Source organism: Klebsiella sp. K5-306 (genome assembly GCF_051835185.1).
GTDB lineage: Bacteria > Pseudomonadota > Gammaproteobacteria > Enterobacterales > Enterobacteriaceae > Klebsiella > Klebsiella oxytoca.
This window is the reverse complement of sequence record NZ_JAIFJY010000013.1, coordinates 1-115343: the sequence shown is the minus strand read 5'-3', so window position 1 is coordinate 115343 and position 115343 is coordinate 1. Positions and strand designations below refer to the sequence as shown.

Annotated in this window: 100 protein-coding genes, 3 tRNA genes, 1 rRNA gene and 1 pseudogene (1 of these 105 running past the window's edge); 52 read left to right on the top strand and 53 right to left on the bottom strand. The window is 54.7% G+C overall.

All coding sequences use genetic code 11. The annotated features are described in order from the left end of the window. The 4 genes from K2184_RS19660 to ecpR form a co-directional block, all read right to left on the bottom strand. On the bottom strand, positions 1-2143 hold the 5' portion of the coding sequence (locus tag K2184_RS19660) for a fimbrial biogenesis outer membrane usher protein (protein ID WP_004099320.1). The gene continues 386 nt to the left of window position 1, outside the view; 2143 of the gene's 2529 nt are visible here — the first part of the coding sequence; it begins with the start codon at positions 2141-2143; the stop codon falls past the left edge of the window. Between the two features lie 25 nt (positions 2144-2168). Continuing rightward, the gene (locus tag K2184_RS19655; protein WP_004099319.1) at positions 2169-2837 is read right to left on the bottom strand and encodes a hypothetical protein; all 669 of its coding nucleotides are present in this window, start codon (positions 2835-2837) and stop codon (positions 2169-2171) included. A 60-nt stretch (positions 2838-2897) separates the two neighbouring features. Beyond that, positions 2898-3485 carry a common pilus major fimbrillin subunit EcpA gene (gene ecpA / locus K2184_RS19650; protein WP_004099318.1) on the bottom strand — a complete coding sequence of 196 codons (588 nt, stop codon included), beginning with the start codon at positions 3483-3485 and terminating at the stop codon, positions 2898-2900. Between the two features lie 154 nt (positions 3486-3639). Continuing rightward, complete coding sequence (gene ecpR / locus K2184_RS19645) at positions 3640-4182, bottom strand: ECP biosynthesis operon DNA-binding transcriptional regulator EcpR (protein WP_004099317.1); 543 nt, start codon at positions 4180-4182, stop codon at positions 3640-3642. Between the two features lie 931 nt (positions 4183-5113). On the opposite strand from ecpR, the gene phnC reads away from it, so the two are divergent. The 4 genes from phnC to phnE (K2184_RS19625) all read left to right on the top strand — a co-directional run bounded on the left by phnC (position 5114) and on the right by phnE (K2184_RS19625) (position 8739). Then, a complete protein-coding gene (phnC, locus tag K2184_RS19640; RefSeq protein WP_163525384.1) occupies positions 5114-5956 on the top strand; it encodes a phosphonate ABC transporter ATP-binding protein in 843 nt (280 codons plus the stop codon). Positions 5957-5978: 22 nt separating this feature from the next. After that, positions 5979-6920, top strand: a complete 942-nt coding sequence (phnD, locus tag K2184_RS19635) for a phosphonate ABC transporter substrate-binding protein (protein WP_026056037.1) — start codon at positions 5979-5981, stop codon at positions 6918-6920. Between the two features lie 68 nt (positions 6921-6988). Then, positions 6989-7861 carry a phosphonate ABC transporter, permease protein PhnE gene (gene phnE, locus K2184_RS19630; protein ID WP_004099314.1) on the top strand — a complete coding sequence of 291 codons (873 nt, stop codon included), beginning with the start codon at positions 6989-6991 and terminating at the stop codon, positions 7859-7861. After that, complete coding sequence (gene phnE / locus K2184_RS19625; protein WP_004099313.1) at positions 7858-8739, top strand: phosphonate ABC transporter, permease protein PhnE; 882 nt, start codon at positions 7858-7860, stop codon at positions 8737-8739. Before phnE (K2184_RS19630) ends, phnE (K2184_RS19625) begins: the two co-directional genes overlap by 4 nt. 142 nt (positions 8740-8881) lie before the next feature. Here phnE (K2184_RS19625) and K2184_RS19620 read toward each other — a convergent pair whose 3' ends face one another. After that, positions 8882-9544: an HAD family hydrolase gene (locus K2184_RS19620; RefSeq protein ID WP_017146543.1), complete on the bottom strand. Its 663-nt coding sequence runs from the start codon at positions 9542-9544 to the stop codon at positions 8882-8884. A 210-nt stretch (positions 9545-9754) separates the two neighbouring features. Further along, entirely contained in the window at positions 9755-10564 is an 810-nt protein-coding gene (locus tag K2184_RS19615) for a sulfite exporter TauE/SafE family protein (protein WP_439237771.1), read from the bottom strand. Positions 10565-10665: 101 nt separating this feature from the next. On the opposite strand from K2184_RS19615, the gene K2184_RS19610 reads away from it, so the two are divergent. Beyond that, positions 10666-11463 carry an AraC family transcriptional regulator gene (locus K2184_RS19610; protein WP_004110905.1) on the top strand — a complete coding sequence of 266 codons (798 nt, stop codon included), beginning with the start codon at positions 10666-10668 and terminating at the stop codon, positions 11461-11463. Between the two features lie 7 nt (positions 11464-11470). Here K2184_RS19610 and K2184_RS19605 read toward each other — a convergent pair whose 3' ends face one another. From K2184_RS19605 to K2184_RS19595, 3 genes are read right to left on the bottom strand one after another with little or no spacing between them, the layout of a single operon-like run. Further along, positions 11471-13258, bottom strand: coding sequence for an aryl-sulfate sulfotransferase (locus K2184_RS19605; RefSeq protein ID WP_163525387.1), 1788 nt, complete (start codon positions 13256-13258; stop codon positions 11471-11473). Between the two features lie 23 nt (positions 13259-13281). Then, positions 13282-14025, bottom strand: a complete 744-nt coding sequence (locus tag K2184_RS19600) for an ABC transporter ATP-binding protein (protein WP_004099303.1) — start codon at positions 14023-14025, stop codon at positions 13282-13284. Further along, positions 14022-15590 (bottom strand): ABC transporter permease, encoded by a 1569-nt coding sequence (locus tag K2184_RS19595; RefSeq protein ID WP_004099302.1) that lies wholly within the window; start codon positions 15588-15590, stop codon positions 14022-14024. The genes K2184_RS19600 and K2184_RS19595 overlap by 4 nt, the downstream gene beginning before the upstream one ends. Before the next feature lie 222 nt (positions 15591-15812). Here K2184_RS19595 and K2184_RS19590 point away from each other — a divergent pair, with 222 nt between their 5' ends. Beyond that, complete coding sequence (locus K2184_RS19590) at positions 15813-16880, top strand: ABC transporter substrate-binding protein (protein WP_017146546.1); 1068 nt, start codon at positions 15813-15815, stop codon at positions 16878-16880. Here the strand turns inward: K2184_RS19590 and K2184_RS19585 are convergent. Then, positions 16877-17821, bottom strand: coding sequence for a LysR family transcriptional regulator (locus K2184_RS19585; RefSeq protein WP_163525389.1), 945 nt, complete (start codon positions 17819-17821; stop codon positions 16877-16879). The two genes, K2184_RS19590 and K2184_RS19585, sit on opposite strands and share 4 nt — an antisense overlap. Before the next feature lie 329 nt (positions 17822-18150). Between K2184_RS19585 and K2184_RS19580 the strand changes: the two genes are divergently transcribed. Continuing rightward, a complete protein-coding gene (locus K2184_RS19580) occupies positions 18151-18714 on the top strand; it encodes a C40 family peptidase (protein WP_004099299.1) in 564 nt (187 codons plus the stop codon). A gap of 62 nt (positions 18715-18776) precedes the next feature. On the opposite strand, the gene phoE is transcribed toward K2184_RS19580, so the two are convergent. Continuing rightward, complete coding sequence (gene phoE / locus K2184_RS19575; RefSeq protein WP_004099298.1) at positions 18777-19829, bottom strand: phosphoporin PhoE; 1053 nt, start codon at positions 19827-19829, stop codon at positions 18777-18779. A 290-nt stretch (positions 19830-20119) separates the two neighbouring features. Between phoE and proB the strand changes: the two genes are divergently transcribed. From proB to K2184_RS19530, 9 genes are all read left to right on the top strand, one after another. Beyond that, positions 20120-21223 (top strand): glutamate 5-kinase, encoded by a 1104-nt coding sequence (gene proB / locus K2184_RS19570; RefSeq protein WP_004099297.1) that lies wholly within the window; start codon positions 20120-20122, stop codon positions 21221-21223. Positions 21224-21233: 10 nt separating this feature from the next. Beyond that, a complete protein-coding gene (proA, locus tag K2184_RS19565) occupies positions 21234-22487 on the top strand; it encodes a glutamate-5-semialdehyde dehydrogenase (RefSeq protein WP_163525391.1) in 1254 nt (417 codons plus the stop codon). Positions 22488-22599: 112 nt separating this feature from the next. Next, a tRNA-Thr gene (locus K2184_RS19560) sits at positions 22600-22675 on the top strand. An 843-nt stretch (positions 22676-23518) separates the two neighbouring features. After that, complete coding sequence (locus K2184_RS19555; RefSeq protein WP_064370464.1) at positions 23519-24100, top strand: fimbrial protein; 582 nt, start codon at positions 23519-23521, stop codon at positions 24098-24100. Positions 24101-24242: 142 nt separating this feature from the next. Continuing rightward, positions 24243-26840 carry a fimbria/pilus outer membrane usher protein gene (locus tag K2184_RS19550; RefSeq protein ID WP_224261044.1) on the top strand — a complete coding sequence of 866 codons (2598 nt, stop codon included), beginning with the start codon at positions 24243-24245 and terminating at the stop codon, positions 26838-26840. Positions 26841-26878: 38 nt separating this feature from the next. Continuing rightward, on the top strand, positions 26879-27601 hold the full coding sequence (locus K2184_RS19545; protein WP_163525402.1) for a fimbrial biogenesis chaperone: 723 nt from the start codon (positions 26879-26881) through the stop codon (positions 27599-27601). Positions 27602-27615: 14 nt separating this feature from the next. Beyond that, on the top strand, positions 27616-28890 hold the full coding sequence (locus K2184_RS19540; protein ID WP_064370461.1) for a hypothetical protein: 1275 nt from the start codon (positions 27616-27618) through the stop codon (positions 28888-28890). A gap of 99 nt (positions 28891-28989) precedes the next feature. Further along, positions 28990-29439, top strand: a complete 450-nt coding sequence (locus K2184_RS19535; protein WP_163525404.1) for a hypothetical protein — start codon at positions 28990-28992, stop codon at positions 29437-29439. Positions 29440-29555: 116 nt separating this feature from the next. Then, positions 29556-30098, top strand: a complete 543-nt coding sequence (locus tag K2184_RS19530; RefSeq protein WP_064370459.1) for a hypothetical protein — start codon at positions 29556-29558, stop codon at positions 30096-30098. A 179-nt stretch (positions 30099-30277) separates the two neighbouring features. On the opposite strand, the gene K2184_RS19525 is transcribed toward K2184_RS19530, so the two are convergent. The 4 genes from K2184_RS19525 to K2184_RS19510 all read right to left on the bottom strand — a co-directional run bounded on the left by K2184_RS19525 (position 30278) and on the right by K2184_RS19510 (position 34883). Continuing rightward, the gene (locus tag K2184_RS19525) at positions 30278-31567 is read right to left on the bottom strand and encodes an anaerobic C4-dicarboxylate transporter family protein (RefSeq protein WP_024273776.1); all 1290 of its coding nucleotides are present in this window, start codon (positions 31565-31567) and stop codon (positions 30278-30280) included. 112 nt (positions 31568-31679) lie between these two features. Further along, positions 31680-32528: a fumarylacetoacetate hydrolase family protein gene (locus K2184_RS19520; protein WP_163525407.1), complete on the bottom strand. Its 849-nt coding sequence runs from the start codon at positions 32526-32528 to the stop codon at positions 31680-31682. Between the two features lie 142 nt (positions 32529-32670). After that, positions 32671-33600 (bottom strand): dihydrodipicolinate synthase family protein, encoded by a 930-nt coding sequence (locus K2184_RS19515; RefSeq protein ID WP_032691959.1) that lies wholly within the window; start codon positions 33598-33600, stop codon positions 32671-32673. Positions 33601-33851: 251 nt separating this feature from the next. Continuing rightward, positions 33852-34883 (bottom strand): LacI family DNA-binding transcriptional regulator, encoded by a 1032-nt coding sequence (locus K2184_RS19510; protein ID WP_024273773.1) that lies wholly within the window; start codon positions 34881-34883, stop codon positions 33852-33854. Between the two features lie 438 nt (positions 34884-35321). Between K2184_RS19510 and K2184_RS19505 the strand changes: the two genes are divergently transcribed. From K2184_RS19505 to K2184_RS19480, 6 genes are all read left to right on the top strand, one after another. Beyond that, positions 35322-36719, top strand: coding sequence for an MFS transporter (locus tag K2184_RS19505; protein ID WP_077257937.1), 1398 nt, complete (start codon positions 35322-35324; stop codon positions 36717-36719). 123 nt (positions 36720-36842) lie between these two features. Beyond that, a complete protein-coding gene (locus tag K2184_RS19500; RefSeq protein WP_024273771.1) occupies positions 36843-38183 on the top strand; it encodes a carbohydrate porin in 1341 nt (446 codons plus the stop codon). Between the two features lie 696 nt (positions 38184-38879). Then, positions 38880-39923, top strand: coding sequence for a TRAP transporter substrate-binding protein (locus K2184_RS19495; RefSeq protein ID WP_024273770.1), 1044 nt, complete (start codon positions 38880-38882; stop codon positions 39921-39923). Between the two features lie 71 nt (positions 39924-39994). Beyond that, positions 39995-41869, top strand: a complete 1875-nt coding sequence (locus K2184_RS19490; protein ID WP_024273769.1) for a TRAP transporter large permease — start codon at positions 39995-39997, stop codon at positions 41867-41869. 118 nt (positions 41870-41987) lie between these two features. Next, positions 41988-42752 carry an SDR family NAD(P)-dependent oxidoreductase gene (locus K2184_RS19485; protein WP_049128068.1) on the top strand — a complete coding sequence of 255 codons (765 nt, stop codon included), beginning with the start codon at positions 41988-41990 and terminating at the stop codon, positions 42750-42752. A 47-nt stretch (positions 42753-42799) separates the two neighbouring features. Further along, positions 42800-43219, top strand: a complete 420-nt coding sequence (locus K2184_RS19480; RefSeq protein ID WP_049128067.1) for an RbsD/FucU family protein — start codon at positions 42800-42802, stop codon at positions 43217-43219. Positions 43220-43261: 42 nt separating this feature from the next. On the opposite strand, the gene K2184_RS19475 is transcribed toward K2184_RS19480, so the two are convergent. Then, positions 43262-44308, bottom strand: a complete 1047-nt coding sequence (locus tag K2184_RS19475; protein ID WP_049128066.1) for a LacI family DNA-binding transcriptional regulator — start codon at positions 44306-44308, stop codon at positions 43262-43264. A 375-nt stretch (positions 44309-44683) separates the two neighbouring features. On the opposite strand from K2184_RS19475, the gene K2184_RS19470 reads away from it, so the two are divergent. Genes K2184_RS19470 through K2184_RS19460 form a run of 3 tightly spaced genes read left to right on the top strand, consistent with a single transcriptional unit; the run spans position 44684 to position 48367 of the window. Continuing rightward, positions 44684-45871, top strand: coding sequence for an ROK family transcriptional regulator (locus K2184_RS19470; protein WP_224227633.1), 1188 nt, complete (start codon positions 44684-44686; stop codon positions 45869-45871). A 37-nt stretch (positions 45872-45908) separates the two neighbouring features. Then, complete coding sequence (locus K2184_RS19465) at positions 45909-47186, top strand: hypothetical protein (protein WP_123830183.1); 1278 nt, start codon at positions 45909-45911, stop codon at positions 47184-47186. Positions 47187-47203: 17 nt separating this feature from the next. Continuing rightward, positions 47204-48367, top strand: a complete 1164-nt coding sequence (locus K2184_RS19460; RefSeq protein WP_024273763.1) for an MFS transporter — start codon at positions 47204-47206, stop codon at positions 48365-48367. Between the two features lie 45 nt (positions 48368-48412). Here the strand turns inward: K2184_RS19460 and K2184_RS19455 are convergent, their stop codons facing one another. The 4 genes and pseudogenes from K2184_RS19455 to K2184_RS19440 form a co-directional block, all read right to left on the bottom strand. Beyond that, positions 48413-49177: an SAM-dependent methyltransferase gene (locus tag K2184_RS19455; RefSeq protein WP_224261048.1), complete on the bottom strand. Its 765-nt coding sequence runs from the start codon at positions 49175-49177 to the stop codon at positions 48413-48415. Between the two features lie 339 nt (positions 49178-49516). Then, positions 49517-49945, bottom strand: a pseudogene (locus K2184_RS19450) (class I SAM-dependent methyltransferase); the annotation flags it as partial. 113 nt (positions 49946-50058) lie between these two features. Beyond that, complete coding sequence (locus K2184_RS19445) at positions 50059-50610, bottom strand: GNAT family N-acetyltransferase (protein ID WP_163525411.1); 552 nt, start codon at positions 50608-50610, stop codon at positions 50059-50061. Between the two features lie 10 nt (positions 50611-50620). Further along, complete coding sequence (locus K2184_RS19440; RefSeq protein WP_004110819.1) at positions 50621-50878, bottom strand: YjhX family toxin; 258 nt, start codon at positions 50876-50878, stop codon at positions 50621-50623. A 581-nt stretch (positions 50879-51459) separates the two neighbouring features. Between K2184_RS19440 and uxuA the strand changes: the two genes are divergently transcribed. The 5 genes from uxuA (at position 51460) to foxA (ending at position 58487) form a co-directional block, all read left to right on the top strand. Next, on the top strand, positions 51460-52644 hold the full coding sequence (uxuA, locus tag K2184_RS19435; RefSeq protein ID WP_004099225.1) for a mannonate dehydratase: 1185 nt from the start codon (positions 51460-51462) through the stop codon (positions 52642-52644). A gap of 74 nt (positions 52645-52718) precedes the next feature. Next, on the top strand, positions 52719-54194 hold the full coding sequence (locus K2184_RS19430; protein ID WP_004110817.1) for a fructuronate reductase: 1476 nt from the start codon (positions 52719-52721) through the stop codon (positions 54192-54194). Between the two features lie 135 nt (positions 54195-54329). After that, positions 54330-55106, top strand: a complete 777-nt coding sequence (gene uxuR / locus K2184_RS19425; RefSeq protein WP_004099223.1) for a Uxu operon transcriptional regulator — start codon at positions 54330-54332, stop codon at positions 55104-55106. Between the two features lie 161 nt (positions 55107-55267). After that, complete coding sequence (locus tag K2184_RS19420; protein WP_004110814.1) at positions 55268-56257, top strand: helix-turn-helix transcriptional regulator; 990 nt, start codon at positions 55268-55270, stop codon at positions 56255-56257. A gap of 121 nt (positions 56258-56378) precedes the next feature. Further along, on the top strand, positions 56379-58487 hold the full coding sequence (foxA, locus tag K2184_RS19415; RefSeq protein WP_016809599.1) for a ferrioxamine B receptor FoxA: 2109 nt from the start codon (positions 56379-56381) through the stop codon (positions 58485-58487). Between the two features lie 40 nt (positions 58488-58527). Here foxA and K2184_RS19410 read toward each other — a convergent pair whose 3' ends face one another. Next, entirely contained in the window at positions 58528-58779 is a 252-nt protein-coding gene (locus K2184_RS19410; protein WP_004099220.1) for a zinc ribbon domain-containing protein, read from the bottom strand. A 225-nt stretch (positions 58780-59004) separates the two neighbouring features. Between K2184_RS19410 and gabD the strand changes: the two genes are divergently transcribed. The 13 genes from gabD (at position 59005) to K2184_RS19345 (ending at position 74369) form a co-directional block, all read left to right on the top strand. Beyond that, entirely contained in the window at positions 59005-60453 is a 1449-nt protein-coding gene (gene gabD, locus K2184_RS19405; protein ID WP_049129209.1) for an NADP-dependent succinate-semialdehyde dehydrogenase, read from the top strand. Between the two features lie 338 nt (positions 60454-60791). Further along, entirely contained in the window at positions 60792-62195 is a 1404-nt protein-coding gene (locus K2184_RS19400) for an undecaprenyl-phosphate glucose phosphotransferase (protein ID WP_016809601.1), read from the top strand. Then, complete coding sequence (locus K2184_RS19395) at positions 62185-63471, top strand: outer membrane beta-barrel protein (RefSeq protein ID WP_004110804.1); 1287 nt, start codon at positions 62185-62187, stop codon at positions 63469-63471. The genes K2184_RS19400 and K2184_RS19395 overlap by 11 nt, the downstream gene beginning before the upstream one ends. Then, positions 63468-64022: a polysaccharide biosynthesis/export family protein gene (locus tag K2184_RS19390; RefSeq protein ID WP_016809602.1), complete on the top strand. Its 555-nt coding sequence runs from the start codon at positions 63468-63470 to the stop codon at positions 64020-64022. Before K2184_RS19395 ends, K2184_RS19390 begins: the two co-directional genes overlap by 4 nt. 1 nt (position 64023) lies before the next feature. After that, the gene (locus K2184_RS19385) at positions 64024-66111 is read left to right on the top strand and encodes a GumC family protein (protein ID WP_163525413.1); all 2088 of its coding nucleotides are present in this window, start codon (positions 64024-64026) and stop codon (positions 66109-66111) included. A gap of 5 nt (positions 66112-66116) precedes the next feature. Then, a complete protein-coding gene (locus tag K2184_RS19380; protein ID WP_016809604.1) occupies positions 66117-67334 on the top strand; it encodes a lipopolysaccharide biosynthesis protein in 1218 nt (405 codons plus the stop codon). Then, the gene (locus K2184_RS19375) at positions 67325-68707 is read left to right on the top strand and encodes a hypothetical protein (protein WP_016809605.1); all 1383 of its coding nucleotides are present in this window, start codon (positions 67325-67327) and stop codon (positions 68705-68707) included. The genes K2184_RS19380 and K2184_RS19375 overlap by 10 nt, the downstream gene beginning before the upstream one ends. Continuing rightward, a complete protein-coding gene (locus K2184_RS19370; protein WP_004099199.1) occupies positions 68700-69725 on the top strand; it encodes a glycosyltransferase family 2 protein in 1026 nt (341 codons plus the stop codon). The genes K2184_RS19375 and K2184_RS19370 overlap by 8 nt, the downstream gene beginning before the upstream one ends. Beyond that, entirely contained in the window at positions 69706-70920 is a 1215-nt protein-coding gene (locus K2184_RS19365) for a glycosyltransferase family 4 protein (protein ID WP_016809607.1), read from the top strand. The genes K2184_RS19370 and K2184_RS19365 overlap by 20 nt, the downstream gene beginning before the upstream one ends. Then, positions 70917-72032, top strand: a complete 1116-nt coding sequence (locus tag K2184_RS19360; protein ID WP_004099196.1) for a glycosyltransferase family 4 protein — start codon at positions 70917-70919, stop codon at positions 72030-72032. The genes K2184_RS19365 and K2184_RS19360 overlap by 4 nt, the downstream gene beginning before the upstream one ends. Next, complete coding sequence (locus tag K2184_RS19355; protein WP_004110797.1) at positions 72029-72439, top strand: hypothetical protein; 411 nt, start codon at positions 72029-72031, stop codon at positions 72437-72439. The genes K2184_RS19360 and K2184_RS19355 overlap by 4 nt, the downstream gene beginning before the upstream one ends. A gap of 2 nt (positions 72440-72441) precedes the next feature. After that, positions 72442-73860, top strand: a complete 1419-nt coding sequence (locus K2184_RS19350) for a DUF4832 domain-containing protein (RefSeq protein WP_004110794.1) — start codon at positions 72442-72444, stop codon at positions 73858-73860. Between the two features lie 2 nt (positions 73861-73862). Beyond that, positions 73863-74369, top strand: coding sequence for a serine acetyltransferase (locus tag K2184_RS19345; RefSeq protein ID WP_004099190.1), 507 nt, complete (start codon positions 73863-73865; stop codon positions 74367-74369). Between the two features lie 82 nt (positions 74370-74451). Here K2184_RS19345 and crl read toward each other — a convergent pair whose 3' ends face one another. From crl to gpt, 3 genes are all read right to left on the bottom strand, one after another. Continuing rightward, positions 74452-74850, bottom strand: a complete 399-nt coding sequence (crl, locus tag K2184_RS19340) for a sigma factor-binding protein Crl (protein WP_004099188.1) — start codon at positions 74848-74850, stop codon at positions 74452-74454. A 57-nt stretch (positions 74851-74907) separates the two neighbouring features. Beyond that, a complete protein-coding gene (gene frsA, locus K2184_RS19335) occupies positions 74908-76152 on the bottom strand; it encodes an esterase FrsA (protein ID WP_163525415.1) in 1245 nt (414 codons plus the stop codon). Between the two features lie 106 nt (positions 76153-76258). Then, positions 76259-76717, bottom strand: a complete 459-nt coding sequence (gene gpt / locus K2184_RS19330; RefSeq protein WP_004099178.1) for a xanthine phosphoribosyltransferase — start codon at positions 76715-76717, stop codon at positions 76259-76261. 257 nt (positions 76718-76974) lie between these two features. Here gpt and pepD point away from each other — a divergent pair, with 257 nt between their 5' ends. Then, positions 76975-78432, top strand: coding sequence for a cytosol nonspecific dipeptidase (gene pepD / locus K2184_RS19325; RefSeq protein WP_049129201.1), 1458 nt, complete (start codon positions 76975-76977; stop codon positions 78430-78432). Between the two features lie 56 nt (positions 78433-78488). Here the strand turns inward: pepD and prfH are convergent, their stop codons facing one another. The 4 genes from prfH to dinB all read right to left on the bottom strand — a co-directional run bounded on the left by prfH (position 78489) and on the right by dinB (position 81913). After that, positions 78489-79088, bottom strand: coding sequence for a peptide chain release factor H (gene prfH / locus K2184_RS19320; protein WP_004110785.1), 600 nt, complete (start codon positions 79086-79088; stop codon positions 78489-78491). Then, complete coding sequence (locus K2184_RS19315; RefSeq protein ID WP_004110783.1) at positions 79085-80224, bottom strand: RNA ligase RtcB family protein; 1140 nt, start codon at positions 80222-80224, stop codon at positions 79085-79087. Before K2184_RS19315 ends, prfH begins: the two co-directional genes overlap by 4 nt. 175 nt (positions 80225-80399) lie before the next feature. Next, the gene (locus tag K2184_RS19310; protein ID WP_004099173.1) at positions 80400-80855 is read right to left on the bottom strand and encodes a GNAT family N-acetyltransferase; all 456 of its coding nucleotides are present in this window, start codon (positions 80853-80855) and stop codon (positions 80400-80402) included. A 2-nt stretch (positions 80856-80857) separates the two neighbouring features. Then, the gene (gene dinB / locus K2184_RS19305; protein ID WP_017146578.1) at positions 80858-81913 is read right to left on the bottom strand and encodes a DNA polymerase IV; all 1056 of its coding nucleotides are present in this window, start codon (positions 81911-81913) and stop codon (positions 80858-80860) included. Positions 81914-82073: 160 nt separating this feature from the next. Here dinB and K2184_RS19300 point away from each other — a divergent pair, with 160 nt between their 5' ends. Next, positions 82074-82931 carry a glycerophosphodiester phosphodiesterase family protein gene (locus K2184_RS19300; RefSeq protein WP_004099170.1) on the top strand — a complete coding sequence of 286 codons (858 nt, stop codon included), beginning with the start codon at positions 82074-82076 and terminating at the stop codon, positions 82929-82931. A 32-nt stretch (positions 82932-82963) separates the two neighbouring features. On the opposite strand, the gene nqrM is transcribed toward K2184_RS19300, so the two are convergent. From nqrM to K2184_RS19265, 7 genes are read right to left on the bottom strand one after another with little or no spacing between them, the layout of a single operon-like run. After that, the gene (nqrM, locus tag K2184_RS19295; protein WP_004099168.1) at positions 82964-83179 is read right to left on the bottom strand and encodes a (Na+)-NQR maturation NqrM; all 216 of its coding nucleotides are present in this window, start codon (positions 83177-83179) and stop codon (positions 82964-82966) included. Positions 83180-83181: 2 nt separating this feature from the next. After that, positions 83182-84405, bottom strand: coding sequence for an NADH:ubiquinone reductase (Na(+)-transporting) subunit F (nqrF, locus tag K2184_RS19290; protein WP_004099166.1), 1224 nt, complete (start codon positions 84403-84405; stop codon positions 83182-83184). Between the two features lie 11 nt (positions 84406-84416). After that, entirely contained in the window at positions 84417-85013 is a 597-nt protein-coding gene (gene nqrE, locus K2184_RS19285; protein WP_004099164.1) for an NADH:ubiquinone reductase (Na(+)-transporting) subunit E, read from the bottom strand. Between the two features lie 6 nt (positions 85014-85019). Then, positions 85020-85658, bottom strand: coding sequence for an NADH:ubiquinone reductase (Na(+)-transporting) subunit D (locus K2184_RS19280; RefSeq protein ID WP_004099162.1), 639 nt, complete (start codon positions 85656-85658; stop codon positions 85020-85022). Continuing rightward, entirely contained in the window at positions 85651-86445 is a 795-nt protein-coding gene (locus K2184_RS19275; RefSeq protein WP_004099160.1) for a Na(+)-translocating NADH-quinone reductase subunit C, read from the bottom strand. Before K2184_RS19275 ends, K2184_RS19280 begins: the two co-directional genes overlap by 8 nt. Then, positions 86438-87676 (bottom strand): NADH:ubiquinone reductase (Na(+)-transporting) subunit B, encoded by a 1239-nt coding sequence (locus K2184_RS19270; protein WP_004099158.1) that lies wholly within the window; start codon positions 87674-87676, stop codon positions 86438-86440. The genes K2184_RS19275 and K2184_RS19270 overlap by 8 nt, the downstream gene beginning before the upstream one ends. Before the next feature lie 3 nt (positions 87677-87679). Continuing rightward, positions 87680-89023, bottom strand: a complete 1344-nt coding sequence (locus tag K2184_RS19265) for a Na(+)-translocating NADH-quinone reductase subunit A (RefSeq protein ID WP_123830174.1) — start codon at positions 89021-89023, stop codon at positions 87680-87682. 413 nt (positions 89024-89436) lie between these two features. On the opposite strand from K2184_RS19265, the gene dpaA reads away from it, so the two are divergent. Next, positions 89437-90177 carry a peptidoglycan meso-diaminopimelic acid protein amidase gene (gene dpaA / locus K2184_RS19260; protein ID WP_004099152.1) on the top strand — a complete coding sequence of 247 codons (741 nt, stop codon included), beginning with the start codon at positions 89437-89439 and terminating at the stop codon, positions 90175-90177. Here dpaA and K2184_RS19255 read toward each other — a convergent pair. Both K2184_RS19255 and lpcA read right to left on the bottom strand, forming a co-directional pair. Then, positions 90148-90915, bottom strand: a complete 768-nt coding sequence (locus tag K2184_RS19255) for a class II glutamine amidotransferase (RefSeq protein WP_004099151.1) — start codon at positions 90913-90915, stop codon at positions 90148-90150. The genes dpaA and K2184_RS19255 overlap by 30 nt on opposite strands. A gap of 209 nt (positions 90916-91124) precedes the next feature. Next, entirely contained in the window at positions 91125-91706 is a 582-nt protein-coding gene (gene lpcA / locus K2184_RS19250) for a D-sedoheptulose 7-phosphate isomerase (protein ID WP_004099149.1), read from the bottom strand. 238 nt (positions 91707-91944) lie between these two features. Here lpcA and fadE point away from each other — a divergent pair, with 238 nt between their 5' ends. Both fadE and K2184_RS19240 read left to right on the top strand, forming a co-directional pair. Continuing rightward, the gene (fadE, locus tag K2184_RS19245; RefSeq protein WP_004099146.1) at positions 91945-94389 is read left to right on the top strand and encodes an acyl-CoA dehydrogenase FadE; all 2445 of its coding nucleotides are present in this window, start codon (positions 91945-91947) and stop codon (positions 94387-94389) included. A gap of 179 nt (positions 94390-94568) precedes the next feature. Then, entirely contained in the window at positions 94569-95339 is a 771-nt protein-coding gene (locus K2184_RS19240) for an amidohydrolase (RefSeq protein WP_163525417.1), read from the top strand. Positions 95340-95550: 211 nt separating this feature from the next. Here K2184_RS19240 and K2184_RS19235 read toward each other — a convergent pair. Then, a tRNA-Asp gene (locus K2184_RS19235) sits at positions 95551-95627 on the bottom strand. 132 nt (positions 95628-95759) lie between these two features. After that, on the bottom strand, positions 95760-96491 hold the full coding sequence (gene dnaQ / locus K2184_RS19230; protein ID WP_085955793.1) for a DNA polymerase III subunit epsilon: 732 nt from the start codon (positions 96489-96491) through the stop codon (positions 95760-95762). 65 nt (positions 96492-96556) lie between these two features. Here dnaQ and rnhA point away from each other — a divergent pair, with 65 nt between their 5' ends. Next, positions 96557-97024: a ribonuclease HI gene (rnhA, locus tag K2184_RS19225; protein ID WP_004099142.1), complete on the top strand. Its 468-nt coding sequence runs from the start codon at positions 96557-96559 to the stop codon at positions 97022-97024. 2 nt (positions 97025-97026) lie between these two features. Here rnhA and K2184_RS19220 read toward each other — a convergent pair whose 3' ends face one another. Beyond that, a complete protein-coding gene (locus K2184_RS19220) occupies positions 97027-97743 on the bottom strand; it encodes a class I SAM-dependent methyltransferase (RefSeq protein ID WP_004110768.1) in 717 nt (238 codons plus the stop codon). Positions 97744-97775: 32 nt separating this feature from the next. Here K2184_RS19220 and gloB point away from each other — a divergent pair, with 32 nt between their 5' ends. Further along, positions 97776-98531, top strand: a complete 756-nt coding sequence (gene gloB, locus K2184_RS19215; protein WP_049128431.1) for a hydroxyacylglutathione hydrolase — start codon at positions 97776-97778, stop codon at positions 98529-98531. A gap of 71 nt (positions 98532-98602) precedes the next feature. Beyond that, positions 98603-99970 carry a murein transglycosylase D gene (mltD, locus tag K2184_RS19210; protein WP_004099139.1) on the top strand — a complete coding sequence of 456 codons (1368 nt, stop codon included), beginning with the start codon at positions 98603-98605 and terminating at the stop codon, positions 99968-99970. A gap of 54 nt (positions 99971-100024) precedes the next feature. Here mltD and K2184_RS19205 read toward each other — a convergent pair whose 3' ends face one another. The 3 genes from K2184_RS19205 to K2184_RS19195 all read right to left on the bottom strand — a co-directional run bounded on the left by K2184_RS19205 (position 100025) and on the right by K2184_RS19195 (position 102972). Beyond that, positions 100025-100795: a class I SAM-dependent methyltransferase gene (locus K2184_RS19205; RefSeq protein WP_004099138.1), complete on the bottom strand. Its 771-nt coding sequence runs from the start codon at positions 100793-100795 to the stop codon at positions 100025-100027. 85 nt (positions 100796-100880) lie between these two features. Then, positions 100881-101678, bottom strand: a complete 798-nt coding sequence (locus K2184_RS19200) for an endonuclease/exonuclease/phosphatase family protein (protein WP_024359141.1) — start codon at positions 101676-101678, stop codon at positions 100881-100883. A 103-nt stretch (positions 101679-101781) separates the two neighbouring features. Next, entirely contained in the window at positions 101782-102972 is a 1191-nt protein-coding gene (locus K2184_RS19195) for an MFS transporter (RefSeq protein ID WP_064344791.1), read from the bottom strand. A 104-nt stretch (positions 102973-103076) separates the two neighbouring features. Here K2184_RS19195 and yafC point away from each other — a divergent pair, with 104 nt between their 5' ends. Then, a complete protein-coding gene (yafC, locus tag K2184_RS19190) occupies positions 103077-103979 on the top strand; it encodes a DNA-binding transcriptional regulator YafC (RefSeq protein WP_004099134.1) in 903 nt (300 codons plus the stop codon). A 29-nt stretch (positions 103980-104008) separates the two neighbouring features. Here yafC and dkgB read toward each other — a convergent pair whose 3' ends face one another. From dkgB to rrf, 10 genes are all read right to left on the bottom strand, one after another. Next, positions 104009-104812, bottom strand: a complete 804-nt coding sequence (gene dkgB, locus K2184_RS19185; protein ID WP_123830173.1) for a 2,5-didehydrogluconate reductase DkgB — start codon at positions 104810-104812, stop codon at positions 104009-104011. A gap of 182 nt (positions 104813-104994) precedes the next feature. After that, complete coding sequence (locus tag K2184_RS19180) at positions 104995-106356, bottom strand: VasL domain-containing protein (RefSeq protein WP_064370450.1); 1362 nt, start codon at positions 106354-106356, stop codon at positions 104995-104997. Between the two features lie 334 nt (positions 106357-106690). Next, positions 106691-108295: a type VI secretion system protein TssA gene (gene tssA / locus K2184_RS19175; RefSeq protein WP_064370449.1), complete on the bottom strand. Its 1605-nt coding sequence runs from the start codon at positions 108293-108295 to the stop codon at positions 106691-106693. A 165-nt stretch (positions 108296-108460) separates the two neighbouring features. Then, a complete protein-coding gene (gene tssH, locus K2184_RS19170; protein WP_064373003.1) occupies positions 108461-111094 on the bottom strand; it encodes a type VI secretion system ATPase TssH in 2634 nt (877 codons plus the stop codon). Between the two features lie 188 nt (positions 111095-111282). Then, positions 111283-111774 (bottom strand): Hcp family type VI secretion system effector, encoded by a 492-nt coding sequence (locus tag K2184_RS19165; RefSeq protein ID WP_004099111.1) that lies wholly within the window; start codon positions 111772-111774, stop codon positions 111283-111285. Positions 111775-111797: 23 nt separating this feature from the next. Further along, a complete protein-coding gene (locus tag K2184_RS19160; protein ID WP_023329268.1) occupies positions 111798-111995 on the bottom strand; it encodes a hypothetical protein in 198 nt (65 codons plus the stop codon). A 138-nt stretch (positions 111996-112133) separates the two neighbouring features. Next, complete coding sequence (gene tssC, locus K2184_RS19155; RefSeq protein WP_163525421.1) at positions 112134-113666, bottom strand: type VI secretion system contractile sheath large subunit; 1533 nt, start codon at positions 113664-113666, stop codon at positions 112134-112136. Positions 113667-113731: 65 nt separating this feature from the next. Next, entirely contained in the window at positions 113732-114220 is a 489-nt protein-coding gene (gene tssB, locus K2184_RS19150; RefSeq protein ID WP_016809621.1) for a type VI secretion system contractile sheath small subunit, read from the bottom strand. An 870-nt stretch (positions 114221-115090) separates the two neighbouring features. Then, positions 115091-115167: transfer RNA gene (locus K2184_RS19145), tRNA-Asp, on the bottom strand. Between the two features lie 55 nt (positions 115168-115222). Then, positions 115223-115338 (bottom strand): 5S ribosomal RNA (rrf, locus tag K2184_RS19140). Between the last annotated feature and the right edge of the window lie 5 nt (positions 115339-115343).

Here is a 115343-nt window from a genome sequence, read left to right as displayed (position 1 = left end):
TACTGTTCTGCAACTCCACTTCATAGCGGCTGTAGGGCGACAGCGGCAGGTAGTTGCGGTTGCCGGAGAGCTGAACAATGCGACCGTTAACTTTGGCGCTCAGCTTGCCGTCATTTTCCAGTCCGGTGTTGAAAATCACCCCGGCATTGCCGTCGGTGCGGCCGCTGGCGGCGATATTTTTCCCCTGCCAGCCCACGCTGCCGTTGGCGGTCAGGTTGGTGTTCACGTAGCCATCCACGCCGCTGTTCACGTTCAGCGTACCGGTGGAGTAGCGGGTATCAAACTGAGCATATGCGCCGCCGCTGAGGGTTTTATCATCGCCTGTGTCGCCGGAAATCGCCCGCGAAACGTTGGCGCCGATGGTACGGATGGTGCTGCCTTCATCAAACTGTTTACGCGCCGACAGGTTGGCCATGGTGTAGCCGTTCTGATGGGTCATCCCGGCGCTGAACCAGTTGCCGAGCGGCAGCGAGAAATCGAGCGCAATATACTTCCCGGTGCTGGCGCTGCTATCGCCGTTATTAAAGCGCTGTATCCCTGCGCGCAGGCCCAGCGATCCCCAGGATCCGGTATAAAGCGTCTGGTAGTAATCCGCCGTGTAGTAGTGGCTGTTATAGCGGCGGTCATCGTTATAGCTGATGCTGAACGTCCCCAGTTTTGACCAGAGTGAATTGAGATTCAGCGTACCGCCGATAGCCCGGTTGTCGGCATTACTGCGCCGAATCCGGTCGCCAATCTGCGTTTTTTCCTGGTTGACCCACACCGAGCTGAAGCCGCCGGGCAGCGTGGCGCTGATGCTGCCGATGCTGCTCCACGAGCTGTCGCTGGCCAGCATATTCTGCAGGTTCACGTTAATGGACTCAGTGATCGGCAGGGTCAGGCGCGTCTCAGCGACGGCGTTGTTATCGTAACCGTAGCCGGTCGCCGCCCAGCTTAAGGTGCTGAGCGAACCGGAGGCCGAGGCGCCCGCCAGCCAGCTGTCTTTAGCCGGAAGCGTCTTTTTACCGCTCTCAGACCAGCGGTCCATATGGAAGCTGCCGCCCCAGAACTGCCAGGCCAGCGGCGCGCCGGCGCCGCGTCCGCGGCTGAACAATTTATTGACCCGCTGGGTACGCTTGCTGACCACCCGGCCGTTCACAATGACTTCAACCTCGACATCGTAAATGCCATACGGCAGGCCGCGCGTGTCCACTTCGTGGTTACCCATGGCAAAGTTCTGCACGCTCATCAGGCGCCCGTCGCGGGTGAGATGCACTTCCCCGGCGGCGGGTAAAAAGGCGACCACCGGCGTCGCCGACTGGGAGTTGTCGAACACCGTTGAACTGGCCTGGTTGCCCCATGAGGCGCCGTAAATCTTCCCTGCCGAAACGGCGGTCATCGGGCCGAGGGACTGTAAATTCCAGGTATCCAGCATCCCGCCCGCAAAACGATGGCCGGCAAAATCGCGTTCATACATCGCTTTATAGACTTCGCTGTCCTGATTGCCGGAGCCTATACCGTACAGCGAGCCGTCGAGCACCACGTGATGCTCGCGCAGCGCGGTGACGTTGTTCAGCGACAGATAGCTGGAGGTGTTGTTGCCGCCGTTGCGCATCTGGTTGTTATATACGCCGAGGTTATAGTTCATCGTGCTGCTGAGGGTATTGACGCTGGACTGACCGATATCTTCGCTGCGCGAACGCAGCACGGTACCCAGCGCCTCCTTTCTCACCACCAGCTGCAGCAGCAGCTGGCGCAGGCTGAGCTGTAGCTGCGCATCATCTGTCAGACTAATTTTGAGTTCTTTAGTGAATGCTTCATTGGCCAGCGCGGTCAGCTGCTTGCGGGTCTGTTCACTGACGGTGGCATTGTTATCGTTCTCTTCCAGCTGTATTTGCCGGACGCGCAGTACGCCGTTATCCAGCCAGATAAAAGCGTTGCCGATGCGCTGATCGTCCTGGGTACCGTTGCTGCCTTCGAGGTGAATAAACAGAGGAATGCTCATTCCGTCCTGCAGCGCCTGGCTGAAGGCCTGAGGGATAATGACGCCGCCGATTTGCTGTACTTTGTCAGCCGCGGCGGAAACGCTGAGCGGAACAAGCAAGATGGCCATGCCAGAGGCAAGGAGCACTTTAAGTCCTGGGGCAATCCCTGGTATAAGCATAGTTTTGGTCCGTCAGCACAGTTGTCTATTTCACGGGAACAAACTGCTCGCCCTGCCAGAGCGCGACCCGTCCTTTTTTGTCAGCCACATTGACGCGCGTAAAGCGGCGCTCTTTTCCGGGCATCAGGAAGTAGTTTTCTTTGCAATCCTTACCATCCGCCGGTTTCAGGCACGGGCCATAGGCCAGAATGCGCAGGGTGGCGTTGCCGGTATTGGTCAACGTGCCGTTGGCGTACTGATAGCGGTAATTCACTTTTCTCGGGGCCACCACCAGGATGGTGCCGATGCGTGCCGAAGCCGTGGCTACCGCGCTGCGGGTCGAGCCGTTGCGCTGGGCATCGCTGAGCGCCTGATCGAACCAGACGATGCGGTAATAGCGCTCTTTATCGTCCGCCGGGCCTTTATAGAAAAAGCGGATCACGTCGCTGGCCTTCGCGGGCAGCAGCAGGCTGGCAGGGGTCAGTAAAATCTCGTCCTGCTTATCCATCGGGATCACCTTACCGCCATCCAGCGGCGAAGAGAGACGTTCCATATGGATGTTGATTAAGCGACCGCTGTCGGTCGTATTTTTGATCTCTTTGCTCAGCGTGCTGCTGTCGCTGTTCATAAACGAAGAGATATCGCCCACATCCAGCGCCAGGGCAGGCGTCATTGTGCTGAGCAACAGGCCGATGGCCAGAATGTGTTTTTTCATATCATTTCATTCCGTGAAAGAAAGCAGGGGGAGAACCCCCTGCCTGGTGCTACGAGAGGATCAGCTGGTCCAGGTGGCGTCGAACTGTACGCTGACGTCACCGCTCCAGATACCTTCCGGCAGCGTGCTGTAGTCAGTAACGGCAGTTGTGCCGTTGGTGGTGCCGCTGATGATGGAGAACGTGAAGCCGTCCTGAGCGGTGGTGCGACCAGCGGTGTTATAGCCGTTAGACAGCGCGCTGAGGTTGCCGCCCAGGGTGCCCGCAGCGGTGTCGATCATGACGGTGTCAGCCGTTTTTTCGACCGCAGCGCCGTTGTAGTCAACGCCCACGCTCAGGGTGGAACCAGAGGTATCCAGCTGAGTCAGGGTATTGGTGATCAGACGAGAGGTCAGCTTGAATGCGGTCGCGGTGGTGTCACCTTCAATAGCCACATCAAACAGGCCTTTCTGTGAGTTAAAGCCTTTAACCCCTTCAGCATACTGGAAAGCCAGGCTGCCCAGCGGAGTCACAACCAGCTTGCTGGTTGTGTCTTTTTTGGCGGTTGCGGACCAGGTAGCGACTGCCTGAGCAGTAACGTCAGCTGCCTGAGCGACACCCATACCGGCAAACGCGGTTACCAGAGCAATTGCAAGAACCTTTTTTTTCATAGCTTTTTCATCCTGAGTTTATTAAGGGACCTGATGTCCCACGTCTGTGTGCATTCCCGCCATAGTTCAGGCCGCATCATTATTATCTGCGACGCAAATTATTTTGGGTGTTACGACCTGGTGCACAATTTTTAAATACAACGTTTATTACTAATTACAGCGCTAACTTATATATTTTTGAATACAATTTGGCCTCAGCATTTCGCCGATGGGTATAGACTGTTTTCACACTACAATTCTCAATTTTGGCGATAGATTTCGGATGCATTCCCTGCGCCGTCATACGAATTATCTGCATTTCCCGGTTAGTAATTTTATCTTTCTTTATATCTTTACGTAGAAAACGGCCATTGATAACGTAAGCCAGCTCCTGACGAATATCCTTAGCTAAGTCTACGTAGACCACGCCTCGAATGGAGCCATTGTAATACCAGTAATTGGCCAGCGCCTCCGAGCGCCTTGCAGCAATAAGTACAATCTGCTTTCCTTTCATTTCAGCCAACCACTCATTATCGCGGCGGATAAAATAATTCAGCGAACTGGCGCTAAGGTTAATAAATACAAATTCCCGGCGTACCTTTTCTAGTGAAAGATAGATTAAGTCATCGATATCCAGAATAAGCTCAGCGAGACCTTTTAAAAAAAAGCTATCATGCGCCGGCCAGATGCACTGATCTAAAGAATATTTATAATCCATATAGTGTTAAACCCCATAGTCCTGGAAATCTTGAACGTATCACAACACTGCTGATAGCCCAGGCCTGCAAAGTCTAATTCAGCAAATTCCCTCTTATAAATATATCCAATCTAAAACCACAAAATAGTATTGCTTGAGGCAAAGAACACTAAATGACTTGCTTGTTTCTTGTGTCACCAAATTTAGGATTTTTCGCCATGTGTGTCAATAAGTGCGCTGGGGGCTAATTACCGACCAGGTCAATTTAAGCCTGAAGAATAAAAATAAGGATATTGAGTTAAACACAAAAAGTATTTGTTTTCATATGGTTATTGGTGGGATATGCGTCGATTCTTAAGTGAATATTATATGTTCCAGGATCTTAGCTATTAGCTGTTAAGACTATTCTTAACCGCACTTTCATTCGAAAAAGCAAAAAAACCGAAGAAATTCAAAAAATAAGAAGAAAAAACCAATAATCAACACAAAAATAGTGGTTAATTTCATTAATTAGCGTAAATAATGAAATTATGCTCCGCACGAAAGGTATAGTCGCCGACAAAAAATTTAGCGCGGTGAATCGTAAACAAGCACGAAAAGATTATCTATTCGGTTAAATCGACTCAGAAAGAAGATTTGCACGAACATCCTGAGGCCTTGCTTTGCGCCAGCGGCAATAAAACCGTTGCGGCTAATGTCGCATAAAACGCGGCATCTCTATCAGATGAAATACGTATCATTCTTAATATCGTACGCATAGCGTATTAAAGGTAGGCTGAGTATTTTCAGACGCCGGATTGCCGATGCAAAAATGTGATCTCTGACGGAATTTTTCGTCATCCGTTACGCTGACTCACCGGTTCGTTCACTATTTGTTCGCCTTATTGTCATCTGGCAGTCATATAAAACACCATTAATAGTGCCCAGTTTACTGACGAATCTGGACGCACTTATGAACAGTTCCCTGGCTGCGGTTGCAGAAACCGATTATCAACCGTTTACGCCGCCGTTTATCGACCGGCAGCGTAAGGTCCTGAGCGTACGCAACCTGAGTAAAGCCTGGCGCGCGCAGCAAACCGTACTGGATAGCATCAGTTTCGATCTGCATGCGGGCGAATTGGTTGGCGTGATCGGTCGCTCCGGCGCCGGAAAATCGACGCTTTTGCACGTCATTAACGGTACCCATCGCGCCAGCGGCGGCGAAATCCTCAGCTTCCCGGAAGGAGGGACGCCGCAGGACGTATCAAAGCTGTCCGGGCGGGCGATGAACGCCTGGCGTAGCCAGTGCGGTATGATTTTCCAGGATTTTTGCCTGGTTCCGCGTCTCGACGTGTTGACCAACGTGCTGCTGGGACGCCTGAGCCAAACCTCAACCCTGAAATCATTATTCAAAATCTTCCCCGACGCCGACCGCGCCCGCGCTATCTCCCTGCTGGAATGGATGAATATGCTGCCGCATGCGCTGCAGCGAGCGGAAAATCTCTCCGGCGGCCAGATGCAGCGCGTGGCCATTTGCCGGGCCCTGATGCAAAAACCGGGGATTTTGCTGGCCGATGAACCGGTCGCCTCTCTCGACCCGAAAAATACGCAGCGGATCATGAATGTCCTGCGCGAAATTAGCGAACAGGGCATCAGCGTGATGGTAAACCTGCATTCGGTGGAGCTGGTGCGAGAATACTGCACGCGGGTTATCGGCATAGCCAAAGGCAAGATTATTTTTGACGACCATCCCACGCAGCTGAATCAGGATATTCTGCATCGGCTGTATGGCGATGAAATTAGCCAATTGCATTAATTTCACTCACACGGGCAAAATAATGAAAAAGTACATCACTGGCGCAGTTCGTTTATCCGCAGCGGTTGCAGGCATTATGATGGCGTGGCAGGCAAGCGCTGCTGAACAACCGAAGGAATTAAACCTGGGTATCCTTGGCGGTCAGAACGCAACGCAGCAAATTGGCGACAACCAGTGCGTTAAGCAATTCCTTGATAAAGAGCTGAAGGTCGATACAAAATTACGTAACTCCTCCGACTATTCCGGCGTCATTCAGGGATTACTGGGTGGCAAAGTTGACGTGGTATTAAGTATGTCGCCGTCTTCTTACGCCTCCGTTTATATTAACAATCCGCAAGCGGTCGATATTGTTGGGATTGCCGTAGATGATAAAGACGGGTCCCGCGGCTACCACTCGGTGGTGATTGTCAAAGCGGACAGCCCGTATAAAAAGTTAGAGGATCTGAAGGGCAAAGCGTTTGGCTTCGCCGACCCGGATTCCACTTCCGGCTTTTTAATTCCTAACCACGCCTTTAAACAGCAGTTCGGCGGCACCGCGGATAATAAATATAATAACTTCTTCTCCAGCGTGACCTTCTCCGGCGGCCACGAGCAGGATATTCTCGGCGTGCTGAACGGTCAGTTTGCCGGTGCGGTGACCTGGACCTCCATGGTCGGTGACTATAATAGCGGCTACAGCGTCGGCGCCTTCAACCGCCTGATTCGCATGGATCACCCGGATTTGATGAAGCAAATCCGCATTATCTGGCAATCGCCGCTGATCCCGAACGGCCCGATCCTGGTCAGCAATTCCCTGCCTGCTGATTTTAAGGCCAAAGTCATTACCGCGATTAAAAAGCTGGATACCGAGGATCACGCCTGCTTTATTAAAGCGATGGGCGGCACGCAGCATATCGGCCCGGGCAGCGTGGCTGATTTTCAGCAGATAATTGATATGAAACGCGAACTGGTTAGCGCGCGTTAATCCCACCCTGACGCTGCCGCCCGGCGAGTGTCGCGGGGGGCAGCGACTCGTTGAAGACACAGCGACGCATGAATAACACCCACACCCAATTCGAACGCTACTATCAGCAGGTACGCTCGCGGCAAAAGCGCGATACCTTTAGCGGGTCCCTGCTGCTGCTGGTACTCTATTTTGCCGCCGGCAGCCTGGCCGAGTTTAATCTCCTTACCATCTGGCACTCGCTGCCCAATTTTCTCGATTACCTGTTTGAGACGTTGCCCACGCTGCACATCGCCGATCTGTTTGCCGATTCGCATACTAAGGGCTCTCTGGCTTACTGGGGCTATCGCCTGCCGATTCAGCTACCGCTTATCTGGGAAACGCTGCAGCTGGCGCTGGCGTCGACGCTGGTTGCGGTGGTGATTGCCACCCTGCTGGCGTTCGTTGCCGCTAATAATGCCTGGTCCCCTGCCCCGCTGCGTGTTGCCGTCCGCGTGCTGGTGGCTTTTCTGCGCACCATGCCGGAGCTGGCGTGGGCGGTGATTTTCGTGATGGCTTTTGGTATCGGCGCCATCCCCGGCTTCCTGGCATTAATGCTGCACACTATCGGCAGCCTGACCAAGCTGTTCTATGAAGCGGTAGAGAGCGCCCAGGATAAACCGGTGCGCGGCCTGGCCGCCTGCGGCGCGTCGCATCTGCAGCGTATCCGCTTTGCCCTGTGGCCGCAGGTCAAACCCATCTTCCTCTCATACGGCTTTATGCGCCTCGAAATTAACTTCCGCTCCTCAACCATCCTTGGGCTGGTGGGTGCGGGCGGCATCGGCCAGGAGCTGATGACCAATATCAAACTGGACCGTTACGATCAGGTCAGCATCACGCTGCTGCTGATTATTCTCGTGGTCTCGCTGCTGGATATGCTGTCCGGCCGCCTGCGGCAGTGGGTTCTGGAGGGGAAAAAATGAGACAGTGGCAAAATCAACCGGATATCGCTGCCAGCCGTCGCCAGCATCGGCATTTGTATCAGGCCCAGGGGCGCTATCTGCGCTATATCGGCCTGCTGACGCTGGCCTGCCTGCTCTACTATGTCTGGTTCTTTATGCAGTTCGGCATCAGCGGCGAGCAACTCGCCAGCGGACTGGAGCAAATCAGTCGCTATCTGCTGCGGATGTTCGTCTGGCACGACTTTTTTAACTGGCCGTTCCGCTATTACTTCACGCAAATCGCTATTACCCTGGCGATTGTTTTCGCCGGGACGCTTACCGCGACGGTTATCGCCCTGCTGCTCTCTTTCCTGGCGGCGCGCAACATTATGCGCGGCGTGATTCCGGGGACGATTGCCCTGCTGATGCGCCGGTTGTTCGACGTGCTGCGCGGTATCGATATGGCGATCTGGGGGCTGATTTTTGTCCGCGCGGTGGGGCTCGGGCCGCTGGCCGGGGTACTGGCGATAATCATGCAGGATACCGGGCTGCTGGGGCGTCTGTACGCTGAGGGGCACGAAGCGGTTGAGCGCTCGCCGGGACGCGGGCTGACGGCGGTAGGCGCGAACGGGTTACAGAAGCACCGTTTCAGCATTTTCACGCAATCTTTCCCCACTTTCCTGGCGCTGAGCCTGTATCAAATCGAATCGAATACCCGTTCAGCCGCGGTGCTCGGCTTTGTCGGCGCGGGAGGGATCGGCCTGATTTATGCGGAAAATATGCGTCTGTGGAACTGGGACGTGGTGATGTTTATTACCCTGCTGCTGGTGGCGGTGGTGATGGCGATGGATACGCTGTCCGCCTGGCTGCGCCGCCGCTATATTGGCGGCAGCGTGGTGCCGCTGTTTAAAGCGGATTAGTTTTTTCCGGATCGCGCTGCGCCTCCCCGGGGAAGTCTGATATCACAACATTCCCGGAGGCGGCGCTGCGCAGCTATCCGGGTTACCCAAACTGCACGAAAAAGTAGCCGGGTAAGGCGTTTACGCCCCCCCCGGGGGAAAATCACAGCCGCCACGTCAGTACCGGCCACTGATGCTGCGCATTCGCCGCCGTCAGCTGCGGACACGGGTTGACCAGCCGTACGCGATCGGCGCGCAGGCACAGCGGCAGATCGTTAATCGAATCGGTGTAGAAGGTCACCTCGCCCGAACAGGCGGGATGCGCCGCCAGCCACTGCTCAAGACGCACCACCTTCCCCTGCTGATAGCTCGGCGTACCGGCAATCACTCCGCTATAGCCGCCGTCCACCATCTCGACGTCAATGCCCAGCGCCTGCTCGATGCCCAGCTGCGCCGCGACTGCCTGTACCAGCAGGCTGACCGAGGCTGAGATCACCAGTATCTGCTCGCCCTTTGCCTGTAAAGTCCGAATCAGATCCCAGGCCTGCGGATAAACGCGCGGCATAATTTCTTCACGCACGCAGCGCGCCAGTAGCGCATCCACGTCCTGCTTTGCCACACCAACCAGCGGCGCCTGAATCAGAGCCACATAATCGGCGATATTCATCTCGCCGCGATCGTAATCGTCCATCAGCATCGCTTCCCGCGCCAGGTAATCGGCATCGTTTACCCACCCTTCGCGCACCATAAAGCGGCTCCACAGCGTACTGCTATCGCCCTTAATCAACGTATTATCCAGATCGAAAATGGTCAGCGTTTTACCCATCGTTTATTTTCCTTTATCGGCCACAGCGCCTCGCGCGAGCATGCGCAAGTAAAATGACAGCAGAATGAACCGGGCATAACGAGTCTCCTCTTCTATGCCAGTTATAACTGTTACCCATGTATCCGGTCTAAAGTGTTACCCATGTTTCCGGTTCATACCCTACGCTTATCCGGGCGACTCTCGGATGGATGCGCAGCGCCGCGTCCCTCATTATCCCCGCACGCTCATCACCAGCAGTACGGCTATCAGCAATAGCGGATAAATTCTCACATGCCAGCGATCCGGTAAACGCGCCAGCCAGCGGGAGGCTATTTTTAATCCCAGCCAGCTTCCCGCCACCAGCTGCGCCGCCGCCGATAGCCAGATGTTGCCGATAAACCCATTCGGTAACGCCACCGGCGACAGCCAGGCGAGCAATAGCCAGGTCAGCGTCGCCGTTGCCGCCAGCGGCAGCGTCAGCACGTTGGCCATCGCCGCTGCTTCGGACATCAGCACGCCGCGACGGCGCATCAGAGGAACGGTCATCACGCTTCCCCCCACGCCGAGAAAAGAGGCGATCAGGCCAATGATACCGCCTGTCGTAAGCTCATGTGGCACCGACGGCACCACCCGGCGGGAGGGCGGAGTCATAAATCCGGCGCGAAGGTAGCAATCGGCAACGGTTGCCAGCAGGTAGATAACGAACAGCCAGCGGATCCACTCCCCGCACACCTCAAGCGCCAGCAGCGCGCCGGCGATGCCGCCAACGGCAATGCCGGTGAGCATGGCCCACAGACGACGCCAGCTCAGGGTGCCGGTACGCACGTGCCGCCAGGTCGCCAGCAGCGCGGAACAAAGCATAACCAGCGCCGAAGTGGCGACCGCGATTTGCATCGCCTGCTGTCCGACTGCGCTTTGCGCTCCCCACGCGCCGGTGACCAGTAAATAGAGCAGCGGGACGGTAACGAAACCGCCGCCGAAACCAAAGAGCCAGGTGGTCACGCCGGATAGCATGCCACACAGAAAAAGCCAGTCGCTCATTCGAACTCCTCCACAAAAGGAGGTAACGATATAGAATAACCTCATGGCCGGCTTACGCTTTAAAGCCAATCTATTACGAATTTCAGCCAGGGCAACTTTTTATGCGCAACGTTGCGATTAATGACGTCGATCATCTGCCTCGCCGGGTGCTGGCGCTGGGCAGCGACTACCCGCCCAATACGCTGCTGGAGCGCCACAGCCACCGCCGGGCGCAGTTTCTGTACGCGATGAACGGGTTAATGAAGGTCGAAACGGATGACGGCCAGTGGCTGGTCCCGCCGTTCAGCGGAGTATGGATCCCGGCGACAAAACCGCATCGCGTCTGGATGCCCGGCGTCAGCACCCACAGCCTGTATATTGATGCGCAGGTCGCCCCGCGTGATAGCGAGCGCTGCGAAGTGTTACAGGTTTCTCCGCTGACCCATCAGCTCCTGCTGGCCGCCTGCCAGCTGCCGCTGCTGTATGAAGAGAGCGGGCGCGATGCCGCCCTGATTGCGCTCCTGCTCCATGAACTGGGCGCCGCCGCGCCGCTGCCGATGTTTACCCCGCTCCCGCAGAACAGCCACCTCGCGGCGCTATGCGGCGATTTTCAGCGACAGCCCAGTATCCGCAGCACGCCGCAGCAGTGGGCGCAAAAGCTGAGCAAAAGCGTACGCACCTTTAATCGTCTGTTTCGCCGGGAGACCGGGATGGCGTTTTGCGACTGGCGCCAGCAGGCGTGCCTGATGTACGCCATGACGGCGCTGCGTGAAGGGGATTCGATTACCGAAGTCGCGCTGAGTCTGGGCTATGAGTATCCGGCCGCCTTTACCGCGATGTTCCGCAAAGCGATGGGCTATTCGCCGATGGCCTTTATCCGCCAGATCAACGGCGGACCGGCAAACGCCAGTCCGCAATAATCGCGACTTACTCTGCTGCGCGATTCAGCCAGTCGAACAGATTATCCACCGAAAGCTGCGCGGGCGCGCGCGTTGCTGGCTGCCCCGCTTTAAGCAGCAGCAACGTCGGCAGGCCGCGCACGCCGAGCGTGGTCGCCAGATCCTGATGCTGGTCGGCATCCAGATAGCGCGTATCCAGTTGAGCAATTCGCGAGCTGAGTTTCTCATGCGCCAGCAGTTGCCAGAGCTTGCGGCAGTGCACGCAGCGCTCCGCGCCTACGAACAGCAGCACGGGCCTTTTACTCTCCAGCTCGCTCGCCGCGCTTATCGGCGTGAACGCGCTTTCCGCGACGCGGAACAGCTTCGGACTGCGGCGCAGGGTATCGTTATCGGTTGCCACGCACAGCGCATCGGCGCTCTTACTGTACGGCTGTACGCCCGCCACCCGCACCACGCTTTGCGCCGGTCCCGCTGCCGCCGCACCGGGCTGGCGCAGGGTTCGTACATCGACCGCCGCAATCGGCGTCTCCTGCGGCTGCGCCAGCTGCGGGATCCAGGCGTAGGGAATGCGGTAGGCGCGATAGACCATATTGTTGTTCAGCGTCTTGCCCCAGAACGGCGAAAGATATTCCCAGACAATTTCGTGATCGCGGGTCACTTCAAAAATGCGCCCGTTCGATCCTTCGTTAATCAGGGTATTGCCGTTTTCCAGGCGCTGCATATTGCTGATGTACGGGCTGTAAAAGCGGTACGAATCGGTCGGCTGCGGCAAATCCGCTTCATAAGGCGAATAGCGCCATTCGATATCAAGGGTCAGCGGATTGATCTCCAGGATCCGGGAGTAATCGCGCCAGGCGTTTTTCACTCCGTCCGCCGATGCCGGATTCGGCGCGCCGTATCCGGCCCAGCCGCCGTTATCGAAAATCAGGATATTGCCCGCGCCCGGTAGCCCCTGCGGGATCATATGCGCATGATGCTGGCCGATAATCCAGCCGATGTGTTTCAACTCCGGTTTGCTGTAGTCCGGGCCCAGCTGCCAGACGATCTTGCCGCTCTGTTTGTCGATAATGGCGATAATGTTGGATTCACGGGCGTCCCAGATAATGTTGTCGGGATGAAAACGCGCATCGCCAGCGTCATACCACTTATTCGGCCCCAGCGCCGACATCGAATTGATATGCATCCAGTCGCCCATTCCACCGCCGCTGGCGCGCATATTCGGATTGTTGTAGAGCGCGGTACGCGCCGCGTCGTCGAAACCCAGCTCGTGGAAATGGTCGCTGCAGCGCCACTCCCACACCACGTTGCCCTGCCAGTCAACTTCAATAATGGTGTCGTCCAGCAGCAGCTTGTCGGTGATCGCTTCGTTCAGCAGGTTGGTATGGGCGAGGATCAGGGTATTGCCGCCATCCACCTGCGGCTCCAGCCCCGGCGCGTAATAGCCCACCGGATTGCCTGCCCGCTGATAGTCGTGATGAGCTCGCGCCATCCAGCGCGTTTCATTGCCGGGATCGCTCACCTGCTCATAGCGATCGAATTTCCAGGTCACATTGCCTTCCCAGTCCACCTGGATCAGATCGAGCATATCCTGCATGCCGTAGCGCGGATCGCGCTCGCCGCTGTGGCCAAGGATGGCGCCGCCGGGCAGGATTTTATTGGGAAATCCATGCAGTTCAGGCCATTCGCGTACCACGTGACCGTTCATATCCACCAGCACCGCGCCGTGTTCGGTGGCCTGGAAAAGGGTGTAGCCGCTCCAGGCGCGCTGCGGATCGTAGAGGGTGGCGCCGGTCGGGAAGACGGAGGGGTGTCCCATAAGTTGCTCCTTACATTAAAGAATCAGGCAGAAGTAATCAGATTGCGTATCTGGCGGCAGGCGGCGGTAAACGCGGCATCGTCGCGCTGGCGCGGATGGGGCAGCGCCAGGCTTACCACTTCCCGTATCCGCCCCGGACGCGGCGAGAGCACAACGACCCGGTCGGCCAGGGCGACGGCTTCTTCCACATCGTGCGTCACCAGCAGCGTGGTGGTTCCCGCGCGCTGATGTATCTGTAAAAGTTCCTGCTGCAGGGTATGGCGCGTCAGGGCATCCAGCGCGCCGAAAGGCTCATCGAGCATCAGAATCTGCGGACGGGCCACCAGGCCGCGGGCAATGGCGACCCGCTGGGCCATACCGCCGGAGAGCTGCGCGGGCAGCGCGTTGGCGAATTCGCTGAGCTGCACGCGTTCCAGCATTTCCAGCGCCCGCTGGCGCTTCTCCGCCCGGCTGAGCTTTTCATCCGCCAGACCGAGCATCACGTTGTCGATCACCTTCAGCCACGGAAACAGGCGCGGCTCCTGAAATACGATGCCGCGCTCTTTGCCCACGCCGGTGACCGGCTCGCCGTTAATGCGAATTTCGCCCTGGGTCGCTGACTCCAGGCCTACCAGCATCCGCAGCAGCGTCGATTTACCGCAGCCGCTGCTGCCCACCAGCGCCACCAGTTCACCGGCGGCGATATCCAGGCTGAAATTCTGTAGCGCCGTTACCTGTTGCCAGGATTTACGCACGTGGCGAAAAGAGACCAGAGTTGAAGAGGTCATAGCTGCTCCTGTTGACGCCAGCGGGTGGCGCGCATTTCCAGTAAACGTCCGGCTTTATCCAGCGCCGCGCCGGTGATACCGACCAGCACCATGCCGCAGAGAATGGTGGGCATATCCAGCAGCTGCTGGGCGTTGATCATCAGGCTGCCGATGCCGACGCCGGAGGACATGAAATATTCCGCGCCGATATTGCCAAGCCAGGCGTAAATCAGCGCCAGCCGTAGACCGGCGAAGATCCCCGGCGCCGCGCCGGGAAGAATAACCCTGCGCAGGCGCGCTAATTCGCCCAGGCGCAGTACCCTGGCCACTTCATCGAGCTGCGGGTTACGCTGCAGCACGGCCTGCAGCGTGCTGAAGAACATCGGAAAGAACGACGCCAGCGCGATAAAGACGATTTTGCCGCCGTTATCGTTGCCCACCCATGCGGTCAGCAGCGGTAGCCAGGCAAACAGGGCGATATGGCGCAGCACGTTTAACGTGGGCGTGAAGATTTGCCCGGCGCGCGGGCGCAGCGCCAGCAGCAGTCCGCAGAGCAGGCCGCCCGTAATCCCCAGCGCGCCGCCGACAAAGGCCCGTCCGAGACTGGCCAACATCGCCGTAGTCAGCTCCCCGCTCAGGATGCCCTGAATAAAGCGCACCGCTACCGCCAGCGGCGAAGAGAACAAGGCTTCATCAATCCAGCCTGACTGGCAGGCCAGCTGCCACAGCGCCAGCAGAACTAACGGCAGCTGCAGCGCCCGCCAGCTGGCCTGCGGTTTCCACGCCAGGCGTCCGGCGGCAGGCTGCGGCCAGAACACCAGCCGGGAACAGGCCCGGTTCGCCGCCCACTCCATCAGCATGCCGCTCAGGCCAACCACCGCAATGGTGACGAAGACGATATCCAGCTGAAACAGCTGACGACCCCAGACCATCAGGTAGCCAATACCTTCCGAAGAAGCCAGCAGTTCCACGACGATAAGCGACACCCAGGCCTGCGATAGCGCCAGACGCAGGCCGGTAAACCAGCCCGGCAGGCTTGCCGGGATCACCAGCCAGCGCAGCCGCTGCCAGCGGGAAAAATTCATTACTCTTGCGGCTTCGCTCAGGGTCAACGGCACGCCGGCCACCGCCTGCTGCGTATTAATGGTCATCGGTACTACGGTGGTTTTGACGATCACCGCCAGCTTGAGGCCGTTATCGATCCCGAACAGCACCATAAACAGCGGGATCCAGCCGAGCGTCGGGATTTGCGCCAGCGCGTAAAACAGCGGTTCCACCCGCTGCGCGGCGGCCGGCACCAGGCCGAACAGCGCCCCGAGCAGCGTGCCTGCGATGGCGCCCAGCAGCAGGCCAAGCGCCAGATGCTGAAGGCTGAATCCCCACTGCGCCAGTAGATCGCCGCTCAGCAGCGACAGGGCGGTATCGGCAACCACCGACGGCGCGGGCAAAATTTGCTCCGGCATCCATCCCTCGCGCGCGGCGATGTACCACAGCAGCAGCAGTAACGCAGGCAGCAGCCACGGCCAGCCGTTAAGCCTGAACCCCGGCCTGCCGGGAGCATCCGTTCTTAAGATCATCTGTGACATTTCGGTCCACTTTTCAGTCAGTCATGTCGCTATCAAAACGTGCCTCACGCTTCGCCGCCATTGCGTAAGGCGAATAATCCCGATGCATCAAATGCATTTCAGCCTGGCGGGCACGCGGCTTCTGATTTAGCTTTTTTTCGGCAATGCTTGGCGAATAAAAGCATTTAACACGTTACCCGTCGGCTCTTTAGGGTGAGAAAAAACTCAAGGGAGCAACACGTTATGATGAAAGCAATATTCAACCGCACCTTGCTGGCGCTGGTCGCGGTCATCGGCCTGGCGTCCAGCGTCCAGGCCGAAACGCTACGCACTATCCGCATCGGCGTGCCGGACCAGAGCGCGGGCAGTAAACCCTTTATTGAGGGGCCGGTCGGCATGGCGTTTATCCGCCATCAGTTGGAAGAGGTGTTTAAGCCGCAGGGCGTGGAAGTGCAGTGGCAGTTTTTCAAAGGCGCCGGTCCGGCGGTAAATGAAGCGTTAGCCAACCGCCAGCTGGATTTTGTCTACCTCGGCGATCTGGCGGCGATTATCGGTAAGGCCAACGGGCTGCCGACGCGCCTGCTGCTGGGCAGCCGGGGTTCGGAATCTTACCTCGCGGTGACCAAAGCTTCCGGGATTAAAACCCTCGCCGATCTGAAAGGCAAACGGGTGGCGGTTTATCGCGGCACGGCGGACCAGCTGGCCTTTGACCGGGCGCTGCAAACCGTCGGCCTCAACGAGCGCAGCCTGCAGGTGATCAACCTCGACTGGAACGCCGGCAAAGCGGCGCTGGCGGCCGGTCGCGTCGATGCGGTGTGGGGCGGCGTTTCGCTGCTGGCGCTACGCGGCGATAAGATTGATGTGGTCGTCAAAAGCGGTGACTCCGGCCGCCAGAACACCACTCAGGCCGGGTTCCTCGGCACGCAGACGTTTATAGACGCCTGGCCGCAGGCGACCCAGCAGATCGTTAACGTGTTGGTGAAGAACGCCGCTGAAATCAGTGACCCGGCCAATCGCGACGCCTGGTCCGCCGAGATGGCGCAGCAGAGCCAGATCCCGCAGGCGCTGTTTCTCGAAGAGCTGCAGCCGCAGGATCTGAACTTTACCACCTCGCCGCGCATCGACCCGTTCCTGACCGCCAGCTTTAGCAGCAGCGTCGGGCAGGCTCACTCGGGCCGCCTGATCCGCAGCGCTTTCGACGTCAGCCAGTGGGTGGACGGCCAGTTTGTCGAGCGGGCGCTGAAAGCCCAGCAGCTGGAAAATCGCTGGCCGCAGTACGATGCCCAAGGCCAGGCGAAAAACGCCGGTTAACTCCCTTCCTCCTGGGCCAGCAGCTGCAGCTGATGCTGACGATCGGTATGGAGGATCATCTCTATCAGTTTCGCAACCAGCGGCGGCTGAGCCGCATGAACCGGAGAGATAATGGCAAACCGGGTCTGCATCAGCCGCCACTCTTCAGGCAGATCGCTGAGCTCCAGCTTAACCAGCCGATGGCTGTGCTGGCATAGCGCGAAGCCATCCTCGCTGGCGAAGCTAATCGCATTGGTTCGCGCCAGGGTCGAAAGCAGCGCGTAGATATGGTCGCACTGAATCGCCGGCGCGAAGTCCTGCTGCTGGCTGAGGGTCGCCAGCACTTTGCGCACGCCCGGCGGCAGATAGGGTGCCGCAAAGGGGTAACGCAGCATCGCCTGAATAGAGACCGGACCCTGTTTTGCCAGCGGATGCCCGGCATGGCAGACGAAAAAGCAGCGCTGCGGGCTGAGTGGCTGAACGCGCAGCTGCGGGTCGAGCTCTGCCTGCCAGCTGTCGGCGACGACAAAAGGATAGCTCTGGGAGGTGAGCGCCTGATGCAGAGCCAGCCAGTTATCAATCTGAAAGCGCACCTTCGCCTGCGGCAAAAGACGATGAAACTCGCCGATGGCAGCCGGAATCAGCCTCGCGGCGGGGGCCGGGCCGCAGCCAAAGGCGACCTCGCCGGTTTGCGCATCGTCCGCTTCGCGCAGCTGGCTGCTGAGCTCGACGTTAAGTTCCTGAAAACGGCGGGCGTAAGGCAGCAGCTTTTGCCCATGCAGAGTGAGCGTCGGTAGCTTGCTCTGCCGGTCAAATAAAGGATGCCCGACGCTCTGCTCCAGCGCCTGGATGCTGCGGCTGAATGCCGACTGCGACAGGCACACCGCCTCGGCCGCGCGATTAAAACTGCCGTACTCAACGAGCGCCACAAAGTTGCGCAGTTGGCGAAAATCCAGATGCATTAGCCCGCCCCACTCTCTCTCTTATTCCTCAAAAGTACTGGAGGGGAGCCTGGCGGCGCAATGGCGGGATGATGAGGATCTTTCACCTTGAAGTGAATCTGCCCGGTTGCGTCACACGCGAATATTTGTGAAATATTGTTTCACGGAGAAAAAATTTATTAATACGATAAGTTCAGGTTGGCGTTAAATAATGCGCGTTATTTTCACTGCACGATCCTGCCCCTATTAATTACGTAAGGTTTCGTAAATTTTGCGTTTGGTCATTCTGAGGCCGTAGCGAATCGGCTATAAAATATCACGGCCCGTTTTCAGTGACGAAAAACAATGATATGAAGCCCAGACTCTCTCACGCGCTACTGTTTGTTCCTTTTTTGCTTTTGGCAGGATGTTCATCCTCATCGAAACCGCATAAAACCGCCGCCCAGAGTAGTCACTCGACCATCGACGGGGGTTCAGACGATCTGATCCCGGTGATCGCCGCGCTGCACGATCAAATGCATACCTGGGAGGGAACGCCCTACGAATGGGGCGGGACGGAGCAAAGCGGCGTCGACTGCTCCGGGTTTGTCTGGCGCACGCTCAAAGATCGCTTCAACCTGCCGATGGAGCGCATTACGACGCGCGAGCTTCTGCATATGGGCGAGCGCGTAAGCCCGCGGCAGCTGCGGCCGGGAGATTTAGTCTTCTTCCGTATTAAAGGCGGCATGCACGTCGGTTTCTATGATACCGACCGTAATTTTCTTCATGCCTCCACCAGCCAGGGCGTGATGCGCTCTTCGCTGGATAATCCATACTGGCAATCGGTATTCTACCAGGCTCGCCGCCTGCCGAAGGAATATAACGCCCAGATAACCATGAATAACGATAATCTGCATCTGGCAAAAAATCGTTAATCACTCATAACAAAGCCGCCCTGTCACCACGGCGGCTTTGTTGTCTGTTAGCTGTTAACTTATCAGAACTGATAGGTCATACCGACAGCAACGATATCATCATCGTTGATGCCGAGCTTATTATCGCTCTTCAGCTGGTTAATTTTGTAATCCACAAAGGCATTCATATTTTTGTTGAAGTAATACGTCACGCCAACATCAATATAGTTGACCAGATCTTCGCTGCCTACGCCCTCAATATCCTTACCTTTTGACAGCACGTAGCCCAGGGACGGACGCAGTCCGAAATCGAACTGGTACTGCGCCACGGCTTCGAAGTTCTGCGCTTTATTGGCAAAACCGCCGCTGATTGGCGTCATTTTGCGGGTTTCTGAGTACATGGTCGCCAGGTAAATATTGTTGGCGTCATATTTCAGGCCGGTTGCCCAGGCTTCCGCTTTTTTACCCGTACCGCGAGACAGCAGGTTCTGGTCGTTCGTGCGATCGGAGCTGGTATAGGCCGCGCTGACGGCAAAGTCGCTGCCGCCGAAGTCGTAGCTTAGGGCGGTACCGAAACCGTCGCCGTTCTGTTTCTTCGCGTCGCGACCTTCGTTTTTGCCCTGATATTGCAGGGTCAGATTCAGGCCATCTACCACGCCGAAGAAATCGGTGTTGCGCCAGGTGGCCAGGCCGCTGGCGCGTTTGGTCATAAAGTTATCGGTCTGAGCGGAAGAGTCGCCGCCGAATTCCGGGAACATATCGGTCCAGGCTTCGACGTCGTACAGCGCGCCGAGGTTACGACCATAGTCGAATGAGCCGTAGTTTTTCACTTTCACCCCGGCGAACGCCAGACGCGTTTTCTGCGTGGAGTCGCTTTCGGTTTTGTTGCCGGAGAACTCCGATTCCCAACGGCCGTAGCCGGTCAGATCGTCGTTAATCTGCGTTTCACCTTTAATGCCGAAACGAACGTAAGTCTGATCGCCATCTTTGCTGTCATAGTCGCTCATATAGTGCATCGCTTTGACTTTGCCGTAGACGTCCAGTTTATTACCGTTTTTATTATAAACTTCTGCCGCCTGGGTAGCCGAAGAAGCAATAAGACCCATCATCATTAATGCCAGTGAGCTCTTTTTCATTATTCAGTCCTGGTAATTTATTTATACGCGCTAATCAATTCCGGGCGGAAGCCCTGTCAAAAACTGCAGGTTTTTTAACGCTCTAATATTAAAAATTTATGACAACATGGAACTTTTACTTAAAAAGAGTATTAAATTATTTCCGTCATGAATGTGTCATATTTTCTCGCCAGAATGCCCGATCCGCGCAATGAAGTGGTTCGTCCACCACGCCAGGTGTTGGCAAGCGGGCTCACTCCTGTTACAACATCAACTCGATATCGAAACTCCTTTTTGAACGGCAGAGAATCATGAGTGATAGCCAGACGCTGGTGGTAAAACTGGGCACCAGTGTTTTAACGGGCGGATCCCGCCGCCTGAACCGCGCCCATATCGTTGAATTAGTGCGTCAGTGCGCGCAGCTGCACGCGATGGGTCATCGAATTGTGATCGTCACCTCCGGGGCGATAGCCGCCGGACGTGAGCACCTCGGCTACCCGGAACTGCCCGCGACCATTGCGTCGAAACAGCTGCTGGCAGCTGTCGGCCAGAGCCGTCTTATCCAGCTGTGGGAACAGCTTTTTTCTATTTATGGCATTCACGTTGGCCAGATGCTGCTGACCCGCGCCGATATGGAAGACCGCGAACGCTTCCTTAACGCCCGCGATACCCTGCGCGCGCTGCTGGATAACAATATCGTGCCGGTCATTAATGAAAATGACGCCGTGGCGACCGCTGAAATTAAAGTCGGCGATAACGATAATCTTTCGGCGCTGGCGGCAATTCTCGCGGGCGCCGATAAACTGCTGCTGCTGACCGATCAGCAGGGGCTGTTCACCGCCGACCCGCGCAACAACCCGCAGGCCGAGCTGATTAAAGACGTTTACGGCATTGATGACGCCCTGCGCGCTATCGCGGGCGATAGCGTGTCGGGTTTAGGTACCGGCGGTATGGGCACCAAGCTGCAGGCCGCCGACGTCGCCTGCCGCGCGGGTATTGATACGATCATTGCCGCCGGTAGCCGCCCTGGCGTGATTGGCGACGTGATGGAGGGGGTTTCCGTAGGCACCCGCTTCCACGCCCAGGAGTCGCCGCTGGAAAACCGCAAACGCTGGATTTTCGGCGCGCCGCCGGCGGGCGAAATTACCGTTGACGCCGGTGCGACCCAGGCAATTCTTGAACGCGGCAGTTCCCTGCTGCCTAAAGGGATTAAAACCATCACCGGCAACTTCTCGCGCGGCGAAGTGATCCGCATTCGCAGCCTTGAAGGCCGCGATATCGCCCACGGCGTCAGCCGCTATAACAGCGATGCGCTGCGCCGTATCGCCGGGCAGCACTCGCAGCAGATCGATGCCATTCTGGGCTATGAATATGGCCCGGTCGCCGTCCACCGTGACGACATGATTATCCGTTAAGGAGCTGAAAATGCTGGAACAAATGGGCATTGCTGCCAAAGCGGCCTCGTACAAACTCGCGCAGCTTTCAAGCCGCGAAAAAAACCAGGTGCTGGAAAAGATTGCCGACTATCTTGAAGCGCAGACCGACGCGATCCTGCGGGCTAACGCTGAGGATCTGGCGGAAGCGCGCGCTAACGGTTTGAGCGAGGCGCTGCTCGATCGCCTGGCGCTTAACCCGGCGCGCCTGAGCGGGATTGCTCACGATGTTCGTCAGGTCTGCAACCTGGCGGACCCGGTTGGTCAGGTGATCGACGGCGGCCTGCTGGACAGCGGCCTGCGCATTGAGCGCCGTCGCGTGCCGCTGGGCGTGGTAGGCGTGATTTACGAAGCGCGCCCGAACGTGACCGTCGACGTCGCCTCTCTGTGCCTGAAAACCGGCAACGCGGCGATTCTGCGCGGCGGCAAAGAGACCTGGCGCACCAATGCCGCCACGGTGAAAGTGATTCAGCAGGCGCTGCAGGAGTGCGGCTTACCGGCAGCCACCGTCCAGGCGATTGAGAGTCCGGATCGGGCGCTGGTCGGCGAGATGCTGAAGATGGATAAGTATATCGATATGCTGATCCCGCGCGGCGGCGCAGGTTTGCATAAGCTGTGCCGCGAACAGTCGACGATTCCGGTGATTACCGGCGGGATCGGCGTTTGCCATATTTATATCGACCACTCCGCTGACGTTGCCGAAGCGCTGAAAGTGATCGTTAACGCCAAAGTGCAGCGCCCGAGCGCCTGTAACTCGGTCGAAACGCTGCTGGTACATCAGGATATCGCCGAACGCTTCCTGCCCGCGCTGAGCAAGCAGATGGCAGAAAGCGGCGTCAGACTGCACGCCGATGCGGCCTCCCTGCCCGCGCTGCAAAACGGCCCGGCCAGCGTAGAGTCGGTGAAAGCGGAGCAGTATGACAACGAGTACCTGTCGCTGGATCTGAACGTGAAGGTGGTGGCCGATCAGGATGAAGCGGTAGCGCATATTCGCGAGCACGGCACCCAGCATTCCGACGCCATCCTGACGCGCACCCTGGGCAACGCGAACCGCTTTATCAACGAGGTGGACTCCTCGGCAGTGTACGTCAACGCTTCTACCCGCTTTACCGACGGCGGCCAGTTCGGCCTCGGCGCGGAAGTGGCGGTCAGCACCCAGAAGCTGCACGCGCGCGGCCCGATGGGGCTGGAAGCCCTGACGACCTATAAGTGGATTGGTTTCGGCGACGATACCATTCGTGCTTAATGCGCATTGGGTGATGCAAAAGTAGCCGTTTGATTCACAAGGGCATTGACGCATCACCCACTTAGTTTTAACCTTCTATCCCGTGCTTACGCTCGTCAGCACGTCTTGCAGAGCCGATATAGCTCAGTTGGTAGAGCAGCGCATTCGTAATGCGAAGGTCGTAGGTTCGACTCCTATTATCGGCACCATCTCAAACTTTTCCCAGATCTATCTAAATCAACTCGAAGCCCTTCTACTGCTGTTTCTGGCGCGTATCTTATTTGCTGTTATCAACTGGACTCATCCGAAATCAAGACATAGTTGAGGGCATAAGTGGGGGCATTTTGGGTTGACTGCGATAAACAGCGTAATGGCACGCCTTTACAAATCACAGGGTAGCCTTACGCCTTTCGCTCAAATTATCGAAAGCGCCATTTAACTGCGCCTCTAATTTTGCTTATCTCTCATCCTGGTCATATATCGTTTAATTTTATCGGGCGAGTTCTCTTTAGATAATCAAGGAGCATCAGTCATGATTAATGACGACCAGACCAGGTATGCCTGTAAACAATTGCTATCCGCAGATTGAAAATAAAAAAAGCTGACATCTTTTCGTTTGCGCAGTAAAAAATCTTATACCTTGTGCTTAGCGTTTCAGTACACTGTCTCATTTTGCATCAAATAATTAACGTTTAATATCACCAATATTAAAATTTTTCCATGCAGATATAAACCAGTAAGTGGTATTATTTTTACGGCAGGTTAAAGATTGTAAAAGCGGCCGGTTTATTTTTTTTCATCACAAAAACAAACCCCATAAAAATCAAAGAGTTATTTTTGTCATGTTTCATTTTTGTAGCTGATATTTTTCATTTAAGATCGCATAATAGTCTTTAAGACCGTTTAAACTCATTTAAAATGACAGTTTTCCATTCCTTTTGCAATAATCTTCCCAACAGAAATAACATATATTTTTGTTGTACTGCCTAATGATTTTTAAAATGTGAAACTCCAGGCGTCTGGAGTATGCAACTATGCGAAAGGAACCTATTATGAACATGAAAAATGTCATGAATAAAACTTTACTGGCGTCTTCAGTATTCACAGTCTTATTCAGTTTAAATGCTGTAGCAGCAGATGGCACAATCAACTTTACCGGGAATGTCACCTCGAGCGCTTGTACCACCATTGTAGGTGCTGGTCCTGCGGGCGGCGCCATGAGCAACCCGGCTACGGTTGCGCTGCCAAACGTAACGGATACCACCCTCAATGCTGCCGTTGGTACCTACGCGGGCCACACCCCGTTCTCTATCTCTCTGACCGGCTGCGAGGCGACCGCCGCGTTGCAGAACGTACGCGCTATTTTCACAACCCCATCTCCGGCCTCCGGCGATAACTTTGTGATGGGCAACACTGCCGTCGGTGGCGCGCAAAACGTTGCTGTCGCTATCCTCAGCTCTGGCGGATCTCAGATTGACCTTAACGGCGGCGCGAACGTAGATGCAGGCCAGGCGCTTCCTGTAACTTCAGGTCCGGTGACGCTGAACTATCAGGCAGCTTATAAATCGCTGACCACGGGCGTTACCGCCGGAGCTGTCGCCGGAACAGCAGAATATATCATTTCTTATTTCTGATATTTGCTTCTGTCCGTTAGCGTATTTTGTCTGCCCGGTAATTTTACCGGAGCAGACAATCATTTACATGTCATTGAACGGTCCCTTATTCAGGACTGTTGATTGCCAGCCTCATTTTTACTAGTGAACAGGGATTGTATCCATGGCTATATTACTGTCACTGTCTAATTTTCTACTTCCGGAAAGGGAGGCCGGATTAAAAACAATAACTGCAGCTGTTATTTTATGCAGTCTCTTAGCCGGTAAAAGTTTTGCTGGCTCCGGTTTTGAAGAGTCATATTTGCACCGGGAAAAGAATGGTGCTTCACCGGACGTGTTTATCTATAAAGATGCGCTGACGCCCGGTATTAAAAATACTGAGATAATGGTGAACGAGCAGCTTGCCGGAAAAATAGACGTGGAGTTCGTCAGTACCGACAGCCATGAAACTAAACCCTGCCTGACCGCTACTATGCTAAAGGCGCTGGGAATAAAAACAGATCTCTACGAAGACAATGCGCCGGAGAGTACTGCACCATGCTACGATCTGAAGAAACGGATCCCCTCTTCGGCTTTAAGTTATAAGGACAGTCAGCAAAGATTATTTATTACGGTTCCCCAGGAGGCGGTGGACAAAAAATATTTCACCATGATTTTGCCTGAGGAATGGGATCATGGTGTACCCAGCCTGCGCACCAGCTATAACGGTTACTACTATACTTCGAGAATCAAAACCGGACGCAGCTCAGGTGACCAGGGTACATCCGCAACCGATACATCGCGCAGCGCCTACGTCAATCTCAACAGCGTGGGTTCGCTGGGCGCATGGCGCCTGTACAGTATTGACTCTTTTTATAAAAGCGACCAGCGGGGCTGGGAGTCTGACCATGACCGCAGCTATCTCTCCCGGGATTTTGCCGCGCTGCGCAGTCAGCTACAGGTTGGCGAAATTTATACCTGGACGTCAGGTTATATGGCCGGGACGGTACCGCTGAGCGGCGTCTCGCTGGCAACCAGCGAGAAGATGTCGCTGGATAACCAGTTTCGCTTTGCTCCGGTTATTCGTGGCGTGGCGCGAACCAACGCGCGTCTGACCGTTCGCCAGCGGGGACGGGTGATATACAGCACCACCCTGACGCCGGGGCCCTTTGCGATTGAAGATCTCTATAGCGCTCAGGTGGGGGCCGATCTTGAAGCGACGGTGGAAGAGTCTGATGGACAGCGGCAGGTGTTCCGGGTGCCCTACACCGCCCTGCCGAATATGATCCGCCCCGGCGCAGTACGCTACAGCGTCGCGGCCGGGCAATACCGCAGCCAGGGCAGCGATGTGAAGGAGCCCGTAGTGATATCCGGCGCGCTGGAGCGCGGCTTTGAACACTTCACGTTTGGCAGCTCGCTGCTGGCGTCAGCGCACTACCAGACTCTGTCGGCCGGCGTCTCATGGAATGCCGGGAATATCGGAGCGTTCTCCGCTGAAGTTGCCCACGCCCGCTACCGGAACCCTGAAGATGAGAATAACACCCGTGACGGCTCAGCCGTGCGCATTCAGTACGCGCGCCATTTTGAGACATCGGATACCTCGCTGCAGATCATGGGCTATCAGTACCGCTCGGAAGATTTTCTCGAGTTCCAGGAATTCCTGATGCGTGATAGCCGACGCGCGCGTCCTGAGGATGACGACGTATACGACCTCTATGAACGACGCAAGCGTAACCGGCTGGAGATGACCATCAATCAGAATGTGTCGGATATCGGCAGCCTCTACATGACGGTCAGTCAGGACCGCTATTACGGCACCAGCCAGAAAAGCACCTCCGTTACCGGAGGGATAGGTACCAGCATTGGCAGCAGCACGATCTCGCTGTCGCTGACGGACTCCCGGGATGACGAACATTCAGACCGGCAGGTCAGTCTGTCGGTCAGCATTCCCCTTAGCTCGGGAAGCGAAAGAAGCCGGAACTACGGCTCGCTGAACTATGGTCTGGTGCGCAACAGGGACAATCAGTACAGCCAGTCGCTGGGTTACTCAGGCAGCGCGCTGGACAACACGGTCACCTATTCGGCAAACGTACTCCGCGATGTGCAGGGGAAATATAGCCAGTCCGGCAGCCTGGGCTACAACGGCAGCATGGCCAGTATCAGCGGCGGTCTGAGCCACAGCAACAGCTACAACCAGATTTCGGCCGGGATGAGCGGCGGCGTGACGCTGTACGGCGGCGGCGTAGTGCTGTCTCCGGTGCTGGGCGATACGGTGGCAATAGTGGACACCTCAGGTGCTCAGGGTATTGGCGTCTCGGGGACGGGGAATGCGAAGACCGACCTCTTTGGTCACGCCATGGTGACCTGGCTGACGCCGTACCGGTACAACGAGATAAACCTGGATCACTCGGGCGTGGATAACGTGGAACTGAAGGAGACCACGCGCAAAGTGGTGCCGAGCGAAGGCGCAGCGGTTCTGCTGAAATTTGCCTCACGGGTCGGACGGCGCGCGATGGTGGAACTACGCGGCTCCGGAAATATTCCTTTAGGGGCGATGGTGTACGCCGACGAAGAAAACGGGGCATCGCGTGAAGAAGTCGGCATTGTCGGCAACCGCGGAGTGACCTACCTGAGCGGTCTCGATGCGCGCAACGACGCGCACCTGCGGGCCGTCTGGGGAGAGGATCCAGGCTCACAGTGCCGATTTACGCTACCCGCGGCCACGCCTGAGCAGCTGAAGCCGGACAACTGGCACAAGAAGATTATCGTGAACTGCCGTTAGCGGCAGTCGTAGTTAAACGAAATAAACAGGACAGAAAAATGACATTCAAACAGATATGCGCAGGCCTCCTTGCGGCCGGATTGTTCTCTTTTATGGCGGATGCCGCCGTTCGGCCCCAACTGACAAGAGTGGTGGCCTACGCGGAAGATAAAGAAACAACGGTTGGGGTGATCAATGACAGCGATACCACCTACATGCTGCAGTCGTGGCTGGAAGATTTACAGGGCCGGGATAGCGGCATACCGCTGGTGCTGACGCCGCCGGTGATGAAGATGGAGGGTAAGAGTGAGGGTAAACTCCGTCTGGTGGTCATGCGGGGAGAAATCCCTCAGGACAGAGAGTCGGTGTACTGGCTATCGCTGCAGGAGATCCCGCCGAAGGCAAAAGACACGGCTAACCGACTGGTGGTAGCGGTAAGAAGTCGGATAAAAGTATTTGTGCGCCCGGCGGGGCTGACGTCGGAAGGGGCAAGAGCGTCGGCCGGCGCGCTGCGCTGGAGCCTGCAGCGTGAAGGTAGCCAGACGTGGCTGGTAGCCACCAACCCCACGCCGTATTACATCAGCTTCGGGCGCCTGACGGCGGGCTGCGAAAGCTGCAAAAAAGTGACGCCGGAAAACAAAAACACCATGGTGCCGCCAAAGGGGAGCCAGCGTTACAGCCTGCCGTCGCAGGCGGGAGCATCCCCGGTCGCGGTGACATGGAGCGCGATGAATGACTGGGGCGGCGCCGGTGAAGAGCACAGCCAGGAGGTCAGGCCGTGAGCAGAATATGGCGAGTGGCTCTGTTACTGTCGGCGGGGCTGATCGGAATGCCGGCAATGGCGGTGACATTCACATACAACTATACCTGGGCCACAGGAGACCATGCGGGGCAACCAGCGGGCTCCTGCGGCTATACCGTGCCGGATATCCGTCCGTTTCAGATACCGCGGACGCTGGTGGTGGATAGTGCCGTGCCTGTCGGAACGGTCCTGTATTCATGGGACTTTAACAGTTTTTTACCAGGATTCCGGATTCAGTGTACGGGTAGCGGTATTGATAACAGTACTAACTACACAAATGTGAATAACGGAAGTATTAGCGGGAATCTTATTGTTGCAGATTTCCGTTTCACGGGCATGACCGCTAGTCCATTGCTCAGCAGCACCAACCCGGTATATGCCACCACGCTGTCGGGGATCGGGATCCGTCTGTCCGTCAAAGCGGATACGGATTCAGCAGTGGATGGCGCTGGCAATGACTACAGTTATGTGGCCCTGCAAAGGGTTAACGGTCAGATACAAGTTTATCCGGCTCCACGAGATGTCGTCTATGTGTGGGGAGGTTCTGGTTTACCCCAGGCGTATCTTTATACAAGGATCTACGCAACCGGCCCCAGCGCTTATCGGTACTCAATTAAGACTATTGCACAGGGAATTTCTGTTAAAGCGGATCTGATAAAAACGGCAGATACTGTCCAGTATGGTAGCCTGGGAGTGGGCGGTTCCCCTTCAATGTACTGGAACACAACAGCCGTACTGCAACCAGCACTGCCAACCGATTTTCTGGCGGGTAATGCTGTCACGGTGGTATCGCCATCGTGCAGACTTCGCACCACCGATTACAGCATCAGCATGGGAACCTGGGCGGCAGACACGGTAAACCATATGGGCAGTCCGGCCACTGGTGCCGCTGTTCCTGTCGGCCTGAATCTGGAGTGCTCTGGCAAGGTGGCGGACGTTCAGTTCCGGTTTGAAGATACCGGCAGTTCACCCTCTTCACTGGCAGAAAAAAACATCACCCTCTATGACGGCGGGGGGAACAAGGTTAACGGACTTGAAATTCAGATGAAGTACAACGGCGAGCGGATTAACGTCGACGGCGTCACCCAGACCAGTACGGGGAGCCATGGTCAGGTGCGTACTGAAGCAGAATCTGTACCGCTTTATACCTCCACAAGTCAGGCCATGTTTACCGCCAATTATATCCAGAACGGATCTATTACCGTCGGAGGAAATAACTATACCGGCCCGGTCTCCGGGAAGGTCAATATCTGGGTAACGTACAACTAAAAGGGAATCACCGGTCTTACCGTGCTGATAAACCATTATCAACCGTTGCAGGAATATACAAAATTTTTAACCCTCAAGAAATTATTAAGAGAGTAAAGGATGAAAAAGTATATTGCAGTGCTTATTATTCCGTTTGGTATGTTACTGAATACCGCAGTCGCCAGTGACAAAATGACGGAAATGGCGGCGAAGCGTTGTGCGCCTGAGCCAGTCGTATTTTATGGCCAGTTCTCGGACCACCGCAAAGAAATCCTGGTCTGTAAACGTGATACGGGCGTATCTTATTATGCAGGGAAACTCAATGACTCTGCTTCAATGAATGAGGCAATAGGCCCACGGAGATTGAAAGTGATGTTTGATTCCGGCGACATGAAAGAAGCATTGCTGATCAACGCAGGCCCTGAAATTTATGCTATTTCTAGCCGGGGGGATGGCAGCGATTTATTCATGCGCATGAAGAATAATAAATCCAAACCGGAAGTGCTGGAAAGTGAAATTCTGGACAAGACAACCGTTATTAATAACTTGCGCCAGCACTTTATGAAGTAATCGTGAAGTAATGTAGTGCTGGTTTATTACGGCCAATCTGAGAAGTAATCAGGCATCCAACGATATGGCTGAATATGGGTTTTAAATTACTTAATCTGTGAAAAGGAGTTTTAACGATGAATATCAAAACGCTGCTCGCCCCGCTTTTATTCTGCTCGGTATTAGCCCTTTCTGCATGTGACAGTAGTAATACAGCAGAGGAAACAGCGGCGAAAGGAACCAGCATACTCAACGGTCAGGCTACAATGGTCCTTCCGGAAAAATTTGTCAGAATGCCGCAGGAGATGCTGGAGACAAAATATCCTGCCGCACAACGACCAAAAGAAGCCTGGTATGTGGAAAGTGAGAATGGCAAGGTGTCCATTGCCTTCAGCGTCACGGAAAATGCCATAAGTGAAGCGCAGCTCCCGCAGTTTGCCGACATGATGAAAAACCAGATGAAGGCATTTTCACCGTCATTATCCGAAGTAACCGTGAATGGCAAAAAAATGAGTCGCCTGGAAATCACCACCCCAGCTGCGGATGGCAAGATTTTTAACGTGATGCAGTTCTCTTCTCTGGACGGCAAGTTATTGATCTCTACTTTCAACGCCACAGAGGATTTAAAAGATCAATATTCACAAGCTGGTATGGACGCACTGTCAACGCTGAACTACTGAGTCAAAACGCAGGCCACGGGCTGGCTTCTGCTCTTCCTATATCGCAGGGAAAAAGAGTCGTCAGGAAGTCGTTTTCGATATTCCTTCGGCCTGCGGAAAAACCTGCCGCAGGTCGGGCCAGGTAAACGATGATACGGCCCATATCCGTTTCTCATCCCAACATGAAGGACTATTAGGATTCACTGAATGCCATAAGCCAGCCCCGCGGCGAAGAGCATTGACAGCAGCACCGATGCCAGGCCGGGCAGCAGAAAAGGATGATCGATAATATGTCGGCCCAGTCTGGTGGAGCCGGTATCATCCAGCTCTACCGCCGCCAACAGCGTCGGATAGTTTGGCAAAATAAAAAGAGAAGCCGTGGCCGGGAAGCAGGCCACCAAAATAGCCGGGGCTACGCCCATGCTCAGCGCGGCGGGAAATAAAATTTTTGTGGAGGCCGCCTGAGAATACAAGAAGCATGAGGCCGCCATAATAATGATGGCCAACATAATGGGCGAATCCAACAAGTGTGACGAGACCGCGCTTTGCAACCACTGTTGATTGCTATCCATAAAAGTTGAACCCAGCCAGGCGACGCCGAGGATACAGATGCAGGAGGTCATGCCGGTTTTAAACACCGATCCGGACGGGACCTTGTGTACGTTAACCCGGCAGCACACCACAATCAGCAGCGCAACGCCCAGCATCACCCCTACCCGCGCCTGTCCGCTACTCATGGCCGGATGGACAATCAGCCCTAATTTTGGACTGGTGACAATCGCATAAACCAGCACCACAACCAGTCCGACGATAAAAATCAGCACCGAACGTCCGGCACAGGGCGGGATCGCCCGCTCAGTCCTTGCTTTAATCGGAACCGGATTGTCATCGAGCCGATCCTGATGGCGGATCCTGTCCCAGCACAGGTAAAAAACGGAGGTGACCAGCAGCGCCAGAAAGGTGGAGGGTATGGATACCGCAATGAGCTCAATATAGCCCCAGCCGGAATGGCCCTTTTCCAGAATCCCCGAGAAGAAAATCACCGCCGCAGAAATGGGCGACGCCACAATGCCCAGCAAAGAGGCGCTGACGGAAAGAGCAAGCGCCCGGGTAGGTTTTATATTGTTCTCTTTCGCCACGCCGACAATAACCGGCATACAGGCAAAGGAGACCTGACCGGTGCTAGCCATCATGGTCAATAGCCAGGTGGAAAGCGGCGCGGTGATGACTAACAATCGCGGATAGCGGCGCAGCAGACGCTCGGTGAGGTCAACAAGATATTCAATACCGCCCGCCTCCTGCATGGCGGCAATCGCCACGATCACCACCATGATAAATACGATAACCAGCATCGGCATATCACCCGGCGTGGCGCCGAGCGCACTGAGCACAATTACGCCGGCACCGCCGGCAAACCCCACGCCGATCCCCCCGACCCGCATGCCGATGTACAGAAACAGCAGCACCACCAGAAACTGAACCAATATCATATATTGCCTCCACGGCTCCCAATCCGGCATTACCCCTTCGCAAGAAGACATGGCCGCCGGACAAACGCGCGCTCACCATACCTTTGGATGTCACCTGCCGGTGAAAGACAATTTATCGCGCTACAGCGGCATCGCTGCGTACGGTATTCATCAGGCATCCGATCTGCTCAATCTCGACTTCCACCCTGTCCCCGGGCTGCATAAAGAGTGGCGGGGTACGTTTTTTTCCGATACCTCCGGGCGTACCGGTCAGAATGACATCTCCCGGAGAGAGCGCGCTGAAGGTGCTGATATACGCAATGAGTTCGGCAATTGAATACAACATGCTGCCCGTATTATCCTGCTGCACCGTCTGGCCATTGAGCCGGGTGGTAATATTCAGATTTTGCGGGTCGGGGATATCATCCGCCGTCACCAGCCAGGGGCCGAAGCCGCCCGTCGCAGGCCAGTTTTTCCCGCCGGTAAAGCAGGCATGCTGCCAGTCGCGCATCGAGCCATCCATATAGCAGCTGTAGCCAGCCACATAATGCAGCGCCTCCTGCTGAGGAATATTGCGCCCCCCACGGCCAATCACCAGCGCCATTTCGCCTTCATAGTCAAACTCATTGCTGCACTCCGGCTTGAGGAGCGGTGTCAGATGGCCGGTCTGTGAATCCGCAAAGCGGATAAACAACACGGGATTAGAGGACTTCTCGTTACCGGCAGCGTTTTTATCGCGATAATTCACGCCAGCGCAGATGATTTTTTTCGGTTCAGTAATGACCGGCAGAAAAGCGATCTCGTCGAAAGAGTAGTTCGCTTGTTTCGCAGACGGCGGCAGAGTATCAACAAGATGAAGATGCGGTATAAATTCCAGCAGGCTGCCATATTGAGGAAACTGCGCCTGTAGATCAATGACGCCGTCAGCGGTCGCCAGGCCATATTTGTTTTTATCATTAACGCGAAAGCTTAATAGTTTCATAAATCACCCAGGAATATACAGAGGTGAAAGCCCCGGCATTATGATGAAGAGCAGCAAAAGATAGCGGGGCGAAGTAACCGATGATCCGCAATACAGTAAGCGATATTTCTGTATTGCGGATTAACAACAGACTCAGAACAAATTAACCGACGCGGCCCAGCTCAGCGGCGCGCATGGCGTCGTGGATCTCTTTTTCAGCGCCATTTTCCAGCGGCAGCAGCGGAGAGCGAACGGTGGCATGTTCAAGGATCCCGCGCGCAACCAGAGCATGTTTAAGGGCCACGGTCCCTTCCATGTGAGAACCGCGGTGGTAGACGCTTTTGGTCACCGGCAGCAGTCGATCGTGCAGCTGACGCGCTTTAACGTAATCGCCCGCTTTACCCGCTTTGATCATCTCAATTAACGGTTCAGGCGCGATATTGCCGTAGCCGACGAGGAAGCCATCCACATCAAAGGCGGTATGCAGCAGATATTCATCGTGGCAGCTTAAGATTTGCAGATCCGGACGCTCGCGGCGAATAACCGGAATTTCAGTATCCCAGCGGCGCATATTACGCACGCCATTCTTCATGGCAAATACGCCCGGCTGCGCGGAGATATCCAGCAGCGTTTTCAGGTTGTAGGTGGCTTTAGTGACATCCGGATACTGGAAAAGAATCAGCGGCAGGCCACTTTCCTCATACACCACGCGGTAGCGATCCTGAGGCGCGCCGTCCTGATAGCCAAAGCGCAGCCAGCCGTGTGAAGGATAGAGCAAACCTGCGGATGCGCCGGCGGCAACGGCGCGCTTCGCCTCCAGCGCGGCCACTTCCGTCCCTTCCCCGGTGATACCGGCAATAATGGGAAGCTTATCATCCACGGACTTCACAAATGCGCGGATCACATTCGCCTGCTCTTCCTGGGTCAGAAAAGTCCCTTCTCCCGCGTGTCCAAGCACCACCAGACCTTTCACACCGTCGATGCTGCCCAGCCAGCTACCGAGGCGCTGAATGGCATCATAGTCTACGCGTCCATCGCGAGTGAATGGTGTAACCGGAGCCGGAGTCAAACCTCTCAGATCGATGTTAATCATAAATATCCCCTTGATGAATAAGCATTTGTTTACGGTTAATCGATTATTTGAAACGCAAGTGAAATCGTTTCTGCAATCGTTTTCACGCCATTGACATTGAACCTGAAAAATAAAACCGTCAACGCCATGTTGGTTAAAAATGCAACGCAGATCACAAACTAAACAGCGATCCGCATCCGGGATGAGATCCGTTTTACAAAAATCAACCCTCCCCGCTTTCTCCAGGAAAGCCGGGGAGGATCTCAGGCGGATTATTTACGTGGAGACGAGGTAGACTTACGTGGAATAAGGGAGGGCGTGGTAACCCGCATATTATTATTTATCTCTGGATTCAATAACATATCAACCGCATTGCTGGCAATATGCTCCAGCGGCGTCCTGACCGAGGTCAGCGCCACGGGGAGTCTGCTCACCAGGGGAATGTCATTGTAGCCCACCAGGGAGAGATCTTCGCCAATCACCAGCCCCTGCTGGTGCGCGGCCGCGAGGACGCCAATCGCCAGCTCATCATTAACGGCAAACAGCGCGCTCGGGCGATGAGGCTGGCTGAGGATCTTCATTCCCTGCTGCTCCCCCGAGGCGATATTAAAATCAGAGTGACAGCACCATTCCGCTTCGATCCTGAGCCCGGCTTCCTGCATTGCCCGCTCAAAACCCTTACGCCGGTTGCGCGCGTTGGAGGCAAAATCAGGGCCGCCAATCAGGCCAATATCCCGGTGGCCTAAATCAATCAGGTGTCGGGTAGCCAGATAGCCGCCAAGCTCATCGTCCCCGACCGAAGAGGGGCTAAAGCCATCGGTGCGCAGCGCCAGTACGTGAGGAACATCCCGTTCACGCAGGGTTTGCGGCAAAGGATCGTCCAGCCGGCAGGTGGACATGATCAGCCCATCGACGCGGCGATCCAGCAGCGATTCAACGGCGTTTTTCTCCTGCTCCTTGCTATCTCCGCAGGTCGCGACAATAGCAAAGTAGCCTCGCCGGGCCGCCGCCCTGGCTATCTCTTCAAAAAGCATCGCCGTGACGGCATCGGTCAGTCTCGGAACCAGGACGCCAAGCGTTCCGGTATCGCCACGCCGCAGGCTGGAAGCAACATAGTCCCGACGGTAGCCAAGCTCGCGCGCCACCTGGCGAATTTTATCTGCCGAGGCGCTGCGCGAGGTGGGTAACCTTTCATCGAGTACGCGCGAAACGGTCGAGACGCTCACGCCCGCAGCGCGAGCAACATCCCGCATTGTCGCCAGCTTTTTTTCCGGCAAATCGTTCAGTTCACTTTCTTGATCCATCTGCTGCTCCAACTCATCAAAGCGGGTAAATATCCGTGTTGCCCGTTCAAGGGATACCATCATGCAAACCGAGAGATTAAAGGATCTTACGTCAAACCTCGCCCGGACAAAAGGAATGGTGCTTCACTTTGCCAGGGGCCGCTCCCCCGGTGGTTAATTCACTCAGCTTGTTCACTTTACTCGACGTTCGCCGCCTGGCCTTTTTACGCGTAAGTTTTTTCAGATTGTGAACTGTTCGACATTTATACAACTGGCGCAATTGACTTAGCGACAAATCCAGCAAAGGATTAGCTGCAAGTGAAATCGATTGCAGTAACGTTATCACAAACCAATTCAGACAGCATTATATGCAGCACGTCTATGAATAAGGGTTCGTTGCCCTGTGGTTATTCAGAACCTTACGTGTATGCCCCAGACAACGTTTAACAGGGTAATACTATGTCAACTCAGGCCATTGCTTCAGATTACGCCGTTGCCAGCGGAACGGCGTCCACGCCAGATGCGCTGCTGGCAAGGCTGGAACGCCTCCCCATCACCCGACGGCTGAAAGCGATCCGCGTTATCGTCGGCTTATCGACGTTTTTTGATGCTTATACCATTATTGCAATCGCATTTGCTCTCCCCCAGCTTACTCAGGAATGGGGTCTTACGCCGACATTTGTCGGTCTTATTATTGCGGCCAGCTATGTGGGACAGCTGTGCGGCGCACTTTTTTTTGGCTCACTGGCGGAAAAAATAGGCCGTATCGGCGTTTTACGTATCACCATTATCATGTTCGTGCTGATGGATGCCGCCTGCCTTTTTGCCTGGAACGGCTGGTCAATTCTTATCATTCGCTTTTTACAGGGCGTGGGCATCGGCGCCGAGGTTCCCGTGGCCAGCGCCTATATCAATGAATTTGTCGGCGCCAAAAAGCGCGGGCGTTTCTTTTTGTTGTATGAGGTAATTTTCCCCATCGGCATGATGTTTGCCGGGTTGGTGGGGTATTTTCTGGTGCCCATCTATGGATGGAAAGTCATGTTTTTAATCGGTCTGGTGCCTTCTGCGCTGACCGTTCCCCTGCGCTGGCTGATGCCGGAATCACCGCGCTGGTTGACCGCAAAAGGCCGACTGAAAGAAGCGGAGAACGTCGTATCAACGCTGGAATCTGAGGTTATCAGGCGCGGGATGTCATTGCCCGAACCGGAAATAAAAGCCCCGACGGTGCACAAAGCGGCTCCGGAAGGAGTAAAAGCCCTCTTCGGCGGTATCTACAAATCCCGAACCTTTATGCTGTGGGGGCTGTGGCTGACCGTATATAGCGTCAACAATGGGATGATCACCTGGTTCCCTACCCTGTACAAAACCTGGTTTAACCTCTCCCTCGACACCAGCCTGGCCTACGGCTGGATCACCTCCTCCTGCGGCGTCGTGGCTTCGGTGATCTGCGCCTTGATGATCGACCGTGTTGGCCGCAAGCGCTGGTACACATGGGCCTTTCTCCTGGCCGTCGTTCCGCTGATTGCGCTTTCTGTTCTGGGGGCAAAATCCGCCGTTGAAATTCTGATTCTGGGCAGCCTCACCTACGCCATTCTGCAAACCATCGCCTTTTCGCTTTATCTGTACGCGGCTGAGCTTTATCCCACCCGACTGCGCGCTATCGGCACCGCCTATTCCAGCGCATGGCTCCGGGCGGGGTCTTCCATAGGCCCACTGATGGTCGGTTTTATCGTCAGCGGCTTCGGGATCCGCTTTGTGTTTATCACTTTCGCGGTCATTGCGCTGATTGGCGGTTTAATTACCTGGCTTTTTGCCATTGAAACCAAAGGGAAATCGTTAGAAGAGCTGTCGCCATAGACGATCGGTGGCTCCGGGAAGCACGGAGCCGCTTCTGACAGAAGGTCGGCGTAGTCGGCTGATTCAGCTGCGCCTGACCCGGGATCATTCATAGACCTGGCTCATCAACGGGCGGTGAAAAACATGAATAAACTCATCCACAGCGGCACGATGCTGCTGGCTTTACTACATCCTTTTCTGGCGCTGGCCAACGAGACGCTTTTTTCTCCCACGGCAAAAAATATGACCGGAGAGTGGGGAGGCGTGCGTACGGATCTGCGCCGTCATGGTTATGATTTTACGCTGGAATATAGCGCAATGACGGCCACAAATATGTCCGGCGGTTACGATCGCGATAAAACTCTGCGCTATAGCGACCAGTATATTCTCGGCATAGATATGGACCTGGAAAAGGTTTTTGGTATTCAGGACGGTGAATTTAAAGCCTCGGTGAATAATCGTAACGGGCGAGACCTGACTCAGGATCGCCTGCAGGATCCGCGTGCGCCGGTAATAGGCTCCGGCGTTCAGAGCAACTACGGTCGGGGGCAAACATGGCACGCGACGCAGTTTTGGTTCAAAAAAACCGGGTGGGATAAAAAGCTGGATCTCAAGGTGGGCCTGATGCCGCCGGGAGAGGATTTTGATAACAACGGCTGCTTTTTTCAAAACCTGTCGCTGTGCGGCTCTTTAGCCGGCCACGGCAGCGGCGTCTGGTATAACACCCCCATAGGCCAGTGGGGCGGCCGTATTAAATACAGCCCTGCCCCGGCGCTTTACGTCCAGGCCGGCGCGTTTCAGTACAACCCTGCCTACGCCACCCGCCACGGAAGCTTCCAGCTGGATGGTACCGGGCATCTGGGGTACATGTACCTTTTTGAACTGGGATATCGACCTACTCTCGGCGCGGCAAAACTCCCCGGAAGCTGGAAACTCGGCGGATGGTATAACACGGCGGACGCCAATGATGTGCTGGATGACGACAATGGCGATCCCTATGTCCTCACGCAGCAGGCCGCCCGGCGACACGGAGGGCGTTACGGAGGTTATCTCTATATTGGCCAGCAGATAACCCCCTCGAGCAGCCAGCGCCAAAATGGCCTGAGCCTTTTCGGCCATCTGGCAATAAATGATAAAAAGACGGCGACCATGGATTATCAGATCCAGGCGGGGGCTATTTATAAAGGCCCTTTCGCCAGCCGTCCGCAGGACTTTATCAGCTTCGGCGTCAGTAAAATGCACGCCAACGACAGGGTCGCCCGTCGGGCGCAGCTCCTGAACCAGATGCGGGGGATAGATGATTATGATAACCCCCTGTATGTCCCGGTTCGCAGAGCCGAGTATGCCGCAGAGCTGCATTATAGCTTTCGCGCGACGCCATGGCTGAGCGTCCGCCCTAACCTGCAGCTGCTCGTTCATCCGGGAGGAAGCGAAGAGATTAAAAACGCCTGGGTGCTCGGCAATCAGGTAACCATCAAATTCTGATAAAACGGACCGCTACCGTCAGGTCTAATCAGAATGAGCGACGATGGTGAACATCCAAAATATGGGCTTACTTTATCAAGTTTAAGCGCCAGGTATTGGGTCCCGGTCCGACGGGATGGCCAAATAAATACGGAGTGAGATGAGAAATCATCGCACTCCTTTTTCTCTGGATGCAAATTGAGCCAGACGATCAGATTTCTACTGAATATCGAAGGACGAAGTTAAACGTCTTCCTGACTTTTTAAATCTCATAGGATAGCAGCGAGAAATTAGGTTGTTTTACGAATCAGAATAATTTTCCCACATAATCAAGTGGATATCTTACAAAGCATGGAAGGATAGATCAGGCAAAGGCTTCTCGCGCGGCGCTGCGCATCGACTGCTTGTCAGGTGCTGCCGTCGACCCGTGCATATCTATAGCAGGCCAGCTCAACTAAACAGTGACTAAACAGCGAAAGCCTCGTTTCCATTTTGTAACACGCCCCAAAAAATTAGCGATACCCGCCACAAAATTCACATATCACTCCCAATGATAAAGCAAGCATCTTGCATTTGCAGAATGAGTCAGATAGCGTCTGTAACGTTACACTAAAACGTTACAGAAAAAGAAAACAACCATTTTTCGTTAACCCTACTGGCTGACTCAGCCATGCCAGAGAACCTTATCGCGACCCCTACACTGTGAGAAGGATTATCATGATGAAAACAAAACCGTTTCGTTCCGCCAGGCGCTTTCTGGCACTCGCTTGCCTCGGTACCGCGCTCATAGCAGGTAGTGTACTGACCGCTTCAGCACAGGCCGCCATCAATTTTCGTGTGTACTCTTCTTTGCCGGCTGATGATTCCTCCGCCCACTATATTTGGTTCAATCGTTTCCAGGAAAATATCAATAAAAACGAGAAGTTAAAAGGCCAGATCAAGCTCAATTACTTCGCAAACGCGATGCTCGGAAAAGAGGCTGATGCTACTCAGCAGGTGCGTATCGGCGCCATTAACATGATGATTTCAGGCACTTCAATCTGGGCGACGCTGGTACCCGAAATTGGCGTACTGGATTTGGGGTATCTGTTCAAAGATTACGATCAGGTGGGAAAAGCGCTGGATGGCAAAGTCGGCGAAAAGCTTTCCAGCCTGATGATGGATAAAGCAAACGTTATGGTACTGGGCTATGGCTATAACCTCGGCGCACGTAACGTGTATACCAAAAAGACGATTGAAAAACCGGCGGATTTAAAAAATCTGAAAATCCGCGTGCTGCCGGTTCCCAACTTTATCGCCACGCTAAATCACATGGGTGCCGTTGCCATTCCTATGCCGGGCGGGGAAGTCTATTCCAGCCTGCAAATGGGCGTTATCGACGGAGTGGAACACGATGCCCCAACCATCTACGCCAGCAAATACTATGAAATTATCAAAAACGGTACGCTGACTCGCCACAGCTATAACCCGCTGATGATTGCCATGAACAAGAAAAGCTTCGAGCAAATTCCGCAACCCTTACGCGCAGACGTACTGGCCGCGGCAAAAGAAGCCACCGAGTACGAACGTCAGCAGGCCAGTCAAAAAGAGCTTGAGGCAATTAAAAACCTCGAGGCTAAAGGAGTGACCTTTCGGGAAACCGATCGCGCTTACTTTGCGCAGGCCGTACAGCCCGTGTGGAAAACCTTCCTTGATAAATATCCTGATTTAAAACCGATGATGGATGAGTTCAGCGCTACGGCGTCGAGCGCTAAACCCTAAGCCGGAGAGCGTCGGCCCACGCGGTTCAACCAGGCTGACGATAAAGCTATAAACCCTGTGAGGAGTTCATCATGGCTGATATCTCTATGAAAAAAAAGGATGAAAATACTTTGTTGACGCTGTTGGGGCAGCTAAGCAAATGCTTAACCTGCTTCACCTCCTGGGCCGGAGCGCTGGTGTTATTTATCAACGTCCTGGTGGTATTTGCTTCCGTTATCTGGCGTTACGCGCTGCATTCGCCCATTCATTGGGCAGAAGAGGTGGCGCGCGCGCTGATGATAGCGCTGGTCTTTTTTGGTGTCGCTACCTCAACGGGCAGAGGAGGACATATTGGCGTCGATCTTTTCCTGCGCTTTCTACCTGATGCCATTAGACCGTATGTCGTGCATGCCAGTCGCTGGATCCTGTTCCTGGTCTCCGTCGGCCTGGTCATCTCCAGCTACGATCTCGTCCAGGCTGCGCGGCTACAAACCACCGAAACGGGCCTACCGCAAACCATCTATGTGATCCCGGTCCTGATCGGCTCCGTGGTGATGATGGTGGCTGCGCTGGAACATGCCCTACGCGAACGAGCAAAGATCGTTCTGCTCAGCGGTGCGGGGATCCTGGCGCTAGCGGCACTGGGTTATCTGAAACTCTCGCTGATGGCCGATCCGGCCAGCGCGGCTGCCGGACTCATGCTGATTTGCTTTGTCATGGGCATCCTCGCCGGCGTGCCCATTGCCTTCACGCTCGGCATGTCGGCAATGGTATTTTTTATCTGCGACCCTTCCCTGCCGTTTGTTTTCTTTTCTCAACAGGTCGCGGCTGGGGTTGATCACTTTGTCCTGCTGGCAATTCCCTTCTTCTTACTTGCCGGTGCGGCGATGGAAATCAACGGCATGTCAACGCGTCTGGTGGAGCTTATTGTGCGTGGCATGGGACGATTTCGCGGCGGCCTGAATATGACAACCGTACTGTCGATGGCCTTCTTTTCCGGCATCTCGGGTTCAAAGCTGGCGGATGTGGCGGCAGTAGGCGGCGTGTTAATGCCTGCGGTGCGCCGGGCGAAACAAGACGGCGAAGAGGCCGCCGGGGTCTTTGCCGCATCTGCGGTAATGGCAGAAACCATTCCACCCTGCGTGAACCTGATTGTGATGGGGTTCGTCGCCAATATCTCTATCGGCGCGCTGTTTATCGCCGGTCTGGTGCCGGCAGCCTGCCTGTTGGTGCTGTTAATGGTGGCCGCCAACCGCTTCGGCGGGAAAATCAACGTCAGCGAAGCGTACCCGGAATTGCGCCCGCGAACCCAGCTTTATCTTGGCGCCGCCGTCGGTCTGGTTATGATCTTCATGATTGGCCGTGGAGTGATGATGGGGATTGCCACATCAACGGAAATTTCAGCTTTTGCCGTCATCTACGCCATTGTGGTGGGCCGACTGGCGTTTCGTGAGCTGACGCTGAAAGCGACGATAAAAATGTTCGTGGATATTGCGGCGATGTCGGGTGTTTTGCTGTTCATCGTGGCCTGCGCGACCAGCTTGTCCTATGCCCTGACGATACAAATGATCCCCCAGCAGATCGCTGAACTGCTGGTCGGAATTGGTATGGAGCAAGGTGCCTGGCTGTTCCTGATATTAACCATCGTGATTTTGATAATCTTTGGCGCGGTTCTCGAAGGCGCGCCTGCGCTGATTATTTTCGCTCCTATCCTGGTGCCTATTGCCATTCAGCTTGGCTTTAATCCCTTGCACTTTGGCATCGTGATGATCATGGCGATGGGTTTTGGCCTGTTTTCCCCCCCGATCGGTCTGGGATTATATACCACCTGCGCTATTTGCGGCGTAGAGATGAAGCACGTGATTAAACCCATGGCGAAATATCTGGCGGTGGTTTTTGTCGGCATCATTATTGTCGCCATGGCTCCCCCTTTAACCACCTGGTTGCCAGGACTCGCCGGCTATTAGTTATTAAACCCTGCTATTTGCCTCGTTCAGCTGGCAGGGATAACCACGCGAAGAAAACGCTAACACTGTGCCAGATAATAAGCTGGCGCCGTCTCACACTGAATAACAGGAGTATACGATGGGATTATTAACGGGTAAAAAAGCGTTTATTACCGGCGCAGAACAAGGTATTGGTAAAGAAAGCGCGAAAAAACTGATCGAGGCCGGATGTGATATTTATATACATTATTTCAGCGGCGAGGAAGGCCCCAGGGAATTAATTGCATTTGCCGAACAGCGGGGAGCTCGCGCGGCCTGCGGTTTCGCTGATTTAACCAATGAGGACGATGCCGCACGCTGCGTGGCGGAGGCGGCAGAATTTTTGGGCGGCATTGATATTCTGGTCAATAACGTCGGCGGTATTATTGCCCGCAAATGGCTGGGAGAGATTGACCCGCATTTCTGGCGCACGGTCATCGACGTCAATATGACCACGATGATGAACGTCACCCAACAGGCGCTCCCCTGGCTGAAAGCGGCCTCCGAAGGCGCAAGTATCGTTAACCTGGCTTCTTTAGCCGGACGTTCTGGCGGGCATGCTGGATCTCTGGTCTATTCCACCACCAAGGGAGCCGTACTGACCTGGACGCGCTCGTTGGCTGCGGAATTGGGCGAACACGGCATCCGCGTTAATGCCGTTGCCCCGGGGCTGATTCTGGGGACACGTTTTCATAACCAGCATACAACCCAGGCCTCTGCCGATCGGACAATTCAGGAGATTCCTTTAGGCAGAGCGGGCACCGCGGAAGATGTAGCAAGGGTTATTTGCTTCCTCGCCTCCGAATATGACGGTTTTGTTTCAGGAGCGACCATCGATATTAATGGTGGAGTTTATCGGGCATAAAAACGTGGCGGGTATTTATGCCCGCCAGCTTTTAAAAGGTAGGCTATATGATCAACGCAGAGATTATTCATCCTGATTTATTACAGGCGCTGGCGCAATGCGGGCATAAGGCGAAAATTTTAATCACCGACGCTAATTACTCTTTTTTAACCAATACTTCAACGCAGGCACGTATTATCTGGCTTAATTTTTCACCGGGGCTGATCGATAGCGTAATTATACTCGAGAAAATTCTCCGGTATATAAATGTTGAAAAAGCCACGTTGATGAGTAGCCCGGCGGAATTCGATAACACTATTGAGCGTGAGTATCGTAGCCTGCTGGCAGAAACCATCGAATTTGAACATGTTGAGCGTAATGCATTTTATTTACAGGCGAAATCGCCGGACACCATGCTGGTCATCGCTTCTGGTGAAACGCGCCGTTTCGCCAACATTCTTCTGACCGTGGCCCCAACGCTGGTATGAAATGCAGAGAAGAACAGCCTGTTCTTCTCTGCCGCTCCGGGCTCAGGCCTCCGGGCTACGCACAGATTGCCGGGAAACCAGCGATGGCGGGAATAAAAACTCCGCAGGCGGGATAGACGGGTTATCTATGCGCATAATCAACCGGTCTACCATCACCTCTGCCATCGTTTTCAGCGGCGGCATGATGGAAGTGAGACCCGGGAAAATCAACCCGGAAAGGGAGATATTATCGATGCCCACAAGGGAAATTTGCTGCGGTATCGTGATTCCGGCCTGGTGCAGGCCGGTCATCAGCCCGATGCCGAGCGCATCGTTAATCGCTACGATACCATCCGGGAGCGTAGGCTGCTGGCTGATTTTTAACGCCAGCGAGCGCCCCAGTTCGGTCATTTCGGTGTCGCCATAGGCCGCCATCGCCTGTCCTTCCACGATCATCCCATCGCGATATATCCCCTGCTCTTTCACCGCGCAAAGAAACCCTTCTATTTTGTGAGCGCGGCTCGGCGTCATTCCAGCCACGGTGGCAAACGCCAGACGACGACACCCCTGCGCGATAAGATGTTCTGCGGCCATTCGCCCCGCAGCAATGTTGTCCATTGAGACGCTGTCGAGGGAAAAATTATCCGCCTGTGCCCGCACAGGCATACGGCCATCATAGTTCACCATCACCATGCCCTGCTCTACCGCGCGGGCAAAATGCGGCTTTTCGATATCGCAAGCGGCGACGATAATCCCCCGCACGCCATGGGAGAACATATCATCAAGAAAGGCTGCTTCTTCTTCGATTTGCCGATAGGTGTTGCCAATCAGTACCCGGTACTGTCGTTCTTTCGCCGCCAGATCGACTTCACGCGCCAGCGCGGCAAAACTGGGATTCACAATGGAGGGAACCAGCAAGCCAATCATTTTGGCCTGGCCGGTCTTCAACTGCTGCGCCACGCGATTCGGGAAGTAGTTCAGCGTCTGCATGCTCTGCTGGATGCGCGTCAGCGTTTCAGCCCGCATTTGATCGGTACGACCGTTTAGCACGTTGGATACGGTGCTCACGGAAACGCCAGCGTGTTTTGCGACATCACGAATGTTCGCCATACCTCTCCTTTGCGGCAATGAATGAATGGCATCAGGCATAACGGTCAACGCTGCCATCTTATTATAAATTATGCACTACAACGGTTTAGTGTAACGTTACAGGCGACGCTGTCAATGCTATAGCGTGGGTGTTTCCAGAGCGTGTTCGTTATCAGTCTCTGCCTATGACCGAGGGCGTGGTTCCATCCGTGGCGCCTCCCGATAATGGCCGTACAGTACATTTTGTGATCGCCCCCATAAAATATACAAAACAAACTATATGATCAAAAATAACGCTTTATAAGCCGCAATAAAAAGCGTTAATGTGTTTTAAACAAGCTAAAAAAGCTTTTTTTTGATTAATTAGTTTAGTTTACAAACTAAAGGAATAACATCTTGAAGCTGAATGTTCCCAACACCTTAAGACAAATGAACGCCTCTGTGGTCCTCAACGTCATCCGTGAGAACTCTCCTCTTTCTCGCGCTCAGATCGCCAAGGCAACCGGCATTACTAAAGCCACAATTTCTGAAATCGTGAGCGACCTGCTGGAAGAGAAAATTATCTACGAAAGCGGCGTCAGCGAAGAAGGCGGTCTCGGGCGCAAAGGGATTCTGGTTAACTTCGATCCCAACCATGGCCTTGGGATCGGCATTGACTTAGGCGGAACGAAAATCACCTTCTCCCTCTTCAATCTCAATGCGCAGCTTCTGGCCCAGCATCAGGAATCAACCTATGAGGTCACGACTCGCCGGGAGTTTCTCGACCGATTCAGCGCCAGTATCGAGGCGTTTATCGAACGGCAGCCTATTTCTCGCGACAAGCTGAAAGTCATCGGCATCGCCACGCCGGGCATCGTTGATTACCGTAGCGGAACGGTGCTTGAAGGCTCCCCCAATCTCCCTGACTGGGACAACATTCCGCTTGCCGATGAGCTCAACGCGCGTCTGAACATCAGGGTGGTACTGGAAAATGATATTCGGGCAGCGCTGATTGGCGAAATGTGGCAGGGGAAATGTCGCCACGTTCATAGCGCCGCACTTATTGGTATCGGCACCGGCCTGGGCTCGGCGCTGCTGATGGATGGCAAAATTATCCGGGGTATCAATAATGCTGCCGGTGAGATCGGCTATATGCTCTTCGAACGCAACCATCTGACTCAGAACTGGAAAAATAAGGGCTGCTTCGAAAACTACTGCTCCGGCTCCGGACTCAAAGAGAGAATGTCCGCGCTCAGCGGCCAAAGCATGAACGCCCATGAAATACTTATCGCCGCCGCCCAGGGGGAAACGATACCCGCCATGTTGCTGGAGGAGATGGCGGACTACTTAACCATCGGCATTCTCAATATGGTGACAATAGCCAACCTTGAGAAAGTCATTCTTACCGGCGGCGTTTCCCAATCCGCAGAGCTTTTTCTCCCAAGAGTACAAGCCAATCTCGACAGGCATCTGTTTGCCAATACCCGGGTATCCGTTGAGCTTTCCGATTTAAAAGAAAAAGCACCGCTGTATGGAATGGCGATGCTGGCGCTCCATGCGGTGTATCCCTCGATTCAATTTATGCCCGACACGCAGCTTATTTAAAGACAAACCAGCAGCCGGAATAAAAAAGGAGCATCTCATGGCCGGGATCCATCTACACCCACACGATATTCTTGATGAAGGCGTCGATTCAGTACTGGAACGTATTAACAAAATGAACGGCGTCGATAGCCTCTTTGTTGAGGTTAACACCATTTTTGAACGTAACCCCTACCCCACCGGCCGCCTGCCGCACAATCCAAAACATGAGTTTGTGCAAGGTACCGCCACGCTGCATGTCAAACTCGATATGCCGCCACTACGTCTGCACCAGCGCGTTGATCCTACGATTGTTGCGGGCGCCGATCCTCTGCGGGATCTGCAGCAGGCCACCGATCGCGGCCCTTATAAAGTGATCCCCTGGGTGAATATTCTCAACGGCGATTTTGCCGGGCAGATCGAAAACAATCAGGTGATCGATTTTCGCGGCAATCCGGTTGAACACTGGCTATGCCCTAATGGCCCTGACGTCATCGAACTGTGGATCAACACCTTCAGCGCGATTAAGGCCCGGTACGGTTATTCGACGTTTCTGATCGACCGCATCCGCTACCCCGACTGGGCAGGAAAGAGCGTGAGCCCCAGAGGATTGTTCACCTGCTTCTGCCCGCACTGTCAGCGCGAAATGCGCCGGACAGGCATCAATGCTGATGCGGTCCGCCAACGTCTAGCCACCCTCGCGGCGCAAATGCACAGCGGCCAGTATGATGCGACCGTCGATGCGTTATTAAATGATGAACTTCTGCAGCGCTGGATGGCATTCCGCCAGCATAGCATCTCCCGCTTTGTACAGAATCTGCTGGCCGGCATTAGTGACCGGGATGCTGGCGGCAGCGAACTGTGGCTCGATCTCTGGCCCCCGGCTTACTCGTGGATTTTAGGCCAGGATTATCAGTCTCTTACCCGTTATTCTAAAGCACTCAAGCACTTCCCCTACCATAAGCTCGGCGGCGGTGCGGACGTGCAGGGACTCATTGAACATTTCGCCAAAGATGATGCCCAGCGTGAAAGCGCCTTCAGCGCCTTTATGCGCCTGTTCAAACTGCCTTACAACATTAGCTATCAACAGTTCAAAGCCGAAGGCTTCCCGATTGAATTTGTAAAACAGCAAAACAATCTGGTGCGTGAAAAATCACAGCCAGGCACCTTCATTTACAGCGGCATCCAGATGTGGAACCTGACCCCGACGGCGCTACTGGAAGCCATCGATGCGGCAGAACAGAGCGACTGCGACGACCTGCTCTATTACTGCTACGGCTGGGCGGAACAGTCGCTTTTCGACGCCGCTGGCCACCATTACCAAAAGCCCACTTGCTAACACAGGGAAATAAAACAATGGCTAACCAACAAAAATGGAAAGTATTTTTCCTGCTGTTCGTCACCATGTTCCTTCTTGGCGGCATACAGAACACCAAGGGTCTGATTCTTGAGCAGGTCCAGCACGATATCAATCTGAACATGGGGCAGATAGGCACGTTGATCATGTTCTTCCAGATAGGCTTTCTGGTCGCCAGTCTGCTCACCGGCTACTTTACCGATAAAAAGGGGCTGAAGATCATGATGCTGATTGGCTCGCTGATGATGGCCGTTGGTCTGGTCGGCACCAGCCTGGCGTTCAGCGTGCTGCTGTTTTTCGGCTTCTATTTGATTGTTGGCCTGGGCATCGGCTCGATGCTGGTCTCCATCATTACCGTCATCCCGACCTTCTACAAAGAAAAAGCCGGCATGATGTTCAACGTTTCCAACGCGATGTTCGGCGTGGGGATGATCGCCACTCCGCTGATTTTACAGCAGCTTTTCTCGCATCATGTCTCATGGCGCCTGTTCTATGTCGGGATTGCCATTATTGTTGCGATTATCATTCTGGTACTCAGCAGTCTGCGGTTGGAAAAAGCGCAGGGGATGGATATGCAGCTCTCTGATTTTATGCATATCCTTGGCCAGAAACGCCTGATGCTGGTGATTGGTTTTATCCTGTTCTACGTTGCTGCGGAAGCGGCTTTTCTGAACTTTTTCCCTATCTTCTATAGCTCGCTGGATATCGTCGGCGCTACCGCAGAAGAGAAGATTGTGACGGCGGCCTACGTCATATCCAGTTTTGCCATGCTGTTCACCGTTGGCCGGTTTATTGGCGGGTTTATCAATCTGAAGTTGGGCGATCGCAAAACGCTGATCCTGTTTTCACTATTCTCGCTGATTGCCATTATTGCCAGCCGCTACTTTGCCAGCCAGTTTGTCTGGCTGTTTATGGTATTTGGTTTCGCGATGTCGGTACTGTTCCCTACGGCCTCCGCCGTGGCGACAAAACTCACCGATAAAAGCGGCTCAACGATGGGACTGATCTATGTCGCCTCAGGCATGGGCGGAGCCTTTGCAGGCTGGCTGATTGGTCAGGTTTCTCAGATTTACGGCGTCTCGCTGGGCTTCAACTTGATTATTGCTTTCGTGGCGATTTTCTTCGTGCTGACGTTGTTTATTAAAGAACATCCGCAACATTAAGCGCGATACCCCGGCATAGCCTTCCTGCTATGCCGGGTCTTTCAACTACCGCTTGATCAGCGCAAATACCCCCCAGCCAAAGTATTCACGCGTGTAAGTCGCATGGCGCTTTGGCGCAATCGTCAGCTCAGCCCGAACTTCTGGCGCAAATTCATCTCCGGGGTTGTCCTCTAACCAACGGCGCATGGTGAGCCATTTTGCCGCTTCGTAGCGGTCCCAGCCTTCCTGGTCCGCCAGCACCATTTCGACGAGGTCATAGCCAGACGCATCGAAAGAGGAAACCAGTTCGGCAAGCGTCAGAAAATCGGCGAGCGAAGAGGCGCCACAGGCTTGCGCGACCTCTTCCGTTGCCGGAACCCGGCGCCAGTACGGTTCGCCAATCAACAGTATGCCTCCGGGCTTGAGACTTTTAATCAGCAGTTCGATCGTCCCGGCTACGCCGCCGCCAATCCAGGTCGCGCCTACGCAGGCGGCAATGTCGCATTTTTCATCGGCCACATAACCAGCGGCGTCCTGATGGATAAACGTGACGCGGTCGGCAACCCCGAGCTCTGCTGCCCGCTGCTTAGCCTGCTGGCTGAACAGCGCGCTCATATCGACGCCGACGCCGCTAATACCGTGGTCGCGCGCCCAGGTACAGAGCATCTCCCCCGATCCGCTGCCAAGGTCAAGTATCCGCGTTCCGGCCTTCATCCGCAGCACGCGGCCAAGCGTGGCGTATTTTTCCGGCGTAAACGGGTTATGGATGCGGTGAGCGCTTTCACTAATCGTAAAAATACGTGGGATATCCAATGTTGGTATTCCTTTCATTGAGTGGGTAGTAAGAGAATAAGATTCGTTTTTTTCGGCCAGCAGCGCGTACAGCTTGTCGGTAAAAGTATCGCTGACCGGCCATGCCGCCCCATCCGGGCGGATAATTGAGGTAAAACCTGCCGTATGCAGCAGGTCGAGCCAGGCGTCATCCTGCCAGGCGGTCATCTGACTGCCGAAGCGCGTCACGTTGCCGTTCTCTTCAATCGCCATAAATCGCGTTGCGCTGGTTTGCGCAGCGGGATCCCAGGCGTGCTCCGTCAGCAGCAGGTGCGGTACATCCAGAAATAGCCCCTGCGGACAGCGCTGCCAGCTGGGTTCAGCCATCCCCTGCCGTTTAACTTCAGCATAAGTATGAACTTCGATAAGCAGTTTTCCTCCCGCCACCAGCCACTGCGCGCAGCGATTAACCAACGCCCGGGTTTCAGCCGCGCTGAACACATTCAGTTCACCGAAGGTCATCATAATGAAATCGAACTGCTCTTCCGGCTGGTAGTGGCGAACGTCCTGCTGGTGATAGGTAATATCAAGGCTGGCCGCCTGCGCCTGCTGACGAGCCCAGGCGATCGACGCCGGAGAAAAATCCACGCCCGTACAGCAAAAGCCGCGCTCCGCCAGCTGGCGCGTATAAAAACCCGGCCCGCAGCCGAGATCCAGAATGCGCGCGCCGGCGGGCAGCTGCCCGGCAAGCCATGCCACCTGTTGTTCAATAACCGCCAGCCTGCGGCTGGCCCAGTCGTGCTCCTGCGACAGATGATTCTCCAGCATACGCTGGCTAAACGCCGGTTCATCCCAGGGGATTTTGCGCTCCTCCTCCGGCAAAACTGCGTTTGCGGAATCCCTGATAATCGTACTAATTGTCATCATCATTTCCTTATTGATTACTCGCGCCAGTGCTCGGGTTTCATTAACGCCCGGGCGCACTGTATCTGACCGGTTATCCCCAGCGGCCGGGACGAAAGCCGCTGCAGCATCCAGCAGGCTTTATGCTCCTCGGGAATGGGATAAGGCGCCGGATAGCCTTCATCTCCGGCACAGGGTTCAAAGCCATGCCGCGGGTAATAAGCGGCATGTCCCAGAACGAATACCGCCAGGCTCCCCATTGCCTTCAGATGCTCAATACCGCTTTGGATAAGTAATCCGCCAACACCCATGCCCTGGTATTCCGGCACCACCGCCAGGGGGGCAAGGATATGCATCATCGGAGAGTCAGACTCCCCTTTGAACGTCGCCAGGGTGAACAAAATATGCCCAACGGCTTTTCCATTATGTTTGGCCAGCAGAGATAAGCTCGGGTGAGCACTTTCATCGTTGAGCAAATCGGCAACCAGGTCGGCCTCTTTGCTAAAGCCGAAGGCCCGGGTTTCAACTTCGCGAATATCATCAGCATCACGCTCTGAGGTGATGTGAAAGGTGAAGTTATGGTTTGTCATCAGTTGCTCCTTAGCGGTTGTCCAGCTGAGCGCGAACGTTGTTCAGCCCGGTGGTATTGATACGGTAGGGCTGCCCGTTGACGGACTTAATGAGTTTTTTGGTTTTGAGTTTTTTGAAAACGGCGAGCGTGCAGTCGCTGAGCAGGAGCCCTTCGCGGCTGTAGCATTCAACAGAGGTTACGCGGCCTGATGCATCGCGAATATGCGCGATCCGGCCACCTTTAGCGAGAACGTGTAAGGTACGTTGTTCCTGACGGGATAGATTCATACTGAAGAAACCTGTTAATCATCATGCGTAAAAACGAGCCAACACCCACGGGTGTTCGCGTAAAGTTTAAGCGCAGCGATAACCAGTCCGGCCTGATAAGGTCGGGAAGCTGATTATCTAATGATGACATTCTCCAGCATCAAAGCCTCGGTGAGAGTTGAAAAGATATTTACCAGCGAAATGATAACACGTAGTTTTTATAAGGAAATCGTATTAATTAAAAAGTGTGATCTGTTGCAAGCCCAGCGGATTTCTGACGCATCTGGTCGATATGTTGACGCCATTGGTTAACCATTTATAAAGACCCGCTTCGCGGGGCCTCATGCCCTCCTGAGCTTCAGCAGAATCTCTCCGAGCGACGCAACGAGTCTAAAATATCGATGGGTTAGCACTCAGGCCATTAGCGAATCTCCATCACATTTTGGTTTACCAATTTCGCTGTTATGGTTGACATGTTTGACCAATTGGAGGAACTTATACGCCATATCGTCTGGTTTCTCTCCGTTACGATGGTTGACCGGAACCGACACTCCCATCAAAGCAGCGGCCTGGAACAGGTCAAAACGTGAAAGAGGTTAAGCATGGAACAGACATGGCGCTGGTATGGCCCTAACGATCCGGTCACTTTAGCTGACGTCCGTCAGGCGGGCGCGACCGGAGTGGTCACCGCCCTGCACCATATCCCGAACGGCGAAGTGTGGACGGTTGACGAGATCCTCAAGCGTAAGGCCATCGTGGAAGAAGCCGGGCTGGTGTGGTCGGTAGTTGAAAGCGTACCGATTCACGAAGAGATCAAAACCCATACCGGCAACTACGCGCAGTGGATCGCTAACTATCAGCAGAGCCTACGCAATCTGGCCCAGTGCGGCATTCGTACCGTGTGCTACAACTTTATGCCGGTCCTCGACTGGACCCGTACCGACCTGGAATACGTCCTGCCGGACGGCTCCAAAGCCCTGCGTTTCGATCAAATTGAATTTGCCGCCTTTGAGCTGCATATCCTTAAGCGTCCGGGTGCGGAAGCGGACTACACCGCCGAAGAGGTCGCCCAGGCGAATCAGCGCTTCGCCACCATGAGCGAAGAGGATAAAGCGCGCCTGACCCGTAACATCATTGCCGGTCTGCCGGGCGCGGAAGAAGGATATACCCTCGACCAGTTCCGCCAGCATCTGGCAACCTACAAAGATATCGATAAAGCCGCACTGCGCGAGAACTTCGCCGTCTTCCTGAAAGCGATCATTCCCGTTGCCGAAGAGGTTGGCGTGCGTATGGCGGTCCACCCGGACGATCCGCCGCGTCCGATCCTCGGCCTGCCGCGCATCGTCTCAACGATTGAAGATATGCAGTGGATGGTCGATACCGTGAACAGCATGGCGAACGGCTTTACCATGTGCACCGGCTCCTACGGGGTACGCGCCGACAACGACCTGGTTGATATGATTAAGCAGTTCGGTCCGCGTATTTACTTCACCCACCTGCGCTCTACGCTACGTGAAGAGAACCCGAAAACGTTCCACGAAGCGGCGCACCTGCACGGCGACGTGGACATGTATGAAGTGGTGAAGGCCATTGTCGAAGAAGAGCACCGCCGTAAAGCGGAAGGTAAAGAGGATCTTATCCCGATGCGTCCTGACCACGGCCACCAGATGCTCGACGATCTGAAAAAGAAAACCAACCCCGGCTATTCCGCAATTGGTCGCCTGAAAGGGCTGGCCGAAGTCCGCGGCGTGGAGCTGGCGATCCAGCGCGCTTTTTTTAGCCGCTAATTCCTGACCGGCGGAGCAGCAGGCTCCGCCTTTTCCTCTTCGGCCGCCTGTTGCGGCCCACTCTGGAGTTTGCTATGACTGCAACCATTGCCGACAGCAACCTGCCGGTTACGCGCCCTGCATGGGATCGTTCTCGTCTCGAATCCCGCATCGTTCATCTGGGCTGCGGCGCATTTCACCGCGCGCATCAGGCGCTTTATACCCATCATCTGCTGGAAACCAGCGATAGCGACTGGGGCATCTGCGAAGTCAACCTGATGCCGGGCAACGACCGCCTCCTGATTGAGAATCTGAAAAATCAGCAGCTGCTTTATACCGTGGCGGAAAAAGGCGCTGACAGCACCGCGCTGAAAATTATCGGTTCGATGAAAGAGGCGCTGCATCCGGAAATCGACGGCTGTGACGGCATTCTGCGCGCCATGACGCGACCGCAAACGGCGATCGTTTCGCTGACGGTAACGGAAAAAGGCTACTGCACCGATGCGGCCAGCGGTCAGCTCGATCTGAATAATCCGCTGATTCAACACGACCTCGCCCATCCGGCGACGCCGAAATCCGCTATAGGCTACATCGTCGAAGCGCTGCGCCTGCGCCGTGAAGAGGGGCTAAACGCCTTTACGGTGATGTCCTGCGATAACGTTCGCGAGAATGGCCACGTGGCGAAAGTGGCGGTACTTGGCCTGGCCCAGGCCCGTGACCCAGCGCTGGCGGCGTGGATTGAAGCTCACGCGACCTTCCCGTGCACCATGGTTGACCGCATTGTGCCCGCGGCAACGCCTGAAACCCTACAGGAGATTGCTGACCAGCTTGGGGTCTACGATCCGTGCGCCATCGCCTGTGAACCGTTCCGTCAATGGGTGATTGAAGATAGCTTCGTCAACGGCCGCCCGGAGTGGGACAAAGTCGGCGCGCAGTTTGTTGAAGACGTCGTGCCGTTTGAAATGATGAAGCTACGCATGCTCAACGGCAGCCACTCTTTCCTGGCCTATCTCGGCTATCTCGGCGGCTATGAAACCATCGCCGACACCATGACTAACCCGGCATACCGCAAAGCGGCTTTTGCCCTGATGATGCAGGAGCAGGCGCCGACGCTCTCGATGCCGGAAGGCACCGATCTTCAGGCCTACGCCACGCTGCTGATTGCCCGTTTCAGCAACCCTTCCCTGCGTCACCGCACCTGGCAGATCGCCATGGACGGTAGCCAGAAGCTGCCGCAGCGCCTGCTTGACCCAATTCGTCTGCATCTGCAAAACGGCAGCAGCTGGCGCCATCTGGCGCTCGGCGTGGCGGGCTGGATGCGCTATACCCAGGGAAGCGATGAGCAGGGACAACCCATTGATGTTGTCGACCCGCTGCTAACGGAGATCCAGCAGATTAATCAGCGTTATCAGGGCGCGGAGCGCGTCGCCGCGCTGCTGGCCATCAGCGGGATCTTTGCCCACGATCTGCCGGACAATGGCGACTTCGTCAACGCGGTTACCCTGGCGTATCAACAGCTGTGCGAGCGCGGCGCCCGCGAGTGCGTGGCGGCGGTTAGCGCCAGTCTGTAATCTCCCTTCTTTCACGGGTCAACTGAACAATAATTTGGTTGACCCGTTTTCCCTCTCCGGGCCGAGAGTGATGCCAACCCGCCGGCCAAATGCTATAGTCAACCACCGGGCTACTGCATATCACAACTTAACACCATGAAATCACAAACTTCTCAGCACAGACCTTATCAGGAAGTCGGCGCGTTAATTCGCGATCTCATCGTCAAGACGCCCTATAACCCTGGCGATCGCCTGCCGCCTGAGCGCGAGATCGCCGAGATGCTGGATGTAACCCGTACCGTGGTTCGCGAAGCGCTGATCATGCTGGAAATTAAAGGGCTGGTCGAAGTGCGCCGCGGCGCCGGGATCTATGTGCTGGATAACGTCGCGGCGGAAGGCGCGGTGGAGAGCGCGGACATGAAGCATTGTAATGATGCCGGTCCATTTGAGCTGCTGCAGGCCCGCCAACTGCTGGAAAGCAATATCGCCGAATTTGCCGCCCTGCAGGCAACCCGGGAAGATATCATCAAAATGCGCCAGGCCTTACAGCTGGAAGAGCGCGAGCTGGCCAGCAGCGCGCCGGGCGGTTCCGAAAGCGGCGATATGCAGTTTCATCTGGCCATCGCCGAAGCGACGCACAACAGTATGCTGGTAGAACTGTTCCGCCAGTCATGGCAGTGGCGGGAAAATAATCCCATGTGGATCCAGCTGCACCGCCATCTCGGCGACACTCACTACCGTGAGGAGTGGCTGGTGGATCATAAACGGATCCTTGCCGCCTTAATCAAAAAAGACGCCCGGGCGGCAAAACTCGCCATGTGGCAGCATCTGGAAAATGTTAAACGCCGTCTGCTGGAGTTCTCCAACGTCGATGATATTTACTTCGACGGCTACCTGTTTGACTCCTGGCCGTTGGATAACGCCGACGCCTGACTCTCCCGCGCGCGGATAGCAGCTATCCGCGCGCCGTTCTGCAGTAACCGCAGCATGCAATGCAAACACTGATAATCATTCTCATCTTTATTGTCGCCCTGCCCGCACAATGGTAAGGTTACCTCATCCGATGAAGCCTCATCTCCAGTGCAGAAAACCGCATGAACAATACTCCTGGGCAGAACGAGCCGGCCCGCCAGGCGCTGAGAAGAACCTTCTCCGTCAGCGAGTTTATGGCGTTTGGTGAACGCTATGGTATCGACTATCGCTTTCCGCTGCTGCAAACGCCGGAGCCCTCGCACGCCAGCCCGGTGCTGCAAGGTGAAGTGGAAGAGATGACGCTGCCCTGCGGGATGTGCATCACCCACTCAGATGTTCACGTATTGCAGCCCTATGAAACCACCTCCCGCCATAGCAGCCCTCTCTATATGCTGGTGGTGCTGGAAGGCAGCGTTTCCCTGACTCTCAACGGCGAGCAGCACCTTGTGCGTTCCGGGATGGCGTTCACCTCACGCCTTAGCGAACATCAGGCCATGTGCGCCCGTCACGATGCCAACAGCAGGCTCCGCACGCTCTCCCTTGGACTCTACCCGGACGGCGCCTGGCGCGACGGACTGCTTGCTTCATTAATGCGCGAATGGGAAAGATGCCAGACGCCAACGCTTATCTGGCAGATACCGGGTTTTCTGCTGAGCGGCCTGCAATATGCCCAGCAGAGCGCGCCGGGCCGCGTTTCCCGGCAACTGATGCTGGAGGGGCTGATCCTGCAGCTGTTCGGCCATGGTCTGAGCGTGTGCCAGGATGAAAGCGCGAAGCAGATCCTCCCGGCGGGCGGCGAGCAGCTGCGCCTGGAGAGAGTTCGCCGCCTGCTGGAGCAGGCGCCGGAAAACGACTACACCCTGAACGAGCTGGCCCAGCGGGCTGCGATGAGCTCCAGCAGCTTGCGCAGTAAGTTTCGCCAAGCCTACGGCTGTTCGGTTTTTGATTATCTGCGCGATTGCCGACTGGCGCGGGCCAGAGGCTATCTGCTGGAGGGGTACAGCGTGCAGCAGGCGGCCTGGATGTCGGGCTATCAGCACGCCACCAATTTCTCTACCGCCTTTCGTCGACGCTACGGTATCTCCCCCTGCGACGTGCAAAAGACGGGCTAATCTATTTTTCACCTTTTCGCGAAGTCTGTTTCGCCGCTTTGGCAGCGCGCATACGCATCCTGGCATTGCGCATAGCTATAGAACGCCTCAAAAAGGTAATAATTCTTATTAACAATTAGAAATGCCTTTGGAGATGTTCATGTTTGCGAAAACTCGCCTGGCGCTACTGGTAGGATGGGTGACCGGCGGCGTCGCTTTCCCGCTGCTGGCCCAGGAAACAACAAAAAACGAAACCATCGTCGTCACTTCGCAGATGCAAAGCGGCGCGACCAAAATTGCCACGCCGGATATTGAGACCCCGCAATCGGTATCCATCATCACGCGCGAGCAGTTTGAAGAGCAGGGAGCGATCAGCGTCCGTCAGGCCGTGAGCTACACCCCCGGTGTTTATAGCAACCAGATTGGCGCTTCCAACCGCTTTGACTATATCGTCCTGCGCGGCTTCTCCGATGGCAGCCTGGATAACGTCTATCTTGACGGCCTGAAAATGATGGGCGATACCAACTCCCATAGCTCACTGGTGGTCGATCCGTGGTTCCTGGAGAATATCGAAGTGGTGCGCGGCCCGGCCTCGGTGCTGTATGGTCGCTCTTCGCCCGGCGGCATCGTCGCCCTCACCTCGCGTAAGCCCTCTTTCGATCCCGGAGGGGAAATCAAGCTGTTTGCCGGTAATAACAACCAGCGCGGGGCGGCGTTTGACGTCACCGGCGCGCTGGACGATAACGATCGGGTGGCGGCGCGATTAAGCGGCATGACCCGCTATGCGGACTCCCAGTTTGATACCTTGAAAGAGCAGCGCTACGCGATTATGCCCAGCCTGACCTGGCGCATCACCGACCAGACGCGCCTTGATTTAATGGCCTATCTGCATCGCGATCCGGAGGGCGGCAGCCACTCGGGTCTCCCCTATGAAGGTACCGTGGTACCGCACTACGGCAAGAAAATTGCTAACACCTTCTTCGAAGGTGAAGATGATTACGACAAGTACGACCGCCGTGAAAATATGGTCGGCTACAATTTCGAGCATATGTTTGATAACGGCTGGTCGGTGCGGCAGAAGCTGCGCTACCTGCATACCAAAGTCGAGCTGAATCAGGTCTATGCCGCGGGCTGGCTGAACGAAACCGAACTGAACCGCGGTTACTCCGGCTCGGACGAAAAGATGAACGCCATCACTCTCGATAACCAGCTCGACGGCAGCGTCGATACCTGGGCCGTGAACCATCGCCTGCTGATAGGCATTGACTATCAGGATCGCAGCAACAACACCACCGGCTACTATGGCGCATTCCCGGCCATCGACGCGTTTAATCCGGTCTACGGCGCGAAGCCGGATTACATCACCATGTACAGCCGTGAAAAACACAAGCTGCGCCAGACCGGCTACTATCTTCAGGACCAGATGTCCTGGGACCGCTGGCGCTTCACCCTGGGCGGGCGCTACGACCAGGTCAGCGTGTCGAATATCGATAAGCTGAATCAAACGCGCAGCGATCTGGATAAGAACAATTTCAGCACACGTGCCGCCCTGCTGTATCTGTTCGACAACGGGTTTGCCCCGTACATCAGCTACTCTACCGCCTTTACGCCCACCAGCTTCGCCGACGAAAACGGCAACGTGCTCGATCCGATGAAAGGCAAGCAGTGGGAAGCCGGGCTGAAGTATGAGCCAGAAGGAATGAACAGCCAGTTCAGCGCCTCGGTATTCCGCATCAATCAGACCAATATCGCCACCAAAGAAGAGCCGACCGATCCGTACCGCTCGATTGGCGAAATTGAGTCGAAAGGGGTGGAGCTGGAGGCCATCAGTCAGCTAACCGACAGCCTCCGTCTGCAGGCGGCCTATACCTACACCGACATCCGCTATAAGAAAAGCAGCCCGGAAGAGCAAGGCAAGCGCGCCGTTTACGCCCCGCGCAACCAGGCCAGCGCCTGGCTGAGCTATGATGTGAAAAGCGGCCCGCTGGATGGTCTGACGCTGGGTTCCGGCGTGCGTTACGTCAACGGTATTACCAGCGACCGCCTGAATACGCACACTCTGCCGTCCTATACGCTGGTGGATATGACGATTGGCTATGACCTGTCGCAGGTCGGGATTAAAGGCCTCAGCGCGCAGCTGAACGTCAATAATCTGACCGATAAGAGCTACGTTGCCGCCTGTAACTCGCTCTCTTACTGCTACTTTGGCGCAGAGCGCAGTATCGTCGGCAGCGTCTCCTGGAAGTTCTGATCGCGCTAAAAAGCCCGGAGTTTTTGCTCCGGGCTGCAGGTTAATCTTCCGCTTTATGAGCCCACGCGGGCATGGCCGTTAAATAGCGCATCGCTCGCTTGCGCGATTCCGCAGGCCCAACTTTCTGCCAGGAATCGAGGAACTCAGCCAGGCCGGAAACGGCATCCTCCCAGGACTTAAGCTTCCCCTCGCTATCGCAGCACCAGGCGCAGTAATCGTCGCTTGCGCTTTTCGCCTCCTCGGCGGACATCGGCATTCCGCAGGCCTGACAAAACCGTTCTTGCTGTGACATAGGGCGCTCCTTTCTCGCAAATTGAGCATAAAAAATACAGCATTGTTTGCACAATAACGTTCTGCCAGTTCAAATATCCGTAAATTATTTATGGTTATTGTTGTATCACCCAGTACTGCTCCCGGTTCTCTGAACGTGTTCGACTACACTAAACAGGGACAGGTGTTTGACGCAGCTGATTCAGGCGCATCCACGGTTTAAAACAGATTAAGACAGGACGCAATCATGCAACTTAACGACCCTACCCTTTTTCGCCAGCAGGCATTCATTGACGGACGCTGGCGCGACGCCAGCAGCGGAGAAACCCTCGGGGTTACTAACCCCGCCAACGGTCAGCAGCTGGGCAGCGTGCCCAAAATGGGCGCCGAGGAAACTCGCGAGGCGATCGATGCCGCCGCTCGCGCGCTGCCCGCGTGGCGCGCCCTTACCGCCAGGGAGCGCGCCACTATCCTGCGCCGCTGGTTTGATTTAATGATGGAGCATCAGGACGATTTAGCGCGCCTGATGACGCTGGAGCAGGGGAAACCGCTGGCGGAAGCAAAAGGCGAGATCGGCTACGCCGCCTCCTTTATCGAGTGGTTTGCCGAAGAGGGTAAACGCATTTACGGCGACACCATTCCCGGTCATCAGGCCGACAAACGGCTGCTGGTGATTAAACAACCGATTGGCGTAACCGCCGCTATCACTCCGTGGAATTTCCCCTCGGCAATGATCACCCGTAAGGCGGGCCCGGCGCTGGCCGCAGGCTGCACGATGGTGCTCAAGCCCGCCAGCCAGACGCCGTTCTCCGCGCTGGCGCTGGCGGAGCTCGCTAACCGCGCCGGGATCCCCGAAGGCGTATTTAACGTGGTGACCGGTTCGGCCAGCGAAGTGGGTAACGAGCTCACCGGTAACCCGCTGGTGCGCAAACTCTCCTTTACCGGCTCGACGGAAATAGGTCGCCAGCTGATGGAACAGTGCGCGAAAGATATCAAGAAGATCTCGCTGGAGCTGGGCGGCAACGCGCCGTTTATCGTTTTTGATGACGCCGATCTGGATAAAGCTGTCGAAGGCGCGTTGGCCTCCAAGTTCCGCAACGCCGGACAGACCTGCGTCTGCGCCAACCGCCTGTACATTCAGGATGGCGTCTACGATCGCTTCGCCGAAAAGCTTCAGCAGGCGGTCAGTAAGCTGCAAATCGGCGATGGCCTGCAGCCGAACGTCACCATCGGGCCGCTGATTGACGAGAAAGCGATCGCCAAAGTGCAGGAACATATTGCCGATGCGCTGGACAAAGGCGCGCGGGTGGCTACCGGCGGGAAACCCCATGAGCTGGGCGGAAACTTCTTTCAGCCCACGATTCTGGTGGACGTCCCCAGCGATGCGAAAGTAGCGAAAGAAGAGACCTTTGGGCCCCTCGCCCCGCTCTTCCGCTTTAAAGATGAGGCAGATGTTATCGCTCAGGCCAACGATACCGAGTTCGGCCTGGCGGCTTATTTCTACGCCCGCGATCTGGGCCGCGTCTTTCGCGTTGGCGAAGCGCTGGAATACGGCATTATAGGTATTAATACCGGCCTTATCTCCACCGAGGTGGCTCCCTTCGGCGGCGTGAAATCCTCCGGCCTCGGTCGCGAAGGTTCGAAGTATGGCATAGAAGATTACTTAGAAATCAAATATATGTGTATTGGGATTTAATCTACCCTCGCGCCAGCTTCTGCTGGCGCAGCTTATTTAGCGGTCATTTCCCTCGGTAATAGCTGGAAATACGTTTCGCGGCTGGGTTCATGAGGACATCCCGATATCCTGCCCGTCTCAGCGCCATTCATTATGCTTAATAACAATGCGAAAAAGGACGTTGGCTATAAGAAAAAGTTATCAATCATCCATTCCGGGCAGGTTCGACATAGGATTAATCGTAGGCTACAATAATCAACGCCGGTCTGAAGCTTAATTTCTTAATAGATTCATAGAGATAAATTTTGCTTTTCAGCGGGATATGACATCATTTTATTGACTATAAAACGAGCAAAAAGATGACGGATAGCACAATTAAAATTTATAACGCCCGCTACAGTAAGCTAATGAAGCTACTGGATTTTTTTGCCGTTAACCTGTTCATTTTTGCTTATTTAAAATACTTTCTCGTCGAACCATCTACGGCCTCTCTGTTCCTCGGAATAATATATTCCCTGATTTTTATCCGGGCCAACGAGCACTTTCAGTTATATTCAGGCCAGTTTAAAGGTCAGTATTTTAAAAAATTAACGAAGCTTTTTTTTAGCGTCTGTATTAGCGGGCTGCTGACGTTTTTATTGTTTGTGATTGCTGAACTATTAATGAACAATCATGCCAGTACGAACGCGCTGCTGCTGGCTGAAGTGATTGCACTATGCTCGCTGGCCATATTCATTAGTATGTTTCTTATTCGTATTATCTCCAGCCGCTATTTTTTCAAATCCAGACTCAAGGTGGCTATTTTAGGTATTACGCCAGCCGGGTTGGCCATTGAGCAGGCGCTGTTTAAGGAGTATACCCATAACGGTATTGAAATTACCTTCTTTGAGGACCGCGCCGTACAGCGCGACAGCCGCCTGCTCAGCATTGAGAAAAAAGGCAACTCGCGCGACCTGCTGGCGCTGGCAAAAGCAGGCGAGATAGATGAAGTCTATATCGCCCTGCCGATGGTCGCCCAGCAGCGCATTCGCCAGTTCTTAAACGAATTTTCCGATACCACCGTAGATGTGTTTCTGGTACCGGACCTGTTTTCCTATAGCTCACATATTTCGCAGCTGCGGATGTTTGGCAATATCCAGACCATCAGCATTTTTACGTCGCCGTTTGAAGGCGAAGGCGCGGTGCTCAAGCGTATCGAAGATATTGTTCTCGGCACCTTGTTCACCCTCGTCAGCCTGCCGGTGATGCTCGCGGTGGCCATCGGCATCAAGCTGACGTCGCCAGGCCCGGTGCTGTTTAAACAAAATCGTTATGGTCTGAACGGTAAGCAGATCGCGGTATGGAAGTTCAGAACCATGCGCGTGATGGAAAACAGCGCGGTCGTCACCCAGGCCACGCGTAACGATCCGCGTATTACCCGCTTCGGCGCCTTTCTACGCAAAACATCGCTTGATGAACTGCCGCAGTTTTTTAACGTGCTGCAGGGAACCATGTCGATAGTGGGTCCCCGCCCGCACGCGGTCGCGCACAATGAGCAATATCGCGTGCTGGTGGAAAACTACATGATTCGCCATAAAGTGAAGCCCGGCATTACCGGGCTGGCGCAAATTCACGGCTTTCGCGGCGAAACTGACACGATTGATAAAATGGAAAAACGCATTCAGTACGATCTGGAATATATTCAGTCGTGGTCGCTGCTGCTGGATATCAAAATCGTATTTTTAACGTTTTTCCGCGGATTTGTGGGCAAAAATGCGTTCTGAACTCACTTTCCTCGCGGGTCTGCTGGCGATACCTTGCGCATGGGCGGACCTGCAGGCAAAACCACATACCGGCGTGGCTGGCATCGATTTCGAGAGCCAGGTGGGTTATGACGTCGGTTACAATGACAACGTGACCTGGCAACGCTACGGCGGCAACGAAATCGCTTCCTCCTGGCAGGGTATTAAGCCGATTTTTAAAGCGATCGGCGAGCGCTATGAAGACCGCTATTTACTGATGTACTCGGGCGATTACCGCCGCTACGCCAGCGATAGCGCTGATAACCGTGATAACCATTTTTTTATGTTTAACGGCAAGTGGCGCTTCGGCAGTATGCATGGCCTGTCATTGGATCTTGATGAAACGTTCGGCCATGAAGAGCGCGGCCGCGATACCACCGAGGGGTTTCTGCCCGAGCAGTTCAAAGAGTTTGGCATTAATAAACCCATCGCCACGCGCTTCTTTAACAGTGAACTACGCTATAGCTACGGGGCGCCGGAAGGGCGCGGCAAAGCAGAAGTTGCGCTGATGCATAAACAGCTGCGCTTTCGCAATCTTGACAGCATTGAGGACGCCAGCGCCGACTTCCATTACTACATGCACGATCAGGAGTGGCATGAAAACAGCCTGGTCGCCGAGCTTTTTGATCAAAAAGCCAAAACGCTGCGCTACCGCTACAGTTTTATTACCAACCAGCGTCGCTATGAGCTCAACCCGTTAAAGGACAGTAATGAATACTATCTGCTGGTGGGTATGAAAAACCGCCTTTCCGGCAAGACCGAGATCAACGGCAACGTCGCATGGCTGTATAAAGATTTTATCCATAACCCCGACTCACAGGGGTTCAACGGCCTGAACTGGGATATTAATGCCGACTGGAAACCGCTTGAACAGATAAAACTCAACTTACACAGCTCACAACGGATAAAAGATCCTACCGACTCCGGCGGCTATATTCTGGTATCCAATTTTGGCCTGGGCTACGAGCACCACTGGCTGGTCGACAGATTCTCCACCCTGGTTGATTACTCTTATATTACAGAGGATTACAAGCACCAGACCAACGGACGTAAAGATCGATCAAACCTCGTATCGCTGACCTTCAACTACGACTATCGACCATCTGTTAATTTTCAGCTGAAGCTGCAATGGAACACGATGCATTCGAATAAAGAAAAAGATGCCTTTTATATTGGGCCAAACTATGACCATGAGGTCGAGCGCACGCTGGGCTACAACGACTCGGCCATTATTTTTATGACGCAGGTACAAATATGATCCTTAGCTATGGAAAACGGGCGGTGGTTTCTCTTCTGGCGCTATGGCTGGCGGGCTGTTCGGCGCCGCCGCAGACGATCCGAACGCCGCCGGATGCCGTTTATCATCTGGACCAGGGGGATGAGATCAATATCGCGGTTTCCGGCGAGCAGGATCTCACTATGCGCGTAAAAATCGATAATAGCGGCAGCGTTGATTATCCTTATATAGGCTCCTTGATGCTGAAAGGAAAAACGCCCGAACAGGTCAGCAATGAAATTGCCGATAAGCTGCGCGGTAACTATCTGCAGGCGCCAATGGTGACCGTGAGTATTGCCGAATACCGTAAAATTTATCTGTTAGGCGAAGTCAAAAAACCGGACGGCTACGCCTGGGAGCCCGGCTTAACGGCGGAAAAAGCCATTGCGCTGGCTGGAGGGTTCACCGACCGCGCCGATCGCCATGACATCCGCATTCGCCAGTTTCGCAGCGGTAAACTGCTGGAAAACGTCGCCGCCGACTCCGCCGTACAGGCCGGAGATACCATCATCATTGGCATGAGTTTCTTCTGATATGGCTATTTCATTAGTTGAAAATGGAAAGAAGAAAGAAGGCTTTATCGACTTCACGCCTTATTTCAACAAAATCAAGCACAAGCTGATTTGGTGCCTGGTGGTGGTCGTGGTGGCTGCGGCGGCGTCGTGGATCCTGACGCGCTTTATGTCATCCAGCTACACCGCAACCGCAACGGTGCTGTTTAAAGCGCAGTCGCAGGATGTAACCCCCCTGCCGCGGCTGGAAAACTACGATTCCACCCGCAGCGATTACTATGAAACCAAATACGCGCTGATGGGCTCCCGCGTGGTACTGGAAGCCGCAGTGAAAGCGCTAAAGCTGGATCAGGACCCGGAATTTAACGGCGGGGATAAGCTTGATGAGGCCGCGCGCGTCAATAATGCCGTGCGCGCCCTGCAAAAAAACCTGACCATCTCCGGCGTGCGCACCACGCAGCTGGTATCCGTTTCGATGGAGGCGAAATCGCCGCAAAAAGCCGCCGATATTGCCAACGGCGTGGCGCAGGCCTTTATCGATTACAGCCTGGCGCAGAAGCAGAAAATATTACTTCAGGCCCAGGGCTGGAACGAAAAAATGATGGACGATCTGCGCAATAAACTCGATCGCCAGAAAGCCGATATCGATGATTTTCTCAAACAGAACGGTCTGCTGACTTTTCGCAGCATGGATGGCTACGAAACCGAGCGCCTGGGGATCGTGATTAACCATCTGGCTGACGCGACCCAGCGCCGTTTGAAAGCGCAAACGGTATGGGACAAAGTGCGCCGCCAGCAGGGAAAAGCGCCGGAAGCGATCATCTCACTGCCGGAAATTTCCGGTCATCCGCAGATTCAGGATCTGCGGATCGCGCTGATCCAGACGCGACGTAACTTATCGGAAGCGGCAAAACACTATGGTCCTAAGCATCCGAAATACCTCCAGGCTCAGGCCCAGCTGCAGGTCGTTAACGGACAAATAGGCCAGGTGCTGGGTGAACTGCTCAATGGGTTACGTCAGCAGTATCAGATTGCGCTGGACGATGAGCAGCACTATCAGCAGATGCTCAACGATCAGAAAGCCGACTTCCAGGCGCTGGGCGCTAAGCGCGATAAATACAACACCATGATGACCGCGCTGAACAAAACCGAAGAGCTGTATAAATCGCTGTATCAGCGGGCGAACGAGCAGAAGCTCTCCGAGAGCTTTTCGGTTCCTGATGAAGTGATCTACGATGCCGCCGTGCCGCCAAATCAACCGTCTAAACCGCAGCGCGGTCTGCTTATCGTGATGGCGACCCTGATGGCGCTGGCGCTGTACATTATGTACCTGATTGTCAGCACCGCGCTGGATAAAACGGTCAACAGCATCAGCGAACTTAAAGCTAAAACGGGCCTTGATGCCAGCGGTGAATTCCCGCAATTGCCTCAGGCGAACAGCGCGAAGCTGACGTTCCAGAACCTGCTGTATGCCGACATGATCCACAGCCTGCGCCTGGCGCTGCTCGGTCAGAATAATCATGGCGGGATGATACTAGTGACCTCGGCGCAGGCCGATGCCGGCAGCAGCCTGATTGCCGAAATGCTGGCGTGGTCCGCCGCTAAGTCAGGTAAAACGCTGCTCATTGATGTGGACTACCTGGCAAGCGATGGGCTCTCCGCGCGCTATCCGCAGCATAAAACGGGCTTTAGCGAGCGTCTTGCTGACCGCAGCGCCGCGACTCAGGCGGTGGTCCCCCTGGCCGACACGCTTGATTTTATGCCCCGAGGCGAGCTGAGCGACTCCGCGCTGCTGCTGTTCACCTCTGAGCGGCTCCCGGCGCTGCTGATGACGCTGCGGCAGACCTACGATTATCTGATTATTAATGCGCCTTCGCTCGGGCTGGCGCAGGACGCCCTGCTGCTGGCGCCGCACGTCGATATTACCCTGCTGGCGATCAACGCTGGCGAGCAGGCGTCGCGCATTCGCGACGCGCAGAATCGTCTGCAAACCGCCGCGCCTACGCCAGTCGCCACCATGCTTAACCGGGTTCAAGAAGAGAATCTGGAGACTCAGGAAGGCAAACGCCTGCCCGAGCGCGGCATGGGCGAACTGATTTCACCGAAGTAGCGATTATGAATTTAATTAAGAGTATTTCTTCAATCGCCAGCTCCTCGGTTCTTTCGCAGGCGATCGGCGCATTTTCCGTGTGGCTGATTTCCCATCGCTACGGCATGGCGGAAGTCGGACACTATGCGATGATCTACAGCAACGTGCTGATTGGCGCTCAGGTTTGCACCTTTGCGTCGCAGCTGCTGATCCCGCGCCAGGAGGAGCATGAGCTGGGGCAGAACGTAGTGTTTTGCCTGCTACAAAGCCTGATTCTGGCGCTGCCCTGGGCGGTCATCACCGGGCTGATTTTCCATCTCAATATTGCGTTTCTCTATCTGCTCACCTTCGGCTATGCGCTGGTTTTGATTGCCGAGAACCTCTCGCTGCGCGGCGGCAACTATCAGTTTCTGACCTTTCAGCGCATCGCCGTGTCGCTGGTCGTAGCGATAGCCCTGCTGGCGATGCCGAATACCACGCTGTTCTATATCGCCTGGATGGCCGGTATTTTGCTGCTGCTCAGCCTCTGTCTGCTGCGCTTGTTCCGCTTCAGGACCCTGACGCCAGCGCATTTTTCTCCGCGCGCGAACGCTCTTTTTGCGCGTCAGCACTGGCAGCATCTCAGTCGCGTCGGCAGCGCGGAAGTGCTGGCGATGGCCAGCAATAACCTGCCGACGATGTTGATAAATGTCTGGTTTTCACCGCTGGTCGCGGGCTATTTCTCGGTGGTAAGCCGCTTCTGTTTATCTCCGGTGATGATTGTCGGTAACGCGGTGCGCAACTCCATCTTTTCAAAATGGTCGATGGATTTTCGCAACCGCACCTTTAACTATCCGGAGTACAAAAAGATTCGCCTGCTGCTGATGGCCGCGGCGCTGATCTGTATCCTTGGGATCTGGATTTTCTATCCGCTGGTTATGCGCCTCGGCTTTAGCCAGGAGTGGCTCAATTCCATTCCGACCTCACGCTATATGTTGCCCTATCTGTTCGCCGCGCTGGCCGTCAGTCCGCTGACCGTTATTGAGCTTATCTTTGGTTCTAAACGCTATTTTTTACGTATTCAGATAGAGCAGTTGCTGATCATCGCCGTCGCTTTTGTCGTTCTGCCTAAGTTGGGCCAGAGCTATGAGATAGCCCTGCTGACGTTCTCTCTTCTGACCAGCATTCGCTATCTGTTCATCCTGCTGAAAATGAACAAACGGGCGCTACAGCTCTCCCGGCAGGAGCAGAAAATATGCAGCTAAATACCGGCCGCTATCTGGAAGCATTCGCGCTGACGACCATCGTCTTCTGCGGCACGATTCAGTATTTCACCGGCGTGGCAGCCGTACTGTGGCTTCCTTTTTTCATGGTGCTGGTGATGGTGGTTCTGCTGATGATGCAAAGCCGGGCGCAGCCGCTGGCGCTTAGCGCGCGCGAGAAGGTGGTGCTGGCGCTGTACCTGACTTTTATCATCCTCAGCCTCTGCGCCACGGTTTTACAATCCGGCATCGTCACCGCTATCGTCGGCTTTAAAAACGAACTGGCTCTGTCGCTGGTGATGTTTTGCATGCTGCTCGGCATGTTTCGCGAGTCGCAGCTGCATCGCCTGACACAGCTTTTTTACTGGCTATTCTACGTCCAGTTCCCGCTGGCTATCTATCAAGTGCTGGTAGTGGTGCCAAAACGCGTGGTGCTACGCGGTGAGGATGAAAAGTGGGATTCGGTGGTCGGCACGTTTGGCGGCGACCCGATGGGCGGCGGCAATACCGCAGCAATGGGGATGTTCTGCCTGCTGATTATGCTGCTGAAGGTGTCCGAATTTAAGCACGGTATCTGCTCGTTCAAGTCGATGGCGACGCATATCGTGCTGGCCTTTTTCCTCTGCGTGGTCGGCGAGGTAAAATTCGTGATTCTGCTGTCGCCGTTCTTACTGGCACTGCTGTGGATCATGCCCGCTTACGTTAGCGGTATCAGTAAAGTCACCCTGCGCTCATTGATGATTATCGCCGCCGGCATGGTGGTATTAATTTTTGCCGCTATCACTATTCTGGCGTCCAACTACTCGTCGGCCTTCGGCGGAGATCCGACAAAAAGCGCGCTCTCGGTATTTATCGATTCCCTCGGCTATATCTTTGATACCAACTACATTATGGAAAGCGGCGAGCTCGGCCGATTTACCACTATTTTCTTCTGGCTCCAGCATAACGAACTTTTTGGCCCCGGCGGAATGCTGTTTGGTTACGGTCTGAACGCCACCAACAGCGGCAGTACCGTCTCCCCCGGCTATATTGGCGCCTGGTATCACCTTATTCTCGATTCCACCGCGCTGAGCATGCTGCTGTGGGAAGTCGGTATTATCGGCGTGATCTTATTTATCGCCATGATTGCTTCTATTCTCGTCGGTATGCGGCCGAAAGAGACCTTTTCCCGCTACGATCTTAAACGTGAAGATTTACAGCTGCTCAGCTCCGCGCCTGCATTTTACGTCTTTGCCATTGGCTGTTTGCTCAGTCTTCCCTACAGCCAGATCCTGATGATCATTCCCATGCTACAGTTTTTATTATGGCTGGCCCTCGGGGCGCTTATTGTCATTCATCGTTCTGTCCGTCTGAATTCCGGTACCCAATATGAATAAAACGCCATCAATTACCGTCAGCATTAAAACCCTCAACGAAGCGCAGGGTATTGAAAAAACGATCGACAGCGTCCGCAAGCAATTGCAGCCTTATCCGCATCAAATTATCGTCGCCGATAGCCTGTCCACCGACAATACCCGGGAGCTGGCCGTCGCCAAAGACGCGATGGTGGTCTGCCTCGATAACGCGAAAGATCGCTGCTGCGGCGTGGGTCATCAGCTGGGCTGGTTGTTCAGCGAAGGGGATTACCTGCTGCTGCTGGATGGCGATATGGAGCTGGAGCCGGGTTTTCTCGACACCGCGGTGGCTTTTCTCGAAACGCATCCCGAATATGCGGGCGTGGCGGGCAGCGTCGAGATGGATGACGCCGCTAACTATGAGTTTAAATCGCGCAAGCAGCGTCTGCATCTTATCTATCCGCAGGGCGATACCGATCATCTTGGCGGCGGTGGGCTCTATCGCCGTTCAGCAATCGAGAAAATAGGCTATCTGACTAATCTGAACCTTCACGGTTATGAAGAAGCTGAACTGGGGATCCGTTTGCAGGCCGCGGGCTATAAGCTCCATCGTCTTGCCGCACCCTATTTTAGCCATGCATCCTATACCATGCCGACCTTCAAAATGCTGGCCTATCGCTGGAAGAACGGCTTTTTATGGGCGCCGGGTGAGCTATTACGCAACTGCTGGGGAAAAAAGCATTTCCCCGCCGCGCTTAAGATTGTTCGCAACGAACTGATATTCACGCTGTATATCCTGATATTGATTATTTGCCTGCTGACGTTCAATCCCGGAGTGATTATCATCGCCCTGCTTCCGCTGCTGGCGTTTATCGCGCTGAAGGCGATTAAAAATAAATCGCTGCGCGACGGCGTCCAGAGCGTGATCAATTTATCGTTATTTTCCGCAGGCATGGTGCGAGGCGTCATTAACCCCGTTCGCGATCCGCTGAAACAGCCCGCCGTGACCGTCTCTAACCCAAAACATATCCAGACAGAACATGAAAATATTATTCGTTAATAAATTCTTCTTTATTAAGGGCGGAGCGGAAACCGTTTTTTTTCAGGAACGAGACGCCATGCTGCAAGCCGGCTATCAGGTTGTCGACTTCAGCATGCAGCATGCGGAAAATAAGCCTTCGCCCTGGGAGAATTTCTTCGTACATAACGTGGATTATCATCAAAGCCATGGCCTGACGGGTAAGCTCAAAGCGGGTATCGATTTTATCTACAACGCCGAGGCCTGCAATAAACTCAATACGCTGCTGCTGGAACAGCGCCCGGATATTGTGCACTTTCACAATATCTATCATCAGCTGACGCCCGCATTGATTGGCGTCGCTAAACGCTTTGGCTGCAAAACGGTACTGACGGCGCACGATTATAAAATCGTTTGTCCATCTTACACCATGCTGCGCGATGGCCACGTCTGCGATGACTGTCTTACCGGTTCGGTGAGCAATGCCTTTCGCCATCGCTGCCAGCAGGGAGACACCTTTAAAAGCCTGCTGCTCTCGCTTGAGGCCTACTGGCAAAAGTTCGCGCAAAATTACGCCATGCTCGATTGCATTATCGCTCCCAGCGAATTTATGCGTCAGACGCTGCTGCGTAAATTACCCAGGTCGCGGATCGATGTGATCGTCAACGGTATTGATGCCAGCACCACGGTCCCGGGCGATACTGCGGGGGATTATTTCCTCTATATCGGCCGCTTGAGCCGTGAGAAAGGCGTGGCTACCCTGGCGCTGGCGCAGCAAAAAATGCAGCAGTCCATGCCGCTGAAAATCGTCGGCGATGGCCCTCTCGGCAGCGACCTGCGCGCCCGCTTTAGCGGTCCGGAATTTCTCGGCTATATGCGCCATGGAGAAGCGCTCAACGCGCTGATTCGCGGCGCGCGAGCGGTGATCGTCCCTTCCGAATATTATGAAAACTGCTCGATGTCGGTGCTGGAGGCGATGGCGTTCGGCCGCCCCGTCGTCGGCGGCAATATCGGCGGTATTCCGGAGCAAATTCGCGATGGCATTGATGGCTATCTGGTGGAACCAGGAGATGCCGACGCGCTGGCGCGCATCATGGATAGCCTGGCCGCCAATCCTCAGCAGGCGCGTGAAATGGGCATTAACGCACGCCAGCGGTTAGAGGATAAATACGATCTCGCCCGGCATATGCAGGTTCTGCAGGAACTCTATCAGCAGCTTGTGGGGGAAGCGAAATGAAGCTTAAAGTGACGGTGCTCGGCACCCGCGGTATACCGAACGTCCAGGGCGGCGTGGAGACCCATTGCCAGAATTTGTATCCCGAAATCTATCAACAGAATCATGCTGATATCTGCGTCATTGCCCGCTCGCCGTACGTCGACTACCGCCGTAGCGAATATAAAGGCGTACAGCTGAAAAGCCTGTGGGCGCCCAAAAGCCGCAAGTTCGAAGCCATTATTCACTCTACGCTGGCCGCCTTCAGTACCCTGTTCGACGGTTCAAATGTCGTGCACGTTCACGCGGTCGGGCCTGGCCTGGTGGTCCCGCTGCTGCGCCTGCTCGGCAAACGCGTCGTTTTTACCCACCACGGCCCGGACTATGACCGGCAGAAATGGGGGAAAATGGCGAAGGAGATGCTGCGCCTCGGTGAAAAATGGGCGGTGAAATATGCCAACGAGGTCATTGTTATCTCGGAAGTGATTAATACGTTGATTCAGACCAAACATGGCCGTTATAACGCGAACGTGATCTATAACGGCGTGCGCCAGCCGCAGCTTCCCGCCGAAGAGGCCCGGCAGGCCACGTTGGATCAGTACTCTCTCAAAGCCGGGCAATACGTTGTCGCCGTCGCCCGCTTTGTTGAAGAAAAAGGGCTGCACGATCTGATTGCCGCCCACAAAGCCGCCAACTGCTCGCAGCCGCTGGTGCTGATTGGCGATGCCGATCATCCGGATGAGTATAGCGAGCGGCTGAAGAAACAGGCGGCCGCTACCCCGGGGGTGATCATGACCGGTTTTATTAGCGGCGATCCGTTGCATACCCTGTTCTCACAGGCCGGGCTTTTTGTTCTACCGTCTTACCATGAAGGGCTGCCTATTGCCCTGCTGGAGGCCATGTCCTGGTCACTGCCGGTTATCGTCAGCGATATCCCCGCTAACCTGGAGATTGGCCTGCCTGCCGGGGACTATTTCCCGGCAGGTGATGTCGCCGCGCTGGCGCAAAAGTTGCAGTCCTGGAGCGGCGAGGAGACCGTGGATTACAGCCAGTTAATGCCCAAATACCGCTGGCCGGACATTGCAGCGAAAACGGCTCAGGTCTATCAGCGATTAACGAATAAGAGTCAACCGTGACAAAATCAACATCCGACCTGGTCATCGAGCGCTTTTATTCCGCGCTTGACCCGGAAACAGAAGCCTCATTAACGCCGGAGCAGAAACGCGGTATCGAACAGGCGCTGGTGAGATCGAGCCTGGCGTCGCGCCATCGTATCGACTTTCGCCATAGCTTTCCGTTTCTGCATCGTCGCTATTTTGTAGTCTTTTTATGCGGTCGCGATCTGCGCAAAATTCCGCGAGAAAGCACGCTGCTCGGGCGTATATTTTCCACCCTGGCGATTACGTTTGCCGTACTGTTTGCCATTCTTGCCGTGCTGCTGGCGCTCTATATGCTTAAATCTGCGCTGGGTATCGATGTGTTTAAGAACTTCCACGTGGGTATCTGGACGTGGTTTGTAAACCTCCACGATAAAGTGAATTAACGATGAGCTCTTTTTCACTGCGCCGCGCCGCGCTGCTTTTGGCGCTACTGCTGGCCGGAGCCATACCCTCTGCAGCGGTACTGGCTGAACGTACGGTTGTCACCCCGCCGGCCTTCACCGGTCTGTTAACGAATCCTGGGATCGGCGTGGCCAGTTTCCACGATGGTTATGGTCAGAAGCCCTCTCTGAAAGAGTATCCGGACACCGGATTTGAATACGATCGCTTTTACTGGAGCGATCTGGAGCCTGAAGAAGGCGTCTATAATTTTGCGCCGATCGATCATGCCTTCAGCGTCGCCGCCCAACATCAGCCGGCAATGAACGTCGGATTACGTTTCATGGCGCTCGATGAGCCACAATCAGGCTCGAAAATCCCCGCCTGGCTTATCGCCAAAGGCATTCAGGGACAATGGGTCGAAAATGGCAAAACCTTTGTCCCGGATCTCAGCGATCCGACTTTTATCGCCTATGCGCAAAAGCTGCTTAACGCCCTCGGCGCGCGTTATGACGGCAATCCTGAACTGGCGTTTGTCGATATCGGCATGGTGGGTTCCTGGGGCGAATGGCATAACTCCAATTTCCCTGACGTCGCGCCGTTGATGGAAAAGTACACTCCGCAACAGCTCAATCGCTACGTTGATATGCACTTCAGCAGTTTCCCGAAAACGCCCAAAATTATGTTAATCAGCGGCGGCGACTCGCTGGCCTGGGCCAGCCAAAAAGGCGCCGGATGGCGCGCGGACTGCTGGGGAGACTGGCATAACTTTTCCCCGGAGTGGAGCCATATGCGCGATGACTATCCTCAACGCCTGGCCGCAGCGCAGACGGCGTGGGCCGGTTTTAACACTGGCTGGCAGCACGCTCCCGTTAGTCTTGAAATTTGCGGTTATATGGCGGAGTGGGAAAGCGTTCAGCACTATACCCGCGAGGAGGTTCAGGCCAGCTTTGACTGGGCATTAGCGCAGCACGCCAGTACCCTGAATCTGAAATCGCGTCCGGTACCGGCCGCCTATCGCGATATCGTTGATAACGCATTATTGCGTATCGGCTATCGCTACCGGGTGAGCCGGCTGGAATTTGATACGCCCGTGCGTAGCGGCACTCCGCTTACGCTGAATGTTACCTGGCGTAACGACGGCGTCGCTCCAGCCTATCTCCCGTGGCTTGTACAGTGGCGAATAGTGAATGATGCGGGTACGACGATGACGCAAGTCCGTACGTCGGACGATGTTCGCCAGTGGCTGCCCGGCGACCATCAAAGCAACGTCACGCTGCCGCTGCCTGCGGGCCTGCCTGACGGCCAGTACCGCCTGGAAGCGGCGCTGACCAACCATCAAAATCTACCGCGTATACAACTTGCTAACGAAGGTCAAACCGGTGACGGATGGTATTCACTGGCTTCGTTTAACCTTAAGGAATAACCATGTTTGAGGCTATCAGGCTGGTCGGCCGGGAAATCAAATCCTGCGGCGGCATTAAAGCGAAAATCGCGCTTCTGCTCTATCGTCTGGCAACGCTCTACCGCAGTCGTAACCCGCTGTGGAAGATCTGCGCAATTCCCTTCGTTATTCTCAATATCGTGATTAACGAGTGTTTATTTTGCATTGAGCTGCCGTGGCGAGCGCGCATTGGATATGGGCTGAAGCTGTTTCATCCGCACTGCATCGTTATTAATCGGGGAACGATCATCGGCCAAAATTGTACTCTGCGCCAGGGGGTCACTATTGGCAGCGTGACCGATAGCCAGGGTCAGGAAGGCAACAGCCCGCGAATCGGCGATAACGTAGAATTTGGCGCCCACGCCGTGGTGATCGGCGCGGTCACGCTGGGCGATAACGTCAAAGTCGGGGCAGGCACGGTAGTGACCAAAGATCTGGCCGCAGGCATGATTGCCGTCGGTCAACCCTATCGAGTATTAAACGGCAATTAGCGTGGGTTTGCCTGGGGACAAAACCCACGCTGGTAGAAACGCGGGTTTTATTGCTAGCCGGATGGCAACAGAAGGTTGACTTTTAGGCTCTCAGCTTAACCGGCTCGCTAAAATCATCAGCAGGTTCCAGTTTAAGGTTAAACGTTGCCAATAGCGCTTCGGCTCGTTGGTGAAAATCGCGCAGCGTCTTTTCGAGCTTTTCGGTGACTTCAGGATCGTCAATCGCGACCGGACGCCAGTCGCCTTCTTTATCGAATAATCCAAACTGGTAGCTATAGGTGAAGCGCGATGCCTGCGCTTCCATCTCCATCCACCATCCCCAGAACTCGCGTTTTTCAGGCGCCGGTTTTACGTTGACGCAAACTGCCAGGCAATCGAAAAAGAAGCGGTTGTCTTCACATTGCTCCTCACGGATGTAAGGGCCTAGCGCCGTGAATTTCTTAATCAGCTTACTCTTTAGGTGTCCACTCGGTAACGTCATTGCAATCTCCTTTGGTGATGCCATGACGTTACCAAATCGATAGAATTTAGCAATATATTAACTAAATCTATGGCTAATCCAGCGGGCGATCTGCCGCAGGGCGTGATCGAAATTGCGATAAACCGGATTGAACGGGATCTCCAGCAGCTTGCCGTCGGATGAGGATGAAGTGATCAATCGCGACTCCTCTTCCGGGCTGAACGGATCGTCTTTCCAGAAGCCCGAAAGCATTGGCGTAGGGCAGCGGCGCCCCAGCAGTCCCTGAACCTTTAGGGAGTAGCGGTTAAGCTCCACGCGCAGCGCTTCGTCGGAAGCATCGTGCATTCCCAGACGCGAAGCCAGAACGTCAAGATACATTTCCGGCACCCGTCCCTGATGCAGCGGATCCACCAGCAGGCCGTGCACCACCGGGCCCAGGCAGGCAACCGCCTTCAGGCGCTGAGATTCCAGATAGCCCAGCCGTACGGCAATGTTGGCGCCAAAACGGAAACCAAAGGCGGCCACGCGGGTATGATCGACCCATGGCACATTGACCAGATGCTGCAGCACATACTGGTGCAGCATACTGGTATCCTGGGTCAGCTTGCATTTTGACGAGAAACCAATTGAAGGCATATCCACGGTCAGCATAGCGATGCCCAATGGCGCAAAATAGTTCTCATACAGGTTGTAATAATCGGTCTGGAGCGCGTCAAGGCCGCCGCACATCAGCACCGTCGGGAACGGCCCCTCGCCTGGCGGCATATGCAGGAACCCGGTGATCGGCGCCGCGCCAGGGATGGAAAACTCCAGCTCGCGCAGCTTGCCGGGCAGCCGCTGAGCCGCCTCTTCGTAAGCCCGGTATGCCAGCACCTGCGCCTGTTCCGCCAGCTCATCGCCTTTAATGTGCGGATAGGCGGCAATGCTGTACAGGTTTGCCGCATGCAGCCAGTGGCGGCCGCTGATGAGCAGATCCTCTTCCTGGCCGGCCTTTTGCTGCCAGTCCATCGCCTGTTTCGCCCATTCAAAGATCCAGTTGCCGCCGCGATAGCCGACAACCGTATCGTAAAGCTCCGGATCGGTTCGCTCCGCATCGCTCATGACGATGCGCGCCTGCACGTCGAGGATTTCCTGCGGCGTCACGCCACGCCAGATCCACATCAGGCGATTAATCAATCGATACCAGTGATCAACGTTATTGCCGCTGAGCGCGGACTGGATCGGTTGCTGCGCTCCGGTATTGAACCGGCGCACCAGCGTAGAGGTTTCCGGATGTTTGAATCGGGGTTTAAACAGCGTTTCGCTAAGGTTAGCCTGGGACATGTGCAGCCTCCATCATGTTGCCACTGAAGCTATTGTAACCTGCGCAAGGGTAAAAAAAACCACGCCCGGCAAAACCGGGCGTGGTAATTAGCATTTATGCGGGAAATTAACGGCCTGCGATAGGCGGTACGAACACCACGCCCATATCCCACGGCTGTTCAATCCAGGTATCCTGCGGAATATCAATAACATAATCGTCAACCAGCGGACGGCCGGCCGGTTTTGCGAAAATAGTGACAAAATGCGCTTTAGGATACATTTCGCGGATAGCAACGGCGGTACCGCCGGTATCGACCAGGTCATCGATAACGATGAAGCCTTCGCCGTCGCCTTCTGCACGTTTCAGAACCGTCAGCTCACGCTGGTTATCGTGGTCGTAGCTTGAGATGCAAACGGTGTCAACATGACGAATACCCAGTTCACGCGCCAGTAGTGCTCCCGGTACCAGACCGCCGCGGCTAACGGCAATAATGCCTTTCCACTGTTCAACCGGCAGCAGGCGGGTTGCCAGCTTGCGGGCGTGAATCTGCAACATGTCCCAGGTGACGACGTATTTTTCGCTCATGTGAAGTGTCCCAGCCTGTGTAATACGGCTTAAATAATGTTCGAGGGGGAAAATGGTTGCGCGAGATTATAGAGATCTGACGCGCTAAAAACCAGCGTTAAGCGGCCACGACGACTCTTTTTACGTGGTTTACACTACCAGAGTACGCGGAAAGTGGTATTCTCAACCCCATCGCGCAAGCCCGGGCTTGTAGTGTATTTGATTGCTAACCCTCGATCTGCAAACGACTTTTGCAGATGATTGTAAGGAGACTCATCGTGTCTGAACTGTCTCAATTATCCCCTCAGCCGCTGTGGGATATTTTTGCCAAAATCTGCTCTATTCCCCACCCGTCCTATCACGAAGAACAGCTCGCTGAGCACATTATGGGCTGGGCAAAAGAAAAAGGCTTACATGCGGAACGCGACCAGGTTGGCAACATTCTGATTCGTAAAGGCGCCACTGCCGGTATGGAAAACCGCAAACCGGTAGTGCTGCAGGCGCACCTCGATATGGTGCCGCAGAAAAACAACGATACCGTTCACGACTTCACTCAGGACCCGATTCAACCTTACATCGACGGCGAGTGGGTCAAAGCGCGCGGCACGACTCTGGGCGCCGATAACGGTATCGGCATGGCTTCCGCGCTGGCGGTGCTGGCTGACGACAACGTTGTTCATGGCCCGCTGGAAGTGCTGCTGACCATGACGGAAGAAGCCGGTATGGACGGCGCCTTTGGCCTGCAGCCCAACTGGCTGCAGGCGGATATCCTGATCAACACCGACTCCGAAGAAGAGGGTGAAATTTACATGGGCTGCGCGGGTGGGATCGACTTCACCTCTGACCTGGCGCTGACCCGTGAAGCCGTTCCGGCCGATTTCCAGAGCTTTAAGCTGACCCTTAAAGGGCTGAAAGGCGGCCACTCCGGCGGCGAGATCCACGTCGGTTTAGGCAATGCGAACAAACTGCTGGCACGCTTCCTGGCGGGCCATGCTGAAGAGCTCGATCTGCGCCTGGTCGATTTCAATGGCGGCACCCTGCGCAACGCCATCCCGCGCGAAGCGTTCGCGACGGTAGCCGTAGCCGCGGACAAAGCGGAAACGCTGAAAGCGCGAGCGAATGAGTACCAGGAGATCCTGAAAAACGAGCTGGCGGCTAAAGAGAAAAATCTCGCTGTGCTGCTGGAGTCGGCGGAAAATGGCCAGCCTGCGCTGACGACTCAATCTCGTGATACCTTTGTGCGCCTGCTTAACGCCACGCCGAACGGCGTCATCCGCAACTCTGACGTGGCAAAAGGGGTGGTGGAAACCTCTCTGAACGTCGGCGTGGTGACCATGACCAGCGACAACGTGCAGATTCACTGCCTGATTCGTTCGCTGATTGACAGCGGTAAAGATTACGTCGTGAGCATGCTGGACTCTCTGGGCAAGCTGGCCGGTGCGAAAACCGAGGCCAAAGGCGCCTATCCAGGCTGGCAGCCGGACGCCAACTCTCCGGTGATGCATCTGGTACGTGAAACCTATCAGCGTCTGTTCAACAAAACGCCGAATATCCAGATTATCCACGCGGGCCTGGAGTGCGGTCTGTTCAAAAAACCGTATCCGGAACTGGATATGGTTTCCATCGGGCCAACCATTACTGGCCCTCACTCTCCGGATGAACAGGTGCATATCGAAAGCGTGGGCCAGTACTGGACGCTGCTGACTGAGCTGCTGAAATCCATTCCGGCGAAGTAAGACAACAAAGGCCCACTCCTCAGGAAGTGGGCCTTTTCTTTATAACGACTCGCTCATTAACGCCCGCTAAACGTTCGCAGCGGATTGCCGCGCTCAATCTGATGATGGAACATTCTCCGCTCAGACTTCAACGCCGCACTCTCATTCTGCCGCTGCTGTTCCAGCTTCCAGGCAATCAGCAGACGCGCCAGCCGTTTGTTCGCATGCTGACTCCGCTCCAACTGCACCTTTACGCTGATGCCGCTTGCCGTATGAATGGCGCGCACCGCGGAATCGGTCTTGTTCACGTGCTGCCCGCCAGGTCCGGAAGAGCGCAGCGTTTCAAAGCGGATCTCGCTGGAGAGCATCTGTTCATCGCAGGAAAAGCGCCCTACGCCAACATACCAGTTTTTGCGCCCGTGATGCGGCCTGAACGGACTGGAAAAGACCCATTGTAAAGTGCCGCACCAGCTTTCGCTGAAAGCAAACGCGCCGTCACCATCCAGCGAAAGCAGAACAGAACGCAGGGTGCCGGCATGACGTCCTGGCTCACTTTCCAACAGCGTCAGGGAAAGCCGCCGCTCTGCGGCTTCCTTTATGAGCCGCTCCAACGTCAGTTTCACCGCCAGACAGCATTCATCCGGCCCCTGAGCGGAAGAGAGTTGCAATAAAATCATGCGCTTTTCCCTCCGCTGGTTTTCAGCGTCAGCAGTGGACGCAGACGGGCGATCGGTTCGACCAGTCCGGCCTGCACCAGACAGTTAAGTACGCTTTCAACGGATTTATACGCCTGCGGCGCTTCTTCATAGATCAGCTGACGATCGCGGCAGATCACCCTGCTTCCCAGCTCGGTGCGCGCCAGCTGAGCCGGCGTATATTTGCCGGACAGGCGCCCTTTGCATTCGGTTCGCATCCATTTCCGCCCGGCGCCATGCGCCAGCGAATGCAGGGTCTCCTCGCGGGTAACAGGCTGCACCAGCCAGCTGTGGTCGCCGCGAGATCCCGGGATTATCACCAGGCCCCGGTCGTCCGGCGTAGCCCCTTTGCGATGCAGCCAACCCTGCAGCCCGGCAACAGAACAGGACTCGACAAAGTTATGCGCGATATCCAGTACGCTCCGTCCGTCGGCCCGTATCTGTTGCAGGATGCGGGTGGCAATCAGATGACGATTCACGCGGGCAAAAGCCAGCGCATCATCATGTTCTGCCAGATAATCCCGAGCCGCAGCGCTACCTTCCGCCAGGCCATCGTGCGAAAAAGCCGCAATATGGCGCTGCAGTATGGATTGCCCGAGGCCGCGCGATCCGCTGTGCGCCAGCAGCAGCAGGTGCTGAGCATCAAGGCCGGCCTGCTGGAAACGGTCGTTATCCACAACCTGCTCCACCTGCTGCAGTTCAGCGAAATGGTTACCGCCGCCAATCGATCCCAGGGCGCTGCGCCAGGGATGGGTCAACAAATTTTCCGGCAGATGCTCGTCCAGCCAGCTTGCTTGCGCAACGTCCCCCATAGCGGACAGTTTCTTCTCAAACTTATCCGCATTGTATTTTCGCGCGAGGATATCCGTTTGCCACAGCGCCATGCCGCAGCCGATATCGTTACCCACCAGTGCCGGGTAGAGATGGCCCAGCGAGAAGAAGGCTGCGCCGATGGGATAGCCGCGCCCGGGATGTAAGTCTGGCATTCCCACCACGCGCTGCATGTGGGGTAAATTTGCCGTCGTGTGTAATTGTTGGATCGCTAAACCTTCGATCCACAGATCGTCTGAACGAATATAAGAAATAGATTCAGACGTATAATGAACATTATTGCCCATATACCAATCCATATTAAAAAATAAATAAAGGATGTGGCAGACGTTACCAGGGCAAAAAAGAGAGTTATTCCTGGGAAGGCCTGCAAAGTGCGTTCTGGAAATCTGTATTCATGGTGAACCTCCTTTGCAGTTAATAAATAGGTGAAAGTGCGCGTATAGTAATCAGGCGTTAAATCTATTGCAAGCCGATTTGCCGCCGCATCAAATAATTAAGAAAACGTTCACCCCGCGCCTCCACTTCCTGTGGCTGAATAACCGTGAAGCCATGACGCGCAAAAAAGGGCTTTGCCGTAATACTGGCCTCTACCGTATAAATGCGCTCAGGAAGCTGCCTCAATAGCGTATTGAGCAGCGCGCTGGCGACGCCCTGGCGGCTATAGTCGGGAGAAACGAAGAGTAAATCGATATAGTCATCTACGGCGGTAATAAACCCGACCGGCGAGGCATCATTTATTGCCACCAGTACGCGTGACGCCGCGAGTTTTTGCCGCCAGCGGGCTTCATCAACCTGCGCCCAGGCGGCAATTTGCCGGGGGGAATAATCGGCGCTGGCTGTCTCTTTAACGGCGCGTAAAAATAGTGCGCATAGCGCCGGAAAATCCCGCTCTTCGTACATTCTTATTGTTAACATTGTTACAGTCCCAAAACGAGTTGTCGCTCCAGCTGCGGATCAAGCAGAGTCACATGTAGCCCCACCAGCCTGACTCCCCGACCTCCGCGCCGCTCGTGCCAGGCTTTATGCGCGGTGGAAATCAAATCATCTTTATTCAGCCGGGGCCAGACATGCTCCTGGGTCGTGAGCTGGAAATCATTAAACTTCAGCTTGACCCCCTGGCGAGCAATCCGCAAATCCGGTTTAACTTTCGCCAGGCGCCTTTCAAGTTCTGGATAGAGGTTCTCAATAATCGACTCACACTCCGCCCATTCGTGGATATCCTCTATCAGGGTTCGCTCAACCCCCACCGATTTGCGCTGGCGCTCGCTGCTGATTTCTCGTTCATCAATGCCGTGGCTGCGTTCCCACAATATTCGCCCGAATTTACCAAAGCGCTTGAGCAACATTGCCAGATCGCTGTTCTGTACATCTTCGCAGGTTCTCAGGCCCATGCTTTCCAGCTTCGCGGCGGAGACTTTGCCGACGCCCGGGATCTTCGACAGCGACAGCGTTTTGACAAACTCCGCTACCTGGTGCGGCGCAATGACAAACTGGCCGTCAGGTTTATTCAGATCCGAGGCGATTTTTGCCAAAAATTTTACCGGCGCAATGCCGGCAGAAGCAGTCAGATTGAGCTCGCGATGGATGGTCTCACGGATCTCCTGCGCCATCAGCGTTGCTGACCCCTGACAATGGACGCTGTCGCTGACGTCAAGATAGGCTTCATCCAGCGATAGGGGTTCGATTAACGAGGTATAGCGGGAAAAAATCTCCCGGATATGGTTCGAGGCCTCTTTGTAAGCGTCGAAACGGCCGGGAAGGAGCGTCAGGTGTGGGCAAAGTTTCAGGGCGGTGGCGGTAGGCATAGCGCTGCGCACGCCGAACTTACGCGCCGGATAGTTAGCCGTACTGATAACGCCGCGCTGTACCCGACTGCCGCCAATGGCGATAGGGATATCGCGCAGCGCCGGGTTATCACGCATTTCAACCGCTGCGAAGAAGCAGTCCATATCTACATGGATGATTTTACGCATAGCCAAACCTTAGACTGTACATGCATACAGTATAGCAAACTATGGCGAAATTTAATCTTTTTAAATCCACAACCTTAAAAAACGTGCTACAACATAAAAATGCAACAAATATGATTTATTTTTCATATAGTTATATTAATAAATAAGGTAAAACCCAATCATGAAATCAATAGTAACTGCGCTCGGTTTACTTATTGCCAGCAGCGCCTGCGCAGCACCTCAGCTTATTGCTCATCGCGGAGGTACCGGCGATGCCCCGGAAAATACACTTCCAGCAATAAAACTCGCCCTGGAAAATAAGGCCGAGGCGATCTGGATAACGGTGCAATTAAGCCAGGATGGCGTCCCGGTTTTATATCGTCCTGGCGATCTTTCCGCGCTGACTAATCATACAGGGAAAATCTCAAGCTATAGCGCAGCCGAACTGGCACGCATGGACGCGGGGTGGAAATGGGGCGATGAAACTCACCCCTGGCGCGGTAAAAATGCAACGATTCCCACGCTACAATCGGTGCTGGAACAGTGGCCGGAGACCTTCTTTTATATCGATATCAAATCGCCTGATGCCGACCCTGCGATAATGGCGGCTCGGCTTGGCGATGTGTTAAATAAAACCCATAGCCTCGCCCGCGTACGCGTGTATTCAACGGACGCTCGCTATATCGCAGCGCTACCAGAGTCAATTCCCCATTTCGTCAGCCGGGACGAAACGCGAACAAAGCTGGCGACCATTTCTCTTAGCCACCAGTGTCAGCCCACCAACTCACCAGGGGACGAGCACTGGTACGGCCTTGAGCTGAAACGCAAAGTAGAAGTCATCGAGAAGTTCACCCTGGGCGAAGGCGTATCGCCGGCCACACTCACCTGGGATAAAGAAGCGATGGACTGTTTCCGCTCACAGGGCAAAGCCCATATCATATTCTTCGGCATTAATAATGCTGATGATTTTCGTACGGCAAGCGAGCTTGGCGCCGACGGCGTAATGGTTGACTCACCGGCAAAAGCGAAAACGTGGTAAATCAAAAAAGGCCGCACGGTGCGGCCTGCTAGTTAAATGATGCGATCCTGATTGCGCTGCGCTTCGCGTGCCATGCGTTTTTTACGCGCATCGCAGGGCTCAGGGCAGTCGCAGACCTTTTCCAGACCCAGCGATGAGATCCCCCCGCAGCTGCCCTGGATAGTTTTTCGCTTGATCAGATACCCGAGCGACATTCCCAGAATAACCAGCGCGAAAATCACAAAGGTCGCGACAAATACCGTCAGCATCATTAGCCTCCAAAATCGTCGAGCATGATGTTTTCATCCTCAACGCCGAGATCTTTCAGCATTTTGATGACCGCGGCGTTCATCACCGGCGGCCCGCACATATAGAATTCACAATCTTCCGGCGCCGGGTGATCGCGCAGATAGTTTTCATACAGGACGTTGTGAATAAAGCCGGTATGACCGGTCCAGTTATCTTCAGGCTGCGGATCGGAGAGCGCCACGTGGAAGGTAAAGTTCGGATTTTCACGTGCCAGCTGCTCGAATTCGTCATCATAGAACATTTCTCGCAGAGAGCGCGCGCCGTACCAGAAGCTGATTTTACGCTTACTGTGCAGGCGCTTAAGCTGATCGAAAATATGCGAGCGCATCGGCGCCATCCCGGCACCGCCGCCGATAAAGACCATTTCAGCGTCCGTTTCTTTGGCAAAAAATTCCCCAAACGGCCCGGAAATCGTCACTTTATCGCCCGGCTTCAACGACCAGATATAGGAAGACATAATTCCCGGAGGCGCATCAGGTACCTGCGGCGGCGGGGTTGCGATACGCACGTTGAGCATGATGATGCCCCTCTCTTCCGGATAGTTAGCCATGGAGTAGGCGCGCAACGTAGGCTCTTTTACATCCGAGACATAGCGGAAGAGATTAAATTTATCCCAATCGCCGCGATACTCATCCGGAACGTCAAAGTCAGCATAAGCGACTTTGTGCGATGGACATTCGATCTGAATATACCCGCCTGCGCGGAACGGAACCGCGTCGCCGTCCGGCACGCGCAGCTTCAGCTCTTTGATAAAAGTGGCTTTGTTATCGTTCGAGATAACTTCACATTCCCACTTCTTAACGCCAAAAATCTCCTCCGGCAGCTCAATTTTCATGTTCTGCTTCACCGCGACCTGGCAGGCCAGGCGGCAGCCCTCTCTCGCCTCACGCTTGGTGATATGAGAAAGTTCGGTAGGCAGGATATCACCGCCGCCCTCTTTCACCGTCACCCGGCATTGGCCGCAGGAGCCGCCCCCACCGCAGGCCGACGAGACGAAGATTCCGTTGCTGGAGAGCGTATTCAGCAGCTTGTCACCCGCCGGAGTACGGATCTGTTTATCCGCTTCGTTATTGATTTCAATGACCACATCGCCCGCATTCACCAGCTTCGAACGCGCGGCCAATATCAGCCCGGATAGCACCAGGACGATCAGCGTGAACATCACTACGCCAAGAATTATTTCCATACTTTCCGCCCTTATAGCTGCACACCGGAGAATGACATAAAGCCCAGCGCCATCAGACCCGTGGTAATAAAGGTGATCCCTAACCCGCGCAGACCCGCAGGCACGTTTGCGTATTTCATTTTTTCGCGAATACCCGCCATCGCCACAATCGCCAGCAGCCAGCCGACGCCGGAACCAAAGCCGTAAACGATGGATTCGGTGAAGTTATAGTCGCGCTGTACCATGAAGGAGACGCCGCCAAAAATCGCACAGTTAACGGCAATCAGCGGCAGAAAGATCCCCAACGCGTTATAAAGCGTCGGGAAGTACTTATCGAGGATCATCTCCAGAATTTGTACCAGCGCGGCAATCACGCCAATAAAGGTGATGAAGTTCAGAAAGCTTAAGTCAACGCCTTCCACCAGCGCGCCATCGCGCAGCACCAGGTTATACACGAGGTTATTGATCGGTACCGCCAGTCCGAGTACGACCGTTACCGCAACGCCGAGACCGAAAGCGGTTGAGACCTTTTTCGACACGGCGAGGAAGGTACACATTCCCAGGAAGAAGGCCAGCGCCATGTTTTCAACAAACACGGCGCGGACAAACAGGCTAATGTAGTGAGCCATGGTCGGTTACTCCTTTTCCTGCTGTTCAGGCTTCCAGCTGCGCACCGCCCAAATCAACAAACCGATAATGAAGAACGCACTGGGTGCCAGAAGAAACAGACCATTTGGCTGATACCAGCCACCGTTCTGCACCGTTTCCAGCACGGTAATACCGAATAGCTTACCACTGCCGATCAGCTCTCTCAGGAAACCAACGATGATTAGGATCGCCCCGTATCCCAGACCGTTGCCAATACCGTCCATAAAGCTCGCCAACGGCGGCGACTTCATGGCATAGGCTTCGGCGCGCCCCATCACGATACAGTTAGTGATGATCAAACCGACGAAAACCGAAAGCTGTTTCGAGATCTCATAGGCAAACGCGCGTAGCACCTGATCGACGACGATAACCAGCGAAGCGATAATCGCCATCTGTACAATGATGCGCACGCTATTCGGAATGTGGTGGCGAATCATGGAGATAAACATGCTGGAGAATGCCGTAACCAGCGTCACCGCAATGGTCATTACAAAAGCGGTCTCCAGCTTGGTGGTCACCGCCAGCGCGGAGCAGACGCCCAGTACCTGCAGAGTGATAGGGTTATTAGCGATAAGCGGCCCCACCAGCACGCGCTTCATTTCTTTCATGTCGCCCAAATCAGCCATTATTCAGCTCCCCTTCTCGCACCTTTTGCAGGAATGGGCCAAAGCCCAGTTTGCCCATCCAGAAATCAAAGCTATGCTGCACGCCGTTTGACGTCAGCGTTGCGCCCGACAGGCCATCAACGGCGTGCAGGTCGCCAGGACGCGCGCCGCCTTTGACGATTCTCAGCGCAGGCATCCCTTTATCATCAAGCACCTGTTTACCGACGAACTGCTGGCGCCAGTTGGGGTTTTCAATTTCCCCGCCCAGCCCCGGCGTTTCGCCATGATCGTAATAAGTGATCCCTTTTACCGTACGGCCATCGGTTTCCAGCGCCACAAACGCGTACATCACCGACCACAGACCGTTGCCGTAAATAGGGAGTACGACTTCCTGAATCTGCTGTTTTTCATCACGCACCAGATATATTTCGGCGATATTACTGCGGCGTTTAATACCCGCCGGATCCTGGCTGGCTTCCAGCTGCAAGCTCTGCTGCGGATCTTTCAGGGCCTGGGCCTGATTAAATTTGCTCGGGTCTTTATCCAGCAGCTCCCCGCTAGCGAGATCGACTAATCGTGGAGAGATGCGGGCCTTAAAAATATCGGCCACTTCATCTGCGCTCATTCCCTGCTTCATCAGACCGGCAACCGCCAGGATATTGCGCTGTTTATCGAGAGCGCGCTGCTCCTGCTGGCGCGATTTTAGCCCCACGGCAGAACCGGCGACCACGATTGAGCAGACCAGACAAAGCACCAGCACCACCAGCAGCGTTTTGCCGATGCTATCGTTACTTTTATTCTCAGCCACGCGACTTCCTCCGCTTAATATTGGCCCGCACCACCAGGTAATCGAACAGCGGCGCAAAGAGGTTGGCGAAGAGGATCGCCAGCATCATCCCTTCCGGATAGGCCGGGTTGACGACGCGAATCAGGACGCACATCACGCCGATCAGCAGGCCGTAGCTCCATTTACCCTTATCCGTAAACGACGCGGACACCGGATCCGTCGCCATAAACATCATGCCGAAAGCAAAACCGCCGAGAACCAGATGCCAGTACCACGGCATGGCAAACATCGGGTTAGTATCAGAGCCAATGAAGTTAAACAGCGTCGCGGTAGCCACCATGCCGAGGAATACCCCAGCGACAATGCGCCAGGAAGCCACGCGACCGAAAATGATGATGGCGCCGCCGATCAGAATCATCAGCGTCGAGACCTCGCCAATCGAGCCCGGAATATTGCCGAGGAAGGCATCCATCCAGCTTACCGGCTGTCCGCTTGTGACATTAACCAGCGATTCACCGCCGCCGCTAGCCCACTGGGACAGCGGCGTCGCGCCGGAAAAGCCATCCGCTGCGGTCCACACAAGATCGCCGGAAATTTGCGCCGGCCAGGCAAAGAACAGAAAGGCCCGCCCCGCCAGCGCCGGGTTGAGAAAGTTACGCCCGGTTCCGCCAAAGATCTCTTTGGCCATGACGACGCCAAACGTGATCCCGAGCGCAGCCTGCCATAGCGGCAGCGATGGCGGTACAATCAGCGCGAACAGGATTGAGGTCACGAAGAAGCCTTCGTTTATTTCGTGCTTACGCACGATAGCAAACAGGACTTCCCAGAACCCACCGACAAGAAACACGGTGATGTAGATAGGCAGGAAAAATACCGCACCCAGCGTCATCATACTGAGCCAGCCGGCATCAGCGGTGAAGTTTACCCCCAGCCACTGGGCAATGCTGTAGTGCCAGTTCCCGGCGATGACCTGCTGCAGCTGTTCAGCGCTATATAATTTAGCCAGTGCCGGTATGGTCTGCAGACCAACGTTATACATTCCCCAGAACATCGCCGGGAAAACGGCGAACCACACCAGTATCATCATCCGCTTAAGGTCGATGGCGTCTCTGACGTGCGCCGCTCCGCGCGTCACCTGACCGGGTGTATAGAACAGGGTCGCCGTCGCTTCGAACAACGGGTAGTATTTTTCCAGCTTGCCGCCGTGCGTAAAGTGCGGCTCAAGTTTGTCAAACAGTTGCTTTAAGCCCATCACTTATCCTTCCTGCTCAATCTGGGTTAACACGCTGCGCAATGCCGGACCATATTCATACTTGCCGGGACAAACGTAGGTGCAAAGCGCCAGGTCTTCTTCATCCAGTTCCAGACAGCCCAGCGCCTGCGCGCTGTCGGTATCGCCCGCCAGCAAATCGCGCAGCAGCATGGTGGGCAGAATATCCAGCGGCATCACTCGCTCATAGTTGCCAATCGGTACCATAGCCCGCTCGCCGCCGTTGGTATCCGTCGAGAAATTAAATAGCTTACGCTTCAGAAAGTGGCCGACGGTGGTACGGGTAATGGAGAATTTATCTTTCCCCGGCATCACCCAGCCGAATAGCTCTTTCTCGCGCCCCTCTTTCACAACGCTTATCTGTAAATGAAAGCGCCCAAGGAAAGCATGAGGCCCGCGCGCATGGGTTCCGCTGAGGACTGAACCAGAGATAATGCGGTTTTCATCGTCCAGCAGCTCATCTTCAAGCAGTTCATCAAGGCTGGCGCCTAAGCAGGTCTTTAACAAACGAGGCTCTTTGACCTGCGGGCCGCCAAAAGCAACGATGCGTTCGTTGTACAACTCCCCTTCAAGGAACACTTTGCCGACGGCGATAACATCCTGATAGTTAAGATGCCAGACCTGCTTTTTCAGGCTGACCGGCTCAAGAAAATGAATGTGAGTCCCCGCCAGCCCGGCCGGATGCGGACCGGCAAACTGATTAAAGGTCACCTGGCCGACAGGATGTCCGCCAAGCTTGCCGCCGCCGGCCTGACACACGTGAACTTTACCGTCGGTCAACCGCGTCAACAGCGTCAAACCGGCGTCAAACGCTTCGCGCTGGGCCAGAATGATTGGCTGAGGATCGGCCGCCAGCGGATTCGTGTCTATCGCGGTGACAAAAATGGCCGCAGGAACGCTGCCCGGCGCAGGTATTTTACTGAAAGGGCGGGTGCGAAATGCCGTCCACAGCCCGGACTCCAGCAGCTGCTGCTGAACGCTCTCGCGCGTCAATCCGGCAAGCTCGGCTAATTCATAGCGGGGAAAATGAACGGACTCTTCGCCATCCACATCAATAACGACCGACTGCAGAACCCGGCGCTCGCCGCGATGAATGGCGCTGACGGTTCCACTCGCAGGTGCAGTAAAACGCACGCCAGGATTTTTTTTATCTTCGAACAGAAGTTGACCTTTTTGCACCCGGTCCCCTTCACGCACCGCCATTGATGGGCGCATACCGATGTACTCTTCACCCAACAGCGCAACGCGCTTGACCGCAGTCTTCGAAGAAATCTGCTGTGATGGCATGCCAGCTATGGGCAAATTCAGCCCTTTCGTGATTTTAATCATATCGTTAGCAGGTATCCGTTACTTAAACCCCGGTTTCGGGCCGAGGCCAGCATAATTAATGGAATATATGAGGAAGAAAGGAACATCATAGTCCTGGTGATTCACAAGACGGGAGAGAAGCATCCTTTCTTACCCTGAACAGTTAGCGGGCCAAGTGTAACATTTCGTGAGCGGCGCCTGTAGACAAACCGCCACTAAGTGGTTCTAAAATGCGAGCTATTACGCAAAGTTCTGACTGCGCTTTGCCCCAGGATTCGCTATAACGGAAAACTCAGACGTAAACGCAGCACGTCGTGCTTGCGAAAAAATGCCGTGATGCTAATGTGAGCGCTCTAAAACCAGAATACTCTGATTTCGGGTCTCTCTTGCCGTCCTGGCAATGTGGTTATTTGTTTTATCAAGGAACAAGTAGTATGCGCAAAATCGCATTATTTATTGCGATGCTTCTGTTGCCATGCGTTTCATTCGCAGGGCTACTTAGCAGTAACAGCTCGACAACGCCGATGAGCAAAGAGTATAAGCAGCAGCTCATGGGCTCGCCGGTCTACATTGAGATCTTTAAAGAAGAGCGCATGCTCGATCTTTACGTCAAGATGGGCGAAACCTGGCAGCTTCTCGACAGCTACCGCATTTGTAACTACTCCGGCGGTCTCGGGCCAAAGCAGCGTCAGGGCGACTTCAAAAGCCCGGAAGGTTTTTACAATGTTTCCCGTAACCAGTTAAAACCCGATAGTCGTTTCTATAAAGCGATCAATATCGGCTTTCCGAACGCCTACGATCGCGCGCATGGTTACGAAGGCAAATATCTGATGATTCACGGCGCATGCGTATCGGTCGGCTGCTACGCCATGACCGATACCGGCATTGACGAGATTTTCCAGTTCGTCACCGGCGCCTTAGTTTTTGGTCAGCCCAACGTTCAGGTGAGTATTTATCCTTTCCGCATGACCGATGCCAACATGGCGCGCCACAAGTTTTCCTACTTCGCGGATTTCTGGAAGCAGCTGAAACCCGGGTATGATTACTTCCGCCTGACGCACAAGCCGCCGGTGGTTTCCGTAGTCGATGGCCGCTACGTAGTGAGCAAACCGCTCAGCCACGAAGTCGTTCAGCCACAGCTTGCTTCAAACTACACGGTCCCCGAGGCAAAATAGCGCCCACTCGCCTGGCATGATTTTATGCCAGGTTTCGTTACCGGTCAGCGGCTGGGTGGCGATAACGGTGACCACATCATTCGGTGTGGTCTCGCGTTGAAAGTCAATCTCGACATCCTGATCCAGCAGCGTTGCTACGCCAAACGGCGCCCGTCGCGTAATCCAGTATAAATTCGTTGAGCAAAACGCCATGACGTAGCGCCCATCGGAGAGCAGCATGTTAAACACGCCTTTTTCACGCAGCTCCCCGGCGAGCGTGGCGATAAACCGGAAAACCTCAACCATGTCTCCCGGCATTTCCGGATAGCGTTCGGTGATGCTATGTAGCAGCCAGCAGAACGCCTTTTCGCTATCGGTTTCCCCGACAGGATACAGATTTCCCGTCTCGAGAGACTCATACCCCTCCAGCTGACCGTTGTGCGCATAGGTCCAGTTACGTCCCCAGAGTTCGCGGGTAAAGGGATGAGTATTTTCCAGCGCGACAATACCGCGGTTGGCCTGACGAATATGGGCGATAACCGAGCAGGATTTAATGGGGTATTCCTGCACCAGCTTAGCGATGGGCGATTGAAAGCTAGGCTGCGGATCTTTAAATGTGCGACAGCCTTTACCTTCATAAAAGGTAATTCCCCAGCCGTCCTTATGCGGCCCGGTTCCGCCACCGCGCTGAACCAGCCCGGTAAAGCTGAAACAAATATCAGTTGGCACATTCGCGCTCATCCCGAGCAGTTCGCACATAGATCACCTCATACCACTTACTGAAACATAAAAGGCGTTATTGGTGCTGTCAGTTTGGACACGGCCAGCGCACAGAAACCGGAGCGTACATCATGTACGTGAGGATGATTCGCTACGCTCACCCTCCGGGCCGCCCTGAAGGGCGTTCAAAACTCGGTGAGTTTTGTCTGAGCACTGACCGGGTTCAAAATGGCTAACAAAATAGCCTCTTAAGCTTTAACCATCTCTTTTTCGATCAGCATAATCAGGATATGAATCACTTTAATATGGATTTCCTGAATGCGGTCGGCATAACCAAAATGCGGTACGCGGATTTCAACGTCCGCAGAGCCTGCCATTTTACCGCCGTCTTTACCGGTCAGGGTAATAACTTTCATGCCCTGAGCGCGGGCAGCTTCGATCGCTTTGATGACGTTACCAGAATTTCCGGAAGTGGAGATCCCCAGCAGTACGTCCCCTGCACGCCCCACAGATTCCACATAGCGCGAGAAAACATATTCATAGCCAAAATCATTACTCACGCAAGAAAGGTGGCTCACGTCTGAAATCGCAATGGCCGGATAGCCGGGGCGATTTTCACGATAGCGCCCGGTCAGCTCTTCCGCAAAGTGCATCGCATCGCAGTGCGAACCGCCATTACCGCAGGAGAGCACCTTACCGCCGGCCTTAAAGCTATCCGCCAGCAGCACCGCTGCGCGCTGAATCGCATGGATATTGGCTTCGTCCTGCAGAAAATTGGCCAGCGTTTCGGCGGCTTCGTTCAGTTCGTTACGAATAAGATCCTGGTACATGAGGATAATCCTTCAGTATGGGTGGGATAACCCAGGCAGTTTACCGGATAGCCGGCGAAGCGAGAAGCCGCAGGCGCGGTTATCCTCTGGCGTTTTGCTTTTATGTGCCGCAATTCCGTACAACAATGTGAGCAAGGTTGTAATTATTTTGTAAACACATTGCTAAAACAAATTACATCCACTACAACCATATCATCACAAGTGGTCAGACCTCCTACAAGACAGGGAGCATTTCTCTATGATGATTTTGAGTATTGTTGCAACCGTTGTTTTACTCGGTGCGCTCTTCTATCACCGAATCAGTCTGCTGCTCAGCAGCGCGATTTTGCTGCTCTGGACCGCCGCGCTCGGCATTGCAGGGCTGTGGAATATCTGGCTGCTGGTCCCGCTGGCAATCCTTTTACTGCCGTTCAATTTTGCGCCGATGCGCAAATCTATGATTTCAGTGCCAGCCTTCCGCGCTTTCCGTAAGGTCATGCCGCCGATGTCGCGTACCGAGAAAGAAGCAATTGATGCCGGGACAACATGGTGGGAAGGCGATCTGTTCCGCGGCAATCCCGACTGGCAGAAACTGCACAACTACCCGCAGCCGCGCCTGACTGCCGAAGAACAAGCCTTTATTGACGGCCCGGTTGAAGAAGCCTGCCGAATGGCGAACGACTTCGAAATCACTCACGAAATGGCGGATCTGCCGCCGGAGCTGTGGGCTTATCTGAAAGAGCATCGCTTCTTTGCGATGATCATTAAGAAAGAGTACGGCGGGCTGGAGTTCTCCGCTTATGCACAGGCTCGCGTTCTGCAAAAGTTGTCGGGCGTCTCCGGTATTCTGGCGATTACCGTCGGCGTGCCTAACTCATTAGGCCCGGGCGAGCTGCTGCAGCATTACGGTACGGAAGAACAGAAAAATCACTATCTGCCACGCCTGGCTCGCGGCCAGGAAATTCCCTGCTTCGCGCTGACCAGCCCGGAAGCGGGTTCAGATGCCGGCGCGATTCCGGATACCGGCGTGGTCTGCATGGGCGAATGGCAAGGCCAGCAGGTGCTGGGTATGCGTCTGACCTGGAACAAACGCTATATTACGCTTGCCCCTATCGCCACCGTGCTGGGGCTGGCATTTAAACTCTCCGACCCCGACCGTCTGCTGGGAGGTGAAGAAGAGCTGGGTATTACCTGCGCCCTCATCCCGACAACCACGCCGGGCGTTGAGATCGGTCGTCGTCATTTCCCGCTGAACGTTCCATTCCAGAATGGTCCGACCCAGGGAAAAGATATTTTCGTTCCTATCGACTACATTATCGGTGGCCCGACCATGGCCGGCCAGGGCTGGCGGATGCTCGTTGAGTGCTTATCCGTAGGTCGCGGTATCACCCTGCCATCGAACGCCACCGGGGGCCTGAAGTCTGTCGCCATGGCTACCGGCGCCTATGCGCACATTCGCCGCCAGTTCAAAATCTCCATCGGTAAAATGGAAGGGATCGAAGAACCGCTGGCGCGTATTGCAGGCAACGCCTACGTAATGGATGCTGCCGCCTCGTTGATTACCTACGGCATTATGCTTGGCGAAAAACCCGCGGTACTGTCGGCAATCGTGAAGTACCACTGTACCCACCGCGGCCAGCGCTCGATCATCGATGCAATGGATATTACCGGTGGTAAAGGCATTATGCTCGGCAGCGGAAACTTCCTGGCGCGGGCTTATCAGGGCGCGCCAATCGCCATCACCGTTGAAGGCGCGAATATTCTTACCCGCAGCATGATGATCTTCGGCCAGGGGGCGATTCGTTGCCATCCATACGTGCTGGATGAAATGGCGGCGGCGCAGAATAACGACGTTAACGCTTTCGATAAGCTGCTGTTTAAACACATCGGCCACGTAGGAAGCAACAAGGTACGCAGTTTCTGGCTGGGCCTGACTCGCGGCCTTACCAGCAGCTCGCCGACCCGCGATGCCACTCGTCGCTACTATCAGCATATGAACCGCCTGAGCGCCAACCTGGCTCTGCTGTCCGATGTCTCAATGGCGGTACTGGGCGGTAGTCTGAAGCGTCGTGAAAGAATTTCTGCGCGTCTGGGCGATGTGCTGAGCCAGCTCTACCTGGCGTCGGCGGTCCTGAAACGCTATGACGATGAGGGGCGTAACGAAGCGGACTTACCGCTGGTGCACTGGGGGGTGCAGGATGCGCTGTATCAGGCCGAGCAGGCGATTGACGATCTGTTGGTGAACTTCCCGAATCGTCTGGTAGCGGGCGCGCTTCGCGTGGCTATCTTCCCGACCGGACGTCATTACCTGGCGCCTTCAGACAAGCTGGATCATAAAGTCGCGAAAATCCTGCAGGTTCCGAGCGCGACGCGTTCTCGTATCGGCCGCGGTCAGTATCTGACGCCGAGCGAGCATAACCCGGTCGGTCTGCTGGAGGAAGCGCTGCTTGATGTGATGGCGGCAGATCCTATCCACCAGCGTATCTGTAAAGAGCTGGGCAAGAATCTGTCCTTTACCCGACTTGATGAACTGGCCCGTAACGCGCTGGCAAAAGGGTTAATCAATCAGGACGAGGCGGACATCCTGGTCCGTGCTGAAACCAGCCGTCTGCGCAGCATTAACGTCGACGACTTCGCCCCGGATGAACTGGCGACCCGACCGGTAAAGCTGCCGGAGAAGGTTCGCAAGATTGAAGCGGCCTAAAACTAAAAAATAATCACATCACGATCGAGGCGGGCCTCCCGCCTCTCTTTTTTCTGGCAGTTCTCCATAAGCGATATCCCGTCCTGTCATTTCTTTGACAAACTATTCCGTGAGCCCTCCGCCTGCTGATATGGTGTTAAAGTATTTATCATTCCTTTCACAACGCTGGAGTTACCACCGTGCCCGGACTGAAAATTACCCTTTTACAACAACAGCTGGTGTGGATGGACGGTCCCGCCAACCTGCGTCATTTCGATCGTCAACTGGAAGGGATTACCGGGCGGGACCTCATTGTTTTACCCGAAATGTTCACCACCGGTTTCGCGATGGAGGCGGCAAAACAGTCGCTATCGCAAGAGGAAGTGGTTGCCTGGATGGGAGCTAAAGCCGCGCAAACCAATGCGCTGATTGCCGGCAGCGCGGCGCTGCAAACGGAACGCGGGCCCGTTAACCGTTTTTTGCTGGTGGAGCCCGAGGGTAAAATCCATTTCTATGATAAACGACATCTGTTCCGCATGGCGGATGAACATCACCATTACCAGGCGGGTAACGAACGGGTCATTTTTGCATGGCGCGGCTGGAGGATCCTGCCGCTGGTGTGCTACGACCTGCGCTTCCCGGTCTGGTCGCGCAATCATAACGACTACGATTTAGCGCTGTATGTTGCCAACTGGCCCGCACCACGCTCAACGCACTGGCAGTCGCTACTGGTGGCCAGGGCTATCGAAAATCAGGCTTATGTTGCCGGATGCAATCGCGTCGGTACCGACGGCAATGGCCACCATTACCGGGGCGACAGTCGGATAATTACGCCGCAGGGCGAAATTATCGCCACCGCCGAGCCGCATCAGGCCACTCGCCTTGACGCAGAGCTTTCATTGACGGCGCTGAACGAGTATCGCGAGAAGTTTCCAGCCTGGCAGGATGCCGACCCCTTCACGCTCAATTAAAGACCGCATATCAGGGAGCCTGTGCTCCCTTTCTTTATGCCTTAAACCCCCGCGATAACGCGCCCCTGAGACCCCAGAGAAAACTCACGCTACTCAGAGCAAAAGCGTTAATGCGGCATACCGCTCGCTGGCGAAAAGAGGAAAGAGTAATGATTCAGCAGGCTAAAACGACGAAAGCCTGAATCATTTCTGATTCAGGCTTTCTGAATAGTGGCGGAACGGACGGGACTCGAACCCGCGACCCCCTGCGTGACAGGCAGGTATTCTAACCGACTGAACTACCGCTCCACATACTGTTCCGTTGGGAACGAGGCGAATATTACGGTTTCCCCTCTACTCCGTCAACGCTTTTTCTTCATTTTTGAATCGCTTGCTGCAAAAATCACCCATCAGATTATTTTTAACGCATTTACTGCCCAATCATGCCCGCCACAGGCAGCTTCCGCCTTTCTTTTGTACCAGATCGAGGCGGGATTCATGGTTCACCAGCTCTTCATCAGTGGCATAAACTACGCGTAGCTTACTGGCTGCCCGGACAACGCGCTGTATTCCCGTATCTCCGGCCTGCCGCTGCCCTTCCCCTTCCATAGAGAAAGCCATCGTCGTCTGGCCGCCGGTCATCATCAGATAAACATCGGCCAGAATCTGGGCATCGAGCAGAGCCCCGTGGAGCGTTCGCTTGCTGTTATCTATTTCATAACGCGAGCAAAGAGCATCAAGGCTATTGCGCTTGCCCGGGAACATTTTACGCGCCAGGGCCAGGCTGTCGGTCACCTTGCAAAAAGTATCGGTCTTCGGAATACCGCGATTCAGCTTGCTAAATTCATAGTCCATAAAGCCGATATCGAACGATGCGTTATGGATGACCAGCTCCGCGCCGCGGATGTAATCGAGAAACTCATCGACAACATCGCCAAACACGGGCTTATCCATGAGGAATTCGTCCGCAATACCGTGGACGCCAAAAGCTTCAGGGTCCACCAGGCGGTCCGGCTTAAGATAGACGTGGAAGTTGTTCCCGGTCAGGCGGCGGTTGATCACCTCTACCGCGCCGATCTCGATTATCTTGTGCCCCTCATAGTGCGCACCAATCTGATTCATACCGGTGGTTTCGGTATCGAGAACGATCTGTCGTGTAATTGCAGTGCTCATAGCGGTCATTTATGTCAGACTTACCGTTTTACGTATCGATTTCAATTACAGGAAGTCTACCAGAGATGCTCAAACAGGTAGAAATTTTCACCGATGGTTCCTGCCTGGGCAATCCAGGCCCCGGCGGCTACGGTGCAATTTTACGCTATCGCGGAAAAGAAAAAACCTTTAGCGAAGGCTTTAACCTCACGACGAATAACCGCATGGAGATGATGGCCGCCATCGTCGCCCTCGAAGCGCTGAAAGAACATTGCGAAGTGATCCTCAGTACCGACAGCCAGTATGTGCGTCAGGGTATTACTCAGTGGATCCACAACTGGAAAAAGCGCGGCTGGAAAACGGCGGATAAAAAACCGGTCAAAAATGTCGATCTCTGGCAGCGCCTGGACGCTGCGCTGGGTCAACACAAAATAAAATGGGAGTGGGTCAAAGGCCACGCGGGGCATCCGGAAAACGAACGCTGCGACGAACTGGCGCGCGCGGCCGCCTCTCATCCCACCCGGGATGATACCGGTTATCTGGCAGAGCGCTAATTTTACCCCTTGCGCCACTGACGTGTGGCGCCCACCGCCTGCGGTATCCGTTTTTTTGCTTTGCCCGATTTCATCGGGTTTAGCGTCAAGGGGATCGTACGTTTACGGGCAATAATGAGCTGTAAACATCCTAAAGCAGGTAAATGGGTGCTGAGCATTTTCCCCCCGTGACGAGACCAGGGAAGGACCTGGTAGCAACCGTGATGCATCACTTCAAAATTCAGCAGCGCCAGCCAGTCCATCTGACGCGTTAAAGTAAACATGCGGCTGTTATAGGGGGGCTTATTGCGCAAGACCGGCACCAGCTTGCGTAATCCCATCAGGCTCATGGGGTTAAAACTGGTCAAAATGATCCAGCCATCGTCAATCAGCACTCGGTCTGCTTCCCGCAGCAGTCGATGCGGATCGCTACACCAGGGTAAGGTATGCGCCAGCAGGCAGGCATCAACCGACTTCTCGGCAAAAGGCAAATGCAGCGGATCGGCCTTTACCTGCACGGGATTACCCTGTAAAGAGACATTCACCTGGTGGGAAATCGCGCAGGACTCCGTATTGATTTCCGCGCTCAGATTGCCAATCTTAAGTAAATGAAAGCCATATAATTTAGCCAGCCACGGTTTCATCTGCCGTTCCAGCGATTCGCGGTAGTATTCGCCCCAGGGCATGCTGGACCAGTGCTCTGGCGCTGTAACTGTCTGAGGTATCCTTGCCGGCTTCATCGCAACCTTCCGCTACGCTTTAGAGGTAATTTATGAATCTTATCAGTATTCCCGCATTTCAGGACAACTACATCTGGGTTCTCAGTGAAGATAGCGGCCGCTGTCTGATAGTCGACCCGGGAGAAGCCGCGCCGGTGCTCGCCGCGATAGAACAAAACCGCTGGCAGCCGGAAGCCATCTTCTTAACGCATCACCATCACGACCACGTTGGCGGCGTAAAACAACTATGTGAAAAATTCCCGGCAATAGCGGTTTACGGACCGGCAGAAACCCAGGATAAGGGAGCAACCTGCATCGTAAAGGACGGAGAAAGCCTGTCCGTTTTGGGCCGCGAATTTTCTATTTTTGCTACGCCAGGTCACACTTTAGGACACATCTGTTTCTACAGTAAACCTTATCTATTTTGTGGCGATACAATGTTTTCCGGCGGCTGCGGCAGACTCTTTGAAGGCACACCAGACCAGATGTATCAATCATTTAACAAGATTAACGCCCTTCCTGATGAAACGTTAATATGTTGCGCACATGAGTACACTTTAGCAAATATGAAGTTTGCAATGAGCATCTTGCCCCATGATAAGGATATAAATGATTACTATCGCAAAGTTAATGAGTTACGCGCAAAAAAACAAAAGACACTACCCGTAACTCTGAAAAATGAACGTCGTATAAATTTATTTTTACGTACAGATGATCATGATTTAATTGAAGAAATAAACAAAGAAACAAATTTGCAACACTCTGTTCAGAGATTTGCGTGGTTAAGGTCAAAGAAAGACGACTTCTGAGATTTAATTCTTGTCTTCGGGGGACTTCACCGTTATCCTTGCTCGTCTTTTAAGCAACTATTGACACACACATGAAGGCACGAGCGATTTTACTCGCCTCTGTCCTGCTGGTGGGGTGCCAGGCGTCTAAGAACGATGGCACCGTACAACAGCACGCACAGAGCCTTTCTGCAGCGAGTCAAGGGGAAGCAAGCAAGTTCACAAGTCGAGCGCGCTGGTTAGATGATGGAACCTTCTACGCGCAAGACCAGGATCTGTGGACTTCGATAGGCGACGAGCTAAAGATGGGAATTCCGGAAAACGTCCGGATTCGCGAACAAAAACAGAAGTATTTAAGAAATAAGAGCTATCTCCACGATGTAACTTTACGGGCAGAGCCGTATATGTACTGGATAGCCGGGCAAGTTAAGAAACGTAACATGCCGATGGAACTGGTATTACTACCCATAGTGGAGAGCGCTTTTGACCCGCACGCAACGTCTGGCGCCAATGCCGCAGGCATCTGGCAGATCATTCCGAGCACCGGGCGCAATTATGGTTTGAAACAGACCCGCAGTTACGATGCGCGTCGTGACATCGTTGCCTCAACCACGGCAGCGTTAAACATGATGCAACGTCTGAACAAAATGTTCGACGGCGACTGGTTGTTAACCGTTGCGGCGTATAACAGCGGCGAAGGCCGGGTCATGAAGGCGATCAAAGCGAACAAAGCGCGTGGTAAACCCACCGATTTCTGGTCGCTGTCTTTGCCGCATGAAACCAAAATATACGTACCGAAAATGCTGGCCCTGAGCGATATCCTCAAGAACAGCAAGCGCTACGGCGTGAGGCTGCCGACGGCAGACGAAAGCCGGGCTCTGGCGCGCGTACGTCTCGACAGCCCGGTTGAGATTTCACAGTTAGCCGATATGGCAGGAATGCCGGTCAGCAAGCTGAAGACCTTCAATGCTGGCGTCAAAGGATCAACCCTGGGCGCGAATGGGCCAAACTACGTGCTGGTGCCGCAGAAGCACGCCGCACAGCTGCGCGAATCGTTGGCTTCCGGCGATATTGCAGCCGTGCAGCCGACGCTGCTGGCTGACAACAAGCCGTTAACCAGCCGTAGCTACAAGGTGCGTTCCGGCGATACGATTTCCGGCATTGCGTCGCGTCTCGGCGTATCAACCAAAGATCTGCAGCAGTGGAACGGTATTCGCGGTTCTAACCTGAAGGTTGGTCAGAATCTGGTGATTGGCGCAGGCAGCAGCGCCGAGCGTCTGGCTAACAACAGCGATAGCATCACTTATCGCGTGCGCAAAGGCGACTCCCTGTCGAGCATTGCGAAACGCCATGGCGTCAACATTCGTGATGTCATGCGCTGGAATAGCGATACCGGCAACCTGAAGCCCGGCGATCAGCTGACGCTGTTCGTGAAAAACAGCGACAGACCAGAATCCTGATGATTCATCAGGCATGATAAAGGCACCCATGCGGTGCCTTTTTTTATCCCGGCGTCAGGCCGCCTTGTGGGCCTCAAACATAATCGTATCGCTGGTGAACGAACCATCGTGCTGCAGGGCAAAATAGGCCTTAACCTCAGCCGATGCGCTCTCCTGATATAAGCGAATCGCTTCCGCCAGCGCCGCTGGCGTTCGCATGCGCGCAATCCATGAGCCAAACTCCAGCGGCAAGCGGTCGGTCAGCAGATGATTAATCACCAAACCCGCCTCACTCGTCATTGCCAGCCATTCGCCGCTGGAATAGTTGCGGACATGGGAAGTATCGCGCAGGGCCTCAACGGTCTGCAGCCAGACGTCGCGAACCGGATGCCCGGGCGACATCACATCCATAATAATCATTACTCCGCCCGGCTTCAGCACTCGCTTCACTTCACGCAGCGCCAGACCGACATCGTGCCAGTGATGCGCAGAATAACGACTGATCGCTACATCAAAGCTGGCGTCAGCGAAAGGCAAAGACTCGGCATATCCCTGCTGAGTGGTAATATTAGCAAAACCTTTATCACGTGCGGCCTGAGCCACAACGTCCAGCATCTGGCTGGATAAATCATACGCCGTCACCTGTGCAACCTGCCCTGCCGCCGCAAAGCTGGCGTGGCCGGCGCCGCATCCCATATCCAGCACGTGCGCTTGAGGAAAATCCGCCAGCCTTTCGGCCAGACGTTGCAGATCGCGCCCGGAGGCGTGTACGGCGCTGGTCAGGTAGGCGCTGGCCTGTGAGCCAAACTGCATTTCTACATGGTCATGATGAGAGCGTGTTGTCATTGCATTGTCCTTCGGTTTTTTTGAGTAATAAAGGCAGCACCATGCATACGCAGGCCTGCCCCGTGGCAGGCCTGACATACCTTAATTAATCAGGCTTGCCGGGACTGAATTCGACTAGTAGAGGGTTGTGGTCGGAGGCACGCGTCACCAGTACGGAAGCATCGTGTACGCTTAACCCACGATAGAAGACAAAATCAAGCGGGCGGCCAAACGTACGGCGGCGCTGATCGTCAGAGAAACGAACTTCGCGCAGCGACATTTCGCGCGCAAAGCGGTACAGGGCATTCATTCGCGGGCGGCTCCAGGCATTAAAGTCGCCTGCCATAATCACCGGCCCGCTGTGATGGGCGATCTGATCGCCAATCGGCAGCAGCTGCTTGCTGTAGACATCGACGCCAAGGCTGAAGTTAACCGCATGAATATTGACCACCATCAGCAGCCGGGAATCCGGTAACGGATACACGGTCACTAATGCCGACTTCGCCAACCGCAGGATAGGCTCGCGTTCACGCAGAGGACAACAGTAGATAGGATGCGCAGAGGCTAACGTCATCACGCCGGAAGGATGCTGGGGCAGCACCAGCGCCGGAACCTGATCCGCTGCAAGGTAGTTGGACGTGGCAAACTTCACTAATTCAGGTGTAGTTTGCGCTTCCTGTAACAACACCAGGTGCGCATCTTTACCAAAGTTGTTAAGAACTGATTTCCACTCGGCGCGCTGCTGCTTGAAGATGTTCCACACCAGTACGCGGATTTTTTCATCCGAACTTAACGGTACTCCCGCCGGAAAAGCCGGAGTCATGCCTGCAAACGACCCCGGAGGTAAAATTCTCTCCGCAGGCTGTCCGGCGACATAGCGCATGGCATAGGTATTCTTTCGCAATTTAGGCATCAAACCTCGATAACAGGAAACCAGCCCGACTGCGGCTGGTTCTTCTGTTATAGGGATTTTTGTAGACACTTTCAATGCAATTTGCCAGAAACCTTTAGCCTTCTACGCCAGGGCCGTTAGCGCGAAGCCCTGACTTATCAAGCCGGCCGCTAATTCCGACCAGTAAGAGCGCCACCAGCACAATCAGGGCGCCGATCCACGGCGTCTGGGCCAGACCATAATGCGCTACGATCTGCCCGCCAATCACCGAACCTAACGCAATGCCAATGTTAAATGCTGCAATATTCAGGCCAGAGGCAACGTCAACCGCGCCAGGAGTGTATTGCTCCGCTTTCTGCACCACGTACACCTGCAGTCCCGGAACGTTACCAAAAGCAAAGATCCCCATCACCAAAACCGTCGCCAGGGCAGCATAATGCACACTGGCCGTAAACTGAAAGATCGCCAGTAGCGCAGCCAGGGCGGCAAAAATCAGCTTCAGCGCGGGCACGGCGCCATGTTTATCCGCCAGCCTTCCGCCCCATACGTTACCTATCGCCACTGAAACACCGTAGCCCAGAAGGATCCAGCTGACGGCCGATGGGCTAAATCCGGCAAGATCCTGCATCATCGGCGCCAGGAAGGTAAATGCCGTAAATACGCCGCCATACCCCAGAGCAGTGATCGCGTAGATAATCAGTAAACGCGGATGGGTCAGAACCTTAAGCTGAGCGCGCAGACCCGCGCTGACGCGGCCCGGAATGTTACCAGGCACCAGAATAAGGCTGCTCATTAACGCGATTACGCCAAGAATAGACACGGCCAGGAATGTTTCACGCCAGCCAAAGTGTTGGCCAATGAAGGTGCCTAACGGCACGCCGGTCACCAGCGCAACGGTTAACCCGCCGAACATAATCGCAATCGCCGAGGCCGCTTTCTCCTTCGCGACCAGGCTGGTCGCAATTGTCGAACCGATCGAAAAGAATACCCCATGCGCCAGCCCGGTCAGCAGGCGCGCCAGAACCAGAGTCTCGTAACCCGGTGCCTGCCACGCCAGCAGATTGCCAGCGGTAAACAGCGCCATTAACGCCAGCAGTAGCTGCTTACGCGGCATACGCCCGGTCAGCGCGGTGAGCACAGGAGCCCCTATCGCTACGCCCAACGCATAGATAGAAACCAGCAGCCCTGCAGAGGGTAGCGAAATAGCTAGTTGCTCAGCAATGTCAGGCACCAGGCCCACAATGACAAATTCAGTCGTGCCAATCGCAAAGGCACCGATAGTTAAGGCAAGTAGCGCCAGCGGCATAATGTACTCCGTATCAACAGGATTAAGATGACACGTAGTATGAAGAGATGTTTTAATAACAAAAATAGCCAAAGTATCAATAGAATTTTGCCACAGGTGCAACAATGAGAGCTACCTCAGAAGAAATCGCCATTTTTGTCGCCGTGGTAGAGAGCGGCAGTTTTAGTCGCGCTGCCGAACAGCTTGGTCAGGCTAATTCCGCCGTCAGCCGCGCGGTAAAAAAGCTGGAGTCAAAGCTCGGCGTCAGCCTGCTTAACCGTACTACCCGCCAGCTAAGCCTGACCGAAGAGGGCGAGCGTTATTTCCGCCGAGTGCAGGTTGTGCTTCAGGAGATGGCCGCCGCCGAAAATGAGCTTCTGGAAAGCCGAACGACGCCAAGAGGATTACTTCGCGTTGATGCCGCGACGCCGGTGATATTGCATTTTCTGATGCCTTTGATCAGGCCCTTCCGTGAGCGCTACCCGGAAATGAGCCTTTCGCTGGTCTCGTCAGAGACCTTTATCAATCTGATTGAGCGGAAAGTGGACGTCGCGATCCGCGCCGGCACGCTAACCGATTCCAGCCTGCGCGCCCGGCCGCTGTTCAATAGCTACCGCAAAATTATCGCCTCGCCGGACTATCTTGCCCGGCACGGAACGCCGCAAAGCGTCGCCGAGCTAAAACATCATCAGTGCCTCGGCTTTAGCGAGCCCGTATCCCTGAATACCTGGCCAGTTTCCTGCTGCGATGGCCAACTGCTGGAAATCGAAAGCGAGATATCTTCCAATAGCGGGGAAACGCTCAAGCAGCTGTGCCTGGCCGGTAACGGTATAGCCTGTCTGTCGGACTATATGGTGGATAAAGAAATTGCTGAAGGGGCGTTTGTCGAACTGCTGGCTGACAAACGGCTGCCGATTGAAATGCCGTTTAGCGCGGTGTACTACAGCGACAGGGCGGTAAGCACGCGGATCAGGGCTTTTATCGACTTTCTTAGTGAGCATGTAAAACAGCTCCCGCAGGAGCTGTAAGAGGGTTGTAGAGTACAGAGGGGGTTAGCTTAATCCCATTCAGGCGCCAGACCTTCGGGGCTAACCAGACGATCGTGACAGTCCAGCGCGGCGATCGCCAGGCGATCGTCTTCATCAAGCTGCAGCTCCTGAGCTTTCAGGTTGCTTGCCAGGTTTTCGCGCCTGGTCGAAGATGGGATCACCGCATAGCCTTCACCCATTGCCCACGCGAGGATAATCTGCGCCGGAGTGGCATTGTGTTTCGCCGCAATCCGGGCAATGGCTTCATCTTTTAACGCTTTACCATAAGCCAGAGTCATATAAGAGGTAATGTGGATGCCATGCTCAGAGGCCCAATCGACGACCTTACGATTTTGCAAATAAGGTGACAGTTCAATCTGGTTGGTCGCGATATTCTCTACCCCAACGGCAGCAATGGCGCGCTCCATCAGCGGAATAGTGAAGTTAGAGATACCCATCTGGCGAGTTAGTCCCTGGCGTTTCGCCTCCAGCAGAGCAGCCATATACTCTTCCACGGCAACCGCATCGTTTGGCGACGGCCAGTGGATCAGCGTGAGATCGACATATTCGGTACGCAGCTTCTGCAGACTCTCTTTCAGGCTTGCGATGAGCTTATCTTTGCTTAAATTTTCAATCCAGATCTTGGTGGTGATGAACAGTTCATCGCGCGCGACGCCGCTTTCTGCGATAGCCTGGCCCACGGCCGCTTCATTGTCATAGATTTGCGCGGTATCAATGGCGCGATAGCCCAGCTCAAGCGCTGTTTTTACAGATGCGATCACTACGTCATCTTTCAGACGGAAGGTCCCAAGACCAAATGCAGGGATTGTCATGATTTTCCTCATTATTTATCAATAGCGGTTAATGAGAAACATTATGACCAACGAGAGGATCGAGAAAAAGATCGTTTAACGCAGAGGATTTTTGCTAAAACAGCAATAATCAAATGGCGGGCTGAAAAAATCCTGGGCCAACTTTTCCCGTCTGTTTTTACTCTACCGCAGCCGACATCCTACTACTGAGGGTTCGGTTTCACTTCCGTGCTATCCAGCAAAATAGCGTAGCGGCTTAGCAACTGCTTAAAATGAAAATCAATCTGCATTTGCAGCACCGGTGAGAGACTTCCGGCTCGTACCTGAGCCTCCAGTTGCCTGAGCTGTTCTTCCAGCGGCGGCGTCTGTAACAGCTGCCGGATGCTGAAAATTGCCGATTTCAACTCAGAAGCGGTCATATACCGCCCCTTGCGTTCATCCAGCGCATCCAGCCTTAGCGAAAGCTGCCGTAGCTTCGCCTGCGCCTGGGCATAGCGCTGTAATTCAGGCACCGGCAGCGCGCTGGCTTCCCGCAGCTTGCGCCACTCGGCCCTCATCGCCTTAATTTGCGAATTATTCGGCCAGCGGCTTTCAAGGGCCAGGAGCAGCGCCTCTTCCTGGCGCAGGGGCCACAGCGGCGGCAGGTCATTCAGCCTCTTCAGCTGCGCGCGGGTCGTCGCCATTCCCTGCGCCCAGCTCAGCATCTTGTTGCCATCCCTCTCCGGCGCTGAGGGCAACGCCAACACCGACGTCGCGGTCTGTGCCTCCCGTAGGCCCATTTCTGGCGGGTTCAGCCATGACCAACCCCAGAAACCGCAACCTCCCAGGCAAACCATCGTCAGCATCCCGGCGATAAAACCGGGCCATACCCGCCGCTGGCGAGGACTCTCCGTAGTTTTCTTCAATAACAAGCTTTCGTCATGCTTTCGCGATGCCTGCGCTTCAGCGGTTTTTTTGGCCCCATTTTTTACATCTCTCGGCCAGGGGCGCTCCCTGGCGATTTTCTTCGCCGCCGTTTTTTCGCCCTGCGGCGCCAGCCGCTCCAGGCGCATCGCCGCATTTCGCAACTGAACGGCCAGTTGCTCCAGTTTTGACATATGCCAGACCTCGCACCGCCGCAGCACGTTCTCTATTTCCGTCAGGTGCTGGCTGCAGTGGTTAATCTGCGCCAGATCCTGATACTGAAGATCCTGCGCGCGCAGCGCCTGCTTCATCTTCTCGGCAAGCCACGCCAGCAGCGCGATCCTTGAATGGACCTGCAGCGGCCAGAAATCTCCCCAGCGCTGGCTTATCAATGCCGCGAGGGCATCCAGAGCGTCCACCATTCCTGCTATCCCATACTGCCGGGTCCTCGCCAGCGCGTAACAGACCAGCGTTTGCAACTCCACGCCGTTTTGCCGAAACAGAGCCAGACTCAGGCTCTCTACCCTGCCCCAGTCCACATCCGGCCGTGCCGGATGCGTAAGTTTGCCTATTTCGGCCTGCAGTTCGCCGGCCTCCCGAAAGGTACAGGGATCGCCGCCCGTGCGGAACGGGCTGATAAATGAAGAGTGCGGCGTCGTCATGTGCGCTCCTGTTGCTGCAAATAATGCATAATCGCCCGGCAATAGTGAGCGCATTGCATATTATGACTCCCTGAAAGAAGCCGCCGATCCTTTTCACTGCCTTGAGCTCGCGGCCATTCATGATTGAAATTAAACGTCGGCATTGGGTATAACGAAGCGATTTCCATACTATTTATCCTTTAGCGGAAACAGCCGCAGCTTGCTATTTATCTTCTCAATGGCGCGTGGTCAGGGTAAGCCGGGCAAAGTCTCTGTCGGCTTCTTATCGGCAGCGTATTTCGGCTTTGCAATAACGTCAGGATTGGCGCCTTTAAACTCGATACCGGGTGAGTTCTCAGTCTTTATATTGCGTATCACACAGTACTGCCGCCCGCGCAGGATCCATCGCCACCAGCGCCGCCAGCAGATTTTCCATTTTCCGCGCCAGATGGGCTTTATCTGCATAGCGGTGCGCCCGCAGGCGCAGCAGCTTCAGCTGTCGTGCCGTGACTTCGAAAATTAACTCCGGCTCCCATTGTGTCAACGTCAGCCCCTGCGCAGCGCCATGCAGCTCTTCCAGCAGCAGCAGCGCCATTTCGCTTTTACCGTACTGCTCCGCTATGCGAGCCATCAACAGACGCAACAGCAAACGCTGGCGTGCCGTGACAATCCCCGCACGGGACTGGAGCCAGCCCAGCGCAGCATCAACGCCCTCGCGGTCCGCCAGCGCCAGCGCCTCCGGTTCCAGCGCCAGCACATCGTTGTCCGGCTCTTCCACCGGGGCCGTTGGCGTCCTGCTAAGCCAGTTCCCCTCATCTTGCGGCAGCACCTGCCGGGTAATCCAACTGCGGGTCACCTCATCGGCAAACGGCGTGCCGTCGTTCCACGCCAGGCTCTCCAGCCCAGGTAAACGCTCAAGCAACAGCATCAGGTCCTGGCGGATAATTGCCGTCCACTTGTCCCACGGCGCGCCCGCTTTGCCCAGCGCCTGATACAAATACCATTGAATATCGAACCAGAAATGATTGACCCCGGCGCTGAACATCAGGTCGGCCTGTTCCAGCAGCTCGGTCCAGTTCTGTTGCGAGTACAAACGTTTAAGCTGAGTACGTGACTCGCTACGCGGCGGAGCCAGCCGGGTTCTGCCGTCCACATCAGGCGGCAGTTCATGCACGGTGTCCCAGCGCAGAGTTTTCATCAACCGATGCGCCGCCAGCCAGCCCTGCGGCTGCGCGTTCAGGTAGCGGGCCAGCGCTTTTGCCTGATCCAGCAGGTCGCGCCCGGAACTGATGGACTGTATCTGTAGCGAATTTGTCGGAGGTGAAGCGGTTGCCGCGCTGTTCTGCGGCACCACCGCGTTCATCCCGCCCGACTGCGCCAGCCGCGACTCCAGCGCCTGGATCAGCGGTATCAGGGATGGCGGCTGTTGTTCTTCCGGCCATGTAGAAAAAAAAGCGTCCAGCAGATTGAGAGCCGCGACAATATTGGCAAAGTCTTCTTTTGCCACTTCCGGGTAACGCGCCAGGCTGTAGAGTATCTTTTCGCCAGTTAACCATTCCAGCGCCATTTTCCGGCCCGCCGGACGAGAGGGAAGCAGTTGCGTTCCGAAACGCTGGACCAGCCCAGCCAGTAGGGCGAGACCTTCCGCTAATCCGCGTTCGCCGTCGCGGTGCAATCGCGCCCAGATATAGCAGGTGGCGATGCGTACATCTTTTGCCTGAGTGAGCAGCAGGGATTCCGCAAGCTGACAAATCAGAGCGGTATCCGCGCCGGAAAGCTTATTCAGCTCGTCGCGCATCAGCTGGAAATCGTCGTGGTAGACGGGGTCTCTCCCGACCGGAGACTCCGTCGTCACTGGCAGCAGCCACGTCTGCCACAGCGCCGCCTGTTGTTGTCCTGCCTCAAGCGCATTCCGATCGGGAAAACAGCTGCGGGTTAACTGCTGCAGTAATTCACTCATTCGCATCGCCCCCTCACTTAGGCTATCGGTTATGATTTTTTCCGGTCCGGAATATTTTCCCGGCGAGGGGAAGGCTTGCATCACTATCGGCCATGACGGGTTTCGGGATGAACGGGAAACGGCAGTCGTAACGCCCAGAGCGCAGCGCATTCATCGCCGTCCCCGTTATTCCGTATCTAATTCCAGCACGATACCGTCCTCTTGACTCCAGCCGAGCGCCAGCAGCCTGGGTTGCCGTTGCGCCGCCTGATTCGCCAGCAGCTGCTGGCTCAGTACAGGCAGAATCTGCTGGTTCAGTAAGCTGTCGATATTACGCGCGCCGGTATCCGGCAGCAGACAGGAGGAGGCCAGTTGATCGTAAAGACTGGCCCCGATCACCGTCTCCATACCGTAGTGTTCGCGCAGGCGGCGGCTCACTGCCGCCAGCTTCATTTCCACAATGGACCGCATCGCCTCCCACCCGAGAGGGCGGTAAATTACCGTTTGGAAACGCGCCAGCAGCGCAGGCTGGAAGTGCTCCCGCAACAGCGGATACAGCAGTTCCTGCAGATCCCCGTCCGTGGCCGCCGGCCTCTTTTCCAGCAGTTGTATAATGTGATCGCTTCCGAGATTAGCGGTCATCAGGATAATGGTGTTGCGAAAGTCGATTTCCCTGCCTTCCCCATCGCGCATAAAACCGCGATCGAACACCTGGTAAAAAAGGTTCATGACGTCGCGGTGCGCCTTTTCTACCTCGTCGAGCAGAACCAGACTATACGGACGTTTTCTGACGGCTTCCGTCAATACGCCACCCTGGCCGAAGCCAACATAACCCGGCGGCGCTCCCTTGAGCTGAGAAACCGTATGTGGTTCCTGATACTCTGAGAGATTGATGGTAATAAGCGACTTTTCGCCGCCGAACAGCGCATCCGCCATCGCCAGCGCAGTTTCGGTCTTACCGGTGCCGCCAGGACCGGTCAGCAGAAATACGCCCTGCGGGCCATTTTCCGGCGTGAGCCCGGTTTTTGCCGCCCGCAACCGCTGCGCAATAGCCTTTAGCGCACCATCCTGGCCTACCACCCGCCTGGCGAGCATCTGTTCCATATTCAGCAGCTCGCTCTGCTCATCTTTCAGCAGGGAAGTGAGCGGTACGCCGGTCCAGTCAGCTACGACGGTAGCGATGGCCCGGGCATCCACATCCAGCGCCAGCAATGGCGTTAATCCCTGTTGCAATAGCAGCTGCTGTTGTAGTTGAGGTAACCGTTCACTGTCCGGACTTTCCCGGCGTAGCGCTATAATCTGCTGCATCAGCGCTTTTTCTTGTTGGTACTGATACTCCAGCTGATCCGCCTTTTGCTGGAGTTGATCCCGCTGGTCGGCGAGCTCTGCCAGTCGAGCCTGCGCGGATGCAGGATAAAACGCGCGATCCTTTTCAAGCGCCTTCTGCTCAATATCCAGCGCGGCCAGATATCCCTGAAGCTGAGTTAACGGCTCCGGCAGGGTATCAAGACTCATCCGGACACGCGCCCCGGCAGTGTCCAGCAGATCTACCGCCTTGTCAGGCAGCTGGCGTCCGGACAGATAACGCCGCGACAGACGTACCGCGGCCTGAATGGCGCTATCCTGGATGTGTACCCCATGGTGCTCCGCGTAGCGGGTCTTCAGCCCGCGCAGCATCAGGCAGGCCGTGTCCTCATCAGGCTCGTCCACTTTGACCAATTGAAAACGGCGGTCCAGAGCGGCATCGCGCTCAAAATATTGTTTGTACTCGCTCCAGGTCGTCGCTGCGATAGTGCGTAGCTCACCGCGGGCCAAAGCAGGTTTCAGTAAATTAGCCGCATCTGCGCCGCCCGCAGGATTTCCCGCGCCGATGATAGTATGGGCTTCATCGATAAACAGCAGCACCGGCTCCGGCGATGCCTGCACCGCGTCGATGACGTTTTTTAGCCGCTGCTCGAATTCCCCCTTAACGCCAGCCCCTGCCTGTAGCCGCCCCAGATCCAGCGAGTGAATATGCACGGTTTTCAGGCTATCCGGCACGTTGCCATCTACAATACGCAGCGCCAGCCCTTCCACCAGCGCGGTTTTGCCGACGCCAGGCTCGCCCACAAGCAGCGGATTGTTCTTGCGACGGCGCGACAGAATATCCACCATCTGGCGGATCTCAACATCTCGGCCGAACACCGGATCGATCTGGCCCATCCGGGCCTTTTCTGTAATATTCGCGGTGAAACGTTTAAGGACCGCTCGATGCGCATCATCTTGTCTATCATCCGCCGCAAGCGCAGAAGAATTTGCACTTATATCTTCCGCCAGCGGTTCGCCAGCCTGCCTTTGCCGTACCGGACACTCTTCCGACTGCTCGTCCAGTAGCGCGCGCAGCCGCCCTAACTGGACGCGACCCACGCTCAACAACACCCACAGATCGTCGCAAGCCAGCAGTTCGGGCTTCTCCGTCAGCGCCATCAGCAAGTGCTGACTACGGATCTGCGGCTCGTTGCTCTCCAGCGAAGCGAACAACCATGCCTGCGTCATCAGCGCCGTCAGGCGTCCAGAAAGCTGCGGACGCTCACGTACCGAGCGTGGAAGCGTTTCAAGATGCCCCAGCAACGCTTGCCAGAGAATCTCCATATCCCACTCATAGCGCCGGGCAACGACGGTGATATCCCCTTCTCCCTGTTCCAGCAGCTTCAACAACCAGTGCTCAATAGTAATCTCGGCGTGAGCGCGGGTCTGGCACAGCGATGCGGCGGCGTCCAGCGCGCGGGCGCAGAACGGGTTGAGGCGGCGTAGCAGTGCAGCTGGCTGGTTTACGGTCATAGATATCCCTTCTTCAATGTAGTGGTTTTTCCTTTACTGAATCCTGTTCAGGCACGCTACCGCCCGTAGCCGTAACCCTGTGCCTGGCAGGTTTCTGTCAGAATGTGATAGGGTTTGCCTCACCGGAAGGACCGGCTTATCAGCAAATACGCATAAAAAAGCAGACAGTTGCCTGTCTGCCGCGGTTATCAGGCCGAAGGACGTTCATTCCATGCATCGGAATGAATGATGTTTCCGTCCTTGTAGGTCCAGGTAATCTTTTCGTAACGGAATTCGATACGCTCCAGATGATTGTGCCTCTCGCGCGCAGGATCCTTAATGTCGTGCATCAGCGGAGCCACTCTGACCAGCTTGACGTTATCCAGCGTAATGTTGAAATACTCAACTTCCTGACCGGCGTCATTTATCCGGTAAAACTTGAACTCTGCCGTTTTCAGAGTCTGACCCGTCGTGACGGCCTTGTAGAGATACGGGCTGGATACGTCGATTTCCTTAGTGAAGGTAAATGGCTTATGGGTACGGGTGCCGGTCAGTTTGCCGGTATTGTTATCCGTCGGGATATACACATCGTGGTCCAGCGCCACGACCTCGATGCTGCCCTCACGTCCCTGTACGTCTACGGAACCTTTTATATCCGCGCCACCGTCATCTTTCAGCCAAAGGTAAGCAGGTATTGCCATGAGAATTACTCTCCTTGTTAGTGTTATTGAGGTACCGCCGCCTCCGACGGTATGTTCTGCTCCGCGCCCACCGTATTCTCTTCCGCACGCGTATTCAGGTCGCAAGCAGAAGAGAGCCCATCTGATACTTCCGTACCATCAACGTATCGTTGGGGAAACACAGGCGCAGGAATGGCATCTTTAAGTTTTTTCAACGCCAGCACCGCGCTATCTAACGCCACAGCAGCCACTCCGATGGAGGGCAGATGGCGAGTTGAGCAATGCCATTATTACTGAAGGTTTCCCAACGAAACGCCGCTGAGAGGAAGGTCGATCTCCTCAGCCCGCAGCAGACGAGAGGTTTTCATCGCGCCGGCGGCTTACGATTTAGCCTTCGGCATTTGCGATACCAGCGACAGGCTGATATCCATTCCTTCAATCTGAAAATGCGGCACGGCATAAAGCCTGATACGGAAGAAGCCCGGATTGTCCTCAATATCTTCCACAACCACCTTTCCATCGCGTAGCGGGTGCGATGCCTGAAGCGCATCACCAGGATCGGTCATTTCCGTCACCAGGTTACGCAGCCAGGTATTAAGCTCCAGTTCCAGCAAACGTCGGTCTTTGGTGGTACCGATATTCTCGCGCTGAATAATCTTCAGATAGTGCGCAATTCGCGACAGCAGAAAGACATACGGCAGGCGGGCATTAATGCGGCTGTTAGCAGTGGCATCCGCCGTCTCATACAGCGCCGGTTTCTGTGCCGAGTTAGCCGAAAAGAAGCATGCGTAATCACGATTTTTGTAATAAGAGAGTGGAATAAATCCAAGGTTGGCAAATTCGAATTCACGGGTCTCCGGGATCATCACCTCCGAGGGGATCTTGATCTGATTGCCGGTACCGAGGTCGTAAAGATGGATCGGTAAATCGGTGACTGCTCCCCCCGCCTGCGGTCCGCGTATTTGTACGCACCAGCCGTTGTTAACAAAGCTTTTCACCATATTCGCCGCAAAGGCGAATGACGCGTTGGTCCAGAGATATTTTTCGTGATCGGGCCCTTTCACCTCTTCCACATAGTTGAAACTGCGGACGGGAATCGTATCCGGGTCATACGGCAGACGGCCAAGTACACGGGGCATTACAAGACCGATATAGCGGGAATCATCAGTGTCGCGAAAACTTTTCCATTTGATATATTCGGCACGATCGAAATAACTACCGATATCTTTTATGGCAGCCACCTCTTCCATTGAGTTTTTAAGGAAGAATTCAGGTCCGACGGAACCAATAAACGGCATATGCGAAGCCGCGGCCACACGAGAGATATTACGCAGCAACGCGATGTCCTGCGGGCTGTTATCAAACTCATAGCTGGAAATCACTGAGGCTATTGGCTCGCCGCCGGGAGTGTCATATTCCTGCACATAAGTGTGGTGATAAAGCCCGCTCTGGACAATTTCCGGCGCATCATCAAAGTCCTGACGTAAGTCTTCCTTGCTGACATCCAGAAGCTCAATTTTGGTATTCTTTCGAGGGTCGGTTCGCTGGACGAGAAACCACAGGCCGCGCCAGAGCGATTCGAGCGCCTGAAAGTCCGGGTGGTGCATCACGGCATCCAGCTGCTGGCTGATTTTTCGATCCAGCTCGCTGATATGAAAATCCAGCAGTGATTTATCTAACTTTTCAACATTTTTTCCGGATTTCGCCACGCAGGAAAGCAGTACCTGAATGGCTGCAGAGACCCTCTCCTCCGTTGATGCTTCCGCCATTGCTTCACTATCTTGCCACTCTCCGAGTTGTTTCAGAGAAGAAACCGGCGTCAGGTGAATTTTTTTAAACAGAGACTGATAAACATTTTCTCTGGTCACAGCCTGCGCCTGCGCTACCGGTGCGTCATGTTCTTGTACAGACATCAGCATGCCCTCCTCTTCATTTCCTTGATGAACCGTATTTATTCCGGTCGTTGTCCATTACTTTTTTACGGTGCGAGTGCCGTTAGCTCTGCGCGTAGTTCACTACTCATCGCAGGATCTTTCATAATCTTTTCCAGTTCACGACGGAACTCGACGTTATCCAGCAAGTTGGATTTGAGATCGCGTAGTAAATTACGCATAGAAATCAATGCACGAAGCGATGGGATATTGCGAGCAACCTGTTCTGGTTCAAAATCTTTGACGCTACCAAAGTTAAGTTTAATATTTTCTACCCGGGCTTCTCCTGACAGAGTGCTTTCGACCAGCAAATCGACCGTAGGTAAGAGTTCAGCCATTACGCTATCAAAATTGTTTTTATTGATATTTATTTTATTTCTTTCAGATAAAGACCGTTGTTCTTTTCCGTTACTAAAATCACCTACCGCAAGTAACTTTAACGGTAACTCGCTTTTCTTTCCCGCCCCGCCAGTGTGAAGATCCAATTGAAGATTAACTCGAGATTTTGGCACCTCATTTTGAAAACTGTTACCCATATTACTCCTCCTCAGGATATATACCCACCAGACAGTGAGCAAAAACAAAATATCACCTCACCAATACAAATTGCAATAATTGAAGATAGATGCACTACGGTCTCGATTAATATTATACTTGCAAAGAAGTCTTTATATATCACAGAAAGCTCTCAACTAAAACAAACTTCAAAAACCTTCACAATTAAAAAATACCACTTAAAAAACAAAGGGATTAACTATGATTCATATGAATTTATAGTACTCCATCTCATTCTTAAAGTTCTTAACATGAAATTCAATGCTAGCTGACCACTCTGAAAAATATATTTTCACTCCATTAAATAATAACTATAAACGCTAATAAATGATATAAATCACATTAATGAATCAGTTCATCATCGTAATATAATAAACATTTAAGCGAAATGTATTCCCGGGATAGATATATCAAACGTTATTAAAATTAAAAAAGTTAGTTCCATTTTAAATCATTCTGTATTAAATGAATAAAATGATGCAGCCTGATACCAAATAACAGCTTCGAGGACCGCGAATGTTCCGCCGGAAAGAGCTCCTGAAGCGGCGACAAAAAGTAAAAAGGCCGGAGAACATATCTATGTTCTCCGGCCTTGCAAGCGGCGATCGTTGTACGATGACAGGCACATTACGATTGGCGATCCGCCTGCCTGACAGACTGCCGGGCCTGTAATTTTTCAGCCCGCGTTAAGCGTTAAGCGTTAAGCGTTAAGCGTTAAGCGTTAAGCATTAAGCATTAATGATAGATTGTCGTAGATGTAATCTGCAATTACTTTAGGTCCAACAACGATCTGCATACAAAAACAAAAAAACCGCAAGTCACGTCAATGACTTGCGGTTCTATGTAATAAGTGGCGGAACGGACGGGACTCGAACCCGCGACCCCCTGCGTGACAGGCAGGTATTCTAACCGACTGAACTACCGCTCCACCGAATACTTCTGTAACCACCGGATTTATGCACCGGCTTACTACTTAATTTGATGCCTGGCAGTTCCCTACTCTCACATGGGGAGACCCCACACTACCATCGGCGCTACGGCGTTTCACTTCTGAGTTCGGCATGGGGTCAGGTGGGACCACCGCGCTGTCGCCGCCAGGCAAAT

Excerpts from the sequence above, each read along its gene's own strand:
- K2184_RS19655 (WP_004099319.1), bottom strand. The coding sequence starts at position 2,837 with ATGAAAAAACACATTCTGGCCATCGGCCTGTTGCTCAGCACAATGACG.
- ecpA (WP_004099318.1), bottom strand. The coding sequence starts at position 3,485 with ATGAAAAAAAAGGTTCTTGCAATTGCTCTGGTAACCGCGTTTGCCGGT.
- ecpR (WP_004099317.1), bottom strand. The coding sequence starts at position 4,182 with ATGGATTATAAATATTCTTTAGATCAGTGCATCTGGCCGGCGCATGAT.
- phnC (WP_163525384.1), top strand. The coding sequence starts at position 5,114 with ATGAACAGTTCCCTGGCTGCGGTTGCAGAAACCGATTATCAACCGTTT.
- phnD (WP_026056037.1), top strand. The coding sequence starts at position 5,979 with ATGAAAAAGTACATCACTGGCGCAGTTCGTTTATCCGCAGCGGTTGCA.
- phnE (WP_004099314.1), top strand. The coding sequence starts at position 6,989 with ATGAATAACACCCACACCCAATTCGAACGCTACTATCAGCAGGTACGC.
- phnE (WP_004099313.1), top strand. The coding sequence starts at position 7,858 with ATGAGACAGTGGCAAAATCAACCGGATATCGCTGCCAGCCGTCGCCAG.
- K2184_RS19620 (WP_017146543.1), bottom strand. The coding sequence starts at position 9,544 with ATGGGTAAAACGCTGACCATTTTCGATCTGGATAATACGTTGATTAAG.
- K2184_RS19615 (WP_439237771.1), bottom strand. The coding sequence starts at position 10,564 with ATGAGCGACTGGCTTTTTCTGTGTGGCATGCTATCCGGCGTGACCACC.
- K2184_RS19610 (WP_004110905.1), top strand. The coding sequence starts at position 10,666 with ATGCGCAACGTTGCGATTAATGACGTCGATCATCTGCCTCGCCGGGTG.
- K2184_RS19605 (WP_163525387.1), bottom strand. The coding sequence starts at position 13,258 with ATGGGACACCCCTCCGTCTTCCCGACCGGCGCCACCCTCTACGATCCG.
- K2184_RS19600 (WP_004099303.1), bottom strand. The coding sequence starts at position 14,025 with ATGACCTCTTCAACTCTGGTCTCTTTTCGCCACGTGCGTAAATCCTGG.
- K2184_RS19595 (WP_004099302.1), bottom strand. The coding sequence starts at position 15,590 with ATGTCACAGATGATCTTAAGAACGGATGCTCCCGGCAGGCCGGGGTTC.
- K2184_RS19590 (WP_017146546.1), top strand. The coding sequence starts at position 15,813 with ATGATGAAAGCAATATTCAACCGCACCTTGCTGGCGCTGGTCGCGGTC.
- K2184_RS19585 (WP_163525389.1), bottom strand. The coding sequence starts at position 17,821 with ATGCATCTGGATTTTCGCCAACTGCGCAACTTTGTGGCGCTCGTTGAG.
- K2184_RS19580 (WP_004099299.1), top strand. The coding sequence starts at position 18,151 with ATGAAGCCCAGACTCTCTCACGCGCTACTGTTTGTTCCTTTTTTGCTT.
- phoE (WP_004099298.1), bottom strand. The coding sequence starts at position 19,829 with ATGAAAAAGAGCTCACTGGCATTAATGATGATGGGTCTTATTGCTTCT.
- proB (WP_004099297.1), top strand. The coding sequence starts at position 20,120 with ATGAGTGATAGCCAGACGCTGGTGGTAAAACTGGGCACCAGTGTTTTA.
- proA (WP_163525391.1), top strand. The coding sequence starts at position 21,234 with ATGCTGGAACAAATGGGCATTGCTGCCAAAGCGGCCTCGTACAAACTC.
- K2184_RS19555 (WP_064370464.1), top strand. The coding sequence starts at position 23,519 with ATGAACATGAAAAATGTCATGAATAAAACTTTACTGGCGTCTTCAGTA.
- K2184_RS19550 (WP_224261044.1), top strand. The coding sequence starts at position 24,243 with ATGGCTATATTACTGTCACTGTCTAATTTTCTACTTCCGGAAAGGGAG.
- K2184_RS19545 (WP_163525402.1), top strand. The coding sequence starts at position 26,879 with ATGACATTCAAACAGATATGCGCAGGCCTCCTTGCGGCCGGATTGTTC.
- K2184_RS19535 (WP_163525404.1), top strand. The coding sequence starts at position 28,990 with ATGAAAAAGTATATTGCAGTGCTTATTATTCCGTTTGGTATGTTACTG.
- K2184_RS19530 (WP_064370459.1), top strand. The coding sequence starts at position 29,556 with ATGAATATCAAAACGCTGCTCGCCCCGCTTTTATTCTGCTCGGTATTA.
- K2184_RS19525 (WP_024273776.1), bottom strand. The coding sequence starts at position 31,567 with ATGATATTGGTTCAGTTTCTGGTGGTGCTGCTGTTTCTGTACATCGGC.
- K2184_RS19520 (WP_163525407.1), bottom strand. The coding sequence starts at position 32,528 with ATGAAACTATTAAGCTTTCGCGTTAATGATAAAAACAAATATGGCCTG.
- K2184_RS19515 (WP_032691959.1), bottom strand. The coding sequence starts at position 33,600 with ATGATTAACATCGATCTGAGAGGTTTGACTCCGGCTCCGGTTACACCA.
- K2184_RS19510 (WP_024273773.1), bottom strand. The coding sequence starts at position 34,883 with ATGGATCAAGAAAGTGAACTGAACGATTTGCCGGAAAAAAAGCTGGCG.
- K2184_RS19505 (WP_077257937.1), top strand. The coding sequence starts at position 35,322 with ATGTCAACTCAGGCCATTGCTTCAGATTACGCCGTTGCCAGCGGAACG.
- K2184_RS19500 (WP_024273771.1), top strand. The coding sequence starts at position 36,843 with ATGAATAAACTCATCCACAGCGGCACGATGCTGCTGGCTTTACTACAT.
- K2184_RS19495 (WP_024273770.1), top strand. The coding sequence starts at position 38,880 with ATGATGAAAACAAAACCGTTTCGTTCCGCCAGGCGCTTTCTGGCACTC.
- K2184_RS19490 (WP_024273769.1), top strand. The coding sequence starts at position 39,995 with ATGGCTGATATCTCTATGAAAAAAAAGGATGAAAATACTTTGTTGACG.
- K2184_RS19485 (WP_049128068.1), top strand. The coding sequence starts at position 41,988 with ATGGGATTATTAACGGGTAAAAAAGCGTTTATTACCGGCGCAGAACAA.
- K2184_RS19480 (WP_049128067.1), top strand. The coding sequence starts at position 42,800 with ATGATCAACGCAGAGATTATTCATCCTGATTTATTACAGGCGCTGGCG.
- K2184_RS19475 (WP_049128066.1), bottom strand. The coding sequence starts at position 44,308 with ATGGCGAACATTCGTGATGTCGCAAAACACGCTGGCGTTTCCGTGAGC.
- K2184_RS19465 (WP_123830183.1), top strand. The coding sequence starts at position 45,909 with ATGGCCGGGATCCATCTACACCCACACGATATTCTTGATGAAGGCGTC.
- K2184_RS19460 (WP_024273763.1), top strand. The coding sequence starts at position 47,204 with ATGGCTAACCAACAAAAATGGAAAGTATTTTTCCTGCTGTTCGTCACC.
- K2184_RS19455 (WP_224261048.1), bottom strand. The coding sequence starts at position 49,177 with ATGAAAGGAATACCAACATTGGATATCCCACGTATTTTTACGATTAGT.
- K2184_RS19445 (WP_163525411.1), bottom strand. The coding sequence starts at position 50,610 with ATGACAAACCATAACTTCACCTTTCACATCACCTCAGAGCGTGATGCT.
- K2184_RS19440 (WP_004110819.1), bottom strand. The coding sequence starts at position 50,878 with ATGAATCTATCCCGTCAGGAACAACGTACCTTACACGTTCTCGCTAAA.
- uxuA (WP_004099225.1), top strand. The coding sequence starts at position 51,460 with ATGGAACAGACATGGCGCTGGTATGGCCCTAACGATCCGGTCACTTTA.
- K2184_RS19430 (WP_004110817.1), top strand. The coding sequence starts at position 52,719 with ATGACTGCAACCATTGCCGACAGCAACCTGCCGGTTACGCGCCCTGCA.
- uxuR (WP_004099223.1), top strand. The coding sequence starts at position 54,330 with ATGAAATCACAAACTTCTCAGCACAGACCTTATCAGGAAGTCGGCGCG.
- K2184_RS19420 (WP_004110814.1), top strand. The coding sequence starts at position 55,268 with ATGAACAATACTCCTGGGCAGAACGAGCCGGCCCGCCAGGCGCTGAGA.
- foxA (WP_016809599.1), top strand. The coding sequence starts at position 56,379 with ATGCCTTTGGAGATGTTCATGTTTGCGAAAACTCGCCTGGCGCTACTG.
- K2184_RS19410 (WP_004099220.1), bottom strand. The coding sequence starts at position 58,779 with ATGTCACAGCAAGAACGGTTTTGTCAGGCCTGCGGAATGCCGATGTCC.
- gabD (WP_049129209.1), top strand. The coding sequence starts at position 59,005 with ATGCAACTTAACGACCCTACCCTTTTTCGCCAGCAGGCATTCATTGAC.
- K2184_RS19400 (WP_016809601.1), top strand. The coding sequence starts at position 60,792 with ATGACGGATAGCACAATTAAAATTTATAACGCCCGCTACAGTAAGCTA.
- K2184_RS19395 (WP_004110804.1), top strand. The coding sequence starts at position 62,185 with ATGCGTTCTGAACTCACTTTCCTCGCGGGTCTGCTGGCGATACCTTGC.
- K2184_RS19390 (WP_016809602.1), top strand. The coding sequence starts at position 63,468 with ATGATCCTTAGCTATGGAAAACGGGCGGTGGTTTCTCTTCTGGCGCTA.
- K2184_RS19385 (WP_163525413.1), top strand. The coding sequence starts at position 64,024 with ATGGCTATTTCATTAGTTGAAAATGGAAAGAAGAAAGAAGGCTTTATC.
- K2184_RS19380 (WP_016809604.1), top strand. The coding sequence starts at position 66,117 with ATGAATTTAATTAAGAGTATTTCTTCAATCGCCAGCTCCTCGGTTCTT.
- K2184_RS19375 (WP_016809605.1), top strand. The coding sequence starts at position 67,325 with ATGCAGCTAAATACCGGCCGCTATCTGGAAGCATTCGCGCTGACGACC.
- K2184_RS19370 (WP_004099199.1), top strand. The coding sequence starts at position 68,700 with ATGAATAAAACGCCATCAATTACCGTCAGCATTAAAACCCTCAACGAA.
- K2184_RS19365 (WP_016809607.1), top strand. The coding sequence starts at position 69,706 with ATGAAAATATTATTCGTTAATAAATTCTTCTTTATTAAGGGCGGAGCG.
- K2184_RS19360 (WP_004099196.1), top strand. The coding sequence starts at position 70,917 with ATGAAGCTTAAAGTGACGGTGCTCGGCACCCGCGGTATACCGAACGTC.
- K2184_RS19350 (WP_004110794.1), top strand. The coding sequence starts at position 72,442 with ATGAGCTCTTTTTCACTGCGCCGCGCCGCGCTGCTTTTGGCGCTACTG.
- K2184_RS19345 (WP_004099190.1), top strand. The coding sequence starts at position 73,863 with ATGTTTGAGGCTATCAGGCTGGTCGGCCGGGAAATCAAATCCTGCGGC.
- crl (WP_004099188.1), bottom strand. The coding sequence starts at position 74,850 with ATGACGTTACCGAGTGGACACCTAAAGAGTAAGCTGATTAAGAAATTC.
- frsA (WP_163525415.1), bottom strand. The coding sequence starts at position 76,152 with ATGTCCCAGGCTAACCTTAGCGAAACGCTGTTTAAACCCCGATTCAAA.
- gpt (WP_004099178.1), bottom strand. The coding sequence starts at position 76,717 with ATGAGCGAAAAATACGTCGTCACCTGGGACATGTTGCAGATTCACGCC.
- prfH (WP_004110785.1), bottom strand. The coding sequence starts at position 79,088 with ATGATTTTATTGCAACTCTCTTCCGCTCAGGGGCCGGATGAATGCTGT.
- K2184_RS19315 (WP_004110783.1), bottom strand. The coding sequence starts at position 80,224 with ATGGGCAATAATGTTCATTATACGTCTGAATCTATTTCTTATATTCGT.
- K2184_RS19310 (WP_004099173.1), bottom strand. The coding sequence starts at position 80,855 with ATGTTAACAATAAGAATGTACGAAGAGCGGGATTTTCCGGCGCTATGC.
- dinB (WP_017146578.1), bottom strand. The coding sequence starts at position 81,913 with ATGCGTAAAATCATCCATGTAGATATGGACTGCTTCTTCGCAGCGGTT.
- K2184_RS19300 (WP_004099170.1), top strand. The coding sequence starts at position 82,074 with ATGAAATCAATAGTAACTGCGCTCGGTTTACTTATTGCCAGCAGCGCC.
- nqrM (WP_004099168.1), bottom strand. The coding sequence starts at position 83,179 with ATGCTGACGGTATTTGTCGCGACCTTTGTGATTTTCGCGCTGGTTATT.
- nqrF (WP_004099166.1), bottom strand. The coding sequence starts at position 84,405 with ATGGAAATAATTCTTGGCGTAGTGATGTTCACGCTGATCGTCCTGGTG.
- nqrE (WP_004099164.1), bottom strand. The coding sequence starts at position 85,013 with ATGGCTCACTACATTAGCCTGTTTGTCCGCGCCGTGTTTGTTGAAAAC.
- K2184_RS19280 (WP_004099162.1), bottom strand. The coding sequence starts at position 85,658 with ATGGCTGATTTGGGCGACATGAAAGAAATGAAGCGCGTGCTGGTGGGG.
- K2184_RS19270 (WP_004099158.1), bottom strand. The coding sequence starts at position 87,676 with ATGGGCTTAAAGCAACTGTTTGACAAACTTGAGCCGCACTTTACGCAC.
- K2184_RS19265 (WP_123830174.1), bottom strand. The coding sequence starts at position 89,023 with ATGATTAAAATCACGAAAGGGCTGAATTTGCCCATAGCTGGCATGCCA.
- dpaA (WP_004099152.1), top strand. The coding sequence starts at position 89,437 with ATGCGCAAAATCGCATTATTTATTGCGATGCTTCTGTTGCCATGCGTT.
- K2184_RS19255 (WP_004099151.1), bottom strand. The coding sequence starts at position 90,915 with ATGTGCGAACTGCTCGGGATGAGCGCGAATGTGCCAACTGATATTTGT.
- lpcA (WP_004099149.1), bottom strand. The coding sequence starts at position 91,706 with ATGTACCAGGATCTTATTCGTAACGAACTGAACGAAGCCGCCGAAACG.
- fadE (WP_004099146.1), top strand. The coding sequence starts at position 91,945 with ATGATGATTTTGAGTATTGTTGCAACCGTTGTTTTACTCGGTGCGCTC.
- dnaQ (WP_085955793.1), bottom strand. The coding sequence starts at position 96,491 with ATGAGCACTGCAATTACACGACAGATCGTTCTCGATACCGAAACCACC.
- rnhA (WP_004099142.1), top strand. The coding sequence starts at position 96,557 with ATGCTCAAACAGGTAGAAATTTTCACCGATGGTTCCTGCCTGGGCAAT.
- K2184_RS19220 (WP_004110768.1), bottom strand. The coding sequence starts at position 97,743 with ATGAAGCCGGCAAGGATACCTCAGACAGTTACAGCGCCAGAGCACTGG.
- gloB (WP_049128431.1), top strand. The coding sequence starts at position 97,776 with ATGAATCTTATCAGTATTCCCGCATTTCAGGACAACTACATCTGGGTT.
- mltD (WP_004099139.1), top strand. The coding sequence starts at position 98,603 with ATGAAGGCACGAGCGATTTTACTCGCCTCTGTCCTGCTGGTGGGGTGC.
- K2184_RS19205 (WP_004099138.1), bottom strand. The coding sequence starts at position 100,795 with ATGACAACACGCTCTCATCATGACCATGTAGAAATGCAGTTTGGCTCA.
- K2184_RS19195 (WP_064344791.1), bottom strand. The coding sequence starts at position 102,972 with ATGCCGCTGGCGCTACTTGCCTTAACTATCGGTGCCTTTGCGATTGGC.
- yafC (WP_004099134.1), top strand. The coding sequence starts at position 103,077 with ATGAGAGCTACCTCAGAAGAAATCGCCATTTTTGTCGCCGTGGTAGAG.
- dkgB (WP_123830173.1), bottom strand. The coding sequence starts at position 104,812 with ATGACAATCCCTGCATTTGGTCTTGGGACCTTCCGTCTGAAAGATGAC.
- K2184_RS19180 (WP_064370450.1), bottom strand. The coding sequence starts at position 106,356 with ATGACGACGCCGCACTCTTCATTTATCAGCCCGTTCCGCACGGGCGGC.
- tssA (WP_064370449.1), bottom strand. The coding sequence starts at position 108,295 with ATGAGTGAATTACTGCAGCAGTTAACCCGCAGCTGTTTTCCCGATCGG.
- tssH (WP_064373003.1), bottom strand. The coding sequence starts at position 111,094 with ATGACCGTAAACCAGCCAGCTGCACTGCTACGCCGCCTCAACCCGTTC.
- K2184_RS19165 (WP_004099111.1), bottom strand. The coding sequence starts at position 111,774 with ATGGCAATACCTGCTTACCTTTGGCTGAAAGATGACGGTGGCGCGGAT.
- tssC (WP_163525421.1), bottom strand. The coding sequence starts at position 113,666 with ATGTCTGTACAAGAACATGACGCACCGGTAGCGCAGGCGCAGGCTGTG.
- tssB (WP_016809621.1), bottom strand. The coding sequence starts at position 114,220 with ATGGGTAACAGTTTTCAAAATGAGGTGCCAAAATCTCGAGTTAATCTT.